Consider the following 81,811-nt stretch of genomic DNA (forward strand, 5'->3'; position numbering starts at 1 on the left):
CTGTAGACCCACCTACCTTTTTCCACGGAGGGGTCCAGAGGACCCCTCCGCGCAAAAACCTAGAGGGAAAAATGCCGCTCGGCTCGCACAGCGAGCCTCGCGGTACAACTGTCGAGGGAGTCGGTGCGAAAAGAAATCCGCGACCCCGCCTGTTCGGTCAGTCGGTGGCCTCCGGAGCCGATCCGATCCTGACGACGGGGTCGAGATCGTGGGCGAACGTCAGCAGATTCCACACGGGCGAGCGCTTTGCGCCCGCAGCCAGAATGTCGGCGTCTTCCTCTGAGAGGCCCTCACCGTTGACGGCGATTTCGACGCGGATGTCGTCGAACGTCTCCTCGGACCTGTCGACGTCGTGGATCATCAGCACCACGCGCGGGTCGAAGTCCAGCCGAACGGTCGTTTCGAGGTCGTCCATCTCGATGTCGTTGGCCACGGCGGTGACGCCGACGGCGACGTTCAGACAGCCGGCGAGCGCCGCCAGCGCCACTTCGATCGGCTCCATCCGATCGGTCGGATCGACGAACCCCGACGCTTCCTCCATCTCCTTCCACGCGCCCAGCGGCAGCGTGTACTCGCGCGTCCCCCGGTTGATCACGTCCTCGCCGAGCCTGTACTCGTCGACTTTCGCCAGACTGTGAAAGAGTCGGTTCTCGTAGCGGGCACGAGCACCGAGTTCCATCTGGATGGCTTCCGGGTGCTCGGTCGCGTAGTCGACGAACTCGTGGAACTCGTCGATGTCTACACCTTGCGTTACCGTTCCTGTCGCTTGCGTTGCCATTGGTCCCTCCTCGCTGTAATCCATCGCAGAATCGCGCTGGCCCCATCGCGTCTCGTCTGTCCCCCATCTCGTCCCCCCGTCGGTACCTTCCGCTATGGATCGCTTCGAACTACGGCCGACTATGCAATTAACGTTCGTGAAAGAAACTTCTGTTTTAGTCGGCGTTGATTGCCGTATGCGGTGCTGTACCGCGAAATGGATGTGAGAGTCGTAGCGCTTACTCCTGCACTTTCCGCTGGATCTCCTCGACGATCTCGGGGTTCCGCAGCGTCGTCGTGTCCCCGAGTTCCTCGTCGTTGGCGATCTCTTCGAGGAGGCGGCGCATGATCTTCCCCGAGCGCGTCTTGGGAAGTTCGGGGGTGAAGATCACCTGCTCGGGGCGGGCGATCGGACCGATCGCGTCCTCGACGCCCGCGACGATTCGGTCGCTCATCTCGTCGGTGCCCTCGTAGCCGTCTTCGAGGATGACGTAGGCGTAGACGGCCTCGCCTTTCACCTCGTGGTCGCCGCCGACGACCGCGGCCTCGGCGACGCCCTCGACGCCGACGATGGCGGACTCGATCTCCATCGTCCCCAGCCGGTGCCCGGAGACGTTGAGCACGTCGTCGACGCGGCCGAGGATCGTGATGTAGCCGTCGTCATCGATCTTCGCGCCGTCCTCGGGGAAGTACACCCACTCGTCGGCGTCGGGATCGGAGTACTCCGACCAGTACTCCTCGATGAACCGCTCGTCGTTGTTGTACAGCGTCCGCAGCATTCCGGGCCAGGGCTTGTCGACCGTGAGGTAGCCCGCGCGTCCGGCGTCGACCTCCTCGCCGGCGGTGTCGACGACCTTCGCGTCGATCCCCGGCAGCGGCGGCCCCGCGGAGCCGGGTTTCATCGTCCCGACGCCCGGCAGCGTCGTCACCATCATTCCTCCCGTTTCGGTCTGCCACCACGTGTCGACGACCGGGCACTCCTCGTCGCCGATGTGCTTGTAGTACCACTTCCACGCGCGGGGGTTGATCGGTTCTCCCACCGTCCCGAGCAGGCGGAGACTGGAGAGGTCGTGCTCCTCGGGGAACCGCGAGCCCCACTTCATGAACGCGCGGATCGCCGTCGGGGCGGTGTAGAACACGTCGACGGCGTACTTCTCGACGATCTCCCAGAGGCGGTCCCGCTCGGGGTAGTCCGGCGTGCCCTCGTACATCACGGTCGTCGTGCCGAGCGCCAGCGGCCCGTAGACGATGTAGGAGTGTCCGGTGATCCAGCCGATGTCCGCGGAGCACCAGTAGGTGTCCTCGGGCTTCAGATCGAGAACCGAGTGCGACGTCCACGCCGTGTACGCGAGGTAGCCGCCGGTGGTGTGTTTGACGCCCTTCGGCTCGCCGGTCGTCCCCGATGTGTACATCAGGAACAGCATGTCCTCGGCGTCGCGCTCGACGGGGTCGACGCGGTCGCCCTGATGGTCGGCGAGCAGGTCGTCCCAGTCGTGCTGGTTGCCCTTCAGGTCGTGGCCGAAGCCGTCGTCGCCGAGCCGGTCGACGACGACCGTCGCGTCGATTCCGTGGTCGACGCCGTCGAGGCCCTCGTTGGCCTTCGCGAGGTGATCGAGCGGGTCGCCGCGGCGGTAGTAGCCGTCGCAGGTGACCAGGTACCGCGAGTCCGCCGAGTTCATCCGGGTCGCGAGCGCGTCCGCGGAGAAGCCCGCGAAGACGACGGAGTGCGGCGCGCCGATCCGAGCGCACGCGAGCATCGCGATCGGTAGCTCCGGCACCATCGGCATATACAGCGTGACGACATCGTCCTCCTCGACGCCGAGATCGCGGAGGCCCGCCGCGAACTCGTTGACCTCCCGGTAGAGGTCTTGGTAGGTATACGTTCGCGTGTCGCCGTGTTCGCCCTCCCACTTGATCGCGACGCGGTTCTTGTCGCCGTTCTCGACGTGGCGGTCGACGCAGTTGTACGAGGCGTTCAGCGTGCCGTCGGCGAACCACTCGTAGAACGGCCCCTCGGAGTCGTCGAGCACCTCGCTGTACTCGGTGTCCCAATCGAGGAGGTCGGCCGCGCGGGTCCACGCATTCGGCCAGTTCTCCTCGAACTCCTCGTAGATCGACTCGTCGGAGACGTTCGCCTGCTCGACGAACTCCTCGCTCGGCTCGAACGTTTCCTGTTCTACCAGGCGCGCTTCGAGTTCTCCATCGCCGTCTCCGTCGCTCATATTCGTTTATAGTATTCGAACACCGGGTCATAAATCTGTGCGACTCCTTCTCTCGGAGCCGCGATAATCGAACGACTGCGTAGGCCTCTCTCGGACGGCGCGTCCCGGGTCCTTCTCAGTTCGTAGGAACTGCCCGGAGCGCTTTTGCAGCCAGTTCCCTACTGATTCGTATGGACGATGAACGACTGGCAGGGGGTGGGGGACGGGCGGTGCCGGGATCGGTCCGTCGCCGTCAGTTCCTGCTCGCGGGAACGGGCGCATTCGCCGCCTCCCTCGGCGGCTGTCTCGGCGGTGACGGAAGCGGCGACGACGGCGCGGGCGAGGAGGCTCCAGCGGCGATCACCATTCCGGAGGGGGCCACCTGCGACGTCTGCGGGATGACGATCCGACAGCACCCCGGTCCGAGTGCGGAGATATTCTACGCGGACCACGAGCCCGAAGGCCACGAGAACCCGGCCCGCTTCGACAGCACGTGGGAGGCGTACCAGTACGAGTTCGAGCGGGACGGCGAGGGTTGGGAGGACGTCGCCTTCTACGTCACCGACTACTCGGCCGTCGACTACGAGACCTTCGAGGACGGCGGCGACACGCTGATCTCGCGGCACTACGAGGCGCCCTCGTTCGCGTCGGTGGCGGACGTGACGTTCGTCGCCGACTCGGAGGTGAAGGGCACGATGGGAAGGGACCTCATCGCGTTCGGCGAGGAGGCCGACGCCGAGGCGTTCCAGTCCGAGTGGGGCGGCTCGATCGTCGAGCACGACGGCGTCACCCCCGAGGTGATCGCCGGGCTCGGAATGTGATGGCGATCCTCTCGCCGACCGGGACCCAGTGGCTGACGGCGGCAGTGACCCTCTCGCTCGTCGCCGCGAGCCTCTCCTTCGCGCTGACGCCCGCCAGCGGCGAGTCGCTCCAGCCCGTCGACTTCGCCGACACCGTCGATATGGGCGGCACCGGCGTCGACGCCCGCCGCGCGGAGGCGGAGGGATTCGTCCTCCCGCGGGTCGAAGTATTCTACTCGGGCTACCGCTACGTCGTCGGCTACGTGGGCATCGAGACGGCCGTGGGCGAACTCGGCGATCCGAGCGCCCAGCGGCAGTTCGGCGACCCGCTCGCCGTCTACGTCTCGGACCTCTCGACCGTCTCGCCGACGCTGACCGAGGAGGGGTTCGTCACCCCCGAGCGCGGCCGCTCCGTCGGCTGGACGCCCGCCGACACGGCCTTCTACGTCGTCGGTAGCGAGGCGGCGATCCCGTCCGGCCCGGTCACCGTCGCGTTCTCCGAGCGCGCGGACGCCGAGGCGTTCGCCGACGCACACGGCGGCGAGGTGGTCGATTGGGGGACGCTGCAGTCCCGAGTGGGCGATCCGCTCCCGGCCCGGTTAGACGAGTTCGAGCGGTCCGTCGAAGCCCGTCACGCGTGGGCGAACGACACCGTCTCGACCGCCGAGCGGCTACGGGAGCGCCCGGTGAGCGTCGTCGTCGGTGCGGACGCCTCGGCCGTTCCCGACGATCGGAGACGCGCCGACGGCGTCGCGAGCGAGCCGACGGTCGCGGACGCCATCGACGCCGCGCCGCCGGACACGACGGTGTACCTCCCGGCAGGGACGTACGACGTCGACGAGGTCACGCTGAACCGCTCGATCACCCTCGCCGGCGCGGGCCCCGAGACCGTCCTGCGGGGCGACGGCAACCGGAGCGTCGTCTACGTCCGCGCGGACGCCGCCGCCGTCTCCGATCTCGGCGTCGCCGGCGTCGGCGACGTCGGGAGTCGGGGGCGCGACAGCAGAAACGACACGACCGACTGGGACACGACGGTGCAGTTGGCCTACGGCTACGGCGACGCCGGAATCGTCCTCGATGGCGCGGCGAACGCGGCGGTCTCGAACGTCGAGATCGACACGCCCGCGAGCGGCGTGATCGTCCGCGAGAGCCCCGACTCGGTGCTCCGTGGACTGACGGTCCGCGGAGCCGACACCGCCCGCGAGGGGTTCATGGGCGTCGTGCTCATCGGCGCGCCGAGCGCGGTCGAGGAGTCGACGTTCGTCGGCGGTCGCGACGGCGTCTACACCCACCGCGCGGACGGGAGCGTCGTGCGCGACAACCGCGCCGACCCCGGCCGCTACGGCGTCCACGAGATGTACACCTCCGAGTCGCTCGTCGCGAACAACACCGTCCGCGACGGGCAGGCGGGCGTCATCGTGATGACCCGACCCGTGGAGAACCTGATCGTCGGCAACGACGTCCGGGGGAACACCTACGGGGTCGTCCCGGCGGGCAGCGACTCCTACTACGCCCGGAACGTCGTCGTCGACAACGAGTACGGACTGCAGGTCGCCGCGACCGCAACGCCTTCGTCGACAACGTCGTCGTCGGCAACGGCGTCGGCGCGCGCGCAACGACATCCTCCCGTCGAACTGGGTACTCAGAAACGACTTCGTGGGCAACGAGCGGGCCGTCGAATCGCGGATCGGCCCGCTCCGGACGTGGTCTCACGGCGGCGTCGGCAACCACTGGGGCGCGCTGCCGATCGCCGACGGGGACGACGACGGCGTCTACGACCGGCCGTACCGGCCGACCGGGACGGTCGACTCGCGGATCGGGGCAGTCTCGGGCGCGACGACGCTCGCGCAGTCGCCCGCGGTCGCGACGCTGCGCCGCGTCCAGGACGCGGTCTCCGGCCTCCGACAGTCGGGCGTGGTCGACACCGACGCGCGGACGCGGCCGTTCCACTCCGAAACGACGGCGCGCCTCGCGAACGAGAGTACGGGAGGTGCGTCGGCGTGAGTGAGGAGTCGGCTTCGACTGCCTCGCCCGCCCTCAGCGCGCAGTCGCTCGCGCAGTCCTTCGGCGACGTGGACGTGCTCTCCGGAGTCTCGCTGTCGATCGACCGCGGGGAGGTCGCCGCCGTCGTCGGCCCGAACGGCTCCGGGAAGTCGACGCTGTTGCACGTGCTCGCGGGGATCGCCGCCCCCGAGTCCGGATCGGTGTCGGTCGGGTATCGACGCGGCGCGCGGAGCGTCGGCTACCTCCCCCAGCAGCCGGCGTTCCGGGCGGGGTTCACCGCGCGCGACACGCTCGACTTCTACGCGCAACTGCTGGAGGGCGTCGACGACGGGGACGTCGACGCGACGCTGGAGCGCGTCGGGCTCGCGGACGTCGCCGACCGCAACGTCGGCTCCCTCTCCGGCGGGATGACCCGGTTGCTCGGGCTCGGCGTGGCGATCCTCGGCGACCCGTCGGTTCTCGTCCTCGACGAACCCGGCAGCGGGCTCGATCCGGCGATGGTCGAACGCCTCTTCGGCGTCGTCGGCGACCTCGCGGCCGACGGGGCGGCGGTCGTCGTCGCCTCCCACGAACTCCCGGCGGTGCAAGCGCACGCAGACACGGTGTACGTCCTCGACGAGGGCGACTTCGTGGCGACGGGCTCGCCGGAGTCGCTGCTCGCGGAGACGGAGAGCGCGTCGCTGTCGGAGGCGTTCCTCGAACTGGTGGGGGCGCGGGCGGGCGAGTCCACCGTCCGCGCCGGTATCGGTCGCCGCTCGTCGGAGTCGGACCGAGAGGCGGACGAGACGCCCGCGGACGGCGACCGTGGAGACGACGCGGCAGCGGGGACGGAGGTGCCAGCCGATGAGTGAGTCTGACGTGACCGCCGACGCGAACGAGACCAGAAGAGCGCGCGTGAACGCCGTCGTGCAGGATCTGTTCGTCGTCGCGACCCGCGAGCTTCGGACGATCGTCAGGACGCCGGCGCTCGTGGCGCTGGCGGTCGCCTTCGCCGCGAGCGTCGTCGGCGTCGCGTGGGCCGGGACCGGCGGAGGTGGCGGGTTCGTCCCGCTGACGCTCGACCTGCTCACGTTCGTCGAGGTGCTGGTGCCGCTCCTGGCGGTCGCGTTCGGCTATCGATCGATCCTCGGGGACCGACAGACCGGGGAACTGGACGTGCTGCGGACCTTCGAGGTGTCGCGGTTCGCCTACGTCGGTGGCGTCTACCTCGGTCGGGCGCTCGCGCTCGTCTCGCTCGTCGTCGGAACGCTCCTCGCCGTGGGGCTCTTCGTCCCGTTCCTGACCGCCGACATCCCGACGTTCCTCGCGATCAACGCCGCCGCCGACTCGGGAGTGCGGTACGTCCGGTTCGTCGTGCTCTCGGCGGCGTTCACGCTGATCGTGTTGGCCGCGACGGTCGGCATCTCGGCGGCGACGCGGACCGTCCGGACCGCGTTCGCGCTGGCGACGGCGCTCGCGGTGGCGCTCGTCCTCGGGATCGACACGGCGCTCGTCGCGGGACTGGCCGGCGGCGCGCTCGCCGAGGACGGGCTCGCGTTCCTCTTGGCGCTCAGCCCCAACAGCGCGTTCCGCGGACTCGTGCTCTCCAGCGCGGTCGGCGTGGTCGGCGGCGCGGAGGTCGCCGCGGGCGAACCGCTCCTCAACGGCGTGGGACTCCTCGTCTGGTGGCTCGGGAGCCTCGCGGTCGCGGTCTGGCGGGTCTGGCCCGCGGTCGAGTCGGTCGAAGCGTGAGTTGTCGACGCGCTCGAGAAGTTAGTGACCGGACTTATCCGAAGTTCTCGATCTTGGCGTCGTCGAGGTCGACACCCGCCGCGTCGAGCGCGCTCACCGCGTCGTCGACGAAGCCCGCGAAGCCGTAGACGAACACCTGCTCGTCGGCGTCCCCAGAGAGGGCCGCGGCGACCGCGTCGTCGATGTCGCCGCTCTCGTCGACGACCGTGACCGACGCGCCCGACGCTCGCAGGGCGTCCAGTCGGTCCCCGTGAGCGGGGGCGTCGGTCCGGTAGACGATCGCCGCGTCGTTGCCGTCTGCGACGGCGGCCTCGGCGATACCGACCGCCGGACCGATGCCCGGACCGCCGGCGAGGACGACGACGCGGGACTCGCCCTCGTAGTAGCTCTCGCCGAACGGTCCCGAGATCTCGAGGTCGTCACCGGGGGCCAGGTCGAGCAGGAACTGACTGAACGGTCCGGCCTCCTCGGGGTCGACGCCGACGGTGACCTCGAAGGTGTCGTCGACGCCGGGCGAGGAGAGCGTGTAGAAGCGGGCGTAGCCCTCGCCGTCGATGGTGGCGGAGACCTTCACGAACTGTCCGGGCTCGGCGTCGAACTCGTCGGGCGACTCCAACTCGAGGGCGACCGTCTGCGGTCCGACGTCCCGGGCCGCGCTGACGGCGACTGTTGCGTCCATACGACCGGGTTCGCGTGCCGGCGAAAAGTCAGTTGCCTTCTGTCACCGAGACCGCGCTCACGGGGGTTTCGGACGGCTCGGTTCGGCTGTACGATTGCCCAATTATCGGCGCAATATTTGCGAAGCGGTAGGGGCGATCGCCGAATGATGGCGATTTGGGATCATATTCGTAAAGTTTCGTGCGGAGTATGTCACCCCTTTTTTCAAGGCCTTTCAGAAGGCTTTTCTTCGATCCAAGGGAATCCCTTAGTCACATGCCTGCGGACTTCAACTGGGCCATCGGCGGGGAAGCCGGCGATGGCATCGACTCGACGGGAAAAATATTCGCCCAGGCCCTCTCGAGAGCCGGGCGGCACGTGTTCACGTCGAAGGATTTCGCCTCACGAATCCGCGGCGGCTACACGGCGTACAAGGTCCGGACGGCGGTCGATCCGGTCCAGAGCGTCGTCGACCGCCTCGACGTCCTGATCGCGTTGACGCCACGGACGATCGAGGAGAACCTCGAAGAGCTCCACGACGGGTCGGTCATCATCTACGACGGCGACCGGACCACGATGGAGAACGTCGAGATCCCCGAGGGGATGATCGGACTCGACGTCCCCCTGAAACGGCTCGCCGAGGAGGCCGGCGGCGCGATTATGCGCAACGTCGTCGCCCTCGGCGCGGCCTGTGAGGTGTCTGACTTCCCGATCGAAAACCTCGACAGCGCCCTCGAAAAGCGGTTCGGCTCGAAGGGGCAGTCGCTCGTCGACAACAACAAGGAGGCCGCCCGCGCGGGGCAGGACTACGTCGCCGACGAGTACGACCACGAGTTCGACTACGAACTGGAGACGACCGACAACGACTACGTGCTGCTCAACGGCGACGAGGCCATCGGGATGGGCGCGATCGCCGCGGGCTGTAAGTTCTACGCCGGGTACCCGATCACGCCCGCGACGGACGTGATGGAGTATCTGACCGGACGGATCGAACAGTTCGGCGGGCACGTCGTGCAGGCCGAAGACGAGCTGTCGGCGATCAACATCGCGCTCGGCGCGGCGCGGGCCGGCGCGCGGTCGATGACCGCCACCTCCGGACCCGGGATCGACCTGATGTCCGAGACCTTCGGCCTCGTCGCGACCTCGGAGACCCCCCTCGTCATCGTCGACGTGATGCGTTCGGGCCCCTCGACGGGGATGCCGACCAAGCAGGAACAGGGCGATCTGAACATGATGCTGTACGGCGGCCACGGCGAGATCCCGCGGTTCGTGCTCGGCCCGACGACCATCTCCGAGTGCTTCTGGAAGACGGTCGAGGCGTTCAACCTCGCCGAGAAGTACCAGACGCCGGTGTACATCGCCGCCGACCTGGCGATGGCCGTCACCGAACAGACGTTCCCCCCGGAGGCCTTCGACATGGACGCGGTCGAGGTGGACAGAGGAAAGGTCGTCGACGAGGAGTCGATCGACGAGTGGCAGAACGAGAAGGGGCAGTTCAAGCCGCACGCGCTCACCGACGACGGGGTCTCCCCGCGGGCGTTCCCCGGCACCGACGGCGGCGTCCACATGTCGACGGGGCTCGAACACGACGAACTCGGACGTCGGACCGAAGACACCGAGATGCGCGTCGAGCAGGTCGACAAGCGCAACCGGAAGGTCGAGACCGCGCGGGAGCGAGAGGACTTCTCGCCGCGGGAGTTCGGCGACTCCGAGTCGGAGAACCTCGTCGTCTCGTGGGGCTCGAACGAGGGCGCGATGACCGAGGCGATCGAGTTCCTCGAGGAGGAGGGCATCGACGTGAAGTTCCTCTCGGTCCCGTACCTGTTCCCGCGACCTGACTTGACCGAGGAGGTCGAGGCCGCGGAGAACGTCGTCGTCGTCGAGTGTAACGCCACCGGTCAGTTCGCGGACGTCGTCGAACACGACACGCTCAGGCGGGTCGACCGCGTGAACAAGTACGACGGCGTGCGGTTCAAGGCCGACGAACTCGCAAGCGATATCAAAGCGGCGCTGCAGGAGGCAGACCAATGAGCTCGGACGTTCGATTCACGGACTTCAAATCAGACAAGCAACCGACGTGGTGTCCCGGCTGCGGCGACTTCGGGACGATGAACGGGATGATGAAGGCGCTCGCGAACACGGGCAACGACCCCGACAACACGTTCATCGTGGCCGGAATCGGCTGTTCCGGCAAGATCGGGACGTACATGCGCTCGTACGCGCTCCACGGCGTCCACGGTCGCGCGCTGCCGGTCGGTACCGGCGTCAAACTCGCGAACCCCGACCTCGAAGTGATGGTCGCCGGCGGCGACGGCGACGGCTACTCGATCGGCGCGGGCCACTTCGTCCACGCCGTCCGTCGCAACGTCGACATGACGTACGTCGTGATGGACAACCGGATCTACGGACTCACGAAGGGGCAGGCCTCGCCGACCTCGCGGATGGACTTCGAGACGTCGACGACGCCCGAAGGTCCCCAGCAGCCCCCGGTCAACCCGATGGCGCTCGCGCTCGCGTCGGGCGCGACGTTCATCGCGCAGTCGTTCTCGACGGACGCCCAGCGGCACGCCGAGATCGTGCAGGAGGCCATCGAGCACGACGGCTTCGGCTTCGTGAACGTCTTCAGCCCCTGCGTCACCTTCAACGACGTCGACACCTACGACTACTTCCGCGACAACCTCGTCGACGTCGCCGAGGAGGGCCACGACCCGACCGACTACGACGCGGCCAAAGAGAAGATCCTCGACGCCAGCAAGGAGTATCAGGGCGTCATCTGGCAGTCCGAGAAGTCGATCCCCTACGGCGAGAAGCACGGCCTCGACACCGACATGTCCGAGATCGACGAGGGCGCGCCCGAGGGCGCGATGGACCTCGTCCGCGAGTTCTACTGACGGACCTTTTTACTTCGGCGGGTTTCCGCGCTCGCTTCGCTCGCTGCGGGAACCCGCCTCGCAAAAATCTCCACCAAAAACACCCGTTCGCTCACTCCGCTCGCTCACGGTGAACGGCGCGCTGCGCGCGCCGATCCTCCTCTCCCCGCAGTAGGCCGTTCGTCTTCCGTTGGATTCCGCCCTCTCGCGGGCGTCAGGAACGTTCCGGCGTGTTTTTACGCGCGCCCCGATTTACCACGAGTGACAATGCCCGCTGACGCCGCGACGGCCGCTCGAAGTCGCCGCCGAGCTGGACGACACCTCCAGCGCGGCGTCCGCGGGACCACCGCACCGGCACATCGGTGCGCGCAGCCAACGCACACTACTGGGATACGCTATGTCTGAGAACTACGACGTCGTCATCGCCGGCGCGGGCCCGGCCGGAGCACAGTGCGCGAGAGACCTCGCGCAGCGCGAGTACGACGTGCTCGTGCTGGAAGCCGAACCCGAAGCGCAGTTCCCGCGGCAGTCGAACAAGTCCACGGCGGGGACGTTCGCGTCGATGACGGGGGCGTTCGGGATCCCCGACGACGTCGTGATGCACTACACCGACGAGGTCGTCCTCGAGTCCCCCAACGAGCACTTCGTCCAACACCAGCCCGGCGCGGTCCTCGAATTCGCGGACTTCAAACGGTGGCTGGTCGCGGAGGGGCGCGAACACGGCGCGGAGTACCGCTTCGACGCCCGCGTGAACAACCCGATTACGGAAAACGGCGAGGTCGTCGGCGTCCGGTACGCGGGCGACGAGGAGGTCTACGGCGACATCGTCGTGGACGCCACGGGTCCGGCAGCGCCGCTCGCGAAGAAGCTCGGCGTCTGCGACCTCAAGCGGGAGAACCAGGCGGTCGGCATCGAGTGGGAGATGGAGGGCGTCGAACTCGACCACCCAGACTTCGCGGACCTCTCGGAGGCGATGATGCTGCGTCTCGACCACCGGTACGCGCCCGGGGGCTACTCGTGGATCTTCCACACGGGCGGCGACACCGCGAAGGTCGGCCTGTGTTACATCCAGAACGAGAGCTACCAGCGGTACGGCGACACCTCCAAGAGCATCGACGACCACCTCACCCACTGGCTGGAGACCGACCCCCGGTTCGCGAACGCCGAGCGCATCGCGGACAAACAACAGCACCGCGGCAGCGCGCACATCCAGATGCCGGCCGATCTCAGCACGGACAACTTCATGGCGATCGGGGACACCGTGCCGACCATCGACCCGCTGTGGGGCGAGGGCATCCACAAGTGTATGGAGTCCGCGCGCGCCGCTGCCATCACGGCGGATCGCTGCCTGATGGGCTCGGAGCGGGACACGTCCGCGGACGCGATGGCCATCTACGACGACCTCTGGCACGCCCGCGTCGCGCCGGACATGCGGACCCGGCTGACGATGACCCAGTTGCTCTACCTCGCGCCGAACGAGCGCTACGACCGCCTGATGGACGACCTGAACAGGATGGACGTCGACACGCTCAGCGACGCCAACGACGGCAGCATCCGCGGCCTCTCGAAGCTCGTCCACCTCGACGACCTCCCGCTGCTCGCCCGCTTCGCGAAACAGCGCCTCACCGAGTGAGTCGGCGGCCCGTTTCCAAACCCCTAACCGAGCGGCGACCCTCTCTTCGCGTATGAACCAACACGAGCAGCGACGCGCACCGCTCGCGAACGGGATGCCGATGCTCGGCCTCGGAACGTGGCAGAACGACGACCCCGAGGCGTGTGCGGCCGCCGTCGAGACCGCGCTCGAAGCGGGATACCGCCACATCGACACCGCGCAGGCGTACGGCAACGAGGAGAGCGTCGGGCGCGGGATCGAACGCGCCGACGTCGACCGCGAGGACGTCTTCCTCGCGACGAAAGTGTGGATCGACAACCTCGCGTACGACGACGTGCTGTCGACGACTCAGGAGAGTCTCGACAAACTGGGCGTCGACGCGGTCGACCTGCTGTACGTTCACTGGCCCTCGCGCTCGTACGACCCCGAGGGGACGTTCCGCGCGTTCGACGAACTCGTCGACGCCGGAAAGGTAGACAGAATCGGCATCAGCAACTTCCTCCCCGAACAGGTCGACGAGGCGATCGAACGCGCCGACGCGCCGATCTTCGCGAACCAAGTCGAGATGCACCCGCTGCTCCGGCAGGAGGAGCTGCGCGAGCACTGCGCCGACCGCGACGTCGAACTCGTCGCGTACTCGCCGCTGGCTCGGGGGGAGGTCTTCGACGTGCCTGAGCTGACCGAGATCGCCGAGAAGCACGACGCCAGCGAGGCGCAGGTGTCGCTCGCGTGGCTCCGCGAGAAGGGCGTGACCGCCATCCCGAAAGCGTCGAGCGAGGCACACATCCTCGACAACTGGCGCTCGCTGGACCTCGAGCTCGACGACGACGACGTCGCCGCAATCGATGCGATCGACCGGACCGACCGGCAGATCGATCCGAGTTTCGCGCCGTGGTAACGCGTAGCTGAGCGCGACCGTGGTAACCGGGGGAACCGATTTGTCTCCGCGATCCCTAGGGGGTCGCGTATGGAGTTCGACCTCCCGACGACGGCCGGACTGCTCGTCCTGTTAGTCGCGCTCGGAACGGGCGTCCTGGTCGCTGCGGGCGTGATGGCGACGAGTACCGTGCTGATGATGGTGACGCCCGCGATGCTCGTGTTCGGCGTGATCTGTCTGGCGCTCGGTGTCAAACACGGCGAGTATCGCGCTCGGGAATCGTAGGCGCGTTCACGGACTCTTCGCCGTCGAGTGCCGCTGGCGAGCGTTCACTGCGCGACGTCGTCGATCGTCTCGCCGCTGACGCTCGCGGCGACGCGCACGCCGACGACGCTGACGACGATCCCGGTGACGATGAACGCGGCGAGCCGCTGCTGGGGGGTGACGACGAATTCCCACAGGCGCGGGTCCGCGAGGACGCCCTCCCGCTGGAGGAACCACCCCGCGAAGCCGCGGACGACGAGTCCGAGGGCGACGACGCCGAACGGGAGGTTCAGGTACGGCGTGCTGACGCCGTCGCTGCCGATGAGTTCGTCGAGTAGCCGTCCGGCGCTGGCGGTGAGCGCGGCGAGGGCGAGCCACGGAACGGCGCTGTAGGTGAACTGCATCGTCTGGACCACCACGGATTCGGGGTCCGGCTGCGGCGTCACGGCGAGGGCGCCGAGGAAGATGCCGACGAGTCCCAAGCCGAGACTGACGGCGTAGGTGACGACGGAGACGCGCCCGGAGTACAGCGCCGCCCGAACGCGCTCGGGGACTTCCGAGATGAGTTCGTCGATCGCGAGCCCCTTGTACAGCAACACCGCGCCCAAAAGCGCCGCGAGGCTCGCCAGCGCGACCGTCGGCGAGAACTGCGAGAGGAGGATCGGCAGCAACAGCAGCGTCGCGCCGAGCGGGACGAGGACGGTCGTCCGAAGCTCCTCGTCGGCGAGGAACTGCTTGAGGAGGTAGTACGTCGACTCGATGTCGTGGGCCTGCCGGACGACGACCCGGTCGACCGAGTCGATCCGGACGCGGCTCTCGACGACGGGGACGACCCGCTCGTCGTTCGCGGAGTCGAGGACGACGATCGCCGAGTCGGGGTCGTAGGTGTCGACGAGGGAGTCGACCTGCGCCGAGAGCGAGCGATCGGCCCCGACGAGGGAGTCGGTACCGCCGGAGACGACGGCGACGACCGTCTCCTCGCGCTCGTCTCGGAGGTCGCGGGCGACCCGCAGCGCCTCCAACAGGCAGTTGACGCTCGAGTCCTCCGGATCCGCGAGGCCGACGTCGGTGACGAGCGACCGCACGGCCTCCCAGCCGACGATCGGCATCTCAAGCCCCGCGGTCCGACCGATGTCGTTCGAGCGGTCGACGCAGAGGACGAGCGTTGTCACAGTCGTGCGAACGGTTGACTCGGTTAAAGAAGTCTCGGTCACTCGCTCTCCGGTTACTCCTCGTGGATCTGTTCCCCCCGGTTGAGCCGCTCGGCGATGCGGAACGTCTGTTCGCCGGCTCGCCGGGTCGGCGTGTGCGCGGCGAGGAACCGCGCCGCGGCGACGAGATGGATTCGGGCACGCGCTCCGTCGTCGGCTTCGTACTGGGCGAACGCCGCTTCGAGGTTCTGTCGGGGGTGGAATCCGACGTCTTCTCGAAGGAGCACCGCACCGAGTTCGCGCTTCAATGTCGACGCATCCCCGCCGGCGGCGAGGTACTCGGCGGTGAGTCGGCCGGCCCGGTTGACCTCCTCGTCGGATTCGACCTCGAAACACGCGAGTAGTCCGTCCAAGAGCTCACCGGGATTACCGTCGCCGTCCGGGTCGGGAAGCGGGGCCGGCGGCGTGTTGAGGAACCGGTCGAGGTAGACGGACATCGCGGCGTCGAAGACCCCGCGATACGCCTCCGGGGCGTCAGTCCGCCGGCCGAGTCCGTAGACCGCGTTCGCGTAGGTGTAGGTGTGGTGGACGGTGTTCCAGTCGCGGAACTCGTTGCTCGTGCCGAAGTGAGCGATGCGGCGTCCGGCCGCGTGAGCGACGAGGCGCGCGAGGGCCTCGACGCTCGCCCCCTCGGCGACGGCCGTCGTCAGCGCGTCGATGATCTCGTGGGGATCGTCCCCCAAGAGGACGTCGAGAACGCCGTCCGGTTCGGTCCACGTCTTCTCCGCGCCCGCCTCGACCAACTCGGGAAGCTCCTCCCCGGCGTCGTAACAGAGGCCAGCGACGTCGATCGGTTGCCGCCACGAGGAGTTCTCTTCGGCCCGGTCGGCGGCCGCGAGTCCGGGAACGAGGCTCGGAAGCACTTCGTCGGCGTGTTCCCAGCCGACGTGGTCGAGCGCCTCGAACGCCTTGTTGACGAAGTCGAGTCGATGCCCGGAGTCGAGATAGCGGTGATCGGTAGCGGCGGCGACGAGCATTCCCGCGAGGGCCGACTCGTCGGCGTCCGCCGCGATCGCCGCGCGGAGCACGCGTTCGGCCCCGTCGGAGTCGCGGACCTCGATGTTCTCTCGGAACCACTCCGCGAGTCGCTCGGTGGCGACGTCGTCGGTCGAGAGCGCCTCCTGAACGAAGAACGGCGGTTCGCCGGAACATTCGTCGGCGACCTCCGTGAGCCCCACGTAGAGCGCGCGGCGTCGGTCCTCGGGGCGGAGGTCCGCGAGGAGATTCGCCATCGCGACCATCGTCGTGAGCCCGCGCCCCCAGCCGTCGTCGCGGTAGCGTGTGCCGAACTCGATTCCGACTCGAACCGGCTCCGTGTACGACACCCCGGCGTCGTCGAGTCCGATGACCGACTTCGCCGTGATCAGGTCGATGCTCTCCCGGAGGCTGTGATCGAGTCGGTCGCGCCAGTGTTCCTCGGGCGAGCGGTCGCGAGCGGGATTCGGATCGACGTACACGTCGCCCTCTCGAACCGCGACTGGATAGGTCCGGACGTCGTCGGCGAACGGGTCGAACGTGTCGCCGCAAGAGAGCTCGAACCGCGCGTGATGCCACGGGCACGTGAGTACCCCGTCGTCGACGGATCCCTCCGTGAGCGGAAAGCCCATGTGCGGACACCGGTTGTCGGTGGCGTAGAACTCCCCTTCGTGGTAGAAGAGGCCGATGACGCGGCCGTCGACACGAATCGTCTGTGGGCTGTTCGTCTTCGCCTCGTCGACGGTCGTTGCTCGAACGTAGGGGTCGTCTGATTCAGTCGACATAGTGCGGAATCCGACGGTGTCACATCCGTTTGGTGGCGGTCCGGTCGGACCCTCCTCGAACTACGACGCCGGTCGGGTTTACACTATCGGCGAGACGAGCGACGCACTCTCGGTGAACAATCGACGCAGTCCCAAGACGAAAAAGAAAAATCGGCCACGCGGCCGAACCGTCGGCAAATCGCTGTCGGCTCCGGCGTCTAGAGAAGCCCCGTCTTCTGGAGCTTCATCAGGTCCTCGGTGTCGAGGGTCTCGCCTTCCTTGAACTTCTGGTAGATCTCCTCGGCCTCCTCCTTGGCGGCCTCGCGCTCCTCTTCGCGCTCGTCCTCGCGCTCCTGCTCTTCCTGCTTGTCGAGCTCGCGGAGGCGCTTCTGGACGCGGACGAAGTCCTCGTGGTGGCGGTCGGCGGCTTCCTGGGCTTCGACGAAGAGCTCGTGCATCGCGTCGGCCTCGTCGCGGATGTCGTCGGCCTCGCGGTAGGCCTCGATCATCTGGTTGTGGTGCTCTTGGGCCTCGTCGGCGAGCTCCGTCACCTTCTGGTGGTGCTGGGACGCCTCCGAGCGGACCTCCTCGGCCTCCTCGATGAGCTCTTCGAGTTCACCGCTGTCGTCGACCTTCTCCTTCTTCTCGCTGAGCTCCTCGCGCTTGTCCTCGATCTTCTCGATGAGTTCGCGCTCGTCCTCCGTCGAGAGGACCTCGGTCTGCTGGCGGAACTCGAGCTGTTCGATCTCCTCTTGGAGCTCCTCGATGTCCTTTCCGTCGTCGAGTTCCAGGTCTGATTTCATCTCCTCGACCTGGTCGAACAGCTCGTTCGCCTTCGCGTTGAGCTCGTTGCGGCTCTCCTTGTGCTCTTGGACCTGCTCGTTGAGCTCGTCGCGTTTCTCGCGGTGCTCCTGAGCCTCGTCGACCTTCTCGCGCGTTTTGGCGTTCAGGTCGTCGCGCTTGGACGCGCGCTCGGAGGCCATCTGGTTCAGGTCGTTTCGTCGGTCTCGAAGCTGCCCGGCAACCTTGATGAGCTGCCCCTTCGAGCCGTTTTCGAGCTTCTCGTCGGTAAGCTCGATGTTATCTGAATCTTTGAGTGGCTGTACGTCGTATTCGTCAAGAACGTCTTGCTTCGTCACCATACGTGATCAATCCTCGATACCATCACCGCTCCGGACCGTGGCGGCCGCTCGTCGTGTGCTGCCGACCGTGGATAAGAATTCCCGATCATTCTGCGTGCTGTGCCGCCGGAACGCCGGAGGCGCTCTGGTGACTACTCATTGAAGTCTACCGCATATAAATCTGCCGGTGGTCGGACCGCCTGAAAATGACTCTCACACCCGTCGTACGCCCCGTGTGAGTGTTTCCCACTACCTCGAGGGTGTATATAAAGTCCGATGGTAGCGTGTCACACGGAGAGCGGGCGTGAGGCGACAGACCGAGCGAGACTTACCGCCCCGTCGCCGACGGGTCCGTATGCGAGAACGAGAAGTCGTCCGCGCGCGCGGCCACGAGAACGTGACCGCCCGGCACGACAGCACGTTCGAGGTGACGAGCGACGACTGGCTCACCCCGGCCGGCGACTGCATCCTCGCCGTCGAGGCCGACCGCGTGCCCGCGGATTTCGAGGACGCGTTCGTCGAGGCGTGCCGAGATCCGGACGCGACGATCACCGCGACGCTCACGGCCACCGCGGAGGACGGGGAGACGTACGAAACCACGATCAGCGGTCGGGGCGATCCGGACCTGTCCTTCGAGAACGAGCGGAGCCACGTCGGGCGCACCAGCGACTACGTCGACGACCGGACGGTCCTCGTCGGCGGCGACGCCGCCGCCGGAGACCTCGACCGCGACCTCGTCGACGCGCTCGCCGACGGCGCGGACCTCCGGTTCGAGTTGGTCGTCGAGACGGAGTGAGCCGACCTCCAGGTCGGCAGCGCCGCCCGAAGAGGCCGGACCGCTTTTCCGCTGCTGCGCCGAACTCCGCGTATGCCCGAGGAACCCCGAGAGAACATCAGCGGCGGCGAGGACGGGAGCGTCGAAGTCGCGTTCGCGCCCGGCGAGGCCGGGACGCGCGCGGAGGCAGTCGTCGACGAACTCGGCGGCCTGTACTGGCAGAAGACCTACGGCGGCAAGGACGCCTTCGAGTCGCTCGTCCGGACGATCCTCTCGCAGAACACGAGCGACGTCGCGAGTCAGCCCGCTCACGACGCGCTGATGGAGCGGTACGATTCGGGATCCGAAGACTTGGCCGTCGCCCTCGCCGAGGCGGAGCAGTCGGAACTCGCGGAGACGATCTCCTCGGCCGGCCTCTACAACCAGAAGTCGGAGATGATCGTCGGCGCGGCCGAGCGCGTGCGCGAGGAGTACGGCGGTCGAGAGGAATTCGACGCGTTCGTCCGCGAGGGCGACCCCGACGCGGTCCGCGAGGCGCTCCTCGACATCCACGGCGTCGGGCCGAAGACCGCCGACTGCGTGCTCCTCTTCGCGGGCGGCCGCGACGGCGTCTTTCCGGTGGACACGCACGTCCACCGCATCGCCCGACGGATGGGCCTCGCTCCCGCAGACGCCGACCACGAGACGGTCCGCGAACACCTCGAAGCCGACGTGCCCGGCCCCAAGTGCGGCTTCGGCCACACGGCGATGATCCAGTTCGGCCGCGAGTACTGCACGGCGCGGAAGCCCGCGTGTCTGGACGGCCCCGAGGCGTGCCCGCTGTACGATCTGTGCGATCGAGTCGGCGTCGACGAGGTCGAAGAGGCCGTCGTCGATCCGGCCGACGCCGCGGCCGAGTGATCCGGCGCGGGTCTCAACACCCGCGCGTCTCGACGCCCGAAACCGGTCCTCCGGTCGGTTCGTACGTGGAGTCGTCGACGCCGTCGGCGAACATCGGCAGGGAGAGTCGGTAGTCGAAGAGGATCGCGAAGGCGTTCCAGACCGCCTCGACCGACGCGCCGTCTGGCACGCCCTCGAAGACGACCCCGGTCCGCAGCGAGACGATATCGCTGTCGAGTGCGACGCCCCGGGCCGACAGGCCGAGCGCGCTCGGCGGCGCTGAAGTGAAGAGCGAGGTGTGGACGGTCACGTCGATGTGCGGGTTCCCGTCGCCGATGGCGAGGTCGTGCCCGCCGTCCGGAAAGCAGCGCCGGTCGTCGGCGTCGGTCGGGCGATCGGTCCCGGACGATGCGTCGTCCGACTGTGCCAGCGCGGGGGCGGTCCCGACCGCTGCCGCCGACGCGACGAGCGCGACGACGAGCAGGATGCGGACGGCGACGGAGAACCGGCGGGACATACAGGGCGGTTTCGCGCTCCCCGGATTAAGTCTCGCGGCGCGGTTCTCAGTCCTGAGAGCCGCGCGGGTCGGTCCCTCCGCCGTCGAGGGTGCGGACGAGTTCGTCGAGGACGGCGTCGGCGCTCGCGAGGTTCGTCGCCAGGGGGATCGCGTGGACGTCGCAGATCCGAAGCAGCGCGGTGATATCGGGCTCGTGCGGCTGTGCGGTGAGCGGATCGCGCAGGAAGATCACGCCGTCGCAGGTCTCGTCGGCGATCTCGGCGCCGATCTGCATATCGCCGCCGAGCGGTCCCGACTGCTTCCGCTCGATGTCGAGGCCCGTCGACTCCTGTAGCCGTTTACCCGTCGTCCCGGTCGCCATCAGGTCGAACCGTTCGAGGTCGCTCTGACGGTTCCGCGCGAACTCGACGATGTCGGGTTTCTTCTCGTCGTGGGCGATGAGCGCGAGACGCATACGCGATAGTCGGCGCACGCGGGCAAGAAGGTTGGTTCGCGGTCGCGGGGAGGGGCATCCGCGGTCGCGGGCGGGAGTCAGCGGAACCGGAACGTCTCGAGGTTCTTCGGGGCGAACGTCCGGAGGTTGTAGTCGTGATACAGCCCCGAGGAGAGGTCCTGCACCGAGCGCTCGTCGCCGTGGACGCAGAGGATCTTCTCCGGGCGGGGGTTCATCGTCTTCACGAAGTTCTCCAGTCCCTGCCGGTCGGCGTGCCCCGAGAAGCCGTCGACGGTCACGACGTCCATCTCCAGTTTCATCGTGTCCGACCGACCGACGCGGTCGGTCTCGACGGGGATCTCGTCCCAGCCGTTCTGGATGCGGTTCCCCAGCGTTCCCTGCGCCTGGTAGCCCACGAACAGCAGCCGCGAGTCCGGATCCGGGCCGACGTGGCGCAGCCACGACATGATCGGGCCGCCGGTGACCATTCCCGACGTCGAGAGCACGATGCAGGGCTCGCCGTCGGCGATCTCCTGTCGCTCGTCGTCGCCGCCGTCGATGTGATTGAACTCCTCGGCGAGGAACGGGTTGTCGTCCTCGTGGAAGATGCGGTCGCGGAGGTCGTCGCGGAGGTACTCCGGGTACGTGGTGTGGATCGCGGTCGCCTCCCAGATCATCCCGTCGAGGTGGACCGGCATACTCGGGATCTTCCCCGTCCGCATCGCCTCCTCGATGACGAGCATCATCTCTTGGGAGCGCCCGACGGCGAAGGCGGGAATCACGATCTTCCCGCCGCGGTCGTACGTCTCGTTGATCGCTTCGATCAGTTTGCGCTCGGCGTCCTCCTGATCGGTCTGGTAGTCGTTGCGGCCGCCGTAGGTCGACTCCAGCACAAGCGTCTCGACGCGCGGGAAGTCGTTGACCGCGCCGTTGAACAGCCGGGTGTCCTCGTAGTGGATGTCCCCGGAGAACGCCACGTTGTAGAGGCCGTCGCCGATGTGGAAGTGCGAGACCGCCGAGCCGAGGATGTGCCCGGCGTTGTGGAGCGTCAGCTTCACGTCCGGCGCGATGTCGGTGACGTCACCGTACTCGATCGGGATGGTGTGTTTGATCGCCTCCCGGACCATCTCGGACTCGTAGGGGGGCGTGCGGCCCTCTTTGGCCGCCACGTCGAGGTAGTCCAGTTGCAGCAGCCCCATCAGGTCCCGTGTCGGCTCGGTCGTGTAGATCGGACCGTCGTAGCCGTACTTGAAAAGTAGCGGGATCAGCGCGGAGTGATCGAGGTGCGCGTGCGTCAGCACGACCGCGTCCAGCGAGTTCGCGCCCGCGCCGAGGGCTTCGGGGACCTGCAGGTACGGGACGTCGTCGGAGCCGGGCTTGTCGCCGCAGTCGATGAGGATGCGCGTCTCGGCGGTCGAGAGGATGAAGGACGCGCGACCGACCTCCCGGCAGCAGCCGAGGGTCGTGATCCGGACCCACTCCTCGTCGGAGAGCTGTTCGCGGTGGATCTGCCGGCCGACCCGTTCGAGGATCTGCCGACGGTCGTCGCGCTCCTGCTTGAGGAAGTTGCGGACGTTCGAGACCGTCGAGGACTCGATCGGGGGCGTCCGAACGACCTCGGGCGTCCAGCCCACCTCCTGGGTGATCTCGCGCAGCGTCGCGCCGTGGCGGCCGATGACCATCCCGGGCTTCTGCGCCTCGATGACGACTTCCCCGATGTCCTCGTGGAAGTCGAGGTCGGTGACGCCGGCCTCCTCGGGGATGACGTCGAGAATCCGTTCTCTGGCCTCTTCGGCCGGCGACAACGCCGCCGGGTCCGGGCGGACGGTGATGCGTTTCCGGAGCTTTCCTGCGAGGTCGCGAATCAGATCGCTGTTCTGGGCGAACCGCTTCGGATCGCGGGTGTAAATGACCAGTTCCGGTCCCTCGTAGGTGACGTCCGACACGGAGATGTCGGCGGGGAGCTCCGCTGTGACTTCTGCTTTCAACTCCTCGAGTTGCGTATCTACTGAACTCATAACTGAGAGCGTTCCGTCGTGATCGTCGCAGACGGACGGTTGATCGGGGATCCCTGATTCCGCGGCCGACGCGACCGCACGATCACGAGGTCGGTGCGGGAGACCGACGGCGTCGCGCGAGCGGGGTGAAACGTCGGGGTCGCGTGAGAGAGCATAGGACTAACGTAGTTCGTCGAAACGACGATATCTGGCGGTCCTGGCCGTGGAAAGGCAGGGAAAACCCGCTTGTTCCGAAATAGATCAGCCTGCGTATAAAAGGCTTCGCAAAGCCGAAATCCGAGGGGGTCGCAGTGGACGTATGCAGATCACGCCAGCGCGTGTCGCGAGCGAGGCGACGTGGGTCACAGAGCGGGCCGGGACGGTCGTCCCGCTCATCAACGAGACGCGCGACCGACTGGGAGAGCTGTTCGAGACCGACGTCGACCCCGTCTCGTCGGCCGACTACCGCGAGGAGGTCGCGGCCGTCTTCGCCGACGGCGAGGTCGCGGTCAACGTCGCGGGCTACGTCGCGATCCTCCGGGAACTGGACGTCGAAAACGACTATCCGGGCTTCGTCGTCGACGAGGTGCTCGGGCGGGAACTCGCCGCGACCATCGCGGGCGGGACGCCGCTGTCGCTGCTCGCGCAGGCGACGTTCCACTACGCCGACGTGACGACGCACACCGACGGCGGCGCGGGCGTCGACGACCTCGACGCCGCGTTGGCGGCGGGGTTCCAGACGCGGCTGCCGGGCTGGGACTGGCGCGAGGCGGAGAGCCCCTTCGGCGTCGCTCCCGGCGAACTGCGCTGAGAGACCCTCACGGAGATCGTCGTCTTCGGGACCGCTTCAGGAGATTTAAGACTGCAGTGGGGCTCGAAACACGTAATGAGCGACGAACAGGAACTCGGCATCACCGAGTCGAAGGAGTACAACACCGGCGAGTGGTACGCCGAGGTGGTCCAGAAGGCCAACCTCGCGAACTACGCGCCCGAGGGGATGAGCGGCTTCATCGTGACGCGACCGCGCGCGTACGAACTCTGGGAGCGGATTCAGGGCCACCTCGATTCGCTGTTCAAAGACACCGGCGTCCAGAACGCCTACTTCCCGCTGTTCATTCCGGAGAGCTACCTCGAACGCGAGAAGGACATCGTCGAGGGGTTCGATCCCGAGGTCGCGTGGGTCGAGCGCGCCGGCAACCAGGAGCTCGAAGAGCCGCTGGCGGTCCGGCCGACCTCGGAGTCGATCATCACGCCGTACATCTCCCAGTGGGTCCGCAGCCACCGCGACCTCCCGCTGCGAGTGAACCAGTGGGCGTCGGTCGTCCGCTGGGAGGCCACCGAGACGAAGCCGTTCTTCCGGACGAAGGAGTTCCTCTGGCAGGAGGGCCACACCGCGCACGCGACCCGCGACGACGCCTGGAACGAGACGATGCGGCGGCTCGACCAGTACGAGGAGACCTACGAGGACCTGCTCGCGATGCCCGTGCTGCGGGGCGCGAAGCCCGAACACGACAAGTTCCCCGGCGCGGACACGACGACTACGGTCGAGGCGCTGATGCCCGACGGCAAGTCCGTGCAGGGGGCGACCTCCCACTACCTCGGGACCTCGTTCGCGGAGGCGTTCGACATCACCTACACCGACGAGGACGAGGACTCCCAGATCGCGCACACGACCTCGTGGGGGCTCTCCTGGCGGGCGCTCGGCGCGCTTATCATGACCCACTCGGACGATCAGGGGCTCGTGCTGCCGCCCGCGATCGCGCCCGAGCAACTCGTGATCGTGCCGATCTGGCAGGCCGACACGAAGGAGGACGTCCTGGAATACGCCGAGGGAATCGAAGCGGAGCTCGAAGACGCGGGCGTCCGCGTCGAACTCGACGACCGCGACGAGCGCAACCCCGGGTTCAAGTTCAACGAGTGGGAGCTGAAGGGCGTCCCCGTCCGGATGGAGATCGGTCCCAACGAGGCCGACGACGGCACGGTCACGCTCGTCCACCGCCCCGACGGCGAGTCGACGGAGGTCGACCGCGAGGACATCGCCGAGACCGTCGAGTCGCACTTCGACGAGGTGTACGCGAAGCTGTACGCCGCCGCCGAGGAGAACCTCGACGAGAACGTCCGCGAGGCCGACAGCCGGGCCGAGATTCTGGGGACGATCGGCCAGCACGGCGGCTACGTGAAAGCGCCGTGGTGCGGCGAGGAAGAGTGCGAGGCGGAGATCAAAGACCAGATCGCCGCCGAGATCGTGATGGTTCCGCTCGACGACGACGAGGGGATCCACCACGGCGAAGATTGCGCGATCTGCGGCGACGAGGCCGCCGAGACCGCGTACTTCGCGAAGTCCTACTGACGGTCGTTTGACCTGACGTCCGGCGGAGGAGTCCGACGCACGTCAGACTCTTGTCGCACTGATATCAGCCGAGAGAACGTCCCACAACGCTTTACAGCGCCCGCGCCGTACCAGCACCAATGTCGGCGCTATCGGACCTCCTGGGAGATGTCGTGTCGGACGTCGAGAGCGTGTTCCTGTTCTCGCCGAGCAGTTCGCACTACGAGCGGTTCGCCGACGCCGATCTCGCGGAGGAACTCGTCGTCGTCGCACCGCAGAACGACGTCGACGCGGAGACGTACGTCGAACTCCCGCTGGAGTTCGACAACGTCCGCGACCGGATCAAATTCGGCGTCGAGGGCGCGCTCGAACAGGACCTCGTCGAGGAGGGCGACGTCGTCGCCTGTAGCGTCCGGATCTTCGAGGGCGATCCCGACAGCGTCGTCCGGGTCCGCGTCGAGGAGGCGATGCGGTCGGGCATCTACGACCTCTTCGCGAACTCCCGGGCGGACCCGAGCGTCATCCGCGACGTCTTCGAGGTCGCGATCGAACTGGGCAAGAAGGGGCAGAAGGGCAAGCCCGTCGGCGCGCTGTTCGTCGTCGGCGACGCCGGGAAGGTGATGAACAAGTCCCGACCGCTCAGCTACAACCCCTTCGAGAAGTCCCACGTCCACGTCGGCGACCCCATCGTGAACGTGATGCTCAAGGAGTTCTCCCGGCTGGACGGCGCGTTCGTCATCTCGGACTCCGGGAAGATCGTCAGCGCCTACCGCTACCTCGAACCCGCCGCCGAGGGCGTCGACATCCCGAAGGGACTCGGCGCGCGACACATGGCGGGCGCGGCGATCACCCGCGACACCAACGCGACCGCGATCGTGCTCTCCGAGTCCGACGGGCTCGTCCGGGCGTTCAAGGGCGGGCAGATCATCCTCGAGATCGATCCGGAGGAGTACTGATGACGGGGGTCGAGCCGACGCCGTCGACGGCGAGCGCCGCGGCGATGCAGGTAGACCTCGGGCCGCTTCCCGAGATCTTCAGCGCCGTCCCGCAGACGATGTGGGCCGCGCTGTTCGTCGTCGTGGTCGGCATCGTCGCGGCGCTGGTGTTGGGGTCGCTCACGACCCGCCTGCTCGTCCGCTTCGGAGTCCCCGAGGCGATCGAGGGCACGGCCTTCGAGCGGACCGCCCGCGAGTTCGACACCTCGACGGTCGAGGTACTCGGAACGTTAGTCCGGTTTTTCGTCCTCGGGATCACGTTCCTCGCGCTCCTCTCGATCGCGAACATCACCGTCGCGGCCAGTTTCTGGAGCCGCACCGTCGAGTTCGTCCCCCAACTGTTCTTCGCGATCGTCATCCTCATCGTCGGCGTCGTCGTCGGCGACAAGGTCCAACTGATGGTCGGCGAGCGCCTCACCGGGGTCAAGCTCCCGCAGATCGGCGTCTTCCCGCGGATCGCGAAGTTCACCGTCTTCTACATCGCCGTCCTGGTGGCGCTCTCCCAACTCGGCGTCGCGACGCTCGCGCTCGTCGTCCTGCTCGCGGTGTATCTCCTCGCGCTCGTGGCGCTCACGGCCATCGCGCTCTCGGACCTGTTGAAATCCGGAGCCGCGGGGGCGTATCTGCTGTTGAACCAGCCCTACTCGATCGGCGACGAGGTCGCCATCGGCGAGCACCGCGGCATCGTCCAGGAGGTGAACCTCTTCGTGACCCACGTCGAGAACGACGGCGAGGAGTTCGTCGTCCCCAACAGCACCGTCTTCGAGGTCGGCGTCGTGCGGTTCCGCGACTGACGGCTACGCTCTCTCGCCCGCGTCGTCCTCGTCGTTCTCGTCGTCACCGCCCATCGGCCGCGCAGGCACGCCCGCGACCGTCGCACCCGGCGGCACGTCCCGGGTCACCAGCGAGTTCGCCGCGACCTGCGCGCCCTCGCCGATGGTCACGCCGGGGAGCACGACCGCCTTCGCGCCGATCATCGCGCCGTCGCCGACGACGACCTCGCCCGTCCGGTACTCGTCCTGCAGGAACTCGTGACAGAGGATCACCGAGTCGTAGCCGACGACGACCCCGTCGCCGAGGGTGATCAGTTCGGGCCAGAAGACGTCCGGAGTCGCTTCGAGCCCCCACGAGACGCCCTCGCCGACGGTCACGCCGAGTCGACGGAGCGCCCAGCTTCTGACCCGGAGCGAAGGAGCGATCCGCGCGACCCACACGAGGAGGTAGTTGAGTACGACTCGCCAGACCGGCTTCGCGTCGGTCCAGTACCGCAGCGAGTTCGCGGGGCCGGGCGTGGGGTGTCGCCGAAGGCGGTCGTGTCGGCGGGTGTCGTCGTCGCTCACGGCTGTGCTATCGCGCCGGACTCCCAAAAGTCCGCGCGTCTACTCCCCGCGGAGTTCGTTCATGTGATCGATCCGCCGCTGGACGAGGTCCGCCTTGCCGACGTCGTGGCGCACGCGGAGGCCGTCGCCCGCGGCCGCGAGTGCGTCCTCGGCCTGCGCTTCCGCCTCCGCGATCGAGTCGGCGACGCCGACGACCGCGAACGAGCGGGACGTCGTCGTGTAGAGGCCGACCTCGCGCTCGTCGACGCTGGCGTAGAACAGCAGCGCGTCCCCCGCGCTGCCCTCGTCGACGGTGATCTTCGCGCCGCTCTTCGGGTCCGTCGGGTACCCCTCGGGGACGGCGTACTTGCAGACGGTCGCCTTCCCCGCGAACTCCAACTGCGGCAGTTCCTCGCCGTCCCGAGCGGCGGTGAGCACGTCGAAGAAGGAGGTGTTCAGGACGGGCAGGGTGTTCATCGCCTCCGGGTCGCCGAAGCGGGCGTTGAACTCGACGACCTTCGGCCCGTCAGCGCCGAGCATGAACTGCCCGTAGAGGATGCCCTTGTACTCGGGGAGAGCGTCGACGACGGCTTCGAGGATCTCGACGGCGTCGGCGTAGTCCGCGCTCGTCATAAACGGGAGGTCCGGTCCGGCGTCGCTGTAGCTTCCCATCCCGCCGGTGTTCGGCCCCTCGTCACCCTCGTAGGCACGCTTGTGGTCCTGAACCGCGGGGGTGGGTCGGACGTCACCGTTCGCGACGAACGCCTGCACGGTGAACTCCTCGCCGACGAGGCGCTCCTCGAGGACGACCTCGTCGTAGTCGTTCTCGCGGAGGTACGCTTTCGCACCCTCGCGGTCGACTTGGTCGCCGATTACTTTCACGCCCTTGCCGCCGGTGAGCCCCGCGGGCTTGACCGCGAGGTCGCCGTCGGAGGCGTCGATGTACTCGCAGGCGGCCTCGGTGTCCTCGAAGACGGCGTAGTCGGGACAGCCCGGGATCGACTCGGACTCCATGAACTCCCGCTGGAAGGCCTTGTCCGTCTCGATCCGGGCGGCGTCGGCGTCGGGGCCGAACGTGTAGACCCCGGCGTCGTCGAGGGCGTCGGCGACCCCCGCTTCCAACGCCGACTCCGGACCGATGACGGCGAGGTCGGCGTCGACGTCGGTCGCGTAGGCGACGATATCCTCGACGGCCGTCTCCGAAACCGCCTCGAAACCCGCCGCGAGGCCGGTGATTCCGGGGTTTCGGTTGCTCGCACACGCGTACAGCTCGCACGCCGGGTCCGCCGACAGCGCGCGGGCGATCGCGTGCTCGCGTCCGCCGCCGCCGACGAGAAGCACCGTCTCTGACATACTCGGAGGACATACGCAGGGGAGTGTAAAGGTTGCTCTTCTATCGGGGCTAGATACACACATTCGTGGATACAAGGCCGAAGACGCGCCGCCTGTCAAACGGGCGTTTGACCCACCAGAAGACCCTTTCCGTCCCCTCCCACGGATACGCGTATGGTCTCTCGCCCTCCCCGTGGAACGCCCGCGGTCTCCCGCAGGCGGCTCCTCCAGTTCGGCGTCGGGGCCGTCGCCGGCACGGTCGCCGCGGCCGGCTGTCTCGGCAGGCGCGGCGGCGACGTCGACCGCCTCTCGCTCGCGGACGACGCGCCGCCGCCGCTCTCGGACGGCCCCACCACGACGCCGGGCGACCTGCCCGAGTGGACGCCCGAGTGGACCGTCTCGTTCGACGGCTGGAACGTTCTCGGCCTCGACGCTGCTTCGGCAAACGGCGCGAACAGTCAGTCTGCGTCCGGCGGTGCCGACGACGACGTGCTGTACGCGACCCTGAGCGACGCCGACGGGGCGTCGGCCGTCGAAGCCATCGACCCCGCCGATCGAACGACCCTCTGGCGGCGCGAGATGTCCGGCGAGGCGGTCGGCGGCTCCCACGTCGCCTACGGCCGGATCGCCCGCGGCGGCTGGGGCGTGACGCCGACCGACGATGCCCTGTACGCCGTCGCGGGCGCGGCGGACGAGCGCGAGTGGACGGCGCTCCACGCGTTCGACCGGACGAGCGGCGATCGCCGCTGGACGTTCGAGCGCGAGCGCGAACTCGCCGTCGCGGGCGTCTCCGAGGGTCTCGTCGTCGCCACGGGCTTGGAGTTCTTCCCGCCGCCGGACGTGACGCCGACGAGCCACCAGACGCCCGAGGAGCCGCTGACCACCGTCGTCTACGGGATCGACGCGGCCGACGGGAGCCTCGCGTGGGAGCGGTCGTTCACCGCGGTCCGGGACGTCGCCGTCTCCCCGCGGGGCGTCGTCGTCGCCGCCGCCGACGGCCTCGTCGCGCTCGACCGCGAGGGCGACGACCGGTTCGCGCTCGAAGACGTATCCGCTCGCTGGGTCGAGATTGCCGAGGGTCGACTGTTCGTCCGCTCCGGGTCGGGCGAGGGCGCGACGCTGTCGGGCGTCGCGCCGAACGGCGACGTAGACTGGCGTCTCGACGCGCCGGTCGAGGAGCTCCTCCTCGACGGCGACCGGCTGTACGCCGGCGGCGAGGCGGTTCTGGCGGTCGAGACGGACGGAACCGTCGCGTGGCGCGACGACGACTACGGGCAGTGGCTCCTCCTCGATCCCGACGGCGATACCCTGTACACGCGGTCCGGGCGGAGCGCGGACGCCGCGACGGCGTACGACGTCTCGGGCGCAGAGCGCTGGACGTTCGCGCCGCCGTCGAACAACTCGTGGCCGGAGACCGCGACCGCCGAAGCGATGGTCGCGACCGCCATCACCGGGGAGTCGGCCGACGAACCGTTCAAGACGGTGTACGCGGTCGACGCCGACGGCGAGGCGACTGCCGCACTCGAACGCGACACCGTCTTCGACGCCCTCGGCCTCGACGGCACCGTCTACCTCGCCGACGGGCGGTCGAATCTGCTCGCGCTGTCGCCGTGACCCCTCCCGGTCGAGCCGAGCGGTTCGGCGGGGTCTGTCTCCACGGGCCTTTAGTCGCTACGGCGCGGTAGCGACGGTATGGACGATCCGCTCGCCCGAAACCGGCTCGACGAGGAGGAGAGCCCGTACCTCCGGCAGCACGCCGACAACCCGGTGCACTGGCAGCCGTGGGACGACGCCGCGCTCCGGGCGGCGCAGGCGACCGACCGGCCGATCTTCCTCTCGATCGGGTACTCGGCGTGTCACTGGTGTCACGTGATGGCCGAGGAGAGCTTCGAGGACGAGGAGGTCGCGGCCGTCCTCAACGACTCCTTCGTCCCGATCAAGGTCGACCGCGAGGAGCGCCCGGACCTCGACCGCGTCTACCAGACGATCTGCCAGCTCGTCACCGGCGGCGGCGGGTGGCCGCTCTCGGTGTGGCTCACCCCCGAGGGCAAACCGTTCTACGTCGGCACCTACTTCCCGAAGAACGAGAACCCCCAGCGCGGGAACGTCCCGGGGTTCCTGGACGTCTGCCGGTCCTTCGCGGCTTCGTGGGAGTCGGAATCCGACCGCGAGGAGATGGAGAACCGCGCTCAGCAGTGGACCGACGCGCTGCGGGACAATCTCGAAACGACCGATCCGGGCGGGTCGGGGACGTCTGGGGGCTCGACGTCGTCGTCGGGCGGCACGGCCGGCGGCGGCGAAAACGGCGCGCTCGGAAACGTCGCGAAGGCGGCGCTGCGCGCGACCGACAGCGAGCACGGCGGCTTCGGGTCCGGTGGTCCGAAGTTCCCCCAGCCCGGGCGGATCGAAGCGCTGCTCCGCTCGTACGCGCGCAGCGGGTCGGATGACGCGCTCTCGGCGGCGACGACGACACTGGACGCGATGGCGGCGGGCGGCATCTACGACCACGTCGGCGGCGGCTTCCACCGCTACGCGACCGACCGGGAGTGGACGGTTCCGCACTTCGAGAAGATGCTCTACGACAACGCGGAGCTCCCGCGGGTCTACCTCGCGGCCTACCGGCTCACCGGCCGGGAGTCGTACGCCACGATCGCCCGCGAGACGTTCGACTTCCTCGCGCGGGAGTTCCGCCACGAGGAGGGCGGATTCTTCAGCACGCTCGACGCGCGGAGCGAGGGCGAGGAGGGCAAATACTACGTCTGGACGCCCGAGGAAGTGGAAGCGGCGATCGGCGACGAGCGAACGGCCGACATCGCGCTGGACCGCTTCGGGGTGACGCCGGGAGGGAACTTCGAGGGGAAGACCGTGCTCACGGTCGATGCGTCGATCCCGGAACTCGCGGACACGTACGACTGCGAGGAGCGGGAGATCGTCGACCGCCTCGACGACGCCCGAGCGGCGCTGTTCGAGGCGCGCGAGGAGCGTGTCCGTCCGGCGCGCGACGAGAAGGTACTGGCCTCGTGGAACGGGCTCGCGATTTCGAGTCTGGCTCGCGGCGGGCTGGTGCTCCGCGACGACGAGTACGCGGAGCTGGCAGCCGACGCGCTCGCGTTCGTCCGCGAGCACCTCTGGGACGCAGCGGACCGACGGCTCGCGCGCCGCTACAAGGACGGCGACGTGAAGGGCGACGGCTACCTCGACGACTACGCGTTCCTCGCTCGCGGGGCGTTCGACCTGTATCAGGTGACGGGTGACGTCGAGCACCTCGCGTTCGGGCTGGACCTCGCCCGCGTGATCGGCAGCGAGTTCTACGACGACGGGGCGGAAACGCTGTACATGACTCCGGCGGAGGGCGAGTCGCTCGTCACGCGACCGCAGGAGCTGCAGGACCAATCGACGCCGTCCAGCGCCGGCGTCGCGACGAAACTCCTCCTCGATCTCGACGCGTTCGCCCCCGATGAGGGGTTCGGCGACGTCGCGAGCGCGGTGCTCGACACCCACGCGAACCGGATCCGCGGCCGGCCCCTCGAACACGTCTCGCTGGCGCTCGCGGTCGACGAGCGCGATCGGGGAGGGACGGAGGTCGTCGTCGCCGCCGAGGACTCGGGCGGGGCGGTCCCGCTTCCTGAGTCGCTCCGCGACTCGCTCGCGACGACGTACCTTCCGGACGCCGTCGTCTCGCCGCGGCCGCCGACGGACGGCGACCTCGACGGCTGGCTCGACGCGCTCGGACTCGGCGAGGTCCCGGCGATCTGGAAGGGCCGGGAGATGCGCGACGGCGAGCCGACGGTCTACGTCTGCGAGGGGCGGACGTGCTCGCCGCCGGCGCACTCGCTGTCGGAGGCGCTCGGCTGGTTCGATAGCGAGGGCGAGCCCTGAGGCGAGACCGGGCGGTGAGGCGCGAACGGCCGGGCGTCGGCGGGCCGTAATCCGGTCGACAGGATCAGGAAGTCGATGGCGAGACGGCGTTCGGGAGCCTGATGCTGATCGCGTTTCCGGACTGGGCCCCGGAGTCGACGGCGATCGAACCGCCGGAGAGTTCGACGCACCAGTAGACGAGCCAGAACCCGAGGCCGCTGCTGTGGTAGACGTCGTTCATCTCGTGGTTCCCCTCGAGTACGTCGGCCTCGATCGGCGGGATGGGCGCGCCGTCGTCCTCGACGGTGATCGTCGCGACGCCGTCGGCGCACCGAGCGGACACGCGCAGGAACGGGTCCGCCCGCTCGCTGTGACGGATCGCGTTCTCCAGCAGCTCGACGACGCAGAGGCACAGTTCCGCGCGGGCCCGAACGGTGCAGGACTCGATCGGACCGGTTTCGACGAGTCCTGCGCCGAACCGACGTCGATCGTGTCGAGGGCGTCCTCCACGAGAGACGGGAGGTCGACGCGTTCCCGACGCGCGCGCTTCGTGACGAGGTCGATGATCTCCCGTCCCTTTTCGGCGCTCTCGAGGAGCGCCTCGCCCGTGCGGCGGATCACCGCCGTTCGTTCTGCGGTTTCCGGGGCGTCGTCTTCGATGAGTTCCGCGACGCCCATGATGACGTTGAGGTCGTTCCGGAGGTTGTGCCTGAGGAGGTTGTCCATCACGTACAACTGACGCTCGCGACGACGCCGGTCGGTGACGTCGCGCGCGAAGCCCGTGATCCGGACGACCTCCCCGTCCGCGACGATCGGTTCGGCCTGAACCCACACCCAGCGGTTGTAGTTCTCTTCGGGGTTCACGCGGTACTCCATATCCACCGACTGACCGGCGCTGAGGCACTCCATCGCGTCTTGGACTCTCGGGAGGTCGTCGGGGTGGATCGCCTCGAGGAAGGACTCGGGGCTCGCCTCGACCTCGTCGGCCGGTCGGCCGTAGACCGCCTCGTAGGCGGGGTTGACGAACAGGACCTCCGACCAGTCGGCGTCGAACATCCACAGGACGTCCCCCGACACGGACGCGATCTCCTCCAGTCGCTCGGCGGTCTGTCGACGCTCCTCCTCCGCGTGCACGCGGTCTGTGACGTCGCGTGAACTCACGACGTAGCCGTCGAGGGCCGAGTCGGTGAGGTTCGACATCCGGCTCTCGAGCCAGACCCACGACCCGTCTTTCGTCCGGTGTCGGTACTCGACGGTCGTCTCGGTGAACGAGTCGCGCTCGATGGTCCGGTCGAACGCTCTACGGACCATCTGTCGGTCGTTCGAGTGAACGTACTCGAACGCGTTCTCGCCGAGCAGTTCCTCGGGCGCGAACCCCAGAATACGCTCTGTGGCGTCGTTGGCGTACGTGAACGCACCGCTCCGATCGAGTAGAACGATCTTGTCCTGCGTGTGATCCAGTAGGACACCCGTTAGGTCAGGTGCGTCCATCCGGTTCCGCGTTGCGCACGGTAGACACAAAAACCCGGTGCCCGGAAATCCGGACGTTACAACCGCGCAGCGAGGTAGCTCGCGATCGGCTGGTTCTCGTCCTCGACGTACCGCGCGACCTCCTCGCCGTCGCGTTCGACGACGACGGTCGGGATCAACTCGACGTCGTACTCCTCGACGAGCGGGCCGATCTTGCTCCCGTCGTCGGCTTTCTCGACCGGGTAGTGGTGGACCCGCTCGTCGGGCACCTCGGCGGCGGCGAGCGCGGCTCCGAAGTCGGGCAGTTGGCCGCGGCAGTCGCCGCACCAGTCGCCGCCCCAGACGCGGAAGACGAGGCCGTCCTCCGAGAGCGCCTCGACCGCGTCGGCGTGGGCGTCGGCGTCCCACGCGGGGTTCGGCTGCATCGTTTCGAGCGTTCCGGCGTCGGCGTCGGCTTCGGACATATCCCGTCGTACGGCGGGCGAGGGGGTAAATCCCGCGGAAGGCGTCCACGGCTGCCCGGTCACCGCGCCCGCGACGGCGCGTCCCAGAAAGTGACACCGCGTGGCCGACGTCGTCACCGTCTTGTGCCCGAGTGACGAAGGTCGGGTCGATGAACGCGAACGTGCTGGAGACCATCGGCTCGCCGCTGGTCCGCGTCGGCTCGCCGCCGGGCGCGACGATCGCCGCGAAGATCGAATCGAAGAACCCCGGCGGATCAGCGAAGGACCGCCCGGCGCTCGCGATGGTCGAGCGCGCCGAACGAGAGGGGAAGATCGAACCGGGTGACGCCCTAGTCGAACCGACGAGCGGCAACACCGGGATCGGCCTCGCGGTCGTCGCGGCCGCGAAGGGCTACGACCTCACGGTCGTGATGCCGGGGTCGAAATCGCCCGAACGACGCCAGATTATGAAGGCCTACGGGGCCGACATCGAACTCGTCGACGGCGAGATCTCCGAGGCGAAAGACCGCGCGGACGAACTGGAACGAGAGGAGGGGATGATCCAGCTCCGACAGTTCGAGAATCCCGCGAACCCCCGGGCGCACTACCTGACGACGGGCGAGGAGATCCTCGAACAGATCGGCGACCGGACCGTCGACGCGCTCGTCGCCGGCGTCGGGACCGGGGGGACGATCACCGGCATCGGGCGTCGGCTGCGCGAGGCGTTCCCCGAGATGGAGATCGTCGCGGTCGAACCCGCCGACAACGCGGTCCTCTCCGGCGGCGAACCCGGCGCGGACGACTTCCAGGGGATGGGTCCGGGGTTCGTCAGCCCGAACCTCGACCGGGATCTGCTCGACGACGTCGAGACCGTGACCATCGAGGAGGCCGAGGCCGAGTGCCGCCGTCTCGCCCGCGAGGAGGGGATTCTCGTCGGGCAGTCCTCTGGCGCGTCGAACGTCGCCGCCAAGCGCGTCGCCGAACGGCTCGCCGACCCCAACGTCGAGTGCGCCGAGTCCGAACCCGAGTACATCATCGAACGCGACGACGAGCGGACGGCTCCCGAAGACGGTAACGGGACTGGCGACGCCACCGCCGACGGCGCGTCGACCGACTGCCCCCTGATAATCACCGTCTTCTGGGACAGCGGCGAGCGGTACATGTCGACGGGGATGTTCGATCAGCAGTGAGTTCACCAACCAGTTCGGAAAAGGCGAACAGGTAGTGTCGTAATCCGAACAGACTGCCCGGACAATCGATGGAACCGGTTCCCCGAGTGGTTTCCTCGAAAGCTACAGTGAAAAACCCGATTTAGCTATGGATTATCAGTCTATCCGAGCATACACACGGGAATCGTCGCTGGCTGTTGCAGTTAGGGTTACATAAGTGGGAGATTATAAGTATCGGGACGACGAACAATTCTGATGCCGGGGTGCCTCTGACAACCGGCATACTGTAGCGTTCGACCCGGCGACACGGTGCCTCGTGTTTCCGGAACTGTGGCCGAATCGACGGCCGCGTCCGCTACAAGCGCGCTGTGGCCGCTCTGCCCGGACGGTCACAGCGCGGATTTTCGCGCAGTCGCCTGCTGCTCAGCACGCAAGGCGTTCGTCATTCCCGAACCGACGCGACGGCCTCCAAGCCCATCGAGCGGAGCGTGTCGACGTCGGAGGCGCCGATCAGATGCGTAGCGCACGCGCAGTCCGATGCACCGAACCCGGGGAGCGGGACCGCCGGTCCCCCAGTCGGATCCGCCGCACGCTCGCGGAGCCCCGACGCCAGTCGACACTCGACGTCGGCGTGCGGCGCGGCGATCACCGCCGCCAGCGAGACGTCCGGGTGGCCGCCGAAGTAGTCGACGTGCCAGTGTCGGACGTCGTGGTCGCCGGCCGCGACGCGCCGGTGCCGATCGACGCGCCCGAGCCCGTTCGGGCCGAACGCGCTGCCGACGTAGGCGTACGCGCCGGCTTCGAACGTCGCCGCACCGAGCGCACCGATCTCCACAGTCAGCGGCGCGTCGGTCGAATAGCACAGGACGTAGCTCCCCGGCGGTGCCGTCCCCGCGCCGATTCCGAGGGGGTCTTCCCCGGCGGCGATGGCTGCGGGATCGACGACGAGAGCCCGCGTGTCGTTCGTCCCGTCGTCTGCCTCTCTCATAGCACGGTCGAGGGACGGCGTGCGAAAAACTGTGTTGGGACCGCCGCGTCAGCGGCTACTGCGGCACCGCGCTACTGCGACCGTAACCGTGAGGGTGCCGCCGCCCGGAGGGGAGAGATAACCGTGGACGAACGCCCGCGGATCGACGAACTCGTCGAGTGGCTCCGAACGCGACCGTACTACGCCGGTCAGATCGCCGACCACCGCCGGATCGAGGGAGCGGCCGCCACCCACGCCGACGTCGCGCTGGAACCTCGACTTCGCAGCGCGCTAGCAGATCGAGGAATCGAGCGGCTCTACCGACACCAGGCGGACACGATCGAAGCGGTCCGCGACGGCGAGAACGTCGTGCTCGCGACGCCGACGGCGAGCGGGAAGAGCCTCGCGTACACCGTGCCCGCGTTCGAGCGCGCGATGGACCACGGCGGTCGGACGCTGTATCTCGGTCCGCAGAACGCACTCGTCGCCGACCAGCTGGAGACGCTCTCGGAGTTGGCGCACGGGCTCGGCTTCGGCAGTCGGGTCTCCGTCGAGCAGTACACCGGGCGGCTCTCGAAGGCCGAGAAGCGCGACGTCCGGGACCGCGGTCCGACGGTGCTGCTTTCGAACCCGGACATGCTGCACTACGCGCTGCTGCCGCACGCCCACCGCCTCTGGGAGTGGTTCTTCGGGTCGCTCGAAACGGTCGTGATCGACGAGGTCCACACGTACCGCGGCGTCTTCGGCAGCCACGTCGCCCTGACGCTCCGGCGGCTGAACCGGATCTGCGAGCGCTTCGGGAGCGACCCGCAGTACGTCTGCTGCTCTGCGACCATCGGCAACCCGGTCGAGCACGCCGCGCGCGTGACCGGCCGAGGCGAGGAGACGTTCCGCCTCGTCGACGAGGACGCCAGCGCGACGGGGGCGAAGCACTGGCTGCTGTGGAACCCGCCGGAGTACAGCGGTGGGCGGGATCAGTCGGAATCCGTCGCCTCCGACGGGTCCGACGAGAGCGGCCGCCGCCGGTCCAGCCACGTCGAGACGAAGCGGCTCTTCGTCGATCTCGTGTCGCGGGGGTTGCAGACGCTCGCCTTCACGCGCGCTCGCCAGACCGCCGAGCGGTACGCCACCGAGAGCGCCGCCGACCTCAGAGAGCGCGGCGAGCACGACGCGGCGGCGTCGGTGGCGGCGTACCAGGGGGCGCTGAAGCACGAGCGCCGCCGCGAGATCGAGGACGGGTTACACGACGGGTCGATCCGCGGCGTCTGGTCGACGAACGCCCTGGAACTCGGCGTCGACGTCGGCGAACTCGACGCCGTCCTGATCGACGGCTATCCGGGCACCAGAATGTCGGCGTTCCAGCAGGCCGGACGGGCGGGCCGCGGCGACGACGACGCGCTCGTGGTGCTGGTCGGCGGCGAGGATCAACTCGATCAGTACCTGCTCGGACACCCCGAGGAGTTCTGGGCGGGGGATCCGGAGCGGGCCGTCTGCGATCCCGAGAACGAGGCGCTCCTGCCTGACCACGTCGCGAGCGCGGCCGCTGAGAACTGGCTACAGACCGCCGACGAGCGCCACTTCGGCGAGGCGTTCCCGGACGTGGTCTCGTCGCTCTCGGCCGCCGACCGACTGGAACGGCGAGAGACCGACGCGGGGGTTCGCTGGCTCCACAGCGGCGAGGGGAGCCCCCAACACGAGATGAGCCTGCGGACGATCGAGAACCGCGAGATCGACCTCCTGGACTCGCGCTCGAACGAGGTCGTCTCCTCGCTGTCGTTCTCCGACGCGCTGCGAGACGCCCACCGCGGAGCGATCTACCACCACCAGGGGACGACCTACGAGGTGACCGAGTTGGACCTCGATCGAGACACGGCGGTCCTCCAGCCCACGTGGGCCGACTACTACACGCGCGTCCTCCACGACAAGACGATCACCGTCGAGCGGGACCGCGAGTCGAAGTCGCTCGCGGCCCGTCCCGACACAGCGGTCCGATTCGCGGAGGTGACGATGCGGAAGCAGATCACGGGCTTCGAGCGGCGCGATCCGCGCCGCGGCGAGGCCATCGGTCGGGAGACGCTCGACCTCCCGGAGACGACGCTGCGGACGACCGCACTGTACTTCACGGTCCCCGAGGACGTCGAGCGGGAGATGCGCGAGACGGGCGGCGAGTACGGCTTCAACGGCGGGATCCACGCCGCCGAGCACGGGATGATCTCGCTGTTCCCGCTGTCGTTTCTCTGCGACCGCGGCGACATCGGCGGGCTGTCGACGCCGCACCACCCCCACACCGGCCAGTCCACCGTCTTCATCTACGACGGCTACCCCGGCGGCGTCGGGTTGACCGAGAGCGGGTACGACGAGATCGAGACGCTGCTGCGTCGGACGCGGGAGATGATCTCGGACTGCGACTGCGCGGACGGCTGTCCGGCCTGCGTGCAGTCGCCGCACTGCGGCAACGCCAACGACCCTCTCTCGAAGACGGAGGCGGTGCTGTTGCTCGATGCGTTTTCCGGAGACAGTTCAACTGAAGATTCATAACAACCAGTACACCTTTACGTCGGAGTTGAGCGCGTCTACACGGATGCCCCGCAGACAATACAGACGACACTCCCTCGCGATTGGGGTTGTCGGACTCCTCCTCCTCGCCGGTTGCATCGTGCCGACTGGCGGGAACTTGGACCCCGACTCCGTTAGCGAGAACGTACAGGACAGATACGATCGGATCGACAGCTACGAGACGACCGTGACGAAGACGGTCGAGACGCCGACTGAGACGGCGTCAGTCCGCGCCCGAGTCGCCGTCGAGCCCGGTGAGAAGATGCAGATCACCTACCGGAACGGCGCACAGGCCGGCGCGGTCGAGACGATCGACCTCTCGGCGGAGTCGAGCGGCCAACCGACGCTCTCGACCGGGCTCGAACGCGCTCGGAACGGCCAGCACGCCTCCTACGGCGCGCTCGCGGGGACGCTCGTCGAGACGAACAACGTGACCGTCGAGCGGCGGACGACGATCGACGGCCAGCGGGTCGCGGTCATATCGCTCGTGCCGGACGCCGACGCAACGGCGGCGTCGGTCGAGCGAACCCTCTGGATCGACACCGAGCGACAGCTTCCGCTCCGCGTCGAGACCACGTGGACCGACGCGGACGGACGCGTGGTCACGGAGACCATCGAGTACGCGAATACTACAGTCGACGAGATCGGTGGGACGCAGTCGACCGGCGCAGCGTCGCCGATCGCGAGCGGGGCGGGCGCGTGAGTCGACGCCTCTCTTCGACCGGCCGCCTCGTCGTCGTCGCCGCGGTCGTCGGACTGCTCGTCGGTGGCGCGGTCGCCCCGGGCGTGTGGGAGCGAACCACCGCCCCCGACGGTCAGGTAGCGGTGATCGAGATGCACAGCACCGTCACCGCCGACACCGCGACAACGGTCGTCGACAACCTCCGGGAGGCCCGACAGAACGAGTCGATCCAGGCGGTCGTCCTCGACGTCAACAGCCCCGGCGGGTCGGCCGCGGCGAGTGAGCAACTCTACCTCGCCGTCAAGCGCACCGAACAGGTGATGCCCGTCGTGGTCAGCGTGAGCGGGATGGCGGCCTCGGGGAGCTACTATATGAGCGCCCCGGCCGACGAGATCTACGTCACGCCGGCCAGTAGCGTCGGAAGTATCGGCGTCCGCGCGACGCTCCCTGCCGGCGGCGTGCCGTCGGGACAGGTCGTCACCGGTCCCGACAAGGGCTCGACCGCGACCGAAGCGGAAGTGAGACAGCAGGTCGAGACGCTCAGACGCGCGTTCGTCGGCAGCGTGGTGGCAGAGCGCGACGAGTCGCTCGCACTCACCCGGTCCGAGATCTCCTACGCCAAGGTGTACTCCGGCGCTCGGAGCATCGAACTCGGCCTCGCGGACTCGATCGGCGGCAGCGACACCGCGATCGCGGCCGCCGCCGAGCGCGCGGGGATGAGCGACTACGCGGTCACGCGAATGGAGTCGCCGCAGCCGAATCTCCTGAGTCAACTCGGTCTGGAGGCCGAGTCGGCCGCCGAAACGAGCGGCGTACACGCGACCTTCGGTAATCACGGGACCGAGACGGTCCACTACCTGATGCTGCACGGGTCGCTCGACGTTCCTCGGGAGGTGACGCACAATGCAAGCCGGTGATCTTCGCGCCGTCCTCCTGACGTTCGCCGTCGCCGCATTGCTCGTCGTCGGCGCGACCGCCGGCGTCGGATTCGCAACGGATACCGCCGACGGACCGGCATCCACGCAACCCGATGCGCCCGCGTTCGAGTCGGCAGACCTGCTGGCGACACCCGTCGACGACGACGGAAGCGTCTCGGTTCCCGAAGCCACCACCTCGAAGACGGTCGTGGTCGACGTGAGTCACGGCAACGCCATCAGCCGCGCACAGATGGAACCGCTGGTGAACGCGCTCGTCGAGGCGGGCCACGAGGTGCGGTTCTTCGCCGGCAGCGGGTCATCGAGCTTCGGGCTGTCCAGCGGCGACGGCACATCTCCGTTCACGGAGACGCTGCAGGACGCCGACGCGCTGATCGTGGCGAACCCCGCGACGACGTACACCGCAGACGAGAGCGATGCAGTCGAATCTTTCGCCGACGCGGGCGGCCGTGTCCTGCTGCTGGCGGACACGCCGTCGCAGGCGACGGCGACGTCCTCGCTGCTCGGCCTGACGGGCGGGTCAGCGGGATCCGCGAGCGGCCAGCCGAACGACGTCGCGAGTCGCTTCGACGTCACCTTCAACGCGGGCTATCTGTACGATATGCAGGAGAACGCGAACAACTTCCAGTACGTCTACGGCGCGGCAAGCGGCGACAGCGAGTTCGCAGCGGACGCGGACCGAACCGTCTTCGAGGCGGCCGTTCCGGTCGTCTCGGGCGATCAAGCTGACAGCGCCATCGCCGCCGAGGATGTCAGTTACTCCTCGACGCGCGAGAACGGCACGTACTCGGTCGCGGTCCGCAGCGGGAGCGTCGTCGCGATCGGCGACACGTGGTTCCTCTCGCCGGACGGCGCGACCGTCGCGGACAACGAGGCACTCGTGAGCGAGGTCGCCTCCTTCCTCGTCTCGGGAACGAAAACCGCTGGCGCACCGCAGGGCGACGCCTCGTCGACGGCGACGCCGACCAGCGGAATGACGTTCCAGAGCGGGAGCACGTCCGCATAGGTCCGAAACCGCGCGACTGGCGCACGGTTCGCACTTGCACTGTCTTTTTTGAGTCGGTCAGGGAGCGCACGACAATTGATCTGGCCACGACGACGATCGAATAACGACGACGGCAGTAGCCAGAGCGACGACCGCGGTCGAACAGCCATAACGACGGATTGACCGGGGCACTACGACCGCCCCACGTCGCGCTCGTACTGCCATCCGACGCCGAGTGTGTCGGCGACGGCAGACGGACTCTCGACGTGGGGAACCACCATCGACTCGGGTGTGTCGTCGCGGTCGACGTCCTCGGGGTCGGGGACGGTCCACTGTAGCCCGGAATCATCGCCCGTCGCCCGCTCGAATTCGAGGGTCGACGTCCCGAAGCCCCGATCGACGAGGTCCGCGTCGACGTCGACCGCGACCACCTCGCCGCGCTCGATCCGGTGCTGGGGTTCGTCGATCAGCGTGTCGTACGCGACGAGCACGCCCTCGTAACAGCGGTGCTCCAACGTGCCATATCTGAGATACCGCGATCCCCCACGCAAGGCGGCGAACGCGAGGATCACGGCCAGGGGGTACGCGACGAGTCGCAGCGGGGCGAAGAGCGCGAGGAGTGCGGCGATCAGGTACAGGAGGAGCACGCCGCTCGTGGCGGTGTAGGCGAACCCACAGTAGAGCGCGTCGGCGACGCGGACCCGTCGCGGGGGCCGGACGCGACGGATCGGCTCGCCGTCCGGTTCGGTCACCGGGACGGGCGTGATCTCCGTTTCCGCGCCGCCGTACAGCCGGTAGAACAGACCGCGCTTCTCGTCGTCGCGTTCGAGTTGAATCGCGCGGAGGTCGTAGAGGAGCTTTCCGACGACGGCCAGCGCGAGGACGGCGGCGCTGTCGACGGCGGACGGGCCGACGACGAACAGGAGCGTCCCGACGGCGAAGACGTGCTTGAACGGGACCAAGAGGATCGACCGGGGCGAGTGGTCGCGGTACCCGTCGTCGCGGAAGTAGTCGACCGCGGTCTCGACGCCGCGGCCGACGAAGACGCCGACTCCGCCGAGGAGGATCTGGCCGGTCGCCTCGGTCGTGACGACCGGGTCCGCGAGCGCGAACACGAGGAACGCCGCCCCGAGTTCCAACGGCGCGAGAAAAACGACCGTCACGACGAGAATCGGGAGGCTCCTGAGGTAGATCGGCGGCAGTGGGTCCGGGAGGTCGATGCCGCCGCGCTTTGCCTGCAACGGCCCCAGCAGTCGGTGGTCGTCCATCGCGTTGTTCGGGCGCTTCGCCGCGAACGGGATCTTCACCGCGCTCCAGAACAGGACGATCGCCAGTTCGAGGAGGAACACCCCGAGGACGACCGTGGCGGTCCAGCCGAAGGCGAGGATGCCGACGAGGAGCACGGCGTTCGAGAGGACGACGGCCAACGGGCCGGTGTACGGGAGTGGAGGGCGTCGCACAGCCGAACGTGTGATCGCTGTCAATTGAGCCTCACGGTTCCCCGAGCCGTCGGGAGCGTCCGGCCGGTCACGGTCCGGCGGAGCGCCGAGCGGCTCTCACCCGCGCAGCGAACCGTCCAGGGCGCGGTCGACGACGAGCAGCGAAATCACCGCGGGAAGCACGACGACGACCGACTGGATCGGCGAGAGCAGCCCCAGCGAGACGATGAGCGTCGTCGCGCACGCGGGCGGGTGAACCGAGTCAGTCACCCGCATCCCGGTCGTCGTGAGCGCGACAGCGAGGATCCCGCTCAGCGCCAGCCACGGCGGATCGAACAGCAGGGGCGAGTCGGGAACGGGGACGACCGCGGAGACCGCGAGGTACGAGGCCACCCCGGCGACGACGCCCACGGCGTGTCCCCCGACGACCACGCGTTCGCTCGGCCCCTGACGGGCCGTCGAGAGCACGAACGCCGTGGGACCGAGGCTCGGGAAGACTGCCGGCGCTCCCGAGAGCCAGGCGACGGCGGCCGAAAGCGAGAGCAGGAGTCCGGCGCGGACGCCGACGGCGACGTCGTCCTGTACGTCCGTTTGCGGCACGTGCGGACCGAAGCGCGACGACGGAAAGAACGTGTGGATTCGCGTCGGAGGGGGCGGGCGACCGCAGAGCGACAGAACTTTTAGGCTGCCCTAAAGAGTTGGAGTCGATGAGCCAAGACGTCTGCGTCGTGGTACCGACGATCCGCGAGTACGAGTGTATGCGGGAGTACTTCGAGAACGCCCGCGAGCACGGGTTCGACCTCGATCGACTGTTCGTCCTCCTGGTCACCGAGGACTTCTGCGACGTCGAGGCGATGGAGGAGATGCTGGACGAGGAGGGCGTCGACGGGGCGGTCTACGACGGTTCGCGCCGCGAGGAGTGGTTCGAGGCGCGCGGTCTCTCGTCGTTCTCGCACCTGATCCCGGCGGCCTCGCACGCCCAGACCAGCTTCGGTCTGCTCTACATGTGGGACAACCCGCGCTTCGAGCGCGGCGTCTTCATCGACGACGACACGCTCCCGCACGAGGAGTGGGACTTCTTCGGCCGACACATGGCGAACCTCGATCGGACCGACGAAGTCGAGTCCGTCGCGAGCGACGAGCGCTGGGTGAACGTCCTCTACCAACACGCCGACGAGCACGGCCTGTACCCGCGCGGCTACCCGTACTCCGCGATGGACGAGTCGGTCGAGACCGGCACGCGAGAACTCACCGACGTCGTCGCCTCTCAGGGGCTGTGGACGAACGTGCCGGACCTCGACGCCGTCCGCATCCTGATGGACGGCGACCTGCAGGGGCAGGCGCAGACGCGAACCGAGAAGTCGGACTTCGAGGGCGACTTCGTCGCCGAGCCGGAGCAGTACCTCACGGTCTGCTCGATGAACCTCGCCTTCGAGCGCGAGGTGATCCCCGCGTTCTACCAACTTCCGATGGACGACAACGAGTGGGAGGTCGGCCGGTTCGACGACATCTGGTCGGGCGTGTTCCTCAAGCGCGCGGCCGACCTGCTGGAGAAGGACGTCGTGAACGGCTACCCGCTCTGTGAGCACAACAAGGCACCGCGGCCGACGTTCGACGATCTGAACAACGAGGTGCCCGGGCTGGAGCTCAACGAGCACGTCTGGGAGGTCGTCGACGGCGTCGGCGAGGACGCCGACTCCTGGACGGGAATCGCCCGCGAGATGGCCGAAGCGTTCGCGACCGGGGACTTCTCCGAGTGGAACAACGGCGCGTTCCTGAACCACTGCGGGGAGTACTGGCTCGACTGGCTCGAGTGCCTCGACGAACTGGACGGCCGGGAGAGCCGCGAGCCGGAGGCCGCCCTCGCGGACGACTGAACCGTATCGGAACACATATACGATTTAGGCAACCCTAAATCAACTATACCAACATTATGAACGAGAAACACGGAACGCCCCGAACGCGACGCCGTTTCCTGCAGGCAGCCGCCGCCGCAGGTATCGTCGGAGTCGCAGGGTGCAACACGCCGGGCGACAGTGGAACCGAGACGGAAACTGAGACCGACGACGGCAGCACCGGAAGCGGCGGACCGGAGCAGATCGGATCCGGCCAATCGCCGTTCGGGAGCCGCGAGCTCTCGGGCGTCCCGATGGCCGAGATGCCGGACCTCGAAGGCGAACTGACGCTGTACTCCGGGCGCGGAGAGGCGCTCGTCGGCGAACTGGTCGGGTTCATCGAGGACCTGTACCCGGACTTCACGGTCCGCCCGCAGTACAACTCCGCGGCGGAGCTCGTCAACCAGATCGACATCGAGGGCGACAACAGCCCCGCCGACGTCTTCTACTCGGTGAACGCGGGCGCACTCGGTGCGCTCGCGGATATGGGTCGGACGCAGTCGCTCCCGCAGGAGGTCCTCGACTTCGTCCCGGAGAGCTTCCAGGCACCCGACGGCTCGTGGATCGGGACCTCCGGCCGCGCCCGCTCGGTCCCGTACAACACGGACGCGTTCTCGGAGTCGGACATCCCCGACAGCATCATGGAGTTCCCCGAGACTGCCGAGTTCGAGGGCGAACTCGGGTGGGCTCCGACGTACTCCTCCTTCCAGGCGTTCATCACGGCGATGCGGATCCTCGAAGGCGAGGACGCGACCCGCGAGTGGCTGGCCGGAATGCAGGAACTCGGCGTGAGCCAGTACGGCGACGAGTTCCAGATCGCCCGGGCCGTCGCCGACGGCGAGATCTCGGCCGGACTGACGAACCACTACTACATCCAGCGCGTCCTCGCGCGACGCGGGCAGTCGGCCCCGCTGGCGACCGCGTTCACGCAGGGCGACGCGGGCGCGGTGTTCAACGTCGCCGGGGCGTGCGTCCTCGACACCGCCGAGGACTCGACGCTCGCGGCCAACTTCGTGCGTCACCTGCTCTCGGCGGAGGCGCAGGACTACTTCGCGCGGACGACGTTCGAGTACCCGCTCGTCCCGGAGGTCGAGCCGATCGGGCGCCTCCCGACGATCGACGAGTTGAACCCGCCCGAGGATTTAGACCTGTCACAACTGTCGGACCTCGAGACGACGATCGAACTCCTGCGGGAGACGGGCGTCCTCTGATCTCGGGGCCTCCGGCGACGGAGCAGGGAACTCACGATGGCCACGGAGCACCGGACGACGGCGGACGACGAGGGCGGCGAAGAGTCGGGGCTACCACTCGGCGTGTCGGTCGCGGCGGCCGCGGTCGCCGCCGCGGTGTTGCTCCCGGTTCTGTGGCTCGTCAAGACGGGCTTGGACGTCGGCTTCGAGGAGGCAGTCGCGTTGCTCACGCGGCCGACGACGCTCGAAGTCTTTCTCAACAGCGCGATCCTCGTCGCGCTGACGACGGCCGCCTGCGTGCTCATCGGCGTCCCGCTGGCGTATCTAACTGTCAGGACCGACCTGCCGTTCCGCCGCTTCTGGACGATCATCGTCTCCCTTCCGCTGGTCATCCCGAGCTACGTCGGCGCCTTCGCGTTCGTCTCGGCGTTCGGGCCGCAGGGCGGCTTCCAGCGGCTCCTCGCGCCGGTCGGAATCGAGCGAATTCCCGAGATCTACGGTCTCGAAGGCACCGTGTTGATCCTGACGCTCTACACCTACCCGTACGTGTACATCACCGCGCGGGCGGCGCTGAAGTCGATGGACACGACGCTGATCGACGCCGCGCGGACCCTCGAACACGACCGCTGGGAGACGTTTCGCCGGGTGACGATCCCGCAGATCCGGCCCGCCGTCGCGGCGGGCGCGCTGCTCTCGGGGCTGTACGTCCTCGCGGACTTCGGCACGCCGTCGATTATGCGATACGACGTGTTCACCCGCGTCATCTTCGTCGAGTTCGGGACGTTCGGTCGCGACACCGCCACTCTCCTCTCGCTGCAGTTGGTCGCGGTGACGCTCTTCATCCTCTGGCTGGAGTCGCGGGTCCGCGGCGAGGAGCGCACGACCGCCGGGGGGCGCTCCCGGGCGGCCGTCTCGCTCGGGGCGTGGCGCTACCCCGCGATGGGGTTCGCGGCGCTCGTGGCGGGACTGGCGCTCGTCGTCCCGCTGGCGATCCTCCTCTCGTGGCTCGGGACCGCCTCCGCGTCGGTGAACCAGTCGCTCGCCTTCGAGTGGTCCTACGCGCTGAACTCCGTCACCGTCTCGGCGGCCGCCGCCGCCGTCGCTGTCGTGGCCGGACTCCCGGTCGCGTACCTCTCGGCGCGGCACGACGGCCTGCTGCCGGCGGCGTTCGAGCGGATCAGCTACGTGGGCTATGCGGTCCCCGGCGTCGTCCTCGGACTCGCTCTCGTGTTCTTCGGCAGCCAGTACGCGACGCCGATCTACCAGACGCTGTATCTCCTGGTGTTCGCGTACGTGATCCGCTTTCTGCCCCAGTCGGTCGGGTCGCTGCGGGCGTCGTTCCTCTCGGTGGACCCCGCGCTCCCGGAGGCCGCGCGGACGCTCGGGCAGACGTCCGCGGGCGCGTTCCGCTACGTGACGCTCCCGCTTGTCGCGCCGGGACTGTTCGGCGGCGCGGCGCTGGTGTTCCTGACGACGATGAAGGAACTGCCCGCGACGCTGCTGCTTCGACCGTCGGGTTTTACCACGCTCGTCACGCATATCTGGACAGCATATGCCTCGGGGTACTTCGGACAGGCGGCGGTTCCGGCGCTGGTCTTGCTGTTCGTCTCTGGACTCTCGATGCTCGTGATACTCAGACAGGAGGGATACGATGTCAAATAGCACACAGACGGCGGTGGAGTCGGACGCGGAGCAACGGACCGAAAACGGTGACGCCGAACGGTCGGCGGGGACGACGTCGGTTCCCGGTCCCTCGGCCGTCGACGACGACGCCGACGTCGTGCTCGAACTGGACGGCCTCGGTAAGTCCTACGGCTCCGAACTGGTCGTCGAGGACCTCTCGCTGTCGGTCAGAGAAGGCGAGATCCTGACGCTTCTGGGACCCTCCGGCTGCGGGAAGACCACGACCCTCCGACTCGTCGCGGGTCTCGAACGACCGGACACCGGCGCGGTGCGGCTGAACGGGCGGTCGGTGTCGGGGTCGACGTTCGTCCCGCCGGAGGAGCGCGGCGTCGGCGTCGTCTTCCAGGAGTTCGCGCTCTTTCCGCATCTCACGGCGCGCGAGAACGTCGCCTTCGGCCTGAAGGACCGCCCGGACGAGGAGGTCCGCGAGCGCGTCGACGACCTGCTGGAACTGGTCGACCTCGCCGATCAGGGCGACAGCTACCCCGATCAGCTCTCCGGCGGCCAACAGCAGCGAGTCGCCCTCGCGCGCTCGCTCGCGCCGGAACCGGAGATCCTGCTTCTCGACGAACCGTTCTCGAACCTCGACGTCGACCTCCGCGTGGAGATGCGGGAGGAGGTCCGGCGCATCATCAAAGAGACCGGCGTGACGGCGGTGTCGGTGACCCACGACCAGGAGGAGGCGCTGTCGATCTCCGACCGCGTCGCCGTGATGAACGACGGCCAGATCGAGCAGGTCGGCGACCCCGAGGGCGTCTTCCAGCACCCCGAGTCCCGGTTCGTCGCCGCCTTCCTCGGCTACGCCAGCTTCGTCCCCGGCTACGTCTCCGGTGACGTCGTCGAGACCGACCTCGGGACGGTCCCGCGCGAGCAGATCCACGGGCTCGCCCCCGAGTACGACCGCACGCGGATCGATCTGCTCGTCCGCCCGGACGACGTGAGCGTGCGCTCGCTCGACTGCGAGGGGGTCGAGTCCAGTTGCGGGCGGGTCGTCGCCCGGCGGTATCTCGGCCCGACGTTCCTCTACGAGGTCGAACTGGACACCGGGGAGTCCATCCAGTGTATGCACAACCACGACGAGGACGTCCCCGACTCCGGTCCGGTCGACCTCGAACTCGACGCGGATCACGAACTCGCCTGGTTCCCGCGGGAACAGCGCCCCGAAGACGATTCCCGCTACGGCGAGTGAGCCGTGTCCCGGCAACCGTTCACATCCCGACTGCGCGCGGCCGTCCGCTCCGTCGTCGCCGCTGGACGTGAACGGCCCGAGCGGGTCGTCGCCGCCGCCCTCGCGCTCGCCGTCGGCGGCGTGGTCTACTACCTCGCGATCGACCTCTTCGCGTATCACTCCGTCAACGACGACGAGGGGGTCTACCTCTATCAGGCCGCGATGCTCCTCGAAGGGAAGCTGTTCCTCTACCCCGGCGACATCCCGTGGGACGCCGTGCGCCCGTGGTTCTTCGTCGTCGACGAAGTCGGGGGCGAGATCCGGATGTACGGGAAGTACTCGCCGGTCGCCCCCGCCATCTTCGCCGTCGGAAAGCTCCTCGGCGACTGGAACGTCGCGCTGGGGCTCGTCGCCGCCGGAACGGCCGGCGGCGTCTACGTCCTCGGCTCGGCCGCGTTCGACCGCCGCGTGGGACTCCTCGCGGTTCCCGTGCTCGCGGCGTCGCCGCTGTTCCTCCTCACGTCGTCGACGTTCCTCTCCTACGCGCCGACGACCTTCCTGAACGTCGCGTTCGCGGTCGCGTACCTCCGGGCCGCGCGGACGGGCAGTCGACGGTGGGGCGCGGCCGCCGGCGTCGCCATCGGGCTGGCCTTCTTCGCTCGCCCGTACACGGCGGTGCTGTTCGCGCTCCCGTTCATCGTTCACACGCTCGTCTCGCTCGGCGTCTCGTGGCGGCGTTCCGGGTGGCGTTTGCGGCCCCGCAACTGGCAGGTGCGCCACCGCGCCGTGCTCGCCCGATCGCTCGCGATCGCGGTCCCGGGCGCGGCGTTCGTCGGCCTGACGCTCGCGTACAACGCGGTCGTGACGGGCGACCCGCTGACGTTCCCCTACGCGGCCTTCGCGCCGAACGACGGCATCGGGTTCGGCACCCGCGAGATCCTCAACTACGAGCGCGAGTACACGCCCGAACTCGCCGCCGAAGTGACGAGAGAGGTGACGGAGTACTTCTTCACCGAGTGGGTCGCCGCCGGGACGCTCGGGACCGCCCTCGCGGCCGTGGGCGTGCTCGCGGCAATCTGGCGCGAGCGGAGTCGGATCTCGGTGCCGGGCGTCTCCGGCGACGACGACGCGTCGCGACCGGGGTTCGATCCCGCCGACGGAATATCCGAGAGCGAGGTCGCCGCCGTTGTCTTCGCGGTCCTCCCCTCGGTGTTCCTCGGCGAAGCGTACTTCTGGGGGACGCACAACGGCCTCCGAAACGGGCTCATCGACCTGCTGGGTCCGTTCTACCACTTCGACGCGCTCGTGCCGGTCGCGGTGTTCGGCGCTGCCGGGGTCGCATTCCTCTGTCGCGGGGCGGTCTCGCTGCTCAGCGAGCGGCGCTGGCTCCCCGGCCCCAGCCTCTCCCGACGGCACGCGCGCGTCGCCGTCCTCGTCGCGCTCGCGCTCACCGCGCCCGTCGTCGCCTCCGCGGAGCGGGCCGTCCTCGACGATCCGTTCGCGGCGAACGAGCGTCGCACCGAGAGTCTGGAGGCGACCTACGAGCCGTTCGAGGACCGCGAGTTCGACGACGCGCTGGTGTTCACCCCCGACCCGTACGGAGACTGGCAGGCGCACCCGTTCCAGTACCTCCGGTACGGATCCGGCTACGACGGCGACGTGATCTACGCCACCGACGGGAGCCCGGAACGCGATATGGACGTGTTGGCGGCGGTGAACCGGACGCCCTATCGGTTCACCTACCGCGGCGACTGGACCGGCGCGTACAACCCGGTGAACCCCGAGATCCAGCGCCTCCGCGTCTTCGAGGAGCCGGTGCGGGCGACGACGACGGTCGGCGTTCCCGCGTCCGCCGAGAGCGTGAGCGTGCGGGTCGAAACGCCCGAGGGGTACGCCCGCTACTCCGTGCCCGAGGCTGCGCGGTCGAACGGAACGTCACAGTCGGGCGGTTCCGACCGATCGAACGAGACCGTGACCGTCGAGTGGACGATCGGCCCGGACGCTGCGACCGCGGAGAATCTCGAATACGAGGGCGGGTCGCGCTGGCGGAGCGTCCCGCTAGCCGAGGATGGAGCGGAGGTCGATCTCGTGGTGACGTTCGTCGGCGTCGGCGGATCCAGCGTCACCTACCGGCAGGAGGCCACCGTCGAGAACACCGACGACGGCGTCCGCGTCGTCTGGCCGCCGGAGACGCGCGTCTGCCGGCTCACCACCGAGTGCGGCTACGAGGGAACGTGGGTCGGCCCCGACGGCGACTACGTCGACGGCGTCTCCGTGGAGATGGACGCCCGCGCGGTGTCGTAGTCCGGTCGGGTCGCCCCCCCCGGCTCAGATCGGGCCGGTGAAACTGACGTCGAGTAATCCCTCTCGAACCGCGTACTGCAGGCGCTCGTCGAGCGGCATCTCGGTCCACTCCTCGGGGCGCTGTGGCTCCGGGACGGTGTCGAGTCGGTCCACGAGCGACTCGTGGAGGAACCTGCCGTTCTCGCCGCACTCGGGGCACGTGAGGATGATGAGTCGGACGCGGTAGGGGCGCTCCTCGACGCGCCCGCAGTGCGGGCACACGTACGAATCGGTCACTAGGTACTCGTAGGAACCGGAGTAACTCGAATCTGTGGGTTCCGGCGCGCGCGTCGCTTCGGTCACCCCGCCCGAAACACGGCGACGTCGTCGACGACGAGCCCCGAATCGGTTGCGAGTTGCCCGCCCGTCACGAGGTCCGTCGGGTCGACGTCGACGTCGCCGAACCGCACCGTCGCGGGCGACGGATCGAAGTTGAGGACGCAGACGTAGGCGTCGCCGTCGTGCTCGCGGCCGAAGGCGACCACGCGGTCGGCAGCAGCACCTCCGTCCGGGCCGTCGGCCACCGCGTACTCGACGCGGTCGAGCGAACCGTCGGGGCCGAGCGCGTCGGCCTCCGATCGGAGGTCGAGGAGGCGCTCGTAGTGGTCGCGGAACTCCTCCCGGGCGTCGTCCCACGCGAGGGCGTCGCGGCGGCCGCGCTGGCCGAGTTCCTGGCCGCCGTAGAGCATCGGGACGCCCGGGAGCGTCGCGAGCGCCCCAGCCGCGGCCATCGCGGCGGCGTCGCCGCACTCGACGACGTACCGCGTCTCGTCGTGGTTTTCGAGGTAGAGCATGAACGCCGCATGCGGCGGGAACCCGACGGCCGCCCGCTGGTCGACGGCGTCGAGGATCGCCTCGGCGGGGACGTCGCCGCGGCCGACCTGCCGCAGCGTGAAGTACAGCGTCGTGTCGAAGTGGACGTCGAACATCCCGTCGTGGAAGTCCGCGATGTACGGGATCGTCTCGTCGAGCAGCAGGAAGTCGGGGTCCCGGGACTTCACCCGGTCGCGGAGTTCCCTCCAGAACGTGTCTGGGACGGCCCACGCCATGTCGCAGCGGAAGCCGTCTGCGACCTCGAACCACTCGTCGACGGCGTCGAGGAGGTGCCGGCGGACCGCGAGGTTCTCGAAGTTCCAGTTGGCGATGTACTCCCACTCGAAGTACGTCTCCGGTTCGCCGTTCTCCTGCCAGTCGTACCAGTCGTAGTACTCCGAGTCGGGGTTGCGGTAGGCGTCCTCGAAGAACGGGTGATCGCGGGCGGAGTGGTTCAACACGAGGTCGAAGAGGACCGCCATTCCGCGCTCGTGGGCGGCCTCGACGAACCGCTCGTAGTCCTCGCGATCGCCGAGGTCCTCGGCGATCGAGAAGAAGTCCGTGATGTTGTAGCCGTGCGGCGCGTGGTCGTTTTCGAGCACGGGCGTCAGCCACAGGCAGTCGACGCCGAGGTCGTCGAGGTAGTCGAGACGCTCTTCGATCCGCGCGAAGACCGATTCGTCCGAATCCGACCCCGCTGCTTGCTCCCCCTCGCCGGCGAACCCGCGCACGTAGATCTCGTACAGCGTGACGTCCCGCGCCCACTCCGGCGGGTCGTTCGGGCGGACGACCTCGAAGTCGGACCGCTCGGCGGCGACCGCGTCCGGAGCGGACTCGTCGGTGGAATCGCCGTCGTCGACCGCCACCGCCTCTCCCGACCTCCCGCCGTCCGGGGCGGCCTCTCGCGAGAACTCGATCGTGTCCGGGACGCTGTAGGCGTCGGCGACGGCCACCGCGTGGACGCGAACGCGGTCGCCGACGGCGTCGGTCGGGATCCGCAGCGCCCAGCCCTCGCTCGCGATCCGCCCCTCGTCGACGTCGTCGCGGTCGTCTAGCAGGAACTCGACGACGATGTCGTCGCGGTCGGCGTCGCTGTCGGGGTGCGGTCGCGGATCGGCGTGGACGACGAGTTCGTCGCCCTCGACGGAACCGCGGAGTTGGAGACGGGGGCGACCGCCGCCACCGCCCGCGTTCGCGCGAGTTCCGGACCCCGATCCGGACGCGCCGCCGCTCCCGCCAGTCGGCGAATCGGGGCCACTCTGGTGGCCGCTGCGTCCGCTGCGTCCGCTCCGTCCACCGCGCGATTCCGCGGGTGCGACGTCCGACGGGAATGCCCGGACGGTGAGTCTGTGCGTTCCACCGGGAGCGTCGAGTTCGAGTTCGTAGGTCCCCGGTGCGTCGGGGACGAACTCGAGGACCGGTTCGTCCTCGGGCAGTTCGACGGCGCTGCTCGCGGGCGCGCTCCGTACGCGCCACGCGTACGACGCCGAGGGGTCCGGATCGCGCGGGGCGAGTTGGACGGCGTCCCCGACGGCGACGAACCGGGGCGGTCCTGGATGGTCCATACCAGTACGAACGGGGTATGTCACCTTTGTCTTTGTCCCGGCGGCCGGATCGGGTCGGCGCCGAGCACCGCCGGCGGAGTCCGGGCCGGCCGCGAACGCTGTGGGGCATCCGCCAATACTTATGTCGTGGGGACACTGCTCGGAGAGTATGAGACTTCGGACCGTGCTGAACGAATACAAGCGCGACCGAGACGGTCGGTTCCCCGGCGAGTTGGCCACGACCGACGGCGCGTTCTCCGGGCACGGCGATCGCCTCGTTCACGTCGGGGCGGACGGCTCCCTGCGGGATTACTCGTCTGCGCTCTCGGGGCTGTACGGGATCGACCGGTCCCGGTTCGCGATCGAGGCCGACGGCGAGACTCGGTGGTTCGACGACCTCGAACAGGTGCGACAGCACTACTACCGGGAGACGAGCCTCGTCGAGACCGAGTACAACGCGGGATCGTACACCGTCCACCAGTACGATCTGACGCTCGGGCGGGCCCACGTGACGCACGTCGAGCTCCGCGGCGCGATCCCGACCGACGCGCACCTGACCGCGTTTCTCACGCTCGCGCCGGAGGGCCGGGAGACGCAGGTCGGCCGGCTGATCCACGAGGACGGCGGGCCGAACGGGACGCAGGCCGTCGAGGTGTTCCACCGAGAGGAACACGACTACGTCACCGCCTCGACCGGCCTCGACGACGTCCGCGCGCAGATCCCCGAGCGGTTCGAGGAGATGCTCTCGCCGGACGCGTTCGAGCTTCCGCGGGACGCCGTCCTCGAACGCTACGAGGACACCCACCTCAGCGGCGACATCGTCGTCTCAGCGCCGCTGGAACGAGAGGACCGAGGCGTCAGGACGACGATCGTCACGCAGCTCTCGGACCACGGAGAGGTCGGCCGCGCGGAGGCGCTCTCGGACCTGCGCCACTGCGCGCTGGCGCACACGAGCGCAGACGACGTCCGGGAGGCCGCGCGGTCACGAACGGAGGTGTCGGTCCCCGAATCGGCACCCCGCGAGGAGTCGATCCGGTCCGATCTCCGGGCGCTGTCGCTCCTGACGGCGCCCTCGGGCGCGCACATCGCGGGACCGGAGTTCGACCCCTTCTACACGCACTCGGGCGGCTACGGGTACACGTGGTTCCGCGACGAGGCCGAGTGCGCGCGTCACCTGCTGCGCGCGGACGACCGACTCGGGTTGGACGAGAGCGATCGGCTGGCGACGATCGGCTCGTTCTTCTGCGAGGCGCAACTCGAGGACGGCTCGTGGCCGCACCGCGTCTGGGCGATCGACGGCTCGCTCGCACCCGGCTGGGCGAACGCCCGCGTCGAGGGGTCGGACAGTCCCGAACACCAGTCCGACCAGACCGCGAGCGTCATCACGTACCTGGCGACGCTCCTGACCGAGCGTCGCTCGGACCTCGATTCGAGCCAGAAGCGAGCCTTCAGGCGGGCGATCGCCGACGGCGTCGACGCCCTCGACGAGGAACTGGCCGACGACGGACTCCCCGGCCCCTGTCAGAACGCGTGGGAGAACATGATCGGTCGCTTCGTCCACACCACGGCGACGTTCCTGCAGGCGTACGCGACGGTCGCGGAAGCGCCGGTCGACAGAGAGCTGTCCGTTCACGCCGCCACGCAGGCGCAGGCTCTCGTCGACTCGCTCGACCGCTTCTGGGACGACGAGTACGAGGTGTACGCGCTCCGACTGCAGGAAGGCGGGCTCGACTCCCGGCTGGATTCCGGATCGTTCGCGCTCGTCGAGGCCTTCGCCGCGTACGACGAGGTCGAACAGCTCGACGGACTCGACCCCGAGGACCTCTCGCGGCTCGAAACCCACGTCGAGCGCGCGTTCTCGGACCTCTATCGGGAGTCCGACGACGGCGACGTCGCCGGGCTCGTCCGCTTCGAGGGCGACACGTGGCGGCGCGCCGAGCAGGACGGCGAGAAGATCTGGTCGGTCGCGACCGCGTGGGGCGCGAACGCCGCCGTCGGACTGGCGTCCCTGCTCGACGCGCACGGCCGACCTGACTCGGCGGAGTCGATGCTGGAGCGGGCGAGCGACCTGTACGACCTCCTCGGTCGCGACGGCCCGTTCTGTTCCGGCGCGGGCTACCTCGCCGAGCAGGTGTTCGACGACGGGACGCCCGACAGCGCCACGCCCCTGGCGTGGTCGCACTCGATGCGGCTCCGACTCACGACCGCACTGGCCGACCACGACGCGTTGCCGGAGCCGAAACCCGCGCCGTCGGGCCCCACGGGTCGACCGCGCTGGACGACCGGCGAGAAGTACGGCGTCGGGACGGTCGCCGACCACACCGCCGAAGACCCCTCCCGCGTCTGGTTCACGCTCACCGAGGGGGCGCTGACGGAGGTCCGGTTCCCACGGGTCGACCTGATGAACCTCCGGACGCTGGATTTCCTCGTCGTCGACGCGGACGAGGAAGACACCTACACCGCCCGGACGCACAACGAGACGCGCCGCGACGACGACGCCGACACCATCGACCGGCGCGCGGAGATCGCCGACGAGGATTCGCTGTTGTTCCGCCACGAGATCGTCGAGACCGGCGACGGGCGGGGACACGAGTGGCGGCTCACGGCCGAGTACGTGACCGATCCCGAACACGACGCGCTGCTCGTCGAGGTCTCGTTCGACGCGCGCGACGACAACGAGTACGAACTGTACGCCGTCGCCGACACGTCGCTCACGAACACCGGATCGACCGACCGCGGCCTCAGATTGGGCGGGCCGGCCGGCTACCACCTCGTCGCGCGCGACGCCAGCGCGTACGATCAGGCGAAGGACGTCGAACCGCTGCTCATCGACGAGGACGGCACCGAGTACAGCGTCGCGGCCGCGATGGCCGCGGCGAACCGGTTCGAGTGGGCGACCGTCGGCGTCGCCGGGTCGGCGTACCTGTCCACGCTGTTCACCGACGGGGCCGTTCCGACGCCGACGGACAGCGTCGACGACGAGAGCGTCGTTCTCGTCGGACGGATCGGAACCGGAAGCGAGCACCGCGAGCGACTCGCGATCGGGTTCGCGGAGGACGCCGACACCGCCGCGGCGCTCGGCGAGGCGGCCGGCGCGCTCAGTCGCGGCTACGAGACGGTCAAGCGCGGCTACGTCGACTCGTGGGACGACTTCCTCGCCGACAAGGAACTCCCGGAGAGCGTCGCCGCCGACGAGTCGCTGGCGGCCCAGTACAAGACGTGTCTGATGTGTCTCCGCGCCGTCGAGGACAAGACGTTCCTCGGGGCGGGGATCGCCTCGCCGTCCGTGCCGTGGGGCGAAGCCGTCACCGCCGAGGAGGCGAAGGGGTACGGCTACAACTTCGTCTGGTCGCGCGACCTCTATCAGGTGTTCACCGTCTTCGAGGCCGTCGACGACTTGGAGACGGCGCGGCTGGCGCTGGAGTACATCTACCGCTACCAGCAGGACGACCGCGGGTTCATCCCGCAGAACACCTACCTGAACGGCCGGACCCGCTGGGGCGGCGAACAGATGGACAACATCTCCTTCCCGCAGGTGATGGCGTGGATGCTCAGAGAGCGCGGCGTCGGCTTCGCGGACGCCGAGTACGACTACGTCAACGTAAAGCGGTCGGCGGACTACGTCGCGCGCAACGGCCCGCCGACGGCCCAGGAGCGCTGGGAGGAGGAGGCGGGCTACTCCCCGTCGTCGATCGCCGCCGAGATCGCCGGGCTCGCCTGCGCGGCAGACGTCGCGACCGAGGAGGGCCACGAGGCCGACGCGCTCATCTGGCAGGCGCTCGCCGACGACTGGGCCGACCGCGTCGCCGAGTGGACCGCGACGGAGACGGGCACCGAGCGGCACACGCACACCCCGTACTACGTCCGGATCACTCACGACGGCGACCCCGACGCCGGCCACCTGCGGACGCTCGCGAACAACGGGCCGACGCTGGACGAGCGGGAGATCATCGACGCCGGGTTCCTCGAACTCACTCGGCTCGGCATCAAGCCCGCGGACGACGAGGTGATCCGCAACTCGCTCGCCGAGGTCGACGAGACGCTCCGCGTCGACACCCCGCACGGGCCCGCCTTCTACCGCTACAACGGCGACGGGTACGGCGAGCGCCAGCGCGACGAGGAAGGCGCGCCGTGGTCGATCGAGGCCAAGGGCAAGGGCCGGCTGTGGCCGATATTCACCGGTGAACGCGGCGAGTACGAACTGTTCAACGAGACCGACGAGGGGCCGCTCGCGCCGGCGAACCTCCTCGAGACGATGGCGGGGTTCGCCAACTCGGGCCGGATGCTCTCCGAGCAGGTCTGGGACCGCGAGCACAGCACCGAGTACAACTGGGCGTTCGGGGAGGGCACCGGCGCGGCGACGCCGCTGGCGTGGTCGATGGCGCAGTTCGTCCGGCTCGCGCACGGCATCGACGCGGGGCGGCCGGTCGAGACGCCCGAGGTGCTCCGCGAGCGCTACGTCGAGCGCGAGCGACCCGACGGCCCGCGACTGCAGGTCAGTACGCGGTTTATGGGCGACGAACTCGTCGTCGCCGGACGGACCGACGCCGCGGTCGTCGCGGTCAAGACCCCTGCGGAGACGGCGTACGTCACGCCCGAGGAGGGGTCCTTCGAGGCGTCGCTCTCGATCGAGCACGGCGAGAACCAGATCGTCGTCGCCGCCGCGAGCGACGAGGAGTTGCGGGCGGCCGGGACGACGGTGACGCGCTTTACGCTGTGAGCGCCGAACGAGCGTTCTCCTGATCGGCCGCGGCGCTTTTGCGTCGCTGGGTGCTACGCCCACGTATGGCGACGTACTCGCGATTGACCCGCGTGTCGGCACCGCTCGAGGACGTCTGGGAGTTTCATTCGGACGTCTCCGGACTGGAGGCGCTGACGCCCGACTGGATGAACCTCCGCGTCGAGTCGGTCACCGGCCCCGACGGCGACCCCGATCCCGAGGTGCTGGAGGTGGGTTCGGAGATCCAACTGTCGATGCGGCCGCTCGGCGTGGGCCCGCGCCAGCGGTGGACCTCCGTCATCGTCGATAGGGAAGCGGACGAGGAGCGTGCGAGCTTCCGGGACGAGATGCGCGGCGGGCCGTTCGCGAGGTGGATCCACACGCACACGTTCGTCGCCGACGGCGAGGAGACGATCGTCGAGGACGCCGTCGAGTACGAGTTACCGGGCGGCGAGATCGGCGGCGCGGCGTCGCCGCTGGCGGTGGTCGGCTTCGAGCCGATGTTCCGTGCGCGGCACCGGAAGACGAGGGAGTTACTGGAATAACTCCCTCGAGTCGATCGACTGCAATCGCTGGAGAATCTGGCTGACAGTCGGCACCCAACTGGGGTGTTCGCACGGGAGTCGAGTCTTCCCGTCGGCCCCGTTTCCGGCGTCGACTGTGCCGAACAACCGCGAATCGACGCCGGGCGTTCGTTACGTCACGGGGGTGGTGGCCGCTCGATCGTATATAACCGTCCGCATCGGACTTCGCTCCGCGGCGATTCGCGACCGTTCTGGGGTACGGGGGCCGCTCAGGCCTCGTCGTCGCGGAGGTCATCGAATACCGCTGCGGCGGTGTCGGGCGTGTCGAAGTCGTGGTAGTGGTCGCCCTTCTCCTTCGTGAGGATGTTCAGCGCCGCGGCGGCCCCGTCACCGGCGGAGATGACCGCCTGCCACTCCTCCGCGCGGACCATCGCGCCCGTCGCGTACGCGTTCTCGACGCTGGTCTCCATCGTGACGTCGACGTCGACGGTGTCGTCTTCACGTCGGTCACAGCCGAGCGACTCCGCGAGGTCGCGGTTCGCACCGGTCGCGAGAACGAGGTAGTCCGCCTCGTGGGTGTCCTCTCCCGCGGTGACGGCGAACCCGTGGTCGGTGGATTCGACGGCCGTGACTTCCGCGTCTCGGTGCAGTTCAGCGCCGAAGTCCTCCGCCTGCTGGCGCGCCGTCTGCACGAACGCGCTGCCGTCGACAGAGCCGACGCCCGGGTAGTTGAACAGATGCGCCTTGTGCATCCACGTCCCGTCGGTGTCGAAGACGACCGCCTCGAGGCCGTTCTTCGCCGCGAACAGTGCCGTCGAGAGCCCCGCGGGGCCGCCGCCGACGATCGCTACTCGTGTCATCAGTCACCAATACGCATTCTATCCTGTTGAGTGTTCTTGCCGGAAGTCTGACCGAGACGCGCACGCCCACCAATCGTATCGGAGTGGTAACCAGCTTTATCGAACTGTCGTGCGAGTACTATCTGACGATGGATCAGGCCCGCTTCGAGAACGAACTCACGGTCGCCACTCACCGGAACGACGGCACGCTGGGGGAGTTTCACGACTCCTTCGAAGACGCGGTTTCGACCGTCGAAGCCGAGTTGGGCGCGTCGCATCCGATGTGGATCGACGGCGAACCGCACGAGACAGACGAGCAGTACACCGTCACGAACCCGGCCGACCGGGACCGAGAGATCGGACAGTTCGCCGCCGGGTCGGCGGCCGACGTCGATCTGGCCGTCGAAGCCGCCGCGGACGCGTTCGACGGCTGGCGGCGTACCGACTGGCGCGACCGCGTCGAGATATTCCGCGACGCGGCGGGTCGAATGCGAGACCGAAAGTACCGACTCGCCGCGACGCTGACGCTGGAGAACGGGAAGAACCGCTTCGAGGCGATGGCCGACGTCGACGAGGCGATCGACTTCCTTCGCTTTTACGCCCGCGAAGTCGAACGCAACGAGGGCTACGCCTTCGACACCGGCGAACCCACGCCCGGACAGCACTGTCGGAACGAGCTGCGGCCGTTCGGCGTCTTCGGCGTCGTCGCGCCGTTCAACTTCCCCATCGCCATCTTCACCGGGATGCTCACCGGCGCGGTCGTCACCGGGAACACGGCGGTCGCGAAGCCCGCGAGCGCGACGTCGCTGGTCGCCCATGAGGTCGTCGAGACCCTGTCCGAGGCGGGCGTCCCCGACGGCGTCGTGAATCTCGTGACCGGCAGCGGGAGCGACGTCGGGCAACCGTTGATCGAGCACGAGGACGTCGCCGGCGTCGCCTTCACGGGGTCGAGAGCGGTCGGCCGGGAGATCCGCCGGACGTTCTTCGAGCGGGAGAAGCCCGGTCCGGTGATCGCGGAGCTGGGCGGAAAGAACCCGGTCATCGTGACCGAGAACGCCGACCTGGAGAAGGCCGTTTCGGGCGTGGCAAACGGCGCGTTCGGGTTCAGCGGCCAGAAGTGCTCCGCGACGTCGCGCGTCTACGTCGCGGAGGCGCTGTTCGACGAGTTCACCGACCGGTTGGTCGCAGAGACCGAGGAACTCGTGATCGACGATCCGCGATCGGCGGACGCCTTCGTCTCGCCGTTGATAGACGATAGCGCGCTCGCCAGATACGAGCGGATCTGCGAGACGGCACGGGAGGTGGGAACGGTCCGAACGGGCGGGGAAGTCGTCGCCGACACCGACCTCGCGGACGGGCGCTTCGTCGAGCCGACGGTCGTGACCGACGTCCCTCACGAGCACGAGATCGCTCGGGAGGAGCACTTCGTCCCGTTCGTGACGGTCCATCCGGTGTCTGACTTCGATGAAGCGATCGAGAAGGCCAACGACAGCAGCTACGGGCTGTGCACCGGGCTCTTCTCCGAAGACGAGGACGAGATCGAGGCGTGGTTCGACCGGATCGAGTCGGGGATGTGCTACGTCAACCGCGAGCAGAGCGCGACGACCGGCGCGCTCGTGCAGGCGCAGCCCTTCGGCGGCTGGAAGGCCTCGGGCACGACGAGCAAGTTCGCGGGCGGCTACTGGTACCTGCCGCAGTTTATGCGCGAGCAGAGCCGGACGGTCGTCGGCGACGCCGGCAGGGAGTAGTCGTCGTCAGCGGTCACCCAGTCACCGTCGTCAGTGGCTGCCCAGTCGCCGTCGCCGGTGTAGAGTAGCCGCCGTCGTCGACGTCGATCCAGAGGTTTCCGGCGACGCGCCGGGCGGTCACTGACCGACCGCATCGTCGACCCAGCTCGCGTAGGCGTCGAGGACGTCCGCCTCGTCGAACCGTTCGATGCAGGGGACGTCGTCGGGGTGCTCGGCCTCGAGTTCGTTCTTCAGTTCCGGATACCGTTCGTCCGTCGTCTTCGCGAAGAGGATCGCCTCGGGGTCGTTTTCGTAGAGGGTGCCTTCCCAGCGATAGAACGAGTCGCAGTCGACGACGTTCACGCAGGCGGCCAGTTCGTTGTCGACGAGGAACGCGGCGAGGTCGTCCGCGGTGTCTCTCGGTGCGGTGATGTAGACGGTGGGCATCGAGTGGACATCTGGGCGGGAGCCGCTTCAATTATTCAGTCCACTGTCTGTGATACTCTTCTACGGTTTCGATCCGCTCGTGTTGCGCGTACATCTCCTCTTGGTAGGGGTACTCCTCGATTGCGACTGGCTCGGCGGGTTCCGGTGGGAACGTGTCGAAGCTTCGATTGACTCCGCCGTACGTGAGGCCGACGACGGTCCCGTCGAGTGTGGCGAGCGGCGATCCGCTGTTCCCACTCATTGACGGCATCTCCGTTTGAATCGCGTTCCCGAACTCCGACGGCTTCACGTATTCTCCGAGGCCGATAACCCAGTTATTCATCATCGCCGGGTGTCCGACGTGGATGAGTGGTTGCCCCTCCGACAGGGACTCTGAACTACCCCGCGGCGGCACGTACGGTGCCGTTCCCTCCGTTTTTAACAACGCAATGTCGTCCGCTCTGTCGGTAGTTTGGTCCACGAACGAGAGGTCGAATTTCGTTCCGTCGAGCAAATAGCCCGACTTATTTGTAGACTTCTCTGTCGCTCCCCCACTGACGACGTGGCGGTTGGTGACGATGTGATGTTCGTCGATAAACCATCCCGTTCCACCAGACGTTCGACCGTCCTCCATCTCGAAGTGGAACGCGACAACGGCCTCCCGTAGTTTTCTACCCGCTTCGGTTGCTCGGTTCCGCACCTCGGAACTGTACTGATACTGACCGGACTGCGCTCTCGCTTCGTCGAGTTCGTTCTCAAGCGCTTCGATCCGGTCGTTTTTCGCTTCTATCTCCGCTTCGAGTTCGTCGATACGTGCCCGTAGTTCACGTTCTGTGCCGTCGGTCGCCGAGGTCGAGGGCGAGGTGTCCGAAGACGGTTCCCCGGCGTCTCCTTGGTTTGAACATCCTGCGAGTCCCGCGAGGATCCCGGACGATCCGAGTTTGAGAACGTCTCGCCGCGAACTACCGTCCATACTTTCGCCTTGATAAAACACGCAATTAAGATTGTTGACGTTCGTTTGTAACGACCACCCGCGCATCGAATAAAACCGCGGGAACTTCCAGTCGCTCGTCCTGCCTTGCATCGTGAAGAGGAGGGAGGACCGAAACGCTGCCGATCTCGAATCGCTTAGGAAGAAAGTCCGCCCTCCCCGAATTGAAACGCGCGAGACTCGCGGTGCTCGTCTCGCTGTCCCCCACTCGCTGCGCTCGTGGGGACGGGGGACAAGCCGTCTACGATCGGCTACGAATCGGCTTGAAAACCAGTCCGCCCTCCCCGAATTGAACGGGGGACAAGCCGATCTACAGTCGGCTGCTCTACCAGGCTGAGCTAAGGGCGGGCAAGAGAACCTAGCGCCGCTTGCGGACTTAAGGGTTACTCATCGGAGCCGTCAGCCGGTTCGTCGGGAGCGTTTCGGGACCCCTTACGACGTCTCCGCTAGATCGACGAGCAGCGATTCGACCTCGCGGTCGATCCGGCTCTGGACCGCGGCCAGTTCGGGTATCGTCTTTCGATTGTAGGCCCGTTTCGAGCAGTCGACGTGCTCGGGGACGATCTCGTGGGCGCGCTTCGAGAGCGACGCGACTCGTCGCTGCGGTTCCGTTTCCCTCCAGTCCGGTAGCGCCAGTCGCTCGACGGTCGACTTCGAGAGGCTCGATTTCCCGCCGGAGGAGATGTCGCGGAGACACCGCTGATACGGCGCGGAGTTGAGCAGCGCACAGAGGTAGTGCGCCTCCCGCTCGTCGTCGGTGCCGACGAACATACAGTGGTCGCCCGGAACGACCTGTTTCTCACCGAGGAGCGGGTCCGCGACGGTCGAGACGACCGCGAAGTGCGGTTTGAACCCGAGCCGACACCAGACGACCTTGTAGTCGGCCCACGTGTACGGCCCGAGGCCGAACAGCGAGTAGAAGGGCCCGTCGTCGAACCACGAGGAACCGCGTTCGAGCAGCCTGTCGCGGTGATCCCGGAGGTAGGCATACGTCGCTGGCGCGTTCCGTCTGAGTTCGTCTTCGTTGTCGTCGTTCATCCCCCGCTGCGGAACGAGTTGTAGGTCGTGGCCGAAGAGCCCGTACTTCACGATGTGTTTCGATTTCAGGTACGGGTAGACGTGGTCGGGTTCGAGACCCCGTCGTTCGATCGTCTCGCGGTCGAGCGCGTAGACGGCCTTGGCGTCGTCCTTCACGCCGTGGCGGATCCGGTAAGTACAGGAACCGAGCGCCCGCCGCTCGGCGTCCGCTCGGATCCACGGCGACGACGGCGTTTCCGGATCTGTGGCGACGAGACGCGTGTCCGTGGTGGCGAGCGAATCGCGCATCGCCGCCAGCGACGAGAACGGCTCCAGCGGCGGGTTCGATTCCGCGGAGCCATCGGAATCCTCAGCCTCCGTATCCGTGGGTTCCTCGCGTCGCCACCGCGTCGTCGGGACTCCGTCGGCATCGGGGAACGGAGAGGGTGGAGGTGACGAGGACGATGAAGATGACGAGGACGAAGAAGACGATGGAGACGGCGAGGCTGCGGTCCCTTCGTCGGATCTCCCCTCGTCCGGGGTGATTCGACAGCCGAAGAGGGCGGTTTCGGCGTCGACCTCCGGAAACGGCGCGAGCGGACCGAAGTCGTGGACGCGGTCGTAGGTGACCGTTCGGTCGCCGATTTCCGGGTTCCTGAGGCGTTTTCCCGCCGGCCCGGTCAATAGATCTCGTTTCAGTACCAGCGATGCCCGGCCGCCGTCTCGAAGCAAGCGGTGGAGACAGCGAATCGCGTAGGGGACCGAGAGGTCGTCGTTCGCGAACCCCAGTCGGGCGTCGAGACCGCTGTGGTCGAACAGCGCGGCGGCGTCGGGCGTCCGTTCGCTATCGGATTCGACCCGCCATCGCTCTTTGACTCGCTCCGACAGGGTATCCCACGTGATCCACGGAGGGTTCATCAGAAGGTAGTCGGCGCGCTCCCCGTTCAGTGGTGCCGTCTCCGGCGTCGCGAGCGCGGCGTCGCCGAGGACGATGTTGGGTGCGGTGATTTCTCTGTCACCGCATACGGCCGCGTGGCCCTCTGCGGCGTCCAGTAGCGGCCGCACGGCGAGGAGGGCCGCGAGACGTGACGCGCGGACGGCAGACGGCGAGCTGTCGAACCCGCGAACGGAGTCGAGGACGGAGGCGAGTCGATCCGCGGGGGGTTCGGGTCCGCCGGTGCTCGCTAGTCGGGCCGCAGCGGCGGCGAGGAACGCTCCGGCTCCGCATCCCGGGTCGAGGACGATCGGGGTCGTGGAATCGGTCGGTCCCGCGGTCTCGGATGTTAGTTCGGGCTCTTTTCCGTCCTCGAACAGCGTATCGACGGCGAGTTCTGCGACCCCTCCCGGCGTGTCGTAGCGGCCGAAGACCCGACGGGCCGCAGGCGACACGCACTTGCGATGCAGTCGCGCGACGTCGTACGGCGACGCCGACTCGACGAAATCGGCCGCGAGCGACTCGAACGTGTCGTCTCGCGTCGATTCGGATGTTGATTCTGGTATCGATTCCGGCGTCGATCCGGATGTCGATCCCATTGTCGACCCCGAGTTCCGCATCCGACTCCGGACGTGCGCGTGGACGGACTCGAAGTCCGACTCGAAGGGCACGGCGGCGTCGGCGGCGAGCGGCCGTCCGACATCGCAGCCGAAGGCTGCTCCCAATGCGTCGAGCAGTCGCGAGAGGAGAAAGTCGAACGTCAGCGTTTCGACGAACAGTTCTCCGCCGCGTCCGCGGCCAACCGTTCGAAGACGTCCCCGTGCCGCTCGCGGACGTACTCCCGCCAGGCCTCGAACTCGGGTTCGACCTCGGGGTCGTCGACGGCGGCGGTCAGCGTCGTTCGATACTCTCGGAGTCTCTCGGCGTCGACGAGGCGGGCACAGCGGTCCGGGGCGTCCGGGTTTCGTGAGTCGCCGACTGTTTCTGAGTCGTCGGTAGTCCGGGAGTCGCCGTCGGTAATTCGGGAGTCGCCGTCGGCTCGGAAGCGGTCGGTCACCGTACACTCACTCCTCGGAGGGCTCGTGTTCGTTCTCGGAGTTGTGGGTCCCGTCCTCGGGGGTGGCGCGGTCCGCCTCCGTCACGCGAACGCCTTTCGCGGCGAGGTGCCGCATCTGTCGCTGCGCGAAGTCCTCCTCGGAGGTGCCGTGCGTCGCGAGGACGTAGACGCGCGACCCACCCGCGGGCCGCATCGTCCGCCCGGCGCGCTGTGCGCCCTGCCGACGGGAGCCCCCGAGCCCTGAGGCGACGATCGCAACCTCGGCGCTCGGGAGGTCGATCCCCTCGTCGCCGACCCGGGAGATCACGAGCGTGTCGAGGTCTCCCTCGCGGAACGACTCGAACACGCGCTCGCGGCGGTGATGTGGCATCTCGCCGCTGACGAACGGGACCTCGAGCGCGTCGGCGAGCGCCTCGCCCTGATCCAGCCAGTCGGCGAAGACGAGGGCCTTCCGGTCGGAGTGAGCGTCGAGGAGTCGCTGTGTCTCCTCGATCTTCTCTGGGTTCTCGGCGGCGAGCCGGTGTTTGTCGGGGCCGTCCGCGCTCGCCCACTCGTTTCGGACGAACTCGTCGGCCCAGGGGAGATACCGAATCTGCACCTCGGGCTCTTGGACGTACCCAGCGTCGAACAGCTTCGACCAGTCGGTCCCGATCGGCGGGCCGATGAGCGTGAAGATCTCCTTTTCCCTGTCGTCTTCGCGCACCGGCGTCGCCGAGAGACCGAGTCGGTGCTTCGTCTGGAGGTCGGCGCTGCGGCGGTAGATCCGCGAGGGGATGTGGTGGACCTCGTCGTAGACGATGAGCCCCCACGCTCGCGAGTCGAATAGGGATCTGTGTCGGTCCATCCCGGCAGTCTGGTACGTCGCGATGGTCACCGGGCGGACTTCCTTCGTTCCCCCGTGGTACTCGCCGATCTGCTCCGGCGAGAGAGTGGTGTGTCGGAGGAGTTCATCGCGCCACTGGGTGGCGAGTTCACGGGAGGGGACGAGCACGAGCGTCTCGCCGCCGACGGCCGCGAGCACGCCGATCGCCGTCACGGTCTTTCCCGCGCCGGAGGGACCGACGAGGACGCCCGAGCGCTGTTCGAGGAACCGCTCGACCCAGTCGCGCTGGTAGTCCCGTAGATCGACGTTCAGGTCGGCGTCGAGCGGGTCGCCCGCGTCGAGGTCGCGGTCGTCGACGACCGGGTAACCCGCCTCGTAGAGGATTCGCTTGATCTCCGCCTCTTTCCCGTCGCGGACCCAACTTCGGGTGTCGGAAATCGGCGCGACCAACTGCTCGTCGTCGAGTTTCTGTCGGGCCACGTTACCCATCAGGCTCTCGGAGACGCTCTCGAGGACGACGTAACCGTCCTCGTGAGTGAACAGCCGGAAGCGGTTCGCGCGCTTCCACTGCGATTCGACCCACTCCTCCAGTTCGGGCGTTCGGCGCGGGAGGACCGAACGCATCAGCGCCAGCAGGTCGTCGACGTCGTCGTAGGGGGCCTGCCACACGTCCTCCTGCCTGATCTCGTAGATGTACCCGCGGGTGTTCGTCTCCCGGTCCGCAGTAGTGCGCTCTCGCCGTCCCGTCGAGTCGACGAGGTGGGCGAACTGCGAGAGCTGCGCGCGGGTGTACTGCGTGGGCCGGTCGACGACGATCTCGCGGCGGTCGGGGAAGACGACGATCCGCTCGCGGTCGGCGATCTCGCGCCACTCGGTCGGGAAGTAGACGACCGGGTCGTTCTCGACGTTCACGCGCTCTACGGTCCCCTGATCTGAGAGCGCGTCGAGGTCTGCCGCGGCGTCGGCCTGCGTGAGGTCGAGTCGCCGGGCGACCTCCGAGGCCGTCACCACCGGCCTGTTCTGCGCTTCGAGAACGTCCCGAAAGCGCTCGACGTCGATCGCGTCGTGCGGCGTCTCGTCCGTGTTCGCGTCTGAGGCTCCATCCGAGCCACCCCTGCCCGCGGGGCGTTCCGTAGACGGCGACCCCGGAACCCCCTCTTCGTCAGTCATCGTCCGTCAAACGGCCCCGATCGGGAAACGGCTTGCGACTACATCTGATCACGATCCGGTATCGAGCGACGATCCGTGCGGAGGTGAGTCGTCGGTTGGGGTACTGAGGCCTCGATCGGTCGGACGGATCCCTTCGCGCGAACACACCGGGTTTCCGGTGAAACGTGTGGTGTGCTGAAACCGGAGGGGTAGATCGATCGGCCGGGTTGAGCTGAGAGAACTCGGAGGCACACACCGGATTTCCGGTGAAACAGGGAGCCCACCCGCGTCTGTTGACGTGACTATGTGATCAGGAGGTGGATACGTCACGGCGTCACTCGGGAAGGGGGAGTCACTCGCACGGACACACCGGATTTCCGGTGAAATGAGCCGGTATCACTCCGGAATCCGAGAGTATTCTGACCTTTAGAAAGAAACAAATTTATAGGGTCTCTTCGTTACCGTCCATTAGGTCAGTCGTAGTAGAGTAAGTGGTCGTGAGTGTCGATGACGCTGCAGGCGAAATGGCGGTACGGCGACGGGAAAACGCGGGTGATGTTGCGATACTCTCCTTGGGACCAGTGGCCACGGCATTGGCAGTTCGGGATCCGGATCGAGGTGGCTGTGGTACGGATAGGATCTACAGCCCACGCGCTACTTCATCCCACGGTGGTTCTATCTCTGTCCGGATGGCGTCAACGAGAATCGGACACCGGTCCCACACCACGTTTCCGGTGAATAACACCTCCAGAGAACCTCCGTTTCATCACGACCCCAACCCCACCATTTCCCGTTTCACCGGAAACCCGGTGTGTGTCCGCTCTCGCCGCAACCGCCCTCACTCGTCGACGCCACTTCCCTCGCAGGTCCCGTGAGACCCCGACGACCCGCGACCGAATAACAACGTATTTCACCGGAAACCCGGTGTCCTGTAGTATGCCGGACACCAGCGACGACCTCTTCACCCGGGAGGATCCCATCTTCTCCAACAAGGAGCTACTGGAGATCAACCACCTCCCCGGGGAGGGACGCATCGTCGGTCGCGACGACGAAATCTCGGATCTCGCCGCCGCGGTCAACCCCGCCATCTTCGGACAGAGTCCGAGCAACGTTCTCATCTACGGCAAGACCGGGACCGGGAAGTCCCTCTGTGCGAAGTACGTCTCCCAGCGCCTCGTCGACACCGCGCGCGAAGAGGACGTCAACGCGACCTTCGCGTACGTCGACTGCGCGCAGGACACCACCGAGACGCAGGCCGTCCAGACTATCGCCGACGGCGTCAACGAACCCGACGTCACCGGGATCAAGGTCCCCGACAAGGGGCTCAGCACGTCGACGTACTACAAGCGGCTGTGGCGGATCCTCGACGCGCAGTACGACGTCGTCCTCATCCTGCTGGACGAGATCGACAAGCTCTCCGACGACGACATCCTGATGCAGCTCTCCCGGGCCGGCGAGGCCGGGAAGATCGACCAGTGCAAACTCGGCGTCATCGGGATCAGCAACAAGATCCAGTACAAAGACCGGATGGACGAGCGGGTGAAATCCAGCCTCTGCGAGCGCGAGTTCGTCTTCCCGCCGTACGACGCCAACCAACTCAGAGACATTATGGAGGCGCGTTCGGACGCCTTTCGCGACGGCGTCCTCGACGCGTCGACGATCCCGCGCGCGGCGGCGCTCGCCGCGCGGGAGCACGGCGACGCCAGAAAGGCGATCGACATCCTCCGCTACGCGGGCGAGATCGCCCAGTCGACCGGCGCACAGACCGTCCGCGAGGAGTTCGTCACACAGGCCCGAGAGCGCGCCGAAACCGATCGCTTCCGCGAACTCATCCGCGGGTCGACGCCGCACTCGCGGTACGTGCTCCAGGCGCTCGCGATCCTCTCGCTCTCGAACGACCGGCAGGACGGCTTCCGGACGAGTCGCGTCTACGAGGTCTACGAGAACATCTGCAACGGGCAGGGCTCGGACACGCTCTCGCTCCGCCGAGTTCGCGACCTCCTCAAAGAGCACGCCTTTCTGGACATCATCGAACAGTCGAAACACAGCGGCGGCAGCGCCGAAGGGAGCTACACGAAACATCAACTGCTCGAGGACCCGAAAGTCGTCAGAGAGGTGCTCTCGGAGGACGTCTCCTGAGCGGGCGGAACGGCAGTTTTTCGGAAAATCGCGCCTCTGACGATTACGCCTTCGAGGACCGCCTCACGACCGTCCGTCACTCGGTCGAAGACCGCACGTCCGCCTCGCTATCGTCCGCTACTCAGCCGACGATCGCACGTCTGCGCCGAGAACCTCACCGATACCGGCGATCGATTCGAGGACGAAATCGGGGTCGACGTCGCTGGCGGCGAGCGTCTCGCGGTCGGTCACGCCCGACAGCACGAGGACCGTCGTCATCCCGGCGCGTTCGCCCATCCGGATGTCCGTCTCGATCCGATCGCCGACCATCAGACACGCCTCGGGATCGACGCCGACGACGTCGAGCGCGGTTTCGATCATCGTCGGCGAGGGCTTCCCGAGGACCTCGTCGACGGTCTCGCCGGTCACGCCCTCGATCGCGCCGATCATCCCCGCGGCGTCCGGGATCTCGCCGTCCGCCGTCGGGCAGGTCCGGTCGGGGTTCGTCGCCAGAAACGGCGCGCCGTTTTCGAGCGTCCGCATCGCGGTGTCGAGTTTCTCGTAGTCGAACTGCCTGTCCATCGAGGCGACCAAGAGGTCTCCCGGCTCGTCCGTCGTTTCGATGCCGGCGTCGTGGAACTCCGCCAGCAGCGGCGATTCGCCCACGACGTACGCCCGCGCGTCGGGGTGGTGTTCCCGCACGTACTGGGCGGTCACCCACCCCGAGTTCACCACGTCGTCGACGCTCGTGTCGACCCCGAGGCCCCGGAGTTTCTCGCTGTAATCGCGACGCCGCGAGATGGCCTTGTTCGTCAGGAACAACACGCTCCCGAGGCTCTCTCGCAGCGTCTCGATGCTCCGCTCTGCCCCGTCGATCAGCCCGTCGCCCAGATAGACGGTCCCGTCGAGGTCGAGGATCGCCGCTTCGTAGCCGTCACTCATCGCATCTCCACCCCGAACGACGGGAGAAACCGGTTACGCACACTGAGGCTTGCATCTGTAAAATCACTCTCGTTGGGAACTACCTAGTCGTGTCGAGACGGGTTCACCGGCTCGCCTCCACGTAGGGGTTCGGTGCGACGGTCGCTGTGATCTCCGTCTGCACGTGCGATTCGACCTTCGGGTTCGCCGACTCGCCGTCGGGCTCTCCCCACACGAGCGTGACTTCCGTCCCGGGTTCGGCGTACTCCGGGTCGACGAGCGCCAGCGAGAGCACCGCCCGTTCGTTGTACGTGTACCCGAAGTACTTCGAGAGACCGACGGTCTCGCCGTCGCTCCGCACCTCGTCGTAGTGGAACACCGCCCAGTACGGCATCGAGAGGTCGAAGTACTTGTAGGTCTCTCCGTCGCGGAGCAGTGACGCGAACAGTTCGAGCACGTCGCGTCGTCCCAGACGAGCGTGACCTTCCGCCGCTGGGGCTCCGCCGCCATCTCCCGCAGCGCCTCCTTGCCGACGAAGTCGTGCTCGAAGTCGACGAACCGCTCGTAGCCGAGTTCGATCGGGTTGAGGTAGTACTCCGAGACGTCGTCGGGGTCGAAGCTCCCTCCGAGCGTGCTGATCGCCTCGTAGCTGTCGGCGTCGAGCCACTCGCGGTACTCCGCCATCTCCTCGCCGAAGATCGCCGGTAACGGTCGCGCGATCCACCCCTTCTCCTGTCCCTGCGCCTTGTAGCTCTTCTCGCCGAGCTGTCTGAGCCCGAACGCCTCGCCGGCGTCGACGAGCGCGTCGCGGACGGTCTCGTGTTCCTCCCAGGGCCCCCAGATCTCGAAGCCGACGTTCGAGGCCATCGAGTGTTTCAGCGCGCGGACGTCGACGCCGCCGATCGTCACCTCGTCGAAGTTGAAAAACGGGATCTCGGGGATCGAACCCTCGACCGCGGCCCGCATCACGTCCAATGCGTTCGGCCCCTGCAGTTGGTACCTGAACGTGTCGTGCGGCTCGTCCTTGTCGTGGTACCGGTCGTCGACGTGGGTCCGCACGTCGTAGTCGCCCCGTTCGAGGTTGTACTCGACCCAGTTCGGGGCGACCGGCGTGCCGGTCAGCTTCAGTTCGTCCTCCTCGAGGTAAAACAGGATGGCGTCGCCGATGAGGTTCCCGTTGGGGTTGCAGGCGACGAACTGCTTCGCCTGTCCCGGCTCGAACCCCTCGAAGTTGTTGACGCCCAAATCGGCGAAGACGTCCAGCGCCTCGGGGCCCTCGACGTAGAGGTCCTTCTGGTGGTGCGACAGGTCCGAGAGGCTGCAGGTCTCCCGCCAGCTTCGGACCTCCTCGATCCAGTTGGTGTGTTCGGAGGGGACCGGATACGGGTGGCGACCGCGGTTCTGCCGGAGCAGTTCGGTCGGACTGCCCGCGTTCGCGAGCGCGTCTTCTAACGTCTCGTTGACCATACGAAAGACGTTCACGGCTCTCCGTCTTAAAATTACTCCCAATCCCCCTACTATTAGTAAATATTTCGCACGGCGACCGAACCCCCGCCAGACCCGACCGCGCCGTCGTGCCCTTCCTCCGATGGAAGTCGCGCCTCCGACGTGTTCGCGGCTACTCCGTCGACTGGATGACGTGGACCGACGACGGATCGATGTCGATCGAGAGCGTGTCGCCGGTGCCGACGGTCTTCCGTGACCGGTCCAACCGGAGCGTGAGTTCCCGGCCGTCCGGGAGTTCGGCGGTCGCCTGGACGTGCTCGCCCTGGTAGAAGAGGTTCGTCACCTCGACGTCGAGGGGACCGTCGCCGACGGGGATCTCGTCGGGGCGGACGAGCACCGTCACGTCGCCCTCCTCGACCGTCGTCTCGGGGGCGTCCACCTCTCCGAAGCCGAGCGAGAGCGTGCCGTCGCGGATCGTCCCCTCGAGCAGGTTCGCCGTGCCGATGAACCCGGCGACGAACTCGTTCGCGGGTTGCTCGTAGATCTCGGCGGGCGTTCCGATCTGTTCGAGTCTCCCCTCGTTCATCACGGCGATCCGGTCGCACATCGACATCGCCTGTTCCTGATCGTGCGTGACGTACAGCGTCGTGATCCCGAGGTCTTCGAGCAACTGCCCGAGCTCCTGCCGGAGGTTTTGTTTCAGCTTCGCGTCCAGCCCCGTCATCGGCTCGTCGAGCAGGAGGATGTGCGGTTCGATCGCCAGCGCCCGGGCCAGCCCCACGCGCTGTTGTTGACCGCCGGACAGCGTCTTCGGATCCCTGTCGGCCAGTTCCTCGATGTCGAGGAGTTCGAGTAACTCCTCGGCGCGCTCGCGGCGCTCTCGCTTGCTCACGCCGTGCATCTTCGGGCCGAACGTGACGTTCTTCAGCACGCTCATGTTGTTGAACAGCGCGTACGACTGGAACACCAGTCCGACGTTCCTGTTCTCCGGCGGCACGTGCGTGACGTCCTCGCCGTCGTAGCGAATCGCCCCGTCCGTGGGCGTCTCGAACCCGGCGACCAGCCGAAGCGCCGTCGTCTTGCCGCACCCCGAGGGGCCGACGATCCCCATCACTTCACCGTCGTCGATGTCGATCGAGACGTCGTCGACGGCGACTGTCGAATCGAACCGCTTCGTGACGTTTTCCAACGAAACTTCGGACATATCTTATCGCCTCTGAATTTCTGCCATGGTTAGATTCTCCGAACGGCTCCTCTGTTTCCGATGATCTGCAGTGCGATCGTGACCAACGCGATCAACAGGAAGAACACCGAGACCGCCGCCGCGGCGTTCAGGAACGACGCGTTGGTGATGTTGTTGAACAGGAAGATCGCGAGCGGCGGCGTCCCCCGGGAGTACACGATGTACGAGAAGTTGAACTCCGCGGCCGCGAGCGTCCACGAGATGATCGACCCGGCGATGATGCCCGTCTTGGCGTTCGGGACGATCACCGTGAGGAACGTCCGCGGCCACGACGCCCCGAGCGACCGCGCGCTCTCTTCGATCTGCTGGAGGTCCATCGACTGGAAACTCGACTGGACCGCCATCACCATGTACGGCGCTTTCAGGAGCGAGTAGCCGATGATGAGGGCGATCCCCGACGTCGAGAGGTCCGGATACGTCCGGAGGAAGGCCACCCCGAGGATGATCCCCGGTGCCAGCGGGAGGATCGCGAAGACGTTGACCCAGTCTCTCCCCCAGAAGTCGTACCGGGCGACGGCGTAGGCGATGGGAACGCCCACGATGAGGTTGATCACGACGCCGCCGAGGGCGAGCCCCGTGCTGTATACGAGCGAGGATCCGACCGCGACGTCGGCACCGACGCCGGTACCGACGATGACGTCCTCCCAGTTCGCCGTGGTGACGAAGCCGGTCGGGAACACGCCGAACCAGTCGCTCGCGAACGAACTGACGAACGTCATCACGACCGGGAACGCGAGGAAGAACAGCGTCAGCGCCAACACGAGTTTGACGAACGGCCGACCGTACCGGGCGGAGAGGCTCCCCTGCTGGAAGCGCTCGCTCATCAGATGCTCACCTCCGCGGAGGTGTAGCGGAGCGCCAGCACGGTGAAGCCGAACACGAAGAAGAACCACACTGTCGCCATCGCCGACGCCTGTGCGATGTTGAAGCCCTGCGCCAGTTCACGGTCGATCTGGAGCGTCCAGACGAGCAGCCCCTTCAGGATGAGGACCGTTCCGAAGATAGCCAGCCCCGTCCTGAACACGAGGATGAACGCGCCGATGACGCCCGGCTTGATCTGCGGCAGGGTGACGTAGCGGAACGTCTGCAGCGGCGTCGCGCCCAGGGCGCGAGCGGCCTCCTCGGCGTCGGTGTTCACTTCGGCGTAGGTCCCACGCAGCAACAGCAGCGCCCGCGGGATCATCGAGTAGATGTACGCGAAGAACAGGCCGCCGACGCTCGTCGCGATCGCGACGTCGATACGGGACTGCCCCGACAGGAAGGCGAAGACGTTGCTCAGCACGCCGGTGTTGCCGAACAGGATGATGATCATGAACGCGGCGACGATCCCCGGCAGGCTGTTGGGGAACGAGAGGACGGTGAGGATCACCGACTTCGCCGGGAGCGCGTACTTCTCCAGCGCGTGGGCGACGGGGACGGCGACGCAGATCGACGTCACCGTCGTCGCCGCGGCGAACCAGAGGGTGTTGAACGCGATGTTCCGGTAGTAGGGGTCCGTCACGAGCGTCCGGTAGTACTCGACGGTGAACCCCTCGGTCACCAGTCGGCTCTCCGAGAAGCTGATTCGGAACATCTCCGTCAGCGGGAACACGCCAGAGAACACGAGCAGGATCGAAAACGGGATGCAGAGGGCGACGATCCGCCTGATCTCGCGCTGGCGTTCGGACGCGGGCGACACCAGCGACTTCAGGGTGGCCTGCACCGACTCCGCCGCCCGCGTATCCGTCGATACGTGGTCGGCCCCCATCGCTCAGATCCCGGCCCCACGCGTGATCTCCTCGATGATCGACTCCTGGTTCTCGATGAGCGCCTGCTGATCGACGGTGAACTGCGTCTCCTCGTAGCGGCTCTGCGGCGGGAACTCGTCGGGCATGTCCATCTCGGGCGCGCGGATCGGTCGCGCGTACGCGTCGAGGAAGTGCTGTTGGCCCTCGATCGACAGCACGTAGTCCATGAACAGTTTCACGGCCTCCGGGTTGGGCGCGTTCGCGAGCATCGCGTACCCGTACAGCGCGTTGTACGCGCCGGCGTCCCCGTCGGGCCCCTCGAGCAGCGCGACGCCGACCTGCTCCTCGTCGAGGTCCTCGACGTTGTACTTCAGGTCCAGCCCCGAGTAGTCGTACCTGATGAACGAGGAGTACTCCCCGCTCGTGAACTGCGCGAGGAAGTTGTCGGTGAACTCCGCGCCGCCCTCCATTATCGTGTTGTAGTAGTCGATCACCGGCTGGACGTCGTCGAGACTCCCGCCGTAGGCGTTGTTGATCGAGAGGGCGGCCGCGAGGCCGACCGCCGCCTGCGGGGTCTGCAGGGCGAGGTCCTGCATGATGTCGGGGTGTTTGAGGTCCTCCCACGTCTGCGGTTCGTCGAGGCCCCGCTCCTCGAAGATGTCCTTCCGGTAGGTGAGCGCGGTCGTCACCTTTCGGGTCCCGGTACAGTGGCCGTTCTCCGTCTTCGCGTTGTCGGGGACCTTGTCCCAGTTCGCCGGCTTGTACGCCTGGGTCAGACCGTCGTTCATCGCCTGGATTGCGAACGTGTACCCGCCGTTGAACGCCGAGTGCGTCGGGTTCTGCGCGTGCGATCGGGCGTCCTGCAGCGCCTCTCCCGACGACCGGTCGTCGTCGTTGAGTTCGACACCGTACTGCTCGTTGAACGCCTCCATCACAGAGGGCCAGTTCATCCAGCCCGACTGGACGGCGTACACGTAGAGCTTCTCGTCGGTGGGGAAGTTGTCCGAACAGACCGTCGTCTGCGAATCGCCGTATCCCACCTCGTAGGTGTCGCCGGAGCAACTACCGCCCCCCGAATCGCCACCCGAGTCTCCATCGCCGCTGCCGTCGCCGCCCCCGCCACCACCCATACAGCCGGCGAGGCTACTACCGATGACTGCACCGCTCGATGCGAGTATCTTCCGCCGCGTGGCCGAGTTGTTAATTTCTACCATAGCGAGCGACCGTAAACGACTTCGTGACAAATTGTGATAAATGTACTGGTGAACAAAACAAATTTATACGTCTTTTCGACCGATACCGACTCTTTCCGTCGTCAAAACAGGTGTTTTAGAAATATACTACTACGTTTTGGTATATATTCGTTGTCAGTACGGCATTCCGTCCGAATCTGAGCGATAGCAGAGCTAGTGCTCCGAAGCCGTCCACAAACACGCCGCTATATAAATTACTGCTACCTACATTCCCACCAATAAATCCGCCCGGTCGACGCCTTTCCCGGTAACTACCTCATACAGTCGGCAGATCCTATCGGTAGAGCCGCGCCGTCGCCTCGACGAACTCGCGCCACCGACGGTACGCGGTTGCGGTGGGTTCGGACTCCGCCGACGGCGTGAACGTCTTGCCGGCCGGGCGGTGCGCATCGAGATCGGACAGTTCGTCCCAGACGCCCGTCGCGAGCCCCGCGGCGAAACACGCCCCGAGCGCGGTGGTCTGCGGGACGTTCGAGCGGACCAGCGGTCGATCGATGAGGTCTGCCTGCCACTGGGCGAACTCGTCGTCCTGCACCGCGCCGCCGTCGACGAGGAGACGACCGTGCTCGACTCCCGTCGCGGCCTCGGCGGCCTCGACGACTGCGCGCGTTCCGAAGCCGATCGCCTCCACGGCCGCCCGAATCACGTCACCGCCGTCAGTACCGCAGTCGAGGCCGACGACGCCGCCGCGGGCGTCGGGGACCCAGTCGGGAGCGCCGAGCCCGCCGAACCCCGGCACGAACTGCACGTCGCCCGCGACGCTCCCCGGTTCCGGCCGGCTGAGTCCGCCGGCGTCTTCGAGCAGGCCGATCGTCCGGAGCCACTCCAGGACGGCCCCCGTCGCGAACACGGGCCCCTCGAGCCCGTAGCGCGGCTCGCTCCCCGCTCGCTGGAACCAGATCGTCGTCAACAGCTCTCCGTCCGCGCGGACCGGTTCGGTCCCCGTGTTCTGCAGGAAGAAGTTCCCCGTTCCGTAGGTGACTTTCGCGCCGGCGTCCTCGCAGGCGACCCGCCCGAGCAACGCCGCCTGCTGATCGCCCATCACGCCGGTCACCGGCACGGCGGCGTTGATGACACCTCGGGGTCCGTCGTCCCGAACCCCTCGGGGTCGCTGGAGGGACGCACCGTCGGGAGCGCCGCTCGGGGCACGTCGAACAGGTCGAGCAGGTCGTCGTCCCACTCGCACTCGTGAATGTCGAACAGCATCGTCTGGGCGGCGTTGGTGACGTCGGTCGCGTGCGTGCCGGTGAGGTTGTAGAGCAACCACGCGTCGACGGTTCCCAGAAGCACCTCGCCCGCCGCCGCTCGCTCTCGGGGGGCGTTTTGCGCTCTCCCTCCGCCGTCGGCTTCGCCGCCGTGGTCTAGGAGCCACTTCGCGTTCGGCGCGGCGAAGTACGGGTCGGGCTCCAGTCCCGTCCGCTCCCTGATGAGCCGGGTTTCGTCGGCGTCGAGCGCTCGTATCGTGTCCGCCGTTCGGCGGTCCCGCCAACTGAGAGCGCTGGTGACCGGCCGTCCGGACTCCGCCTCCCAGAGCAACACCGTCTGGCGCTGACTCGAGATGCCGAGCGCTCGCAACTGCTCGGCGTCGAGGTCGGCGCTCTCGAGTGCACGCCTGATCGCGTCGGTCGCACAACTCCACAGCTTCAGCGGGTCGTACTCGACTCTGTGACCCCCGGTCGAGCGCTGGTAGTGGCCGGTGAACGCCTCCCAGAGCGGCGTTCCCTCCGAGTCGAACACGACGAACCGGGTCCCGCTGGTGCCCTGGTCCAGCGCGCCGATGTACGTCTCCTCGGTCATTCGTTCCGCAGCGCCGCGAAGAGCCGTTTCGAAAAGTTCGGTTCGACCCCGCTGGGCTGCCGCCCGGTCGCCTGCGTGCCGACTGCCACCTCCTGTCTCTCCAACACGCCGCGCTGGGCGAGTTCGTACAGGAGCCGCTTGACGGTGCCGTCCGTCAACTCCGTCTGGGCTGCGATGACCTCCGCCGCCGACTCGATGCTCGTCTCGCCGTCGAGCGAGCGGTCGATGAGCTGTGCCAACACGCGCTGTTCGTTCTCCGATAGCGCCATCACCGTTCCGATCGGCACGCCGCCGGACGGGACGGCCGCCGTGCCGACTTCGACGTCCTCGTCGCGGAGTCGCGTCGCCCCGTCGGCCTCGGCGTTCATCGCGGCCACGAAGAGCGCCGCCAGCGCGTCGTGGGCGTCGCCGTCGGCCCAGTCGGCGAGCCGCTGTGCGTGGACGTGATCCAGCGTCTGTGAGAGGCCGCGTGATCCCCTGACGGTGAGTATGTCGACGAGTTCGTAGGTGTATCCGGGCACGTGAACCCGCTGTTCCGGCATCGGCAGGGAGAGCGCTTCCGGGGGGTCCCTCCCCACGCCGATCCACGCGAGGTCGTCGAACGGCTCGAAGAACGCGTACAGGTCCGCGAGGTCGACGGTCCCGCGCTCGCCGAGGTGATCGACGGCGACGAGGACCGTCTCGCTCGCGGCGGTGACCTCCTCGATGCGGTCTCCGAGCGCGCTCGTGCTCACCCCGCGCTCTGGGATGGCCTCGACGAGCAACCCGTCCAGTAGCTCCCGGTACAGTCGGAACCGACTCGTCGCGCGCCGCGCGTCGAGGTAGGCGAACTGGACGTCCGGCCGGTCGCTGCCGCCCCTCGTCGCCGTGTAGAACGGATCGCTCGCGGTCACCTCCGCGTCGAGCGCGGAGATCAGTGCGGTCACGATGGCGGACTTCCCGGACCCGCGTGGCCCCCAGACGTAGGTGTTCGGCGGGACGGCCCGGTCGAAGAGCGGGTCGATCGCGTTCAACAGCGCCTCGAAGAGCGTCTCCCGCCCGACCGGTTCGGGGAGATGCACCCCGGGGTTCAGCGAGTCGCGATCGACGACCAACTCGTTCTTACTGCGCCGGGTCCGTCGGCGCTCGATGCGTTCTGTGAGGTCCATAAGACGCGGTGAACTACGTAGTACACCGCGCACCGGCCCTAAAACTCTTGTTGCTACTTCCGTGGTCGCTGCCGGTCCCCGCCGTCCGACGGGACCTCGATCACGCGAGCGACGACCGACCCGCGATTCCGACGCGGGCCGGCGGACTCACCGCCCCCGCGTTTCGGGAATCTGGTCACCGCTTCGCCGGAACCGATCCCGTCGACGCCGCTCGTTTCTCGGTCGGGCCTTCGCCGCTCACAACCAGGTCTCGGCGCGGTCTCGGACCTCCGCGAACGTCCGCTCGCCCCACGAGACGAACTCGTCGTCGGTGCTGTCCGCGCTCGCGACGAGGTTCCCCTGATCGTCGTACGCACCGAGGTACGCGTGGCCGTCGACGATCATCAGCCCGGACTCGAGCGGCGGTTCCGACACGTAGAGGGTGAATCCGCCGAGTTCGTCGGCCCGTTCGAGCGCGTCGGGGTACTCCTCGGCGGACGTGCTCAACACGTCGCTGTCGACGATCAACTGCACTTCCGTGTCGTCGCCGATCACGCGGCCCGCGGCCCGATTGAACACCCGGCTCACGATCGGGGTGATGCCGTAGAACTCCTCGACGGGCGCGTCGCCGACGACCGAGAGGAATCGATCCAGCGGCGCGTGGGGGTTCTCCGCGGTCGCTTCCGTGTACCTCGTCTCCGCGAGCGTCCCGCAGTCGATCTCGCCGGTCGTCGTCCCCAAGTTCTGCAGGAGCGTCCGGTACCGGTTCGAGACGACCATACACTGCTCGAACGTCTCGTAGCTGTCTACCACGAGTTCGCCCGCACGCGTGAGACAGTATCCTTCCTCCGTAGACTCCTTCTCGGCCCAGCCGCGTTCGACGAACGCTCCGACGGCCCGTTGGGCGGTTTCGCGGGCGCACCCGCATCGATCCGACAGTTCGCTCGGCCGGGTGGGACCCGTCTGCAGGGCTCGGAGGACGTCGACTCGTATCTCTGATCCGGCTAGAAACGCGATGTCGTCGCGCGCGCTCATCCGTTCACACCTTCGGGTTGGTCGGTATTATCCTGTCGAACGCGACCTCGACGTTATCCCAGCAGGCCGAGATCGTCGATCCGCTTGACGATCTCTTCGACAGCCGTCTTCGCGTCGTCGGTCCGCTTGCCGCCGGTGATGACGATCTTCCCCGACCCGAACAGCAGAATCACGACCTCGGGTTCGTCCATCCGGTAGACGAGTCCGGGGAACTGTTCGGGCTCGTACTCGACGTCCTCGAGGCCGAGTCCGATCGCGAGGGCGTTCAGGTTCAGATTGTGACCCAGATCCGCGCTCGAGACGATGTTCTGGACGGTGATCTCGGGGTTCTCGTCGACCGGAATGCTCAGGCCGCGGAGTTTGTCGAAGATGATCCCCAGCGCCTCGTGAACGTCGTCGATGCTCTTCGCACCCGTACAGACGATCTTTCCGGACCGGAAGATGAGCGCCGCCGCCTTCGGCTCCTGAGTCCGGTAGACCAGTCCCGGGAAGTTGTCGGGGTTGAAGTCCGCACCCGGCAGGTCCTCCGCGAGGGCCTCGAGGTCGAGCTCCTGGCCGATTCCGGTCGATGCGACTACGTTCTGAATCTCGATTGAATCTGCGGGCGCACTCATACTCTGTCGAAGTATCTTCGCCCTTCCTTATAAAGCCCCGTTATAAATGAATGCCGTCAGCGGTCGCCCCGCGGCACTCGGGGAGGGACTGGTCGGGTCCTCGCCACCGCTCTGAAATCTAGTCGTGCTTCGCACGCACGTGTGTACAACAACGATAGCCGAACGGAACTACGCCTCGGTCGTCGCTGACACAGTCGGGACGTCCACCGTCGGTTTCCCCGTCGCTACCGCAACGCTCGCACCGGACTGTTTCCAGACTGTCCGCGGCTTGCGTCCTCTTGTGAGTCGCATCACCCACGCGCTCGCGGGACTCGCGTCAACTGATCGAACGTTCAGATGCCGGTCGATAGCTCGCGTGTTGTTAGACGATCACACATATCTTCCACAATTTTTCGAAATCTGTGCGGGATCAACGGGGTTAAGTACAACCCTCCCATCAGACGGTAATGCGAAGAACACAACGCGACTGCGGGCGGTTGAACTCCGTCCGCGCTCGCTCTCCGACCCCCGTGGCATCCGCCGCGGGGCGGGACGGATTCAACGGGTTTATACCCGTCCACCGTTTCGCTCAAGTCGGACACGAAATGAGGATTCCACCCCTGCGGTCCGCCGTACAGATGGGATCTGATGTTAGCCTTGGTGGTTCGGTGACACCTGTCTGGTGTCTACTGAACCACTGAACGGACCACGCAATGATTGGTGATCTCTCTTCCATCCGGAAGAGAAATCCCGCCACCCTCCTCCCACACGGGAGGAACCCATTC

The 81,811-nt window shown here is 67.6% G+C and carries 65 protein-coding genes, 1 tRNA gene and 3 pseudogenes; 31 read left to right on the forward strand and 38 right to left on the reverse strand.

Features of this window, described 5'->3' with window-relative positions; all coding sequences use genetic code 11:
- Nucleotides 1-157: 157 nt before the first annotated feature.
- Both ACP99_RS17095 and acs read right to left on the reverse strand, forming a co-directional pair.
- The gene (locus ACP99_RS17095; RefSeq protein ID WP_197052503.1) at nt 158-778 is read right to left on the reverse strand and encodes an OsmC family protein; all 621 of its coding nucleotides are present in this window, start codon (nt 776-778) and stop codon (nt 158-160) included.
- A 217-nt stretch (nt 779-995) separates the two neighbouring features.
- Nucleotides 996-2,978: an acetate--CoA ligase gene (gene acs / locus ACP99_RS17100; RefSeq protein ID WP_049987754.1), complete on the reverse strand. Its 1,983-nt coding sequence runs from the start codon at nt 2,976-2,978 to the stop codon at nt 996-998.
- A 170-nt stretch (nt 2,979-3,148) separates the two neighbouring features.
- Between acs and ACP99_RS17105 the strand changes: the two genes are divergently transcribed.
- From ACP99_RS17105 to ACP99_RS17120, 4 genes and pseudogenes are all read left to right on the forward strand, one after another.
- The gene (locus ACP99_RS17105) at nt 3,149-3,778 is read left to right on the forward strand and encodes a nitrous oxide reductase accessory protein NosL (RefSeq protein ID WP_049987755.1); all 630 of its coding nucleotides are present in this window, start codon (nt 3,149-3,151) and stop codon (nt 3,776-3,778) included.
- Nucleotides 3,778-5,761 (forward strand): annotated as a pseudogene (locus ACP99_RS21445) (NosD domain-containing protein). The gene ACP99_RS17105 and the pseudogene ACP99_RS21445 overlap by 1 nt, the downstream one beginning before the upstream one ends.
- An 89-nt stretch (nt 5,762-5,850) precedes the next feature.
- Nucleotides 5,851-6,612, forward strand: a pseudogene (locus ACP99_RS21565) (ABC transporter ATP-binding protein); the annotation flags it as partial.
- Nucleotides 6,605-7,492, forward strand: coding sequence for an ABC transporter permease (locus tag ACP99_RS17120; RefSeq protein ID WP_156105792.1), 888 nt, complete (start codon nt 6,605-6,607; stop codon nt 7,490-7,492). The pseudogene ACP99_RS21565 and the gene ACP99_RS17120, both read left to right, overlap by 8 nt.
- A 34-nt stretch (nt 7,493-7,526) precedes the next feature.
- On the opposite strand, the gene ACP99_RS17125 is transcribed toward ACP99_RS17120, so the two are convergent.
- Nucleotides 7,527-8,171, reverse strand: a complete 645-nt coding sequence (locus tag ACP99_RS17125) for an FAD-dependent oxidoreductase (RefSeq protein ID WP_049987757.1) — start codon at nt 8,169-8,171, stop codon at nt 7,527-7,529.
- 254 nt (nt 8,172-8,425) lie between these two features.
- On the opposite strand from ACP99_RS17125, the gene ACP99_RS17130 reads away from it, so the two are divergent.
- From ACP99_RS17130 to ACP99_RS17150, 5 genes are all read left to right on the forward strand, one after another.
- Entirely contained in the window at nt 8,426-10,180 is a 1,755-nt protein-coding gene (locus ACP99_RS17130) for a 2-oxoacid:acceptor oxidoreductase subunit alpha (protein ID WP_049987758.1), read from the forward strand.
- Nucleotides 10,177-11,040 carry a 2-oxoacid:ferredoxin oxidoreductase subunit beta gene (locus tag ACP99_RS17135; protein ID WP_049987759.1) on the forward strand — a complete coding sequence of 288 codons (864 nt, stop codon included), beginning with the start codon at nt 10,177-10,179 and terminating at the stop codon, nt 11,038-11,040. The genes ACP99_RS17130 and ACP99_RS17135 overlap by 4 nt, the downstream gene beginning before the upstream one ends.
- 376 nt (nt 11,041-11,416) lie before the next feature.
- Nucleotides 11,417-12,652, forward strand: a complete 1,236-nt coding sequence (locus ACP99_RS17140) for a digeranylgeranylglycerophospholipid reductase (RefSeq protein ID WP_049987760.1) — start codon at nt 11,417-11,419, stop codon at nt 12,650-12,652.
- Nucleotides 12,653-12,704: 52 nt separating this feature from the next.
- The gene (locus ACP99_RS17145) at nt 12,705-13,529 is read left to right on the forward strand and encodes an aldo/keto reductase (protein ID WP_049987761.1); all 825 of its coding nucleotides are present in this window, start codon (nt 12,705-12,707) and stop codon (nt 13,527-13,529) included.
- Nucleotides 13,530-13,598: 69 nt separating this feature from the next.
- The gene (locus ACP99_RS17150; protein ID WP_049987762.1) at nt 13,599-13,793 is read left to right on the forward strand and encodes a DUF7333 family protein; all 195 of its coding nucleotides are present in this window, start codon (nt 13,599-13,601) and stop codon (nt 13,791-13,793) included.
- Nucleotides 13,794-13,837: 44 nt separating this feature from the next.
- Here the strand turns inward: ACP99_RS17150 and ACP99_RS17155 are convergent, their stop codons facing one another.
- The 3 genes from ACP99_RS17155 to ACP99_RS17165 all read right to left on the reverse strand — a co-directional run bounded on the left by ACP99_RS17155 (nt 13,838) and on the right by ACP99_RS17165 (nt 17,864).
- Nucleotides 13,838-14,944 carry a DUF373 family protein gene (locus ACP99_RS17155; RefSeq protein ID WP_049987763.1) on the reverse strand — a complete coding sequence of 369 codons (1,107 nt, stop codon included), beginning with the start codon at nt 14,942-14,944 and terminating at the stop codon, nt 13,838-13,840.
- Between the two features lie 53 nt (nt 14,945-14,997).
- Entirely contained in the window at nt 14,998-16,743 is a 1,746-nt protein-coding gene (locus ACP99_RS17160) for a Rieske (2Fe-2S) protein (protein WP_049987764.1), read from the reverse strand.
- 197 nt (nt 16,744-16,940) lie between these two features.
- Entirely contained in the window at nt 16,941-17,864 is a 924-nt protein-coding gene (locus ACP99_RS17165) for a coiled-coil protein (RefSeq protein ID WP_049987765.1), read from the reverse strand.
- Nucleotides 17,865-18,198: 334 nt separating this feature from the next.
- Between ACP99_RS17165 and ACP99_RS17170 the strand changes: the two genes are divergently transcribed.
- Nucleotides 18,199-18,639, forward strand: coding sequence for a DUF371 domain-containing protein (locus ACP99_RS17170; protein ID WP_049987766.1), 441 nt, complete (start codon nt 18,199-18,201; stop codon nt 18,637-18,639).
- Between the two features lie 72 nt (nt 18,640-18,711).
- On the forward strand, nt 18,712-19,518 hold the full coding sequence (locus ACP99_RS17175) for an endonuclease III domain-containing protein (RefSeq protein ID WP_049987767.1): 807 nt from the start codon (nt 18,712-18,714) through the stop codon (nt 19,516-19,518).
- A 13-nt stretch (nt 19,519-19,531) separates the two neighbouring features.
- On the opposite strand, the gene ACP99_RS17180 is transcribed toward ACP99_RS17175, so the two are convergent.
- The 3 genes from ACP99_RS17180 to ACP99_RS17190 all read right to left on the reverse strand — a co-directional run bounded on the left by ACP99_RS17180 (nt 19,532) and on the right by ACP99_RS17190 (nt 22,465).
- Nucleotides 19,532-20,014 carry a DUF7332 family protein gene (locus ACP99_RS17180; protein WP_049987768.1) on the reverse strand — a complete coding sequence of 161 codons (483 nt, stop codon included), beginning with the start codon at nt 20,012-20,014 and terminating at the stop codon, nt 19,532-19,534.
- A 46-nt stretch (nt 20,015-20,060) separates the two neighbouring features.
- On the reverse strand, nt 20,061-20,468 hold the full coding sequence (locus ACP99_RS17185; protein WP_049987769.1) for a methylglyoxal synthase: 408 nt from the start codon (nt 20,466-20,468) through the stop codon (nt 20,061-20,063).
- Nucleotides 20,469-20,545: 77 nt separating this feature from the next.
- Entirely contained in the window at nt 20,546-22,465 is a 1,920-nt protein-coding gene (locus ACP99_RS17190; protein WP_049987770.1) for a beta-CASP ribonuclease aCPSF1, read from the reverse strand.
- A gap of 298 nt (nt 22,466-22,763) precedes the next feature.
- On the opposite strand from ACP99_RS17190, the gene ACP99_RS17195 reads away from it, so the two are divergent.
- From ACP99_RS17195 to ACP99_RS17210, 4 genes are all read left to right on the forward strand, one after another.
- Nucleotides 22,764-23,255, forward strand: a complete 492-nt coding sequence (locus ACP99_RS17195; RefSeq protein ID WP_049987771.1) for a hypothetical protein — start codon at nt 22,764-22,766, stop codon at nt 23,253-23,255.
- A 75-nt stretch (nt 23,256-23,330) separates the two neighbouring features.
- Nucleotides 23,331-24,794, forward strand: coding sequence for a proline--tRNA ligase (gene proS / locus ACP99_RS17200; protein ID WP_049987772.1), 1,464 nt, complete (start codon nt 23,331-23,333; stop codon nt 24,792-24,794).
- Between the two features lie 119 nt (nt 24,795-24,913).
- Complete coding sequence (gene dacZ, locus ACP99_RS17205) at nt 24,914-25,729, forward strand: diadenylate cyclase (protein WP_049987773.1); 816 nt, start codon at nt 24,914-24,916, stop codon at nt 25,727-25,729.
- On the forward strand, nt 25,729-26,562 hold the full coding sequence (locus ACP99_RS17210; RefSeq protein ID WP_049987774.1) for a mechanosensitive ion channel domain-containing protein: 834 nt from the start codon (nt 25,729-25,731) through the stop codon (nt 26,560-26,562). Before dacZ ends, ACP99_RS17210 begins: the two co-directional genes overlap by 1 nt.
- 3 nt (nt 26,563-26,565) lie before the next feature.
- Here ACP99_RS17210 and ACP99_RS17215 read toward each other — a convergent pair whose 3' ends face one another.
- The gene (locus ACP99_RS17215) at nt 26,566-27,108 is read right to left on the reverse strand and encodes an acyltransferase (protein ID WP_049987775.1); all 543 of its coding nucleotides are present in this window, start codon (nt 27,106-27,108) and stop codon (nt 26,566-26,568) included.
- A 39-nt stretch (nt 27,109-27,147) separates the two neighbouring features.
- Nucleotides 27,148-28,440, reverse strand: coding sequence for a phosphoribosylamine--glycine ligase (purD, locus tag ACP99_RS17220; protein ID WP_049987776.1), 1,293 nt, complete (start codon nt 28,438-28,440; stop codon nt 27,148-27,150).
- A gap of 153 nt (nt 28,441-28,593) precedes the next feature.
- Between purD and ACP99_RS17225 the strand changes: the two genes are divergently transcribed.
- Complete coding sequence (locus ACP99_RS17225) at nt 28,594-30,033, forward strand: outer membrane protein assembly factor BamB family protein (protein WP_049987777.1); 1,440 nt, start codon at nt 28,594-28,596, stop codon at nt 30,031-30,033.
- Nucleotides 30,034-30,111: 78 nt separating this feature from the next.
- A complete protein-coding gene (locus tag ACP99_RS17230; protein ID WP_049987778.1) occupies nt 30,112-32,298 on the forward strand; it encodes a thioredoxin domain-containing protein in 2,187 nt (728 codons plus the stop codon).
- A gap of 64 nt (nt 32,299-32,362) precedes the next feature.
- On the opposite strand, the gene ACP99_RS21345 is transcribed toward ACP99_RS17230, so the two are convergent.
- The 3 genes and pseudogenes from ACP99_RS21345 to ACP99_RS17240 all read right to left on the reverse strand — a co-directional run bounded on the left by ACP99_RS21345 (nt 32,363) and on the right by ACP99_RS17240 (nt 34,211).
- Nucleotides 32,363-33,181: a sensor histidine kinase gene (locus tag ACP99_RS21345; protein ID WP_331280794.1), complete on the reverse strand. Its 819-nt coding sequence runs from the start codon at nt 33,179-33,181 to the stop codon at nt 32,363-32,365.
- Nucleotides 33,070-33,768 (reverse strand): annotated as a pseudogene (locus ACP99_RS21350) (PAS domain-containing protein); the annotation flags it as partial. The gene ACP99_RS21345 and the pseudogene ACP99_RS21350, both read right to left, overlap by 112 nt.
- Nucleotides 33,769-33,824: 56 nt before the next feature.
- Nucleotides 33,825-34,211, reverse strand: coding sequence for a thioredoxin family protein (locus ACP99_RS17240; protein WP_049987779.1), 387 nt, complete (start codon nt 34,209-34,211; stop codon nt 33,825-33,827).
- Between the two features lie 149 nt (nt 34,212-34,360).
- On the opposite strand from ACP99_RS17240, the gene ACP99_RS17245 reads away from it, so the two are divergent.
- Nucleotides 34,361-35,380, forward strand: coding sequence for a PLP-dependent cysteine synthase family protein (locus ACP99_RS17245; RefSeq protein ID WP_049987810.1), 1,020 nt, complete (start codon nt 34,361-34,363; stop codon nt 35,378-35,380).
- Between the two features lie 421 nt (nt 35,381-35,801).
- Here the strand turns inward: ACP99_RS17245 and ACP99_RS17250 are convergent, their stop codons facing one another.
- Nucleotides 35,802-36,347, reverse strand: coding sequence for a GIY-YIG nuclease family protein (locus ACP99_RS17250; protein WP_049987780.1), 546 nt, complete (start codon nt 36,345-36,347; stop codon nt 35,802-35,804).
- A 141-nt stretch (nt 36,348-36,488) separates the two neighbouring features.
- Here ACP99_RS17250 and ACP99_RS17255 point away from each other — a divergent pair, with 141 nt between their 5' ends.
- Genes ACP99_RS17255 through ACP99_RS17270 form a run of 4 tightly spaced genes read left to right on the forward strand, consistent with a single transcriptional unit; the run spans nt 36,489 to nt 41,505 of the window.
- Nucleotides 36,489-38,864 carry a DEAD/DEAH box helicase gene (locus ACP99_RS17255; protein WP_049987811.1) on the forward strand — a complete coding sequence of 792 codons (2,376 nt, stop codon included), beginning with the start codon at nt 36,489-36,491 and terminating at the stop codon, nt 38,862-38,864.
- 43 nt (nt 38,865-38,907) lie between these two features.
- Nucleotides 38,908-39,585 (forward strand): outer membrane lipoprotein-sorting protein, encoded by a 678-nt coding sequence (locus ACP99_RS17260; RefSeq protein ID WP_156105793.1) that lies wholly within the window; start codon nt 38,908-38,910, stop codon nt 39,583-39,585.
- The gene (locus tag ACP99_RS17265) at nt 39,582-40,481 is read left to right on the forward strand and encodes a S49 family peptidase (RefSeq protein ID WP_049987782.1); all 900 of its coding nucleotides are present in this window, start codon (nt 39,582-39,584) and stop codon (nt 40,479-40,481) included. Before ACP99_RS17260 ends, ACP99_RS17265 begins: the two co-directional genes overlap by 4 nt.
- Nucleotides 40,468-41,505: a DUF4350 domain-containing protein gene (locus tag ACP99_RS17270; protein WP_049987783.1), complete on the forward strand. Its 1,038-nt coding sequence runs from the start codon at nt 40,468-40,470 to the stop codon at nt 41,503-41,505. The genes ACP99_RS17265 and ACP99_RS17270 overlap by 14 nt, the downstream gene beginning before the upstream one ends.
- 170 nt (nt 41,506-41,675) lie before the next feature.
- On the opposite strand, the gene ACP99_RS17275 is transcribed toward ACP99_RS17270, so the two are convergent.
- Both ACP99_RS17275 and ACP99_RS17280 read right to left on the reverse strand, forming a co-directional pair.
- Complete coding sequence (locus ACP99_RS17275) at nt 41,676-42,944, reverse strand: DUF6498-containing protein (RefSeq protein ID WP_049987784.1); 1,269 nt, start codon at nt 42,942-42,944, stop codon at nt 41,676-41,678.
- A gap of 96 nt (nt 42,945-43,040) precedes the next feature.
- Complete coding sequence (locus tag ACP99_RS17280) at nt 43,041-43,523, reverse strand: HPP family protein (protein WP_049987785.1); 483 nt, start codon at nt 43,521-43,523, stop codon at nt 43,041-43,043.
- A 107-nt stretch (nt 43,524-43,630) separates the two neighbouring features.
- Between ACP99_RS17280 and ACP99_RS17285 the strand changes: the two genes are divergently transcribed.
- Genes ACP99_RS17285 through ACP99_RS17305 form a run of 5 tightly spaced genes read left to right on the forward strand, consistent with a single transcriptional unit; the run spans nt 43,631 to nt 51,163 of the window.
- Entirely contained in the window at nt 43,631-44,800 is a 1,170-nt protein-coding gene (locus ACP99_RS17285; RefSeq protein ID WP_049987786.1) for an alpha-1 4-glucan-protein synthase, read from the forward strand.
- Between the two features lie 56 nt (nt 44,801-44,856).
- On the forward strand, nt 44,857-46,029 hold the full coding sequence (locus ACP99_RS17290) for an iron ABC transporter substrate-binding protein (protein WP_049987787.1): 1,173 nt from the start codon (nt 44,857-44,859) through the stop codon (nt 46,027-46,029).
- A 36-nt stretch (nt 46,030-46,065) separates the two neighbouring features.
- Nucleotides 46,066-47,670, forward strand: a complete 1,605-nt coding sequence (locus ACP99_RS17295) for an ABC transporter permease (protein WP_049987788.1) — start codon at nt 46,066-46,068, stop codon at nt 47,668-47,670.
- The gene (locus ACP99_RS17300) at nt 47,660-48,880 is read left to right on the forward strand and encodes an ABC transporter ATP-binding protein (protein ID WP_081927564.1); all 1,221 of its coding nucleotides are present in this window, start codon (nt 47,660-47,662) and stop codon (nt 48,878-48,880) included. Before ACP99_RS17295 ends, ACP99_RS17300 begins: the two co-directional genes overlap by 11 nt.
- A 3-nt stretch (nt 48,881-48,883) precedes the next feature.
- The gene (locus ACP99_RS17305) at nt 48,884-51,163 is read left to right on the forward strand and encodes a DUF7846 domain-containing protein (RefSeq protein ID WP_049987789.1); all 2,280 of its coding nucleotides are present in this window, start codon (nt 48,884-48,886) and stop codon (nt 51,161-51,163) included.
- Between the two features lie 24 nt (nt 51,164-51,187).
- Here ACP99_RS17305 and ACP99_RS17310 read toward each other — a convergent pair whose 3' ends face one another.
- On the reverse strand, nt 51,188-51,505 hold the full coding sequence (locus ACP99_RS17310) for a hypothetical protein (protein ID WP_231554333.1): 318 nt from the start codon (nt 51,503-51,505) through the stop codon (nt 51,188-51,190).
- Nucleotides 51,502-53,580, reverse strand: a complete 2,079-nt coding sequence (malA, locus tag ACP99_RS17315; RefSeq protein WP_049987790.1) for an alpha-amylase MalA — start codon at nt 53,578-53,580, stop codon at nt 51,502-51,504. The genes ACP99_RS17310 and malA overlap by 4 nt, the downstream gene beginning before the upstream one ends.
- Before the next feature lie 148 nt (nt 53,581-53,728).
- On the opposite strand from malA, the gene ACP99_RS17320 reads away from it, so the two are divergent.
- Nucleotides 53,729-58,279 (forward strand): glycoside hydrolase family 15 protein, encoded by a 4,551-nt coding sequence (locus ACP99_RS17320; RefSeq protein WP_049987791.1) that lies wholly within the window; start codon nt 53,729-53,731, stop codon nt 58,277-58,279.
- A gap of 65 nt (nt 58,280-58,344) precedes the next feature.
- Complete coding sequence (locus ACP99_RS17325; RefSeq protein WP_049987792.1) at nt 58,345-58,824, forward strand: SRPBCC family protein; 480 nt, start codon at nt 58,345-58,347, stop codon at nt 58,822-58,824.
- A gap of 248 nt (nt 58,825-59,072) precedes the next feature.
- Here ACP99_RS17325 and ACP99_RS17330 read toward each other — a convergent pair whose 3' ends face one another.
- Nucleotides 59,073-59,663, reverse strand: coding sequence for an NAD(P)/FAD-dependent oxidoreductase (locus ACP99_RS17330; RefSeq protein ID WP_049987793.1), 591 nt, complete (start codon nt 59,661-59,663; stop codon nt 59,073-59,075).
- 128 nt (nt 59,664-59,791) lie between these two features.
- Between ACP99_RS17330 and ACP99_RS17335 the strand changes: the two genes are divergently transcribed.
- The gene (locus tag ACP99_RS17335; RefSeq protein ID WP_049987814.1) at nt 59,792-61,390 is read left to right on the forward strand and encodes an aldehyde dehydrogenase family protein; all 1,599 of its coding nucleotides are present in this window, start codon (nt 59,792-59,794) and stop codon (nt 61,388-61,390) included.
- Between the two features lie 117 nt (nt 61,391-61,507).
- On the opposite strand, the gene cutA is transcribed toward ACP99_RS17335, so the two are convergent.
- The 6 genes from cutA to ACP99_RS17365 form a co-directional block, all read right to left on the reverse strand.
- Nucleotides 61,508-61,816 (reverse strand): divalent-cation tolerance protein CutA, encoded by a 309-nt coding sequence (gene cutA, locus ACP99_RS17340; RefSeq protein ID WP_049987794.1) that lies wholly within the window; start codon nt 61,814-61,816, stop codon nt 61,508-61,510.
- A gap of 31 nt (nt 61,817-61,847) precedes the next feature.
- Nucleotides 61,848-62,768, reverse strand: a complete 921-nt coding sequence (locus ACP99_RS17345; RefSeq protein WP_049987795.1) for a S1 family peptidase — start codon at nt 62,766-62,768, stop codon at nt 61,848-61,850.
- Between the two features lie 292 nt (nt 62,769-63,060).
- Nucleotides 63,061-63,134 (reverse strand) — tRNA-Tyr (locus tag ACP99_RS17350).
- 84 nt (nt 63,135-63,218) lie between these two features.
- Nucleotides 63,219-65,462, reverse strand: coding sequence for a hypothetical protein (locus tag ACP99_RS17355; protein WP_049987796.1), 2,244 nt, complete (start codon nt 65,460-65,462; stop codon nt 63,219-63,221).
- 35 nt (nt 65,463-65,497) lie between these two features.
- Nucleotides 65,498-65,794 carry a hypothetical protein gene (locus ACP99_RS17360; protein WP_049987797.1) on the reverse strand — a complete coding sequence of 99 codons (297 nt, stop codon included), beginning with the start codon at nt 65,792-65,794 and terminating at the stop codon, nt 65,498-65,500.
- A gap of 7 nt (nt 65,795-65,801) precedes the next feature.
- Complete coding sequence (locus ACP99_RS17365; protein WP_049987798.1) at nt 65,802-67,787, reverse strand: DEAD/DEAH box helicase; 1,986 nt, start codon at nt 67,785-67,787, stop codon at nt 65,802-65,804.
- Nucleotides 67,788-68,702: 915 nt separating this feature from the next.
- On the opposite strand from ACP99_RS17365, the gene ACP99_RS17370 reads away from it, so the two are divergent.
- Nucleotides 68,703-69,905, forward strand: coding sequence for a Cdc6/Cdc18 family protein (locus ACP99_RS17370; protein ID WP_049987799.1), 1,203 nt, complete (start codon nt 68,703-68,705; stop codon nt 69,903-69,905).
- A gap of 117 nt (nt 69,906-70,022) precedes the next feature.
- On the opposite strand, the gene ACP99_RS17375 is transcribed toward ACP99_RS17370, so the two are convergent.
- The 12 genes from ACP99_RS17375 to ACP99_RS21110 form a co-directional block, all read right to left on the reverse strand.
- Complete coding sequence (locus ACP99_RS17375; RefSeq protein ID WP_049987800.1) at nt 70,023-70,826, reverse strand: HAD-IIA family hydrolase; 804 nt, start codon at nt 70,824-70,826, stop codon at nt 70,023-70,025.
- A 63-nt stretch (nt 70,827-70,889) separates the two neighbouring features.
- Nucleotides 70,890-72,272 carry an aminomethyltransferase family protein gene (locus tag ACP99_RS17380; protein ID WP_197052504.1) on the reverse strand — a complete coding sequence of 461 codons (1,383 nt, stop codon included), beginning with the start codon at nt 72,270-72,272 and terminating at the stop codon, nt 70,890-70,892.
- Nucleotides 72,273-72,423: 151 nt separating this feature from the next.
- Entirely contained in the window at nt 72,424-73,455 is a 1,032-nt protein-coding gene (locus ACP99_RS17385) for an ABC transporter ATP-binding protein (protein WP_049987801.1), read from the reverse strand.
- 29 nt (nt 73,456-73,484) lie between these two features.
- Nucleotides 73,485-74,318, reverse strand: a complete 834-nt coding sequence (locus ACP99_RS17390; RefSeq protein WP_049987802.1) for an ABC transporter permease — start codon at nt 74,316-74,318, stop codon at nt 73,485-73,487.
- Nucleotides 74,318-75,241: an ABC transporter permease gene (locus ACP99_RS17395; protein ID WP_081927566.1), complete on the reverse strand. Its 924-nt coding sequence runs from the start codon at nt 75,239-75,241 to the stop codon at nt 74,318-74,320. Before ACP99_RS17395 ends, ACP99_RS17390 begins: the two co-directional genes overlap by 1 nt.
- Nucleotides 75,242-75,244: 3 nt before the next feature.
- A complete protein-coding gene (locus ACP99_RS17400) occupies nt 75,245-76,351 on the reverse strand; it encodes an extracellular solute-binding protein (RefSeq protein ID WP_197052505.1) in 1,107 nt (368 codons plus the stop codon).
- 397 nt (nt 76,352-76,748) lie between these two features.
- Nucleotides 76,749-77,516: an FGGY-family carbohydrate kinase gene (locus ACP99_RS17405; protein WP_156105794.1), complete on the reverse strand. Its 768-nt coding sequence runs from the start codon at nt 77,514-77,516 to the stop codon at nt 76,749-76,751.
- Nucleotides 77,517-77,524: 8 nt separating this feature from the next.
- On the reverse strand, nt 77,525-78,271 hold the full coding sequence (locus tag ACP99_RS17410; RefSeq protein ID WP_049987805.1) for an FGGY family carbohydrate kinase: 747 nt from the start codon (nt 78,269-78,271) through the stop codon (nt 77,525-77,527).
- The gene (locus ACP99_RS17415) at nt 78,268-79,419 is read right to left on the reverse strand and encodes a Cdc6/Cdc18 family protein (RefSeq protein ID WP_049987806.1); all 1,152 of its coding nucleotides are present in this window, start codon (nt 79,417-79,419) and stop codon (nt 78,268-78,270) included. Before ACP99_RS17415 ends, ACP99_RS17410 begins: the two co-directional genes overlap by 4 nt.
- A 237-nt stretch (nt 79,420-79,656) precedes the next feature.
- Nucleotides 79,657-80,433: a helix-turn-helix transcriptional regulator gene (locus ACP99_RS17420; RefSeq protein WP_049987807.1), complete on the reverse strand. Its 777-nt coding sequence runs from the start codon at nt 80,431-80,433 to the stop codon at nt 79,657-79,659.
- A 53-nt stretch (nt 80,434-80,486) separates the two neighbouring features.
- The gene (locus tag ACP99_RS17425; protein WP_049987808.1) at nt 80,487-81,047 is read right to left on the reverse strand and encodes a TATA-box-binding protein; all 561 of its coding nucleotides are present in this window, start codon (nt 81,045-81,047) and stop codon (nt 80,487-80,489) included.
- Nucleotides 81,048-81,615: 568 nt separating this feature from the next.
- Nucleotides 81,616-81,811 (reverse strand): hypothetical protein (locus ACP99_RS21110; protein ID WP_231554334.1); only part of this gene is annotated, 196 nt, incomplete at its 5' end.

It is taken from the genome of Halobellus rufus, assembly GCF_000739575.1.
Classification (GTDB): domain Archaea; phylum Halobacteriota; class Halobacteria; order Halobacteriales; family Haloferacaceae; genus Haloquadratum; species Haloquadratum rufum.

What these genes read in the sequence shown, in the direction of transcription:
- ACP99_RS17160 (WP_049987764.1), bottom strand. Translation starts at nt 16,743, where the DNA reads ATGTCGACTGAATCAGACGACCCCTACGTTCGAGCAACGACCGTCGAC.
- proS (WP_049987772.1), top strand. Translation starts at nt 23,331, where the DNA reads ATGAGCGACGAACAGGAACTCGGCATCACCGAGTCGAAGGAGTACAAC.
- ACP99_RS17370 (WP_049987799.1), top strand. Translation starts at nt 68,703, where the DNA reads ATGCCGGACACCAGCGACGACCTCTTCACCCGGGAGGATCCCATCTTC.
- ACP99_RS17395 (WP_081927566.1), bottom strand. Translation starts at nt 75,241, where the DNA reads ATGGGGGCCGACCACGTATCGACGGATACGCGGGCGGCGGAGTCGGTG.
- ACP99_RS17325 (WP_049987792.1), top strand. Translation starts at nt 58,345, where the DNA reads ATGGCGACGTACTCGCGATTGACCCGCGTGTCGGCACCGCTCGAGGAC.
- ACP99_RS17285 (WP_049987786.1), top strand. Translation starts at nt 43,631, where the DNA reads ATGAGCCAAGACGTCTGCGTCGTGGTACCGACGATCCGCGAGTACGAG.
- ACP99_RS17135 (WP_049987759.1), top strand. Translation starts at nt 10,177, where the DNA reads ATGAGCTCGGACGTTCGATTCACGGACTTCAAATCAGACAAGCAACCG.
- ACP99_RS17410 (WP_049987805.1), bottom strand. Translation starts at nt 78,271, where the DNA reads ATGACCGAGGAGACGTACATCGGCGCGCTGGACCAGGGCACCAGCGGG.
- cutA (WP_049987794.1), bottom strand. Translation starts at nt 61,816, where the DNA reads ATGCCCACCGTCTACATCACCGCACCGAGAGACACCGCGGACGACCTC.
- ACP99_RS17415 (WP_049987806.1), bottom strand. Translation starts at nt 79,419, where the DNA reads ATGGACCTCACAGAACGCATCGAGCGCCGACGGACCCGGCGCAGTAAG.
- ACP99_RS17390 (WP_049987802.1), bottom strand. Translation starts at nt 74,318, where the DNA reads ATGAGCGAGCGCTTCCAGCAGGGGAGCCTCTCCGCCCGGTACGGTCGG.
- purD (WP_049987776.1), bottom strand. Translation starts at nt 28,440, where the DNA reads ATGTCAGAGACGGTGCTTCTCGTCGGCGGCGGCGGACGCGAGCACGCG.
- ACP99_RS17150 (WP_049987762.1), top strand. Translation starts at nt 13,599, where the DNA reads ATGGAGTTCGACCTCCCGACGACGGCCGGACTGCTCGTCCTGTTAGTC.
- malA (WP_049987790.1), bottom strand. Translation starts at nt 53,580, where the DNA reads ATGGACCATCCAGGACCGCCCCGGTTCGTCGCCGTCGGGGACGCCGTC.
- ACP99_RS17125 (WP_049987757.1), bottom strand. Translation starts at nt 8,171, where the DNA reads ATGGACGCAACAGTCGCCGTCAGCGCGGCCCGGGACGTCGGACCGCAG.
- ACP99_RS17225 (WP_049987777.1), top strand. Translation starts at nt 28,594, where the DNA reads ATGGTCTCTCGCCCTCCCCGTGGAACGCCCGCGGTCTCCCGCAGGCGG.
- ACP99_RS17290 (WP_049987787.1), top strand. Translation starts at nt 44,857, where the DNA reads ATGAACGAGAAACACGGAACGCCCCGAACGCGACGCCGTTTCCTGCAG.
- ACP99_RS17250 (WP_049987780.1), bottom strand. Translation starts at nt 36,347, where the DNA reads ATGAGAGAGGCAGACGACGGGACGAACGACACGCGGGCTCTCGTCGTC.
- ACP99_RS17380 (WP_197052504.1), bottom strand. Translation starts at nt 72,272, where the DNA reads ATGGTCAACGAGACGTTAGAAGACGCGCTCGCGAACGCGGGCAGTCCG.
- ACP99_RS17105 (WP_049987755.1), top strand. Translation starts at nt 3,149, where the DNA reads ATGGACGATGAACGACTGGCAGGGGGTGGGGGACGGGCGGTGCCGGGA.
- ACP99_RS17230 (WP_049987778.1), top strand. Translation starts at nt 30,112, where the DNA reads ATGGACGATCCGCTCGCCCGAAACCGGCTCGACGAGGAGGAGAGCCCG.
- ACP99_RS17260 (WP_156105793.1), top strand. Translation starts at nt 38,908, where the DNA reads ATGCCCCGCAGACAATACAGACGACACTCCCTCGCGATTGGGGTTGTC.
- ACP99_RS17420 (WP_049987807.1), bottom strand. Translation starts at nt 80,433, where the DNA reads ATGAGCGCGCGCGACGACATCGCGTTTCTAGCCGGATCAGAGATACGA.
- ACP99_RS17180 (WP_049987768.1), bottom strand. Translation starts at nt 20,014, where the DNA reads ATGTCCCGCCGGTTCTCCGTCGCCGTCCGCATCCTGCTCGTCGTCGCG.
- ACP99_RS17300 (WP_081927564.1), top strand. Translation starts at nt 47,660, where the DNA reads ATGTCAAATAGCACACAGACGGCGGTGGAGTCGGACGCGGAGCAACGG.
- ACP99_RS17240 (WP_049987779.1), bottom strand. Translation starts at nt 34,211, where the DNA reads ATGTCCGAAGCCGACGCCGACGCCGGAACGCTCGAAACGATGCAGCCG.
- ACP99_RS17145 (WP_049987761.1), top strand. Translation starts at nt 12,705, where the DNA reads ATGAACCAACACGAGCAGCGACGCGCACCGCTCGCGAACGGGATGCCG.
- ACP99_RS17190 (WP_049987770.1), bottom strand. Translation starts at nt 22,465, where the DNA reads ATGAGTTCAGTAGATACGCAACTCGAGGAGTTGAAAGCAGAAGTCACA.
- ACP99_RS17165 (WP_049987765.1), bottom strand. Translation starts at nt 17,864, where the DNA reads ATGGTGACGAAGCAAGACGTTCTTGACGAATACGACGTACAGCCACTC.
- ACP99_RS17140 (WP_049987760.1), top strand. Translation starts at nt 11,417, where the DNA reads ATGTCTGAGAACTACGACGTCGTCATCGCCGGCGCGGGCCCGGCCGGA.
- ACP99_RS17170 (WP_049987766.1), top strand. Translation starts at nt 18,199, where the DNA reads ATGCGAGAACGAGAAGTCGTCCGCGCGCGCGGCCACGAGAACGTGACC.
- ACP99_RS17270 (WP_049987783.1), top strand. Translation starts at nt 40,468, where the DNA reads ATGCAAGCCGGTGATCTTCGCGCCGTCCTCCTGACGTTCGCCGTCGCC.
- ACP99_RS17130 (WP_049987758.1), top strand. Translation starts at nt 8,426, where the DNA reads ATGCCTGCGGACTTCAACTGGGCCATCGGCGGGGAAGCCGGCGATGGC.
- ACP99_RS17365 (WP_049987798.1), bottom strand. Translation starts at nt 67,787, where the DNA reads ATGACTGACGAAGAGGGGGTTCCGGGGTCGCCGTCTACGGAACGCCCC.
- acs (WP_049987754.1), bottom strand. Translation starts at nt 2,978, where the DNA reads ATGAGCGACGGAGACGGCGATGGAGAACTCGAAGCGCGCCTGGTAGAA.
- ACP99_RS17195 (WP_049987771.1), top strand. Translation starts at nt 22,764, where the DNA reads ATGCAGATCACGCCAGCGCGTGTCGCGAGCGAGGCGACGTGGGTCACA.
- ACP99_RS17175 (WP_049987767.1), top strand. Translation starts at nt 18,712, where the DNA reads ATGCCCGAGGAACCCCGAGAGAACATCAGCGGCGGCGAGGACGGGAGC.
- ACP99_RS17335 (WP_049987814.1), top strand. Translation starts at nt 59,792, where the DNA reads ATGGATCAGGCCCGCTTCGAGAACGAACTCACGGTCGCCACTCACCGG.
- ACP99_RS17210 (WP_049987774.1), top strand. Translation starts at nt 25,729, where the DNA reads ATGACGGGGGTCGAGCCGACGCCGTCGACGGCGAGCGCCGCGGCGATG.
- ACP99_RS17405 (WP_156105794.1), bottom strand. Translation starts at nt 77,516, where the DNA reads ATGGGCGATCAGCAGGCGGCGTTGCTCGGGCGGGTCGCCTGCGAGGAC.
- ACP99_RS17385 (WP_049987801.1), bottom strand. Translation starts at nt 73,455, where the DNA reads ATGTCCGAAGTTTCGTTGGAAAACGTCACGAAGCGGTTCGATTCGACA.
- ACP99_RS17245 (WP_049987810.1), top strand. Translation starts at nt 34,361, where the DNA reads ATGAACGCGAACGTGCTGGAGACCATCGGCTCGCCGCTGGTCCGCGTC.
- ACP99_RS17295 (WP_049987788.1), top strand. Translation starts at nt 46,066, where the DNA reads ATGGCCACGGAGCACCGGACGACGGCGGACGACGAGGGCGGCGAAGAG.
- ACP99_RS17095 (WP_197052503.1), bottom strand. Translation starts at nt 778, where the DNA reads ATGGCAACGCAAGCGACAGGAACGGTAACGCAAGGTGTAGACATCGAC.
- ACP99_RS17330 (WP_049987793.1), bottom strand. Translation starts at nt 59,663, where the DNA reads ATGACACGAGTAGCGATCGTCGGCGGCGGCCCCGCGGGGCTCTCGACG.
- ACP99_RS17345 (WP_049987795.1), bottom strand. Translation starts at nt 62,768, where the DNA reads ATGGACGGTAGTTCGCGGCGAGACGTTCTCAAACTCGGATCGTCCGGG.
- ACP99_RS17320 (WP_049987791.1), top strand. Translation starts at nt 53,729, where the DNA reads ATGAGACTTCGGACCGTGCTGAACGAATACAAGCGCGACCGAGACGGT.
- dacZ (WP_049987773.1), top strand. Translation starts at nt 24,914, where the DNA reads ATGTCGGCGCTATCGGACCTCCTGGGAGATGTCGTGTCGGACGTCGAG.
- ACP99_RS17400 (WP_197052505.1), bottom strand. Translation starts at nt 76,351, where the DNA reads ATGGGTGGTGGCGGGGGCGGCGACGGCAGCGGCGATGGAGACTCGGGT.
- ACP99_RS17425 (WP_049987808.1), bottom strand. Translation starts at nt 81,047, where the DNA reads ATGAGTGCGCCCGCAGATTCAATCGAGATTCAGAACGTAGTCGCATCG.
- ACP99_RS17375 (WP_049987800.1), bottom strand. Translation starts at nt 70,826, where the DNA reads ATGAGTGACGGCTACGAAGCGGCGATCCTCGACCTCGACGGGACCGTC.
- ACP99_RS17120 (WP_156105792.1), top strand. Translation starts at nt 6,605, where the DNA reads ATGAGTGAGTCTGACGTGACCGCCGACGCGAACGAGACCAGAAGAGCG.
- ACP99_RS17185 (WP_049987769.1), bottom strand. Translation starts at nt 20,468, where the DNA reads ATGCGTCTCGCGCTCATCGCCCACGACGAGAAGAAACCCGACATCGTC.